This is a genomic window from Caulobacter sp. KR2-114, from assembly GCF_049446115.1.
Lineage (GTDB): Bacteria > Pseudomonadota > Alphaproteobacteria > Caulobacterales > Caulobacteraceae > Acaudatibacter.
This window is the reverse complement of record NZ_JBMSEC010000003.1, coordinates 57,672-170,078: the sequence shown is the minus strand read 5'-3', so window position 1 is coordinate 170,078 and position 112,407 is coordinate 57,672. Positions and strand designations below refer to the sequence as shown.

Genomic DNA, 112,407 nt, shown 5'->3' with positions numbered 1-112,407 from the left:
CAGGATCACGCCCAGGGTCACCCACAGGATCAGGTCGTCGATCTGCAGCGCGGTCAGCGTGGCCGGCCGCCCGCCCCACAGCCTGACGTTCCTCACCAGGCCGACGGCGTAGCGCCAGCCCAGCAGGATGCCGGCGATATAGGCCAGGGCGTACCAGCGGATCGCCAGGGGGCCCAGGGTCAGCGAGCCGACCTTGAACGCCTTGATGTGGGTGAACGGCACCTCGCGGCCGATATTCGGGAAGATCAGGGCCATGTCCCTGCGTTTACGCGGTTCGCGCGCGGGTGGGGAGGGGGCTGCGCCGGATTTGCGCCGCGCCGAGCGTCCGATTTCGATTGCGCGCAAGGTAATCGGTTGCAAAGCTCAGGGTCCTCGCCGCAAACGGCTCCCGGAGGGCTTCGTGATGTCTCGTCTCTTCCTTGCCAGCCTCGCCGCCCTGGCTGCCGCCCTGACCTGCCTGGCCGGCCCGGCCGCCGCCCGGCAACTCGCCTTCACCGCCACCCTGGACGGACAGCACGCGCCCACCGACACCGGCTCGGACGCCACCGGCCAGGCGCGCATCGTCGTCGACACGGACACCCGCACCGTCGACCTGACCCTGGACGTGCAGGGTATCGCCATCGATGAACTTTGGAGCCGGCTGGCCGCCTCGCCGATGGGGCCGATCCACCTGCACCGCTACGGCTCGCACGACCGCTCCGAAGCCGCCAGCGTGGCCCTGGTGCTGCCCGTCCCCATGGGGCCGGCCTACAGCCCGACGCCGCACGGGTTCCACGTGGCGATGCAGGCCTATCCCTATGCGGCCGGCGCGGCGCTGCTGAAGTCGGGCGTCAGCTTCGACGACTTCCTGGCCTCGATGCAGGGCGGCCAGGTGGTGCTGAACATCCACACCAACGCCGAGCACGACGGCGAGATCAGCGGCGAGGTGGTTCCGGCGGGGTGAGCCTGCGCGTCCGCCCGCGCCCTTGAAACCGCGGGTGACCGATGTTATCTGCGCCGCTCGTTTTTCATGAGGCTCAGGGCCATGCCCGCTCTTCGGATCATCTGCGCAGCGCTGGACGCGACGGTTTCCGTCGCGCCGGCGTCCTATGGCGAAGCGATCTAGACCGCCTCTTGCATGACGAGGGGCGATCGGCCCCTCGGTGCGCTCCAAGCGAACCCTGGCAGGCCGGCCGCCTCCAGGGTTTTTTCATGGCCGGGCCGCTTCGGGCGACCCCGCCAAAGCTTGGAAGGACGGGCCGATGCGCCTGACGACCGAACGCAACGCCGCCGCCGACACGGCGCGCGCCCTGGCGCCGCGCGGCGCGGACTCGCGTCGATTTATCTCCTGAACCCGCCCCAGAGCTGACCCCTGGGGATCCGATCCGGATGCTCCAGGCCCCTCGCTGAAGGCCTGCTGACCCGGACGGTCGGCGGGCCTTCTTGCATTTCGGGACGAGCACGGGCGCGCGGCGCGCCGTCTTCGCCCCTTCCCCCATTGGTGCGCGCCAATACCCCAGCTGTCCGGGGCGGGCCTGGCCCGTCCGCTCCGGCGGCGCAGACGAGAGAGAAAGACAGGAGCGATCCATGTCCATCGAGACCAACAAGATCCCCATCGGCAAGACCCACGTCAACGTCGGCACCATCGGCCACGTCGACCATGGCAAGACCACCCTGACCTCGGCCCTGACCCAGGTGCAGGCGGCGCGCCTGGGCGGCCAGGCCCTGTCGTTCGACCAGATCGACAAGGCTCCGGAAGAAAAGGCCCGCGGTATCACCATCAACACGGCGCACGTGGAATACGAGTCCGAGACCCGGCACTACGCCCACATCGACTGCCCTGGTCACGCCGACTATGTGAAGAACATGATCACCGGCGCGTCGCAGATGGACGGCGCGATCCTGCTGGTCGACGCCACCAAGGGCGCGGCCAGGCAGACCATCGAGCACGTGCTGCTCGCCCGGCAGGTCAACGTCCGGCACATGGTCGTCTACGTGAACAAGATGGACGCCCTCGATCCGTCCGAGCGCGACGACATGCGCGAGCTGATCCAGATGGAGATCGGCGCGCTGCTCGCCGGCCAGGGCTACCCGGAGGCGGCCTTCGTGTTCGGCAGCGCCCTGAAGGCGGTCGAGGCGGTGCGCCGCGGCGACCTGGACGACCCGGACGTGCAAAGCGTGGTCGAGCTGGTGGCGGCCCTGGATCGGAGCATTCCGGACCCGGTGCGCGACTTCGCCAGCCCGTTCCTGATGCCGATCGAGGGGGTGCACACCATCCCCGGGCGCGGCACCGTGGTCTCGGGCCGGGTGGAGCGCGGCGTGCTGAAGGTGGGCGACGCGGTGGAGTTCGTCGGTCTCGACAACGGCGGGGCCGAGGTGATCGTCACCGGGACCCAGGCCTTCCGGAAGAACATCCCGGAAGCCCGGGCCGGCATGAACGTCGGCCTGCTGCTGCGCGGCCTGAAGCGCGACGACGTTCAGCGCGGCCAGGTGCTGAGCGCGCCGGGCGCCATCGCCGCCCACACGCGCGGGCGGGCTCAGATCTTCGTGCTCACCCACGAGGAAGGCGGCCGTCACACGCCGTTCGCCAGCGGCTACCGGCCCCAGCTGTTCTTCGGGGTCACCGACGTCACCGGCGTGCTTCGCACCGTCGATGGCGCCCAGGTGAGCCCCGGCGATCAGGCCGAGATCAGCTTCGAGCTGACCAAGCCGGTCGGCATCGAAAAGGGCGTCCGCTTCGCCATCCGCGAAGGCGGCAAGACCGTCGGCGCCGGCATGGTGACCGCGGTGGACGCCTGATCGGCCAACGCTGAGGCGCGGCCCTCGCTTCCGGTTCGACCGGGGGCGGGGGCCGTTTGCTTTTCAGCGCTCGGCGTCGCGAGAATTGACCTTGGGACGTGAGCGCCACAACATCCAGCAAAGGTTGTTGGGGCGTCATGTCAACGGATCATCTGAGGCCGCTTGCCCGGCCTTTGGACTTCGAGCGCCGATACGGAAGCGGGCTTTGGCTGTGCGGCTGGTTCAGAGATCCGGACGCGCCTGATCGCGGGTACGGCCAGTTGGCATTCACTGTGTTCTTCTTCCCGGTCTGGCTTGGGCGCTTCTATCTGGTGCAGCGGGGTGCGCCTGGGGAGCGTTCCCGCATCCTTGGCTCCATCTCCGGGCGCGACCTCATCATGCGTTACGGCGCGCGGGTCTATTGGCGTCTCAAGGCCATGGCCTTCGTGTTGCCGGTTGTCGGCGCGATCGCCTTCTTCGGGCTGGGCATCTGGGCGGACGCGCATTCGGGTCGGTGAACGGCTGTCTCTGCTGACGCCCGCTTGGGGCGAGGCCGTGCTAGAGGGCGGTCCTCAGCCTCTTCACGCCCCGTAACGCAATTGTCCCGCGCCCCTTCCACCGCCGCCGGCGTCAGCGACGCCCACGTTCCGTTCGACGTGCGCGACTTCGCGCCGCTGGCGGTGTGCAGCCTGATCTGGGGCAGCACCTGGTTCGCCATCACTTTCCAGCTGGGCAGCGTGCCGATGGCGGTGTCGATCGTCTATCGCTTCGGCCTGGCCGCGGGCCTGCTGTTCGCCTGGCTGGCGGCGACGCGCCGGCGCATCCGCCTGACCGGCCGCCAGCACCTGGAGACCTTCGTCCAGGGCGCCCTGACCTTCGGGGTCAACTACCTGTTCGTCTACCAGGCCGAGGCGCGGCTGAACTCGGCGGTGGTGGCGCTGATCTTCGCGGGGATGGCGTTCGCCAACCTGGTGCTGTTCCGCCTGGCGCTGGGGGCGCGCGCCTCGGCGGCCGCCTGGGCGGCGTCGCTGCTGGGCGTCGCCGGGGTGGCGGTGCTGTTCCTGGGCGAACTGGCCCACGCTCAGATGGGCGCCAAGGCCCTGGCCGGGCTGGGCTTCGGCCTGGCCTCGATGGCCGCCGCCACGCTCGGCAACCTGTTCGCCCGGCGCGCGCAGGACCTGGGCGCCGAGGTCGGGGCCAACACCGCCTGGGGCATGGCCTACGGCGCCGGCCTGCTGGCCGCCTGGGCCCTGGTCACCCGCCAGCCGTGGCGCTTCGAGGCCACGCCCGCCTACGCCGGCTCCCTGGCCTATCTGGCGGTGTTCGGCTCGGTGGTCGCCTTCCTGCTGTACTTCGGCCTGGCGCGGCGGCGCGGCTACGTGCTGGCCTCGTACATCTCGGCCATCACCCCCGCCATCGCCATGCTGATCTCCGCGGTGTTCGAGCATGTGCATTGGGGCCTCGAGGCTCTGGCGGGGCTCGCCCTGGTGGTCACCGGCCAGGTGCTGCTGGCGCGGGCGCCGAAGGGGGCGTAGGCGCCGGCGTGGCGTCCGCGGGCGCGGCGTCCGCCGGCGTGGCGTCCCCATCGCCCTCGTGGCCGCTGAGCGTCACCGGCGTGCGGCGGCTCTGCGCCAGGGGCGCGGCCCAGGGGTTCAGGCCGATGCAGTACCCGGTCAGGTCGCCGCAGGCGCGGACCTCGCCGCTGCGGCTATCCATCACCACGATGATCGCCTGGTCGTCCGCCAGCCGTGCGTCGCCGGCGCTCGGCTCGGCCTGGGCCTGCACCAGCCGGCCCCACCCCTGGCCCGGGGTGTAGATGCCGACGCCCAGATAGCGCCCCGGCTTCTGCGGGCTGGAGAACAGACCCGCGTCCGCGCCGGTGTCGGCCGGCATCTTGTGGCAGGCGGCGAGACACCCAGCGAGCCCCAGGGCGGCGACGACGGCGACACGCGGCATTGGCAGCCTCCACGGCGCGCGGGATCGCCTGATCTCACGCGTCCGTGAACGATGCTCTCGTTTCCGTGATCATGCAAGCCGCGGTTGCGCGGCGCCGGTCACTTCGCCGGCAGGGGCTCAAGCGTGATCGGGAAGGGCGCGAAGGCGGCGTTGAGCTGGGTCACCGTGTCGGCCGTCAGCTCGCGCTCCGGCGGGAACGGGCCAAGCGCGTGGGTGTCGAGCAGCATGGCGCAGTGGCGCTGCGCCACCAGCGTCTGCAGGTCGCCGATCAGCTGCGCCTGGAACGGCGCCAGGGCCTTGCCCTCCGCCTGGACGAGCTGGGCCTTGCGGGTGGCCATCAGCGTGCGCTGGGCGCGGCTGTGGTCGCGCAGGGCCGCCAATCGGGCGGCGTAGTCGGCGTCGGACAGCTTGCCCTGGCCGTCCAGCAGGGCGTCGGCCTCGACCTTGAGCGGCGCGTTGGCGGCGTCCACCTCGGCGTCCGCCCCGGCCTTCAGTTCGGCTATGCGGTCGTCGATGTACTTCATGGTCCTGGACTGGCGCATGATGTCCGGGGCGCTGACCCCGCAGGCGCCGGCCAGCAGCGGATCGCCGGGCTTGGGCGGGTTCAGGTCGGCGAACAGCTCGCGGAAGCCGGGCGCCTTGGCGCCGGGGGCAAGGCCGCTCGGCGGGGTCGGCGGCGGGGCGGCGATCATCGCCCGCAGCACGTCGTTGGTCAGGTCCGGCGCGGCGCCGGCCATCAGCACGTCGCCCTTGGAGACCAGCGCCTTGCAGCCGGCCTGGGCATAGACCGGGCGGGTGGCCGCCAGCAGCTGGCCGTAGACGCCGCGTCGCCAGGCCGCCTCGCGGGCCTCGGCCGTGCGCCCGGCCGTGGCGTCGAACGACAGGATGCAAAGGCCGGTCGCGGCGGGCGGGGAGGGGGCTGCCGCAGGCGCGGTCGTCGCCGGTCCTGCGGCGGTGGCGGCGCCAGCGCCGGCGAGCGCGGCGACTCCGGCCAGGGCGCCCAGCGCCCGCAACTTCGACTGCAACATCACCGATCATCCCCCTTGGCGCGCGGCGCCCACTGTCGCCCTGTCTCCGTCGCGGCGGGCCGACGGTCAACCGCCGTCGCCGCCGGAAAACCTGTCCCGATCCGGCGCCCTGCTGACACCATGCTGACAGCGGATCGGCCCAGAATGGGTCTCGTCACATCCAGGGAGACCCGTCCCATGAGCCTGAAAGCCCGTTGCCACTGCGGCGCCACCCAGTTCACGGTCGAGACCGCGCCGGAGACACTCGCCAGCTGCAACTGCACGTTTTGCGCCAAGCGCGGGGCGCTGTGGGCGTACTACAGTCCGGACGCGTTCCGCCTCACCACGGCGCCCGACCGCGTGTCGACCTACCAGTGGGGCAGCTACACGGTGAGGCATCACCATTGCGGCGTGTGCGGCTGCGGCACGTTCAGCGAGAGCCCCGACTGGTCCACCGGCCAGCCGGACTTCGAGCATCCGCGCATCGGCGTGAACGCGCGGCTGTTCGAGGACTTCGATGTGGAAAGCCTGCCGGTGCAGCGCATGAACGGGCGCGCCTACTGACGGCGCGGGCGGATGATCGCCACGCCTTAACCGACAATCCCTTGCGCCTTAACCAATCAGTCGCACGCAGCGTCCTATGGTCGCGTTTGTTGGGGCTGATCGGGGGACCGTGTGGGGATCTCACGCTTGTTGACGGGTCGCGCGGGTCAGCGCGCCGCCGGCGTGGGCTATGTGCTGGCCTTCGCGGTCAGCGCCGTCGTCAGCTGCGCCATGACCCGGCAGGCGCACGGCGTCGCCGCCTTGTGGACCGCCGACGCCTTCCTCGCTGCGGCCTTCATCACCCTGCCGCGACGCATCAGCCTGTGGGTGGCCGCCGGCTGCGCCCTGGCCAACATCGCCGTCAACGTGGCCAACGGCACGCCCGTTGGCCTGGCGGCCGGATTCACGGTCATCAATGTCCTGGAATCCGCGGTCACGGCGGTGATCGCCCGGCGGATCGTCGGCGCTTCGGTGCGGGTCGATGACCTGATCCGGGTCGGCCGCCTGGCCGCCTTCGCCATCGTGCCGGCCAGCGGGCTCGGCGCGGCGCTCGCGGGCCTGTTGCTGTGGCTGGTCCAGGGCCAGGACGCCCTGTCGATCGCACGCGACTGGTTCCTGTCGGTGTCGCTGGGCATGGGCGTCGCCCTGCCGGCGGTGCTGATCCTGATGCACGGCCGCGAACTGCCGGCGTTTCGTCGCTCGCTGGCCGAGAAGCTGACGCTGCTGACCCTGGCCGCCGTGGCCACCGCCATGGTCTATGGCCAGTCGCGCATGCCCCTGCCGTTCATGGTCTACACCTGCCTGACGATCCTCGCCTTCCGCCTGGGCCCGCGGGGTGCGGTGATGGGCGGGGTGATCTCGGCCCTGGTGGCCACCACGGTGAACCTGCTGGGCTCCCAGGCGCCGGCGCTCGTGGGCCTGACGCCCGCGATGCGGATCCATCTGACCGAGCTTTTCGCCGCCGCGGCCTTCTATTCCGCCCTGGTCACCGCCACCGCCGTCGCCGGCCAGGCCAGGGCCCAGGCCCTGCTGGTGGCGCGCATGCGGGTGGCGCGCGAGGCGCGGGCGAAGGCGATCCGCGCCAATACGGCGAAGTCGGAATTTCTGGCCACCATGAGCCACGAGATCCGCACGCCGATGAACAGCATCCTGGGTTTCACCCACGTGCTGCAGCAGACCGCAGAGCTGGCGCCCGCCGCGCGCCGGCATCTGGACCTGATCGACAGCGCCGGCCAGAGCCTGCTGACGGTGGTCAACGACATCCTCGACTTCTCCAAGGTCGAGGCCGGCGAGGTGCAGCTGCACCTGGAGCCGGTCAGCCTGGCCCGCATTGCCGAGGACGCGGTCGCCATCGCCGGCGAGCCGGCGCGGCGCAAGGGCCTCGACCTGCGCCTGCGGGTGAGGGGCGACCTGGAGCAGACCTACCTCGCCGACGAGATGCGCATCCGCCAGGTGATCCTGAACCTGCTGAACAACGGGGTGAAGTTCACCGACAGCGGGTTCGTCGAACTGGCGGTGGAGGTCGACGCCTGCGAGCCGATCGACACGGTGCGCTTCACCGTGACAGACACGGGCGTCGGCATCCCGCTGGACCGCCGCGACCGGCTGTTCGAACGCTTCTCGCAGGTGGACTCGTCGGTGGCCCGCACCTACGGCGGCACCGGCCTGGGCCTGGCGATCTGCAAGGGGCTGGTGGAGCTGATGGACGGGGCGATCGGCGTGCGCAGCGCGCCGGGCCGTGGCTCCAGCTTCTGGTTCGAGATCCCGCTGGTGCGCGCCGAGGCCGCCGCGGCGGAGGCGGAGGCGACGGACGACGGGATCGGGCTGGAGGGCGCCCGCGTCCTGCTGGTCGACGATCACCCGATGAATCGCGAGCTGGGCTCGACCATTCTCGGCCTGCTGGGCTGCGAGGTGAGCCTGGCGGAGAACGGCGCGGCCGCCGTGGACGCCGTGCGCCAGGGCGCCTTCGACGTGGTGCTGATGGACGTGCACATGCCGGTGATGGACGGCCTGACCGCCACCCGCGCCATCCAGGCTCTCGACGGGCCGGCGGGACGCACGCCGGTCATCGCCATGACCGCCGACGTCCTGGCCGAGAACGTCGAGCGTTGCCGCGCCGCGGGGATGGTGGACTATGTGGCCAAGCCGGTTCGGCCGGACGCCCTGCACGCGGCGCTGATGCGGGTGATGGCCCACCGCGACGACGAGGCCCTGCGTCGCGCCGTCGCATGACGTGGAATCCGCTGGCGTTTTCAACGCCCGGTGGCGGAGATGTCGAGGATGAGGTCGCAGGGGCGAGGGAGCGCGGCCATGGACGTTCCGCGCAATGCGCGCCAGGTATCTGAGGCGATCGGCCTGTGGGCCGCCTTCGCCGGCAGCGTCGCCGTCAGCATCCTTCTGGGCCGGCACGGGGGACACGGCGCAGCCCTGTGGACCGCCAACGGCTTCCTGGTCAGCGCGCTGCTCATCCTGCCACGGCCGCACGCCGCCGCCGTGCTGGCGGCCTGCATCGCCAGCCAGGCCGCCATCGGCCTGGTCGCCGGCGATCCCTTGTTGCGCGTGTCCGTCAGCACGGCGATCAACATCGGCGGCTGCGTGCTGACGGCGTGGCTCGCCCATCGCTATTGCGGGATCAAGGCGCGGCGCCTGGGCCTGGTCCGGCTGGCGCGGATCCTCGTGCTCGCCGCCTTGCCGGCGTCGTTCGTCGCCAGCCTGGCCGCGGCCCTGACCTTCCGGCTGTTCTCGGCCAGACCCGCCGCCGAGGTGTTCGGCGACTGGATGCTGTCCAGCGTGCTGGGGCTGGCCATGGTGCTGCCCGCGGTGCTGCTGGCCGCCCGCCAGGGCCAGTACCGCGAGTTCCGCCGTCCCTTGTGGGAGACCCTCGGCCTGTTCGCCGGACTCGGGGCCCTGACCGTGCTGGTGTTCTATCAGGCGCAGCTGCCGGTACTGTTCGCCGTGTTCCCGGCGGTGACCCTGATCGCCTTCCGGCTGGGCCCACCAGGCGCGGCCGTGGCGGGCTTCTTCGTCGGCATGATCGCCCTGCCGCTGACCCTGTTCGGGCATGGTCCGGCGACGCTGGCGCGCAGCCTCGACTTCGCCGGCCAGATCCGCCTGACCCAGACCTTCGTCTGCTGCGTGATGTTCACCGGCGTCGGCACCGCCATCGCCCTGGCCGACCAGACCCGGCTGCGGCGGATGCTCATCCAGCGCGACCGCGTGGCCAGGGTCAGCCGCCAGCGCGCCCTGGACGCCGAGCGCCTGGCGGCCGCGGTAGGAGCCAGGCCGGAGCCCGGCCATCCGAGCACCCGCTTGGCTTGAGGCGCGGCGCGGCCTAACGTCCGCGGCCTTGTCGCGGAGGGGTTTCGCACCGATGAAGGGGTTCACGTTCGCCGCCCTGGCCATGGGGCTTCTGCTGGCCGCCTGCGGGGGCAAGGCGGACAAGCCGGCCGCCAGCGGCCACACCACCATCCGCCTGGCCACCGACTGGCGCGCCGAGGCCGAGCACGGCGGCTTCTACGAGGCCCTGGCCAATGGCGAGTACGCCAAGCGCGGGCTGGACGTCACCATCGTCCCGGGCGGACCCGGTGTGAACGTGCCGCAGCTGGTCGCCACCGGCAATGTGGAGCTGGGCGTCGGCTCCAACGCCTTCGTGGTGATGAACCTCGCCAACGAGCATGTGCCGGTAAAGGCCGTGGCCGCCTTCATGCAGAAGGACCCACAGGTGCTGATCGCGCACCCGGACGCCGGCATCCATTCGCTGGCCGACATGAAGGGCCACCCGATCCTGCTGTCGGACGCCTCGGTCACCGCCTTCTGGGTGTGGCTGCGCTCGAAGTACGGCTTCACCGACGACCAGATCCGCAAGTACAACTTCAACAACGCCCCGTTCCTGGCCGACAAGCGCATCGTCCAGCAGGGCTACCTGACCTCCGAGCCGTACACGATCGAGAAGGAAGGCCACATCAAGCCGGCCGTGTTCCTGCTCGCCGACGAGGGCTACCCCGGCTACGCCGGCATGGTGCTGGCGTCGGACAAGCTGCTGGCGTCGAACCCGGCGGCGGTGCGCGCCTTCGTCGAGGCCACGGCGGCGGGCTGGCAGGCCTATCTGCACGGCGATCCCGCCCCGGCCGACAAGCTGATCCTGAAGGACAATCCGGAGATGACCGAGGACGTCCTGGCCCAGGCGCGCGACAAGATGCGCGCCAACGGCATCTTCGACTCCGGCGAAGCCGCCGGCGGTCATCTGGGCGTGATGACCGACGCCCGCTGGGCCGCCTTCTTCAAGGTCGCCTCGGAACAGGGCGTCTATCCCAAGACCCTCGACTACAAGGCCGCCTACAGCCTCGACTACCTGCCCAAGGCGCCCGCTCCTGTGGCCAAGCCGTAACAGTGTTCGGTTTTGCGCCGACCTGCCCTGGCGCGTCCGCGGCCCCGACGGCATATAGCCCCGCTTCGAAAGGAGCGCGGGCCATGCGGCCGGATATGGCGAAGATTCTGGTGGAGCGGCCCCGCGGCGGCGGCGGCCGCACGCGTCACAAGGGGCGGCCCCCGCGTGACCCAGACCTGCTGCGCGCCAAGCTGACTGGCCGGCGCATCGCCCAGGAGGCGGGCGCCGCCAAGTGGCTCGGCGAGAACCTCGCGCCGCTGCGACGCTATGTGGAGCAGCAGGAAGGTCGGCCGTGGAACAAGGTGTTCAGCGAGATGCGCGAACACATCAGGCCGGGCAATACCGTGCAGGAGCACGTCTTCGCCCATCTGGACGCCTACCTGATCCGCGACGTCGAAAAGGTCTCGCCCAGCCCGGCGGCGCCGTGCGGCCTGATCGCCCGGGACCGCATGGGCCATCGGGGAACGCGTCCGGTGGAGGAGCGGCAGCTCTATATCGATCCCGACGACGGCCTGCTGAAACGGGCCCGGCGCAAGTTCAAGGGCCCCCGTGAGCGGATCGCCCATCCGGGTGCGGCGCCGCATCACCTGCAATACATCTACTGGGCGATCGCCGTGGACGGCGTCTGGATGCGCGTGAGCCTCACGGATTACAGTCTGCATGCGACCCAGATGTCGTCCGGCCGTCCGGAGGCCTTTCTCGCGCAGGGTCGGTCGCACGGCGTCTGGCGCGACCCGTTCGACGGCATGATCTATCCCTGGGAAAAGGGCAGGCTCGCCGTTCTCGCGAAACGCTATGGACCCGACCGTCTGGCCTACGATCTCGCGCCGCTCAGCAAGCGCCAGCGGCGCCTGCATCACCTCATCGACGCGCGGCGCTGAACGATGGCCGCCGACGTAGCATCGCTGGACGCGGTCGAGGTCGACTATCCGGGACGCGGGCGGGCGCTGGGGCCGGTCAGCTTCTCGCTGGCCGCGGGCGAGATCATCGCCCTGGTCGGGCCGTCCGGCTGCGGCAAGTCCACGGCGCTGCGGCTGCTGGCCGGGCTGGAGGGGCCGACCCGCGGCCGGGTGACCCGCGCCGCCGGCCGCGGCGAGACCTCGGTGGTGTTCCAGGCGCCGACGCTGGCGCCGTGGCTGACGGCGGCGGCCAACGCCGCCCTGCCGCTGGAACTGGCCGGCGTTCCCCGGCGCGAGGCGCTGGGCCGCGCGCGGGAGGCCCTGGCGGCGGTCGGCCTGGCGGCGGCGGCCGAGGCCAAGCCGGCGCAGCTGTCGGGCGGCATGGCCATGCGGGTCAGCCTGGCGCGCGCCCTGGTGACCCGCCCCAAGGTGCTGCTGCTGGACGAGCCGTTCGCGGCCCTGGACGAGATCACCCGCCGCAGCCTGGCCGACGACCTGCTGGCGCTGTGGGCCGAGCTGAAGCCGGCCATCGTCTTCGTCACGCACAATGTGGAGGAGGCCGTGTACATGGCCTCGCGCGTGCTGGTGATCTCCTCCGGACCGGGCCGGCTGGCCGCGGAGACCCGGGTCGACGGACCGGCGCCCCGGCCGCACGGCTTTCGCACCAGCGAGACGTTCCGCGCCGCCGCCGAGACGGTCTCGGACCAGCTGGCGGCGGCCATGAGGCCCGCCGCATGAGGCGCGGCCTGGACCTTGTCGCCCCCCTGGCGCTGATCGCCGTGCTGCTGGCGCTGTGGGAGGCCGGCTGCCGGCTGGCCGACACGCCGGTGTATCTTCTGCCGCCGCCCTCGCTGGTGGCCAAGGCGCTGCTGGCGAACCTGCCGCTGCTGGTGGTCTCGGCCTGGAACACCTTCGCCATGGCGCTGATCGCCCTGGCCGTAGCCAGCGCGAGCGCCTGCATCATCGCCCTGGCCGCCGCGCTCAGCGGGGCGTTCGAACGCGCCGTACGGCCGCTGGCGGTGGCGCTGCAGGTGACGCCGGTGGTGGCCCTGGCCCCTCTGATCCAGAACTGGGCCGGCATCGATCACCCCAAGGTGGCGGTGGTGGCGCTGACCGTGGTGGTGGCCTTCTTCCCGATCTATTCCGGCGCGGTCGCCGGCCTGACCTCGGCGGACCGTGACCTGGAGCGGCTGTTCGACCTCTATGGCGCGAGCCCCTGGCAACGGCTCACCCGGCTGCGCATGCCCTCGGCGGTCCCCTTCCTGCTGGAAGGACATAAGGTCGCAGTCGGCCTGGCGCTGGTCGGCGCGGTGGTGGCGGAGTTCGCGGCCGGTTCGGGCGGCGATCAGGGCCTGGCCTGGCGCATTCTGGAGGCCGGCAACCACCTGCAGACCGACAAGATGATGGCGGCCCTGGTCGTGCTGGCCCTGATGGGCGGGGCGCTGCATGCGCTTTTCCAGCAGCTGGAGCGCCGGGCGCTGGTGTGGTGGCGGGGGCGTTAGCCACAGGTTAAGCCGCGGGCGTTAAGCCAAACGGTGGAGCCCCGCCACCGGACGCGCGCATGCGAATCGCCATCGCCCTTGCCATAGCCGCCTTGCCAGCCTTCGGCCTGCCGATGGCCGCGCATGCGGCCGACCCCGGCGAGGACCGCTATGGCCCGCCGCCGGCCCCGCGCCGCGCTGTGGTGAGCTACCCCACGCCGGCCGAGGCCGCGCGCAACGAGGCGGCGGTGTCCAGCCAGGCCTCCGGCTACAACGGCCCCTATCTGCACTGGTCCGGCAAGCCGCGCCTGCGCGAGGCCGTGGCGCAGAGCGCGCCGCCGGCGGCCGCATCGCCCGCGACCTCATCGTCCCAGGTCACCCAGACCCCGGCTCCGTCCCAGCCCGCGCCGCCCCGCCCCGCGCCCGTTCGCAGCTACGCCCCGCCGCCGGCCCCGCCCCCCGCGGCCGCTCCGTCGCAGCCGTTGCCCCCCAGCCTCTACGGCGACGCCGCGCCGCGCGCCCAGGCGCCCGCCCGCCCGGCGATGCAGGCGGCGGCCCTGACGCCGGCGCCCGCCGCGCCGGTCAGCCTGCCGCGCCGCGCCCCGATGCAGCCGGCCGAAAGCCTGCCGCCGCCGCGGGCCGCGACGATGGCGGCCGCCTCGCCGCCGCCCCGCGCGCCCGCGCCCGTCCGGACCCCGCCTGTCCACACGACGGCGCAGGCCAGCGCCGCGCCGGTCCAGCCGCCGACGCCCAGGCCCCTGCCGCAGAAGCCGGTCCCCGCCCTGGCCGCCGCGCAGCCTGCGCCCAGCCATGTCCCGCCGGTCCAGTCGGCCCAGGCGCAGCCCCCCGCCGGCAAGCCGGCTGCGGCGAGCCCCGTGACCCAGGTGGCCACCGTCGCGCCCGCCCCGGCCACTCCGGTGCGCGCGCGCTTCTATTCCCTGCACCGCGACTACGGCGACACGCCCGATCCTGTCGCCCTGCCGCCGGCGCGTCCGCCGGTGCTGATCGGTCCGGGCGAGACCGCCACCGCCCCCAGCAGCACCGGAGGCGCAGGCGACGCCGACGGCGCGGCCGGGGACGGCGAGGCCCGCTCCGCCTCGGCCATCGCCGCCGCCAACGCGGTCAAGCCCAAAGCCTCGACGACCGGCACGGTCTACTGACGCCCATGTCCAAGCTCCGCGACCTCATCGATCTGGCCAAGGAACCCTCCAGCGAACGGCGGCGCGAGCTGCTGCGCGAGGTGACCAACCTGTTCTTCACCGGCGTGGACAGCCAGCACGAGCCCGAAGCCACCCTGTTCGACGACATCATGACCCAGCTCGCCGGGGAGATGGAGGAACAGGTCCGCATCGAGCTGGCCGAGCAGGTCGCGCCCCAGCCCGTGGCGCCGCGGCGGCTGCTGCGCACACTCGCCGGCGATTCTATCGGCGTCGCCGCGCCGATCCTGCGCACCTCCACGGCCCTGACCGAGGACGACCTGATCCACGTGGCCCGCAGCCACGGCCAGGAACACCTGCAGGCGATCTCCCAGCGGCCGCAGGTGCCCGAGGCGGTCAGCGACGTGATCGTCGAGCGTGGCGACGACGCCACCCTGGGCGTGCTGCTGCGCAACGACGGCGCGGCCCTGTCGCGCCAGGCGCACGAGGTCGCCGTCGACCGCGCGGCCGCCAACAAGGACCTGCACGAGGCGGTGCTCGACCGCTCAAGCCTGCCGATCGACCTGCTGAACGAGATGTACTTCGTGGTCGAGGCGCGGCTGCGCAACAAGATCCTGGAACGCAACGCCGCCGTCGACCCGGCCGTGCTGGAGGCCGCCCTGGCCGCCGGTCGCAAGCAGGTGGCCGCCCGCGACGGCGCCCTGCCGGCCGACTATCAGGAGTCCGAAAAGGCCGTGCGCCAGATGCTGGCCCGCCGGGCGATCACCCCGCCGGTGCTGGCCGGCATGCTGCGCAACCGCGAAACCACCAAGTTCATGATCGCCCTGGCCGAACAGGCCGGGATCGACTTCCACACCGCGCGGCGAATTCTCGACCGGCGCGAGCTGGACGCCCTGGCGATCGTCTGCAAGGCGGCCGACTTCGACCGCTCGCTGTTCCTGACCTTCGCCGTGCTGGTGCTGGACAAGGACGCCAACGCCATGGGCCGCGCCCGTGAGTACGGCGAGCTGTACAGCGAACTGCCCCGCGAATCCGCCCAGCGCACCCTGCGCTTCTGGCGCATGCGCCGCTCGACGGGCGATCTGGCGGCCTGATCCGGGCGCTCAGGGCTTCGCGGTCGCCGTGGGCGCCGGCGCCGGTGGATCCGGCGGGGCGTCCCTCATCATGTATTTGATCGGCACCCGAACGCGGCCGCCGACGGTCGGAAGGCCCTCCGGCGTCCAGACCGACACCTGAAAGTCGTCCGACAGCGCCAGGGCGGCCTTGCCGAAGTCGAAGCCGGAAGGGTCCTCCCCGGTCACCGTGCAGCTGCCGAGACGGCCCGCCAGGCCCACCGCGCAGGACAGGGTGACCAGGGCCGAGTCCACATGCGCCGCCGTGGCGGCCTTGGGATAGCCCGCCGCCAGCGCAGAACCCTCCGGCAGCCGCGCCCAGTGCGGCTTGCCGATCACGGGCTGGTCGCCGGCCAGCATGCTCACGTCGAAGGTGAAGGGAATCTGGGTCGTGGCGGACTTCAGCGAAACACCGTCGCGGTCCTCCCGCGGCCCCAGGAAGCGCGCCGTCAGCGACTTGGCCGCCGAGCCGAAGCCATAGCCCCTGGGGTCCTCGTCGATCACCGAGCAATTCTTCATCCGGCCCTGGCCGTCGAACGAGCAGTCCAGCACCACGTGCCCGCCGCGTTTCTCGGCGCGGGCCTTCTTGGGGTAGGCGGCGACCACGTCGGCGTAGTTCGGCGCCTCGATCCACGGCACATTGCTGATGACCGGGACCATGTTCTGGAAGCTTGGCGCGCGTGAGCCGAGCGTCCCGCCCGGCGCGGCGAAATTGATCGGGATCGTCACTTCGGCGCCGCCCACGGCGACTCCGTCGTGCAGTTCGGGCGTCATCAGGAACTGCGGCGTCAGGGCGATGGCCGCGTCGCCAAAGCCCATCCCCGCGGGTTTCTCCTCATCAACCTTGCAATCGTACAGCGCGCCCTGGACGGCGACCTTGCAGGTGATGGTGGCCTTGCCGCCGATGTTGCGCTGCAGAGCGGCGTGTGGGAACACCGCCAGCAGGTCCTCCGGCGTCGGCCGGCGCCGCCAGTTCGGCTTGGTGTCCGCGCCGATCGCCTGGCCGGCGATCGATATCGCCACCAGAAAGGGGATCCAACGTCGCATGCCTGCCCCCGCCGCCCGAACCGATCCACGGTTGCAGGTCAGGTGACGGCTGACAAGCTGAGATTGATTGCTGGGCTCAGGCCACCGAATAGGCCCGGATCCGTTCCAGGCCTTGCGCCGCCACGTCGGCCAGCGAGCGCAGGCCCTGGTCGGCGAACACGTCCAGGGCGGCGTCGAAGGCGACGGCGGCGGCGGCGCGTTCGCCAAGGTCGCGGCCGGTGATCGCCATCCGCGCCTCGTACAGCCGGCCCAGGTGCACCTGGATCAGCGCCCAGGCGATCGGATCGCGCCGGTGCGGCCCTTCGGCCAGCTCGCCCTTGAAGGCCAGTTCCGCGGCGTCCAGCACCGCCAGGTCGCCGGTCAGTTCCGCCGAGCGGGCCAGGCAGATGGCGCGGTTGGAGGCCACCACCGCGCGCAGGGCCAGGCCCGGCGCCCGCTTGAGGGCGTGGGCTGCACGGTCGAAACAGGTCACCGCCTTCTCGAAGGCCTGCTCGTTCAGCCCGGCCTCGCCCAGCGACTGCAGGCCCAGCGCCAGGGCGGCCTGGCTGCGGGCCCAGTCCAGCGGGCTGTGGTCGCGCGGCTGGCCGTCGAGGGCGTCGGCCAGGGCGGCCACGGCGTCCGCGATCAGGCCGATGTCGCCGCTCAGCTCGCCCAGCGCCACCTTGGCGGCGGCGCGCTGGCCGTCCAGCCGGGCCCAGGTCATCGGCTCGTAGGCGGGATCGAGGCGGGCGAGGGCGTCTTCCAGCATCGACACCGCCTCCCGGGCCAGGTCGGCGTCCTTCAGCCGCTGGCCGGCGCCCGACAGCAGGTCGGCGCGGGCTGCGCGAGCCTCGGCGGCGGCGATGCGCAGGGTCGGCCAGCGGCGGCCGCCCTCGTCGAGCACGGCGATCGGGCCCTCGAACGCCCGCACGGCGGCGCGGACGGCGGCGGCCTCGCCCGCGCCCAGCAGGCGGCGCGCGGCGATGGTGGCCAGGCCAGCCTCGGCCAGGGCGGTGGTGGCGGCGCCGCCGCCGCGGGCGTCGGCGAAGGTGGTCTCGGCGGCGGCCTCCAGGCCGTCATCGCCGAACAGCTCGGCGCCCAGCATGGCGCACCGCGCCTGTTCGATGCGGGCCCGGGCGCGGCCCTCGCCGCGGCGTTCGGCCAGGAACCGGGCGGCGGCGCCTTCGGCGGTGGCGGCGGCCTTGCGCAGCGCCACCGCGTCGCCCGAGCGACGGGCCACCTCGCGCCACAGGCCGGCGGCGTGCAGTTCCCGCGCGGCGCGGTCCTTCTCGCCGATACGCCCGGCGGCGACGTCGGCGGCCTTGGCCTCGGCCAGCAGCATGGACAGCGGCAGCAGCTCGGCGAGCGCGCCGTCGCCCTGGGTCAGACCGTCCCGGTTCGGAGCGATCGCATCACCGCCGAACAGCCGCTTCAACTCCCGACCGAACTCGAACATCTGGCAGGTCGCTCCCTGGGCGAAAACCGCGCCACCTCGGGACAAACCTCGGCAGCTTCACCTGGAACACAGCAAAGCCGGAGCCGTTCGCATTAACAAGAGATTAATTGTTAACGAGAATGGGTTAACGTCTCAGTCTGTTCTGTTAACCATAGTCTGAAATATTTCGGCCGGAGCGTGCTGGCGCTGGCGTTTTCAGCGTTGAACTGGCCAGCAAACGCCCGCCAAGCCCCGTTGGGGGATTTGGGCGATCTCACGGCGATTTGAGCGGGACCCACGATCCGCACAGGCCCCTCCCAAACCTACACCGTCATCCTCGGGCGGCAGTCCCGAGGATCCATGACCACGTGAGGCGAAGTCGCGAGCGGCAGCGGAGCGTCGCCAGGCGGCGGCCGCCCCGTCGTGGCGCGCCCTTCGAAGCGCGCCACCCGATCTCACGGGGTCATGGATCCTCGGCACAAGGCCGAGGATGACGAAAAATGGGGTGCGTCCGCCCCCCTACGCCCGTTCCTTGGTCCGCTCGAAGCTCACCTTGGGATAGCGCTCGGCGACGTAGCCGATGTCCCAGGAGGACTTGGCCAGGTAGACCGGCTGTTCGTCGATGTCCTGGGCCATGGACGTGCGATGCTTGGACGAGAAGTCCTCGATGTCGGCCCGGTCGCCGGTCAGCCAGCGGGCTTCGGCGTAGGGCGCAGGCTCGAAGATCACGTCCAGGGCGTATTCTCCCCCCAGCCGGTCGGCCATCACCTCGAACTGCAGCTGACCCACGGCGCCGACGATGAAGTCGGACCCGATCATCGGCCGGAACAGCTGGGTGACGCCTTCCTCGGCCAGGCCTTCCAGCGCCTTCTTCAGGTGCTTGGCCTTCAGCGGATCTTTCACCCGCACCCGGCGCAGGATTTCCGGGGCGAAGTTCGGCAGGCCGGCGAAGCGCAGGGTTCCGCTTTCCGACAGGCTGTCGCCGACCCGCAGCACCCCGTGGTTGGGAATGCCGATCACGTCGCCGGCGTAGGCCTCCTCGGCCAGCTCGCGGTCCGAGGCGAAGAACATGATCGGCGCGTTGACGCTCATCTGCCGGCCGGTGTTCTGCACCTTGATCTTCATGCCGCGCTGGAACCGGCCGGAGGTCATGCGCACGAAGGCGATGCGGTCGCGGTGGTTGGGGTCCATGTTCGCCTGGATCTTGAACACGAAGCCGGACACCTCGGGATCCCCGGGGGCTACGTGGGTGGGCTCGCCGTTGCGTGTGGCGGCCACCGCCTTGGGCGGCGGGGCGTAGGCGCCCAGGCCCTCCAGCAGCTGGTCGACGCCGAAGTGGCGCAGGGCCGAGCCGAAGAATACCGGCGTCATGTGGCCTTCCAGGAAGGCCTGCGGGTCGAACGGCTTGGAGGCCTCGGTGACCAGCATGGCGCCTTCCTGCATCTCCTCCTGCTCGTCGGGGTCGAGATAGCTGACGATGGCGTTGGAGTTTGCGGCGACGGCGGCAGGGTGCTCGTTGCTGTGCCGCTGGAACGGCAGGAACGCCTTGCGGCGCAGGTCCAGCATGCCCTTGAACCGGCTGCCGGAGCCGGCCGGCCAGTACAGCGGCGCCGGGTCCAGCGCCAGCTTGGTGGCGATCTCGTCCAGCAGCTCGAACGGGTCCTGAGCCTCGCGGTCCATCTTGTTGATCAGGGTGACGATCGGGATGTCGCGCAGGCGGCAGACCTCGAACAGCTTCAAAGTCTGCGGCTCGATGCCCTTGGCCGCGTCCAGCACCATCACGGCGGCGTCGGCGGCGGTGAGCGTGCGGTAGGTGTCCTCCGAGAAGTCCTCGTGGCCCGGCGTGTCCAGCAGGTTGAACATCAGCCCGGCGTGATCGAAGGTCATCACGCTGGCCGAGACCGAGATGCCCCGCTCGCGCTCGATCTTCATCCAGTCCGAGCGCGTGCGGCGCTGCTCGCCGCGCGCCCGCACGGCGCCGGCGGCGCGGATCGCGCCCCCCGCCAGCAGCAGGTTCTCGGTGAGCGTGGTCTTGCCCGCATCGGGGTGGCTGATGATGGCGAAGGTGCGCCGGCGCGCGGCCTCGGCGGCGGGGGTGTTGGCTGACATGAACGGGCGATAGCGTGCGGCGGGCGCCGTTGCAAACCGGACCGGTCACCTGGGACGGCTGCATCGGGGCCATACGGGCCCGCGCCGCCTCTACCGGACATCAGGCCACAGGCGAGTGCGCTTGACCAGAAGCCCCCGCGGGCGTGGGGTCTGCCTCGAAGCCGCCGCGGAGTGAGACTACCCCGGACGGCGCAGTTTGGAGTGGCGTGCTTGCGGACAGTGGCGGTCGTCGCCCTGAAGGGGGGCTCAGGGAAGACCACGATCGGCGCGCACCTGGCGCTGGCGGCGCATCTGCGCGGCGCGTCGGTGACCGTGGTCGACATCGATCCGCAGCAGTCCTCGCACAATGTGCTCAGCGCGCGCGGCGACGACGGGCCGGTGTGCATCGCCGCCTCGGCCGCGGGGCTGATGGCCGCCCAGTTCGCCGCCCAGGGTCTGAAGCGCGACCTGATGATCATCGACACCCCCGCCGGCGCGGTGGAGGACGTCACCGAGGCGATCGTGTTGGCCGACTATGTGGTGCTGGTGGCGCGCCCGACGCTGCTGGACCTGGCGGGACTGGCCCGGACCCTGCCGATCGTGCGGCGGCTGAAGAAGCGCTCGGTGGTGGTGGTCAACCAGGCTCCGGTGGCCAGAAGCGCCATCGAGCCGCCGGTGATCAAGCGCGCGCTGCGGGGCCTGGCCTTCATGCAGGCGCACGTCGCCCCGGTGATCATCCGCCTGCGGGCCGCCTACCAGATCGCCCTGGAAACCGGCCGCTCAGCCGAAGAGTCCACCGACGTGGCCGCCGCGCGCGACATGGCCGCGCTGTGGGACTTCATCGCCGCCGAACTGGCCGGCGCGCCGGCGGAGTGGATGGCGGACGAGGAACCGGCGGAGCAAGCGGCGTCCAAACTCACGCCTCCATCGTCATCCTCGGGCGTCAGTCCCGAGGATCCATGAACACGGGAGGTGAAGTCGCGAGCGGCAGCGGAGCGTCGCTGGCCGGCAGCCGCCCCGTCGTGGCGCGCCCTTCGAAGCGCGCCAAGCGTTCTCACGCGTGCCTGGACCCTCAGGACTGGCGCCCGAGGGTGACGGTAGGGGGAGGGATGTTCCGACTAAGCCGCCAGGCGGCGCCAGACGTGGCGGTCGGCTTCGAGGTTGGTCAGCTTGCCGGCGCGCTGGCGCTGGTAGAGCTGGCCCATCATCTCGGCGCTGATCGTGGTCAGCTGCACGCTGACCTGCTCGGGCTTGCAGTTGAACGCCGGAGCGACGAACAGGGCCGCGTTGATCTGCGGATCCTTGGCCATGATCATCGCCGCCAGTCGCGCGGCGCGATCCGGCGCGTGGGTCTGCATCAGCGGGTGCTCGCAGAACAGTTCGGCGCCCAGGTCGGTGATGAAGTCCAGGGACAGGCGGCGGTAGCGCCACGCCGTGGCGCGCGGCGAGGGGGAGACCTCGTCCAGGTTCAGCACCACGTCGTTCATCAGGAAAAGCATCGGCGCCGGCCCGGTCTGGAGGTTGATCCAACCCCGCGACCCTAGCGGCTTGCGCTTTCAACGCCGTTTAGGAAGGCGGTTAACGTTTCTCCACGGGTTCGACCAGAAAGTGGCGACCTTGCTTGTCCTCGATCTCAATCACCCAGAGGTCGGGGTCGATGCGCAGGGCCCGCTGCACATAGGCGTCGAGCTCGGACTCCACGTCGGACTGCACAGGCTCCATCCACACCCGCTCGCCGTCGCCGCGGGTGGCCTCGGCGTAGAGCCGCGCCTCGCGGGTCAGAGGATTGTACAGCTTGACCAGCACGGCCCCGGCGCGGGCGTCGCCCTTGCGGGCGATGGTGGCGAAGGCGCCGCCCAGCTCGACGCGGCGCTTCAGGGCATAGACCCAGATGTCGGGCGAAAGCGGCATCAGTCGATCCGGCTGCAGTCGGCCATGGCGCCGGTGATCGCCAGGATCTGCGGCAGGGGCGGGGACGGGGGCAGGGGCGGGGGAACGGGGGCGGTCACGGGACGTCTTTCGGCTTCGCCCTCCGATAACGCCCCGGAAAGCTGCTGTCGCCAGACTTCCGCGGGATGATTCGTCTCCCCACCCGACGTCTCGCGGCCCTCGCCGGCCTGGCGATCATGGTTTCCGTGCCGGCGGGGCGCGCCGTCGCGGGGCCGGCCGATCTTTACTACGAGCGCACGGTGATGGTGGTCGCCGGCCAGCGCTGCGCCCTGTTCACCCCCGAACTGCTGGCGGCCCTGGCCAGCGCCCAGCTGCAGGCCCGCGGCGCGGCGCTGCGGGCCGGGGCGCCGGTCGCCCAGCTCGACGCCACCGCCGAGCGGGCCCGGGCCAGGGCCGAGGCGTCCGGCTGCGGCTCTGCGGACATCCGCACGGCCGCCGACCGGGTGCGCACGGCCTTCCGCGACTACCAGCAGCTGAAGAGCCTCAGCTATCCGGGCGACTTCAACCAGTGGATCGCCGACCGCACCGCGCCGTCGCCGGGCCTGGCCGTCTGGCGCCTGGTGCAGAGCGTGCGCTTCGGGCCGGACCTGATGGACTTCGGCATGGCCCAGGCGTCCGGGCCGCCGGTGCTGGTGGCCTCGGCCGGCTTTGCCGACGGCGCCAGGCCCTATGCTGCGAGACTGGTGATCCGCGAAGTCAGCCTGACCCCCGGACCGTTCCTCAATCCGCGCGCCGCCGACGCCCGCGGGCGTATTCCGCTGCCTTCGCGGATGCCGCCGCGCTCGGCGATGCGCGCCTTCGCGGCGCAGACGCGCACGCCCTCCGGCCGCGACCTGCTGCCGGTCGGCGCGAAGTCGGCCTGGGTCTACCGCTTCCCAGACGCGGCGGTGAACGCCCTCACCGGCCTCGACCCGCGCGAGGCGGTGGCGGTGGAGTTCATCTTCTCGGGGCGCACCGGCGACACTGTGCGCACGGCCTACGTCGAGGTCGGCGACTTCGCCGCCGGCCGGGCCTTCCTGCACGCGCCTCAGCGCTGAGGCTTGAAGGCCACGACGTTGGAGCCCAGGGCGGCGGTGGCCGGCGGGGCCGCCGTGGCCCGGGCGGCGGACGGCGCCGGCTGCGGCGGCGCGGGCGCCTGCGCCCCGGCGTCCAGCATCACCGGCATGCGCACGGTGACGGCGGTGCCCTCGCCCAGGGCGCTCTCGATCGACATCGTGCCGCCGTGCAGCTCGGCGAAGGCGCGCACCAGCGACAGGCCCAGGCCCGTGCCCATGGCGCGCTGCTCGCTGCCGCCGGCCTGTTCGAACGGCCGGCCGAGCCGGGTCAGGTCGTCGGTGGCGATGCCGACGCCGGTGTCGGCGACGACGATCTCCAGGTCCGGGCCCTGGGCCCGGGCGCTGACGATCACCTGGCCGCCCTTGTTGGTGAACTTCAGGGCGTTGGACACCAGGTTCAGCACAATCTGCTTGATCGCCCGGCGGTCGGCGTCGACCTCCAGCGGCGTGGCCGGCAGGGCGCCGCGCAGGTTCACGCCGGCGGTGTCGGCCTGCACCCGGGTCAGCCGCAGGGCGGCGGAGATGGCGTCTCGGGCGTCGAACTCCTCGCGGGTGAGCTCGAAGCGCTGGGCCTCGATCTTGGACATGTCGAGCACGTCGTTGATCAGGTCCAAGAGGTGGCCGCCGCTCTCGTGCACCAAGCCCGCGTACTCGGCGTAGCGGTCGCTGATCGGCCCGAACATGCGCGAGCGCATGATGTCCGAGAAGCCGATGATGGCGTTCAGCGGGGTGCGCAGCTCGTGGCTCATGTTGGCCAGGAACCGTGACTTGCCGGCGTTCAGCGACTCCGCGTCGGCGGCCGCCTGTTCCAGGCCGGCCTCGCGGGCCCGCTCCAGGGTGGCGTCGCGCAGCACCGCGGTCAGGCCGTTGTGGCGGCGGGTGAGGGTGGCGACGATCCAGCGGTCCGGCGCGCCCGAGGGCGCAAAGCCGAAGCGGGCATGGCCTTGGCGGAAGGCGGTGGAGATGGCCTCGATGGCTTCCAGCGGGTCGGCGGTGAGCTGCACCAGGCCGGCGCGCTCGTCGGCCCCGGAAAGCGCGTCGGGCAGGGCGCCCACCCGGCGGCGCAGCGCGCCCTGGGCGTCCATGAACATCAGCATCAGCCCGTGGTCGTACAGCAGGTCCGCGATCTTGCCGTCGTCGGCGTCGAGGCTGAGGGCGGCGTCGCGCCGGCGCATCACCAGCAGCGCGGCGGCCAGCGCCACGCCCAGGCTGACCACGGCGAACAGGGCGAAGGCCGGGTGCAGCTCGGTGACCGGGGCGAAGCCGGACATCTGCGCCAGCACCGCCGCCGCGGCGATCGCCGCCGACAGGGTCGCCGCTCCCGGCAGGCGCCGGCCGCCGCCCATGACGATGCCGGCGGCCAGGGGGGTCACCGACCAGATGGCGAAGGGGCCCGTCAGGCCCCCGCCCAGCAGCACCGCCGCGGCGGCGCACACCGACCAGAGGATCAGCAGCGAGGCTTCGATGCGATCGCCGAAGCGTGGCAGCAGCAGGCCGGCCAGGCCCGGCAGGGCCGCGACGCCGAGCGCCGTGACCATCGGCGAGCCGTCAGAGGGCGGAAAGATCGCCGCGACCACGGCCCCGGCCAGCATCACCGCGAACCAGCCGCCATGCCAGGCGGCCGCGTCGCGCAGGGCGCGTTCGGTGGGCGACAGCGGCGGCTTTGCGGCCTTGGACAAGACTCAGGCGACTCCCTTCAGGTGTTGGAGCGCCACACTAGCCGCCGAAAAGTGGCTCCGCGAGGGCGCGCACGCCGCAGGCGAGAAGTGCGCCGTGGACCGCCTGTGGACGGAAACGGATTCGTAAGCGCAACCCATTATGAGTTGCCGTTCGAATGGAAGGCACGCGACGCCCCATGGCCGAGGCCGCAAAGGTCCACCACCTGCCGGATGCGCACGCCATCCTGGCCGCCACACGCCGTCCGTCGAACCTGGACGACCAGAAGCGCTCGTTTCTGCGCATGGTCAGCCACGAGCTGCGCACGCCGCTGAACTCGATCATCGGCTTCTCCGAGATCATCGCCAGCGAGCTGTGCGGGCCGCTGGGCTCGCCGCAGTACAAGGAATACGCCGAGCACGTGCGCCAGTCGGGGCACAAGCTGCTGCGGCTGGTCAACCAGGTGCTGGAGATCGCCCGGCTGGAGGGGCACGTCACCGACCTCAACCTGGTGCCCGAGCCGCTGGACCATGCGGTGGACGACGCCCTGGACGGCCTGCGCGAGGAGATCCGCGCCCGCAGGATCGAGATCGTGGTCGCCAACGAGGGGGCGTTGCCAAGCGTCACCGCCGACCCGCGCGGCCTGCGCACCATCCTCTTCAACCTGATCCAGAACGCGGTGACCTTCTCGCCGGAAGGCGGGCAGGTGCGTATCAGCGCCGAGGTCCGCCCCGGCCGGGTGGAGATCCGCGTCTCGGACGACGGAGAAGGGGTGGACGAGCAGGATGTCGCCCGGCTGATGCGTCCGTTCGAACAGGGCGAGAGCGCGCTGACCCGCTCGACGGAGGGCGCGGGCCTCGGCCTGCCGATCGTCAGCCTGCTGTGCCGCGCCATGCGCGGGACCCTGCGGCTGTCCAGCCCGCCCGGGCAGGGACTAACGGCGATCGTGGCCTTGCCGCCGGGATAGATTGCCAGGCGGGGGCTGGGCGCCTAAATGCGGGCCCTCACGCGAGACCGCTCCCCCGTCATGACCGACACGATCAACGACGCCCTCGACGATCTGCTGATCGAATTCGATGTGCTGGACGACTGGGAACAGCGCTACCGCTATGTGATCGACCTGGGCCGCGAGCTGGCGCCGCTCAGCGGCGAGGAGCGGTCGGACGCCAACAAGGTGCGCGGCTGCGCCAGCCAGGTGTGGCTGGTGACCGAGCCGGGCGAGGCGGGCACCGTCACCCTCCGCGGCGACTCCGACGCCCACATCGTGCGCGGCCTGATCGCCATTCTTCTGCGGCTGTACTCGGGGCGGTCGCCGGCCGAGATCGTCGGCTTCGACGCCAAGGCGGCGTTCGAGAAACTGGGACTGACCGGCGCCCTGTCGGCGCAGCGGTCGAACGGTCTGTTCTCGATGGTCGAGCGGATCCGGCGCGACGCTGCGGACCGGCTCTAGTCTCGTCTCAGGCGGCGCGGATGCCGCTGGATTCGCCCGAGAGGCCGACCGGGGCGTCGTAGCCCAGGATCATGTCGACGTCGCGGCCATTGGTGGCCAGGGGCAGGCGCAGCCAAAGCACGGTCATGTGCGCGGCTCCGCGCCAGGCGAAATTGTGGTGCCCGACCCCCGGCTTGCCGCTCTCGACGATCTTGTCCAGTTCCTGGCGCCAGTACTCGGCCGACGCCGCGTTGTAGATGTCCTTCAGCCGCTTGCCGGTGATCTCGCCCCCATACACCCCGTACAGCCCCGTTCCAGCCAGGCGGAGGCGGTAGTCGCGCGGATCCTTCTCGACATCGATCAGGCTGACGGTCGGCAGCAGTCGCTTGAACCCTTCCGGGTCGATGTCAGCCCGGCGCGGGAGGCGCGAGCCTCTTCGCAATCCGGACCAGTAGCCAAACAACTCCTCATGCGCCCGCATAGCGGTCGCTGGAGCCCCCAGTTGCACGCTCATCTTCGGATTCCTTAACAACCCCTTGGAATCACAACGATTCACTATCGCTTAACGAACGAATCGGCGGCAAGGGGAAATCGACTCGGGCGGAATAATTTCCGGCGAAGAGTCAAGAAAGACTCACATTCCAAGCACTTGCGGCAATCGGCCCGTCCGCGGCCCGGCCTACCAGGACTCGCGGGCGTTGACGGCGGTGCGGCGGCGCACCCTGGGGGAGGGGACGCAAGGCCGCGCCCACAGCGCCTGGCCGGCCCCCGAAACGCAGAACGCCCGCCCCCGGGTCCGGGGACGGGCGTCCGATCAGATCTGAAAGAGGAGGCTAGCGGCGCTTGCGCGAGGCCTGGCGGCCGCCCTGGCCGAGGCCCATCTGCTTGGCCAGCTCCGAGCGGGCCTTGGCGTAGTTGGGGGCCACCATCGGGTAGTCCTTGGCCAGGCCCCACTTCGCCCGGTATTCCTCGGGGCTCATGTTGTACTTGGTGCGCAGGTGGCGCTTCAGAGACTTGAACTTGCGTCCGTCTTCCAGGCAGATCAGGTATTCCGGGGTCACCGAGCGGCGCACCGGAACCGCCGGTTCCTTGGGCGCAACTTCGACCGGTTCCACGCCGCCGGACACCGAGCTGAGGGCGCGGTGGATGCTCTGGATCAGGGCCGGAAGATCGGCCGTGGCGATCGTGTTGTTGCCAACGTAGGCGGACACGATATCCGCGGTCATCTCGATAATTTCCGACTTATCGTCCATCGTCTCTTCTTTCAGACTACGAGAAATGGGGGAAACCTGGATCGATTCCAAGCTTCGATCGGCGGGTACTTATATAACTTCGCGCGGGCGGACAAGCGCCGATGAAGACTTTATTTGCATTGTGCACTATCCGCTTGGCGACGTTGAATAACCGGCGAATGCGGTTCGCCGGGCCCTGCGATTCTTCAAGTTAGATTAGCCGCGAGGCGGCCGGCTTGACAGTCAGCGCGCGAGGTCGGCGGAAAACGCCAGCATCGCGGCGCGTTGCGGCACCGAGAATTCGTCGATGTTGCTGTCGTCCTGTTCGCGGATCGCATGCAGCAGGGCCGGGGTCATGGCCGACGACAGCGACCAGTTCCAGTAGCGCAGCACGGTCTGGGCGCGGTCGACGGCAATCATGTCGTAGGTGGCGAACACCCGCTCCAGCGCCGGCGCGATCTCGCCGGCCTCGGTGGCTTCCGGGCGGCGCATGGCCTTCCACAGCGAGCGCAGCGCGGCCTTCGGCAGGCCGGTGGCCTTGCACAGGATGGCCAGGGCCTCGCCGCCGGGGTCGGTGAAGATCTTGGCCCCGGTCATCGGCTTGAGACCGGACAGATAGGCGATCTCCTCGGCGATCTGCCGGGTCAGGCCCTTCTCGGCGGCGGCGACGGCCTCGTCCAGGCTGGCGAACGGGCTCTTGGCGAGGGCCGCACGGTTGCGCTGGCGCCGCTCGATGAACTGCAGCGCCTTGCGCGCCAGCGGATCCTGCCAGCCTTCCTCGGCGGCGATCGGGAACACGTCGGCGGAGGCTTCCTGGAGGATTTCCCGCGAGACGGCGAAGCGTTGCAGGATGGCTCTGCGGGCGGCGGGCTCGGCCCACCAGAACAGCACATAGGCGTGGCTGGGGCGCAGCTCCGGTCGGCGCAGCAGCATCGGCGCCAGGTGCTGCCAGTCGCGGGTCAGGGCGACCACGGTCTCGATCGCCGCCTGCGAGAAGCGCGCCGCCTCGTTGCGCAGCAGGGCCTCGATCACCAGGGTCTCGCCGCCCTCGACCAGGGCCTCGGCGATCACCTCGCTGACCACCCGGCGCTGGGCGATGGCGCGGCGGTGCGCGCCCGTGGACGAGCGGATGCAGTCCAGCAGGTCGGAGTCGCTGAGCGACACGCTGTCTTCCAGCAGCGGCCGGGCGACGTCGTACTCGTCGCGCAGGATCAGCCGCACCAGGCTGTTGGGAATCTCGGTCAGCTGCGCCAGGCGCCGGGCGACGCGCTCGCGCTCCTCGAAGTCGGCGTCGCGCAGCATCTCCACCAAAAGGTCGGCGGTCACCGCCCGTTCGAAGGTGTTCACCCGGCTGGATGGCAGGCTGACCACGTCGGCCAGCCGCTTCATCAGCGCCGTGCGGGCGCGATGCTTCGGCGGCGGGCGCCGCGAATCCAGGCCGATGATCTCGGCGGACGGCTGTGGGGCGGCGTCGCTCATGGACGGCGGGCGGGCTCTCGGAATCAACGGACCCGCACTGTCGCGCCGCCAGCGTTAACCGGTCGTTTCCGGTTGCCGGCGGCGCGGCGTCGCGCCGGGGTCAGCTGAACTCGCGCGGCTTCCAGTTCGGCCAGATATTCGGCAGGTCGGTGGAGACCTTGTTGGGGTAGACCGGCTGGCGCTTCTCCAGGAACGAGGTCACCCCCTCGCGGGCGTCGGCGGAGGCGCCGCGCGCCTGGATGCCGCGGCTGTCGGCCTTGTGCGCTTCCATCGGATGGTCGGCGCCGGCCATGCGCCAGATCATCTGCCGGGTGATCGCCACCGAGACCGGGGCGGTGTTGTCGGCGATCTCGCGGGCCAGGGCGCGGGCGGCCGGCAGCAGGTCGTCCGGCTCGTGCAGCGAGCGCACCAGGCCTTTCTCGTGCGCCTCCTGCGCCGGGAACACCCGGCCGGTGTAGCACCACTCCAGCGCCGTCTGGATGCCGACCAGGCGCGGCAGGAACCAGGACGAGGCGGCCTCGGGGTTGATGCCGCGGCGGGCGAACACGAAGCCGTAGCGGGCGGTGTTGGAGGCCATGCGGATGTCCATGGCCAGTTGCATCGTCACGCCGATGCCCACGGCCGGGCCGTTCACCGCGGCGATCACCGGCTTGAGGCTGTCGAAGATGCGCAGGGTGACCATGCCGCCGCCGTCGCGCTGCACGTCGCCCACCCGGTTGGCCGAGCGTTCAGGCGTGGTGTTGCGGTCATAGTCGAAGGTGGCGCCGCCGGCCGACAGGTCCGCCCCGGCGCAGAAGGCGCGCCCCGCGCCGGTGACGATCACCACCCGAACATCGTCGTCGGCGTCGGTCTGGTCGAAGGCGGCGATCAGCTCGCTCATCATCTTCGGCGTGAAGGCGTTCAGCTTGTCCGGCCGGTTCAGGGTGATGGTCGCGATGCCGTCCTCCACGTCGTAGAGGATGGTCTCGAAGGTCGGATTGGCCATGCCTTGGGCTCCCTGTGTGATTGGGGCCATGGGTTTGCGCTGACGCGGGGAGAGTCAAGCCGCGGGCTTACCCAGCCCCTGGCGGCGCCCAGTCGGCGAGGGAGGGGCGCAGGGCCTCGATCAGGAAGTCGGTGAAGGCGCGCGCGGCCGGCTTGGCCCCGTGGCCGGCGACGTAGACGGCGTGGATCTCCGCCCCGCCCATGTCCCAGTCCGGCAGCACCCGGGTCAGCTGGCCGCCCTCCAGCTCGCGGCGGCAGCCCAGATAGCCGGTGGAGAACACCCCCAGACCGGCGACGGCTGCAGCCACGGCGCCCTCGTTGGTGGAGATCGTCAACTGCGGCTCGACCCGCACCGAGGTGACCTTGCCGTCCTTGCGGAAGGTCCAGGCCCCGGCGCTGCGGCTGGGCGGGGCGAAGACGATGCGGTGGGACGGCAGCTCCGCGGGGCTCGAGGGCGCCCCGGCGCGGGCGAGGTAGTCCGGCGAGGCCACCAGCACCCGCCGCGCGGCGCCCAGCCGCCGGGCCCTGGCGCTGGAGTCGGCCAGCGGCCCGAAGCGCAGGGCCAGGTCCACGCCCTCGGCCACCAGGTCCTGGCGCGCGTCGTCTAGCACCATCTCGATGGCCAGCGCCGGGTGGCGGTCGGCGAAGGCCGGCAGCACCGGGATCACCTCGCGGCTGGCGAAGCTGGACGAGGCGCCGATGCGCAGCCGCCCGCGCAGCTCCCCCGTGCCGCGCGCGGCATGGTCGGCCTCGTCAAGCTCGGCCAGGATCGGCTCGATGCGGGCCAGGTAGTCGGCGCCGGCCTCGGTCAGGGCCACGGCCCGGGTGGTCCGGGTCATCAGCCCCGCGCCGACGTCGCGCTCCAGCTCGGCGATGATGCGCGAGACCGAGGGCTGCGACAGGCCGAGTTCCCGGCCCGCCGCCGAGAAGCTGCCGGTGCGGGCGACGCGGCTGAACAGGCGCAGGGCGAAGAGGCGATCATTCATCCGGAATATGGATATGTCATAGCCATATCGTCCGTCTACCTGCGCTCGGCCGGATCAACCACCTTGCCCCGCAACGCCGCCCATCACCTCTCCCGGGGCGGCCAGCGAAGGAACCGACCCATGGCCCTGCAAGACCAGCTCGACGCCCTGAAGCACGAGTTCGAGACCAACCTCGCCCCGCCGGCGGTGGTGGAGGCGATCCACCGCTCCACCGACGAACTGATTGCCTCCGGCCAGGCCGAGCGGGCGCTGAAGGCGGGCGACCGCGCCCCCGACTTCGCCCTCGCCGACGCCGACGGAAACCAGGTCTCGCTCTCCGACCTGCTGGCCAAGGGGCCGGTGGTGCTGACCTTCTACCGCGGCGTCTGGTGTCCCTACTGCAACCTCGACCTCAAGGCGCTCGAGGCGGCCGCGACCGAGATCCGCGCCCGCGGCGCCAGCCTGGCGGCGGTGTCGCAACAGACCGCGCCCAACAGCCGCAAGGCGCAGCGCATCGAGGGCCTCAGCTTCCCGATCCTCGCCGATCCCGGCGGCCAGGTGGGCGACGCCTTCGGCCTGCGCTTCCAGATCCCGGACTATCTGAAGGCCACCTACCTGCAGCTGAAGGTCGACCTGTCGGTGATCAACGGCGAGGCCAGCTGGACCCTGCCGATGCCGGCCCGCTACGTGATCGGGACCGATGGGGTGGTCGCCTACGCCGAGGTGAACCCCGACTACACCCGCCGTCCGGACCCGTCCGAACTGCTGCCGGTGCTCGACCGCTTGGCCGCGGCCAAGGCGGCCTGACCGATCCCGCGCGGTCCTGGCGCCGGCCTTCGCGTCGGCGCCAGTCTGGCGTCACTTTTGCAACCTGGGCGTGGCAAACGCAGGAGCGGGCGATGAGCATCGGTGGCGTCGGCGGCGCGGGCTATGCGCCAAGTCCTTACGGCAGCACGCAAAAGAGCGCGGCGGGCGGTCTCGGCGCCGCCAGCGTCGGCCCGGCAAATGACGCCGTGTCGGAATTCATGAGCTGGGCAAAGATGACCCCAGCGCAGCAGATGCGCGCCCAGATCCTCGGCTCCATGGGGCTCAAGGAGTCCGACCTGGCGGCCATGGACCCGAAGCAGCGGGACATGACCGAGAAGAAGATCGCCGAGCGCATCAAGCAGCTGGTCCAGAACAGCGTCGAGAAGAAGACCGGCGTGGCGGTCGACATCAAGGCCTAGCAGGGCTTTCCACCAAGACGGGCGACTGAGGTGACGGCGCGGCTGGGCATGCGTCCAGCCAGGTGAACCTCAGGATGGCGATCTCGTCGAAGCCGCCGAGCGCACGCCAGCGGCCATGCGAATGCGCCAGGGCGAGGTTGGTCGCGTCCCTTGCGCCGCCTTCCTGCAGGACGTGTTTCGGCTCGCCCTGGTGCAGCACCGGCAGGTAGCGGCAGCTCTTGGCGACCTCTGTCACCAGCGCCGTATTCAAGAAGCGATCCGCCCGCGAATACGAGATGACACTGGCCGCGTGACCCTGGATGGCCAGGCGCGTTCGCTCGGCGACCCCGGGATCGAGGCGCAGGCCAGCCGCCAGAAAGGCGTTTCGGCAGTCCAGGTCGGGTCGCGGCCGCTGCGCATTGGCCCGGCTACGGGCGAGCAGCCATCCGAGACGCCACCGATCGGCGGCGTGGACCTCGACGCGCTGCGGCTCCTCGGTGCGATCGGCGCCGCCGACGAGATACGGACTGATGACCGTGTCCGGCGCAAGCGGACCGAACGGCGGGTGTGCGGCGATGTCGGCGACCGTCGCGCATTCGGCGGCGCGCGCGGCGGCCGTGTCGGGTGAGGGCCGGCTCGCGAGCCATGGGATCGTGCTGGCGGCGAGGCCAGCGCCGGCCGCCAACACGAGAGCCGCAGCGGCCGACGCAACCAGGGTGCGAGATGCCATGGCGCGACGATCGGAGATTTAGGATGCCGAGGCAACCGCCGTACCTGAAGTCTCCGCCGCCTTCCGCCGCGTCCACCTTTACGCCCGCCGGGCCGGCGCCTCATAAGCGCTGATAACAATGCCCTAGGGAGGGGTGCGCATGGCCGAGCCGATCCTGGCCGACTTCATCATCGTGGGCGCGGGGTCCGCGGGCTGCGTGCTGGCCAACCGGCTGTCGGCGGACGGCAAGACGCGGGTGCTGCTGCTGGAGGCCGGCGGCGACGACCGGCCGACCAAGAACCCCGGCCAGTTCATGTCCAACCTGATGATCCACGTGCCGGTGGGCTATTCGCAGACGCTGAAGGATCCCAAGGTCAACTGGCTCTATCCGACCGAGCCGGACCCCGGCACCGGCGGACGGGTGCACGTGTGGCCGCGCGGCAAGGTGCTGGGCGGCTCGTCCTCGATCAACGGCCTGCTGTACATCCGCGGCCAGCACGCCGACTACGACGGCTGGCGCCAGCTCGGCTGCGAGGGCTGGGGCTGGGACGACGTCGCCCCCTATTTCCGCCGCGCCGAGCACCAGGAGCGCAAAGGCCTGGACGAGCACCACGGCCAGGGCGGCCCGCTGAACGTCTCCGACGTCACCCAGCGCCACGAGGTCTCCGACGCCGTGGTCGAGGCCTGCGTCGAGGCCGGCATCCCGCGCAACGCCGACGTCAACGGGGCCGACCAGGAGGGGGTCTGCTACTACCAGCTGACCGTGAAGAACGGTCAGCGCTGCTCGGCGGCGGTGGCCTATCTGCACCCGGCGATGGGGCGGCCGAACCTGGACGTCCAGACCAACGCCCTGACCACCCGGGTGCTGTTCGACGGCAAACGCGCCGTCGGCGTCGAGTACCTGCAGGACGGGGTGAAGAAGATCGCCCGCGCCTCGGGCGAGGTGATCCTCGCCGGCGGGGCGATCAACTCGCCGCAGCTGCTGCAGCTGTCTGGGGTGGGATCGGGCGCGCTGCTGGCCGAGCACGGCATCGGCGTGATCGCCGACCTGCCGGGCGTCGGCGGGAACCTGCAGGACCACTACGTCATTACCACCACCTATCGGCTGAAGGCCGGCACGGTGTCGGTGAACGAGCTGACCAAGGGCGCGCGGTTCGTCGGCGAGACGCTGAAGTACGTCTTCCAGCGCAAGGGCCTGCTGACCCTCTCGGCCGCGCACATCGCCGCCTTCTGCAAGTCGCGGCCGGACCTCTCCAGCCCGGACATCCAGTTCCACATCTTGCCGGCGACCATGGACACCGAGAAGCTGGTCAACGAGCAGAAGATGGAGCTGGAGGGCCAGCCCGGCCTGACCATCGCCCCGTGCCAGGTGCGGCCCGAGAGCCGCGGGACCATCCGCATCCGCTCGGCCGATCCGACGGTCTATCCTTCGATCGTCCCCAACTACCTGGCCGATCCGCTGGACCAGGAGGTCGCGGTGGCGTCGCTGAAGTGGGCGCGCAGGATCGCCGGCCAGCCAGCCCTGGCGCCCTGGATCGACCACGAGATGATGCCCGGCCCGGACGTCCAGGACGACGAGGCCCTGCTGGGCTACGCCCGCATGGCCGGCTCGACCATCTACCACCCGGTCGGCACCTGCCAGATGGGCCGCGGCCCCCGGGCGGTGGTCGATCCGCAGCTGAAGGTCATCGGCGTGGAGGGCCTGCGGGTCGTCGACGCCTCGGTGATGCCGCGCCTGGTCTCCGGCAACACCAACGCCCCCACCATCATGATTGCCGAAAAGGCCGCCGACATGATCCTCGGCAAGGCCCCGGCCCCCGTTCTGGCAGGCTGATCCCATGCATCCGTACATCCACGCCAAGTCCACCCCCGACAAGCCGGCGGTGATCATGTCCGGCAGCGGCGATGTGGTGACCTACGCCCAGCTCGACGCGCGCTCGAACCAGGGGGCGCATCTGTTCCGCTCCCTGGGCATCGGCCAGGGCGACTCCATCGCCATCTTCATGGACAACACCGCCCGCTACCACGAGGTGCTGTGGGCCGCGCAACGCGCCGGCCTGCGCTTCACCTGCATCTCCTCGAAGCTGACGGCGGGCGAGCTGGAGTACATCGTCAAGGATTGCGAGGCCAAGGCGCTGATCGCCTCGGCCGGCGTCGCCGACGTGGCGGTGGAGGCCGCGCCGTTGATCGGCGGGGTGAAGCTGTTCATGTGCGACGGCGCGGTGGCGCCCTACGCCTCGTTCGAGGACGCCCGCGCCGCCTTCCCCACCACCCCGATCGCCGACGAGAGCGGCGGGGCGGCGATGCTCTATTCCTCCGGCACCACCGGCCGGCCCAAGGGGGTCAAGCGGGCGGTGGACCCGAACGCCGCCATCGACGCGCCCAACCCGCTGGCGGGCCTGGGCCAGGCGCTCTACGGCTGGACCCCTGACGCCATCTACCTGTCGCCGGCGCCGATCTACCACGCCGCGCCGCTGGGCTGGACCATGGCGGTGCACGCTCTGGGCGGTACGGTGGTGATCATGGAGAAGTTCGACCCGGAACAGGCCCTGGCCGACATCGAGCGCTTCAAGGTGACCACCGCCCAGTGGGTGCCCACCCACTTCGTGCGCATGCTGAAGCTGCCCGAGGAGACGCGGTCGAAGTACGACACCTCCTCGCTGAAGGCGGTGTTCCACGCGGCCGCGCCGTGCCCCGTGCCGGTGAAGGAACAGATGATCGCCTGGTGGGGGCCGATCATCAACGAGTACTACGCCGGCACCGAGGGCAACGGCTTCTGCGCCATCAATTCCGAGGAATGGCTGCGCAAGAAGGGGTCCGTGGGCCGCGGTCTGACGGCGGCGGTGAAGATCTGCGACGAGGAGGGCAACGCCCTGCCGCCGCGCGCCGAAGGCCAGGTGTTCTTCGACGGCCAGGCCACCTTCGAATATCACAACGACCCGGCCAAGACTGCCGAGAGCCGCAACAAGCACGGCTGGACCACCCTCGGCGACGTGGGCTGGGTAGACGAGGAAGGCTACCTGTTCCTCACCGACCGCAAGAGCTTCATGATCATTTCCGGCGGGGTGAACATCTATCCGCAGGAGATCGAGAACCTGCTGATCACCCACCCCAAGGTGGCCGACGTCGCCGTGGTCGGCGGCCCGCACGAGGAGATGGGCGAACAGGTGATCGCGGTGATCCAGCCCGGCGACTGGGCCGACGCCGGCCCCGAGCTGGCCGCCGAGATCGACGCCTTCGCCCGCGCCAACCTCAGCCACGTGAAGATCCCGCGCAAGATCGACTTCATGCAGGAGCTGCCGCGTCACCAGACCGGCAAGCTCTACAAGCGCCTGATCCGCGACGCCTACTGGGGCAAGGAAGGCTCCAAGATCGTCTGACAGGGCCGACGACGCCTGGCCCTCTCCCCACATCGTGGGGAGAGGGTTGGGTGAGGGGTGGTTCCGCGTGACGGGCTTCTCCTGAAAGGCTCTGCGGGCGGCGCGACCCCTCACCCAACCCTCTCCCCCAAGGGGGCGAGGGCTTTCTTGCCGGGACGGGGCTGAAGCGCGCCGCCTTTCCTCTTGACTCGAAGTGATATGCATATCACTTATGTGATATCGACATCACAACTGGAGAGCCGCCATGGCCGAGGTGCTGCGCAAGGACTGGAACGAGGCGAGCTGGACGCCGACCGAGACGCCGGGGCTCGACTATTCGGTGATCCGGCCGAACGGCGACGGCGGCGCGACGATCTTCCTGAAGTTCGCCAAGGGGACGGCCGGCGCCAAGCACACCCATCCGGGCGGCGAGGAACTGTTCGTGGTCAGCGGCGACATCACCATCGGCGGGCGGCGGCTGAAGGCCGGCGACTACCTGTACACTCCGCCGGGCGACAGCCACGACGCCCAGGCGCACGAGGAGACCGTGCTCTACATGGTGCTGCCCAAGCTGCCGGTGTTCCTGTGAGCGCGGCGGGCGCCTGAGCGGAGCGGTTGACAGCCGCCAGCGGGGCGCCGCGTATGCGGCCATGACGGCAGGCGCAGGCGCACCTCTGACCCCGGACAGGCGTCTTCAGGACGGCCGTACCCAGGACGGGCGCGCCCTGGGCGACACGGCGCAGAAGCTGATCGCGGCGGCGGCGGCGGAGTTCAACGAGCACGGCTTTGCCGGCACCGACACCAACCGCATCGCCCGCCGGGCCGGCTTCGCGCCGCAGACCTTCTATCGCTGGTTCGTCGACAAGATCGAGATCTTCATCCGGGTCTACGACGCCTGGCAGATCGAGGAGGCGCGGGCCCTGGCGCCGCTGCTGGCCGAAGGGGCGCCGGACGCCGAGGTGGCGGCGGCGGCCGTCGCCCACCACCGGGCCTATCTGCCGTTCCGGCGCTCGCTGCGGCAGCTGTCGCTGGAGCACCCCCAGGTGCGCGCCGCGCGGGCCGCCAGCCGCCTGCGGCAGATCGAGCGCATCCGCCTGGGGCAGGGCGCACGCGCGCTGGACGCCGCCGTCCTGGCCCCGTGGCTGCTGGAGATGGAGCGCCTGTCGGACGCCCTGGCCGAAGGCGAGATCGAGGACATGGGGCTGGATCCCGAGGTCACCCGCGGCGAACTGGCGGGCATCATCGGCCGCATCCGTCGCGGCGGCTGAGCCCATCCGCCGTTTGGTGGGAAACGCGGCTTGCCACGGCGCCGGTTTCGTTGTGAGACGGCTCTCTTGCTTGCAATCAAAGAGGGAGGCGCAGAAATGCAGCCCGTCGAGTTTAAGGATCTTCCCGACCTGGTGGGTCAGGAGACCGGCGTGTCGGATTGGCTCCAGATCACCCAGGACCGGGTGAACCTGTTCGCCGACGCCACCGGCGATCACCAGTGGATCCACGTCGATGTCGAGCGCGCCAACCGCGAGATGGGCGGCCCCATCGCCCACGGCTACCTGACCCTGTCGCTGATCCCGTTCCTGTCGGCCGGCCTGATGCCGGTCAACGGCGTCTCGCGCGGCATCAACTATGGCTCCGACAAGGTGCGCTTCACCAACATGGTGCGCGTCGGCAAGCGGGTGCGCCTGCGCCAGAAGCTGATCGGCGTCGAGCCCAAGGCCGGCGGCCTGCAGATCAAGAACGAGTGCACCATCGAGATCGAAGGCGAGGACCGCCCCGCTTGCGTCGCCGAGACGATCTCGATCCTGTACGGGGGCTGAGGCTGGGCAAGCAGGCCCGGTTACACACAACGCTCTCAACCGTCACCCTCGGGCGTAAGTCCCGAGGGTCTATGCACACGTGAGAACGATTGGCGCGCTTCGAAGGGCGCGCCACGACGGGGCGGCGGCCGCTCCAGCAACGCTCCGCTGCCGCTCTCGACTTCGTCTCACGCGTTCATGGATCCCCGGGACTTACGCCCGGGGATGACGGTGGAGAGCGGGGGGGGGGGGCTTGTTCGAGAGCGGCTTCGCTCCGCGACACACGTCGCTACCGCGCCACCGCCACGGAGTCCGCCGTCGCCGCCACAGGCACGCCCAGCGGCTCGGCCGCGGCGGTCTGGGTGGCCTGCGGGACCGGCGCGGCGGGATGCGCGCCCTTGGGGTCGTCCAGCAGGCTGAGGGTCTCGCGGATGTAGCGGGCCTGGGTGACGATGCCGATCTGCAGGGTCTGGCTATTCAGCTCGACTTCCTGGGTCAGCATGCCGGCCACGAACGGCTGGTCCTCGGCGCTGGCGCCGTCGCGCCGGTGCAGGTTGCCGGCGGTGTAGACCGGTCCGCCCGAATTGCCCGGGAAGACGTTGAAATCCAGCAGGAAGGTCGGGAACGCCTTCGACGGGGTCAGCGGATACGACGCGACCCGACCCGAGCGCAGAATCGGAAAGCCCGCCGGGTTCGACGACAGGCCCTGCGGAAAGCCCAGCGCCATCAGCTCGTCGCCGGGGCCGAACTGGTACTTGTTGAAGGTGTCGTCGCCGGCCAGCCAGTTCAACGGGATGGCGGCCTTGGCGAAGGCCTCGGGCGCGGTGATGGTGATCGCCGCGACGTCGCGGTCGCCGTGGTGGGTCCACAGCGCGTGGCCGGCCTTGCGGATGGTGATGGTCTCGGGCGCGAACCGCCAGCTGCCGTCCGCGTTCTCTATGCGATAGCCGATGGTGGCCTTGTCGCCCGGCATCTTCTCGAACACGTGGTTGGCGGTCACCAGCACCACGCGCGCCTTGCCGTCCGGAGTCGGGTCCTGGATCAGGAAGCCGGTGCCGACCGTGCGCATGCCGTTGCCGAGCGGCTGTTCCAGCTGCACGGTCGCCTGGATCAGATCGACGGACATGTCGACGGCCATCGACGTCCCCCTAGCCCCTGTTGTGTTTTCTCATGATGCGACGGGCATTTGACCAAATCCTTAGCGAGCCGCAAGCTGCCTCCATGCCGCACCGCAAACTTGCCTTGATAACCGGCGCCTCGGCGGGGATGGGCGCGGCGTTCGCCAGGGCCTATGCGGCCAGGGGATTGGACGTGGCGCTGGTGGCGCGGCGGGCCGATCGGCTGGAAGCGCTGGCCGCCGAAATGAGGACATCGCACGGCGTCGAGGCGCTGGTGATCCCCGCCGACCTGTCGCTCTACGGGGTCGAATCGGTTGTCCTGCAAGCGATTGCCGACCAGGGACGCTCGGTCGACGTGCTGGTCAACAACGCCGGCTTCTCGATCCCGCGGAGCTTCGCCGCCGTGCCCTGGGAGGAGCAGCGCGACTTCCTGATGACCCTGGTGGTCAGCGCCTGCGGCCTGGCGCACGGGGTGATCGGGCCGATGGCCGCGCGTGGCGAAGGATCGATCATCACCGTCGCCTCGCTGGCGGGATTCGCCCCCGGCGCGGCCGGGCACAGCCTGTACCCGGGGGCCAAGAGCCTGGCGATCAAGTTCACCCAGGCGCTGGACGCCGAATACCGCAGGGCCGGGATCCGGGTCACCGCCCTGTGCCCCGGCTTCGTCAAGACCGAGTTCGCCGCCGCCAACGGCACCCAGGCCCTGATGGACGACAGCCCGCGGCTGTTCTTCCAGACCGCCGAAGCGGTGGTGGAGACGGCGATTGCCGCCAACGCGCGCGGCAAGGTCGTGGTGGTGCCGGGGCTGCACAACAAGATCGCTGCAATCTTGCTGAGATATTTGCCTGAACCATGGGTGTCCGCCGCGGTTCGGGCAGGATCGGCGAAATACCATCTGGAGCCCTGACAACGTTCGGGGACTCCTTCAGAGCCAGGGGGCAGGAATGGCGTCTCACTTCGACGTGGTGATCATCGGCTCGGGCGCGGGCGGCGCGACCCTGGCCCAGCGGCTCGCCCCCACCGGCAAGTCGATCCTGATCCTGGAGCGCGGCGAGCACCTGCCGCGCGAGGCGGAGAACTGGGACCCGAAGTCGGTGTTCATCCAGCACCGCTATCGCACCCAGGAGAAGTGGTTCGACCGCAACGGCCACCCCTTCACGCCGATGACCCACTTCTGGGTGGGCGGCAACACCACCTTCTACGGTGCGGCCCTGATGCGGCTGAAAAACCGCGACTTCGAGGAGGTCAAGCACGCCGGCGGCGTCTCGCCGGCCTGGCCGATCTCGCTGACCGACCTGGCGCCCTACTACACCGAGGCCGAGAAGCTGTGGCAGGTGCACGGCACCCGCGGCGCCGACCCCACCGAAAACGGCGACGAGCCGCCGTACTTCTATCCCGCCGTGTCGCACGACCCGGGCATCGCCGCCCTGAAGGGGCACTGGGAGAACCAGGGCTGGCGGCCGTTCAGCCTGCCGCTCGGGGTCAAGCTCGACCAGGCCCACCCGGTCACCTCGACCTGCATCAAGTGCAAGACCTGCGGCGGCTATCCCTGCCTGGTGCGGGCCAAGTGCGATGCGCGCACCATCGCCATCGAGCCGATGCTGAACCTGCCCAACGTCACCCTGCTGACCGGGCGCAAGGCGGTGCGGCTGGAGACCGACCCTTCGGGCCGGACGGTGACGGGCGTCGTCTGCCACACCGAGCATGGCGAGGAGACCTGGACCGGCGACATCGTCGCCGTCGCCTGCGGCGCGACGCCCACGGCGGCCCTGCTGCTGGGCTCGCACAGCGCCGCCCACCCCAACGGCCTGGCCAACGGCTCCGACCAGGTCGGGCGCAACTACATGTTCCACACCCTGACGGCCATGGTCTCGATGACCGAGGCCCACTGCGACATCACCTTCCCCAAGACCCTGGCGGTGAACGACTTCTACTGGAAGGACCCGCGCGGCGGGTTCGACTATCCGATGGGTCACATCCAGCTGCTGGAATACATGACCGGCCAGACGCTGGAGGGCGAGGTGTCGGACTGGCTGCCGCCGGCCCTGGTGCCCGACTTCCTGACCAACGCCTTCGCCTCGCGCATGCTGTCGATGCTGGTGATCTCCGAGGACCTGCCGGCGCCGGAGAACCGGGTGACGGTCGGCCAGGACGGGCGCATCACGCTGGCCTACCAGCACAACAACCTCGAGGGGCACCAACGGCTGGTGAAGACGCTCGACGCCTCGCTGGACGGCTTCGTCAACCGCTCGCACCCGATCAGCCAGCACCATTTCCAGATGAGCTCGCTGCTGCCGCTGTACGGTACGGCGCACCAGTGCGGCACGGTGCGCTTCGGCAACGATCCGAAGAGCTCGGTGCTGGACGTGAACTGCAAGGCGCACGAGCTGGACAACCTGTACGTGGTCGACACCTCGTTCTTCGTCACCGCCGCGGCGGTGAACCCCACCCTGACCACCGTGGCCAACGCCATGCGCGTCGGCGACCACCTGATCGACAGGCTGGGAGCGCACGCGGGGGCGCAGTAGCGATGCCGGCCGGGCCCCGCCTTCTCCGCCGTCACCCTCGGGCGTAAGTCCCGAGGGTCAATGAACACGTGAGAGCGATTGGCGCGCTTCGAAGGGCGCGCCACGACCGGCGGCGGCCGTCCGCACAACGCTCCGCTGCCGCTCGCGAATTCGCCTCCCGTGTTCATGGATCCCCGGGACTTTCGCCCGGGGATGACGGTGGAGAGGGAGGGGTTGATCCCGACCGCCCTCACACCAGCGGCTGCATCCCCTCCAGCAGGGTCGGGATCAGTTCGCTGACGGTGGGGTGGATGTGCATGGTGCGCTGGATCACGGTGTACGGCAGGCCGGCCGCCATCACGTCGAGCAGGCTGTGGATCGCCTCGTCGCCCTCGATGCAGAACAGGGACGCGCCCAGGATCAGCTTGGTCTCGGCGTCGGCCAGCACCTTCATGAAGCCGGTGGTCTCGCCGCGCTCGCGGGCGCGGCCGACGCGGGTCATCGGCAGGGTGGCCACCAGCGCGGGCCGGCCGGTGGCGCGCACCTCGGCCTCGGACTTGCCGATCCGGGCCAGCGGCGGGTCGGTGAACAGGGCGTAGCACGGGATGCGCTGGCTGAGCCGCCGCTCGTCGTGGTTCAGCAGGTTGGCGGCGACGATCTCGAAGTCGTTGTACGAGGTGTGGGTGAAGGCCCCGTGGCCGTTGACGTCGCCCATGGCCCAGACCCCGTCGGCGGTGGTGCGCAGCTGGTCGTCCACCTGGATATAGCCCCGGGCGTCCAGGGCGACGCCGCCGGCCGCCAGATCCAGCGACTCCACGTTCGGCTTGCGGCCTACCGCCAGCAGCACGTGGCTGCCCTCCAGGGTGACCGGCGCGCCATGGCTGGTGAGGGTCAGGCGCGCGCCGGCGGCGGTCTTCTCCAGCGCGAAGTCGCGGGCGCCGGTCAGCACCTTAACCCCCTCGGCCTCGACCATGGCCCGCACGGCGTCGCTGACCTCGGGGTCCTCGCGGCCGATCAGGCGGTCGCCGTACTCGACCACCGTCACCGGCGCGCCGAAGCGGCGGTACATCTGGGCGAACTCCAGGCCGATATAGCTGCCGCCGACGATCAGCAGATGCCCGGGCAGGACGTCGAGGTCCATCATCTCCAGGTTGGTCAGGCAGGCGACGCCGCTGGCGGCGGCCCAGTCAGGGATCACCGGTCGCCCGCCGGTGTCGATGAACACCTGGTCCGCGGTCAGGGTCTCGCCGCCGGCGTCCAGGGTGCGCGGGCCGGTGAAGCGCGCTTCCGAGCGGATCAGCGTCAGGTTGTCGGTGGCCGCGACCCAGCTCTCCAGGCCGTCGATCGAGGCGTTGACCACGCCATCCTTGCGCGCCTTGACCGCGGCCATGTCCACCGTGAAGCCGCCCTGCAGCTTCACGCCGTAGTCGCCCGCCTGGCGCACGTCGCGGGCCACCCGGGCGCTGGCGATCAGGGTCTTGGTGGGGATGCAGCCGTTGTTGACGCAGGTGCCGCCCAGGCCCTTGCGCTCGACCAGCGCCACCTGTCGGCCGGCGTTGGCCAGCTTCACGGCCAGGAACGGCCCGGACTGGCCCGCGCCGATGATGAGGGCGTCGAAGTGTCGGCTCATGGCGATCTCCCGGTCGAGGCTCGCCTGAGCAAACGCAGGACGCCGCGTCCCTGGCTTGAAGGCCTTAGCCCTTATACCCGCCCAGGCCGCAGATGTGCGTCCACTCGGCGTCCTCGATCGGCGTCACCGACAGGCGGAACTGGCGGAACATGGTCATGCCCGCCAGCGCCGGATCGGCCTTCATCTGCGCCAGGGTGACCGGGGTCGGCAGAGGCGCCACCGGCTCGACCTCGACGGCCACGAACCGGCCGGCCGGATCGGTGGGGTCGATGAACGCTTCCCTGGAGATGCGCGCGATCCCGACCACCGCCAGCTCGATGTTGGAGTGGTAGAAGAACGCCAGCTGGCCCACCTTCATCGCCTTCAGATAGAGGGCGGCCTGGTTGTTGCGCACGCCGTCCCAGTTGGTGCGGCCGTCCTTCTGCAGCTGCTGGAAGGCGTACTTGTTCGGTTCCGACTTCATCAGCCAGTGGGTGGCGGTGGTGTCCATGCGGCCTCCGTTCGAACCGGTCCAACTAACCCGATCCGGCGACATGACCAAAGCTTAACAGAAGCGTCGCTTGCTCCCTCGCCGAACGCGGGTCTTAATGCTGTTCAGATGGCCCGCAGAGGCCTCGGACGGGACGGAGGCGGCGATGGCCGACGGATACGCCAAGCTGGCGGAGGAGGCGCGCGCGCGGGCGTGGTCGCTGCCGCTGGAGACGCTGGACCCCTCCGATCCGGAGCTGTTCCGCGCCGACGTGCACTGGCCCTATTTCGAGCGCCTGCGCCGTGAGGACCCGGTGCACCACACGCCCGACAGCCCCTACGGCCCCTACTGGTCGGTGACCCGCTACGACGACATCGTCGCCGTGGACGGCAACCACCAGGTGTTCTCGTCCGACAGCGAGATCGGCGGCATCACCATCTTCGAGGGGACCGAGCCGCGCGAGCGCACCAGCTTCATCTCGCTCGACCCGCCCGACCACGACGCCCAGCGCAAGGTCGTGGCGCCGATGTTCACCACCCACAGCGTCGCGGGCATGGAGCAGCTGATCCGCGAGCGGGCGGGCAAGATCCTCGACGAGCTCCCGGTGGGCGAGACCTTCGACTTCGTCGACAAGGTGTCCATCGAGCTGACCAGCCAGATGCTGGCCACCCTGTTCGACTTCCCGTTCGAGGAGCGCCGCCTCTTGCCGCGCTGCTCCGACCTGCTGCTCCAGTTCGACCCCAACGCCTCGCCGGAGCAGGAGATGGCGCGCCAGGGCGAGATGTACTCCACCCTGACCAAGTTTACGGAGATCTGGGCCGATCGCGCGGCCAAGGCGCCCGGCGACGACCTGATCTCGATGCTGGCGCACGGCGATGCGACCCGCAAGGATCACGACCCGATGCGCTACATCGGCAACCTGATCCTGCTGATCGTGGCCGGCAGCGACACCACCCGCCATTCGATCACCGGCGCCCTGGTGGCGCTGAACCGCAACCCGGACGCCTACGCCCGCCTGCGCGCCAACCCGGCGCTGCTGGCCAGCGCCGTGCCCGAGATCATCCGCTGGCAGAGCCCCGTGGCGCACATGCGCCGCACCGCGCTGGCGGACACCGAGATCGGCGGCAAGTCGATCCGCAAGGGCGAGAAGGTGATCATGTGGTACGTCTCGGGCAACCGCGACGAGAGCGTGATCGACAACCCCGACGCCTTCATCATCGACCGCGAGCGGCCGCGCCAGCACGTGGGCTTCGGCTTCGGCATCCACCGCTGCCTGGGCAGCCGGCTGGCCGAGATGCAGCTGCGCGTGGTCTGGGAGGAGATGCTCAAGCGCTTCTCCTTCATCGAGATGGCCGGCGAGCCGGTGCGCATGCGCAACAACTTCGTCAAGGGTTACGAAGCCCTGCCCGCGCGGCTGGTGGTCTAGGGTTCCGCTCTCCCCCTACCCCTTCTGTCATCCCGGAATCCGCGCAGCGGATATCCGGGACCGCGGCAGGCGCCGGCGTTCGCTACGCGGCCGGGCGCATGGCGCTCGTGGCGCTCCCGGATATGCGCTGGCGCGCATTCCGGGATGACAGTGGGGGAAGTGAGCGGAGGGAGGTTGGAATATAACGGCACTGTCAACGCCAATACCCATTCCCATCCGCAGCGACGCGCCGTAAAGTCCGCGGCATGACCCTCCGCATCGACCTCTATTTCTCGTTCCGCAGCCCCTATTCCTATCTCCTAACGCCGCAGCTCGAGGCCCTGCGCCAGATCTGGGACTTCGAGGTGGATCTGAAGGTGGTGCGGCCGATCGCGGTGCGCATTCCGGGCTTCTTCAAGCAGGTGAACCCCCTGTGGCCGCCATACCTGGCGCGCGACACCTGGCGCATCGCCGAGCGCAAGGGCATCGCCTACCGCTGGCCGCGCCCCGACCCGATCATCATGAACGTGGGCACGGGCGAGGTGGCCGCGGACCAGCCCTACATCATGGGGGTCAGCCGCATGGGCGCGGCCGCCGCCGAGGCGGGCCGAGGCTTCGACTTCGCCTGCGAGGCGGCGAGGCTGATCTGGTCGGGCCAGACCGACAACTGGCACGAGGGCGACCACCTGGCCCGCGCCGCCGAGGCCGCCGGCCTGCCGGCGTCACTGGCCGCCGAGGACCTGTCGCGGTTCGACGCCGTCATCGAGGCCAACGAGGCGGCCCAGACCGCCGCCGGCCACTGGGGCGTGCCGCTGATGGTGTTCAACGGCGAGCCGTTCTTCGGCCAGGACCGGCTGGAGGACATCCTCTGGCGGATGCAGAACAACGGGCTGCAGCCGCGCTGAGCCGCGCCTCGAGGAGCGCCTGGCGGAGCGGCGCTAGGCGGGCTCCAGCAGGTCCCAGCGGTTGCCGTACAGATCCTCGAACACGGCTACCACGCCATAGGGCTCGCGCCGCGGCGCCTCGAGGAACCTCACGCCGTAGGCGGTCATGCGCGCGTGGTCGCGGGCGAAGTCGTCGGTGTGCAGGAACAGCAGCACCCGTCCGCCGCCCTGGCGGCCGACGGCGGCTTCCTGCTCCGGGCCGGAGGCCCTGGCCAGCACCAGCCCCGCGCCGGACCCGTCGGCGGTGGGGGCGACGCTTACCCAGCGCTTGCCGCCGCCCATGTCGGTGTCGGCGGTCAGGGCGAAGCCCAGCGCGTCGGTGAAGAAGGCGATCGCCTCGTCATAGTCGCGCACCAGGAAGGTGACCTGCGCCAGGCGGCGCGGCTTTGAACGGCTTTCGGAGGGAGGGGAGGTCATCGGCCGCTGCGATCCTTGGAGGGAGAGCTGGCCTGATAGACGAGTCGGGCCGCCTTGTCGGCGGCGCAGGGGTGGAAGGGGCGGCCGAGAACGTCGGCCGCCCAATCCGGTACTCTGATCTTACTTCTTCGCGGCGCTGTCGGCGGTCGAAGCAGCCGAAGAAGCAGCCGAGGCCGAAGAATCGGCAGTCGAAGCAGCCGACATCGCGGACGAAGCGGCGGAATCGGCGGCCGAGGCGGCCGGGGTGGCGTCGGCGCTGGAAGCCGAGGTGTCGGCCTTCTTGCTGCAGGCGGCGGTGAAGGCCAGGGCCAGAACGGCCGCGGCGGTCAGAGCGATCTTCGTGGTGCGCATTCGCGTCTCCTAGAATCCCCGCGCGATTCAGCCCGCACGGCGAGAGGCAATCTAACGTGACCTCTCGCTTTTGTGAACAGGCCGTGAGGAGGTTTCTGTGGGTTAGTCGACGGCGAAACCGAGTCGCCGCCGAAAAGCCTTGCTACACAAGGGCTGACGGCGTGAGGCCCAGCTCCTTCAGCAGCGGTTCGGCGTAGTCGACCCGGCCGGTCATGGTCTTCGGGTCGCCCGACGCCAACTGGTAGACCGCCTCGGCGATGTACTCAATGGGCTGCACGCGGTTCTTGGTGGCTTCGTTGATCAGGCCGTGCACCGCCACCCCGGGGGTGTCGACCAGGCCCGGCGAGACCACGTTCACCGCCACGCCGTCCTGCTGCACCTCGGAGGCCAGACCGGTGGTGAACCGTTCCAGCGCCGCCTTGCACATGCCGTACACCGTGCCGCCGCGCGCGCCCGGCGGATAGGGCTGCTTGGGGTGGATGCCGGCGGGGGAGGAGATGTTCACGATCCAGCCGGTGTGACGCTCCTTCATCGACGGCAGCACCAGCTGGGCCAGGTGGAAGGGCGCGTAGACCTGCACCTCCATCATCAGTTTGAAGCGCTTCTCCGGAAAGTCCTGGACCGGGATGAAGTAGGTGATGGCGGCGTTGTTCACCAGGATGTCCACCGGGCCGTAGGTGGCGACGGTCTGCTCCACCAGCCGCTCGCGGTCGGCGGCCTGGGCCAGGTCGGCCTTGATGAAGGTGGCTTCGCCGCCGGCCTTGCGGATGCGCTCCACGGTCTCAGTCAGGGTGCCGGGCAGGCGGCTCTCGCCGTCCTCGGCGGTGCGGGCGGAGACCACCACCCGGGCGCCCTCCATGGCCAGGCGGGCGGCGATGGCCTCGCCGATGCCCCGGCTGGCGCCGGTGACCAGGGCGACCTTGCCCTTCAAAGTCCCATTGGGGTCGATGCGCGGTTCACTCATGACGTTTCCTCGAAATGTCTTGTTCTGAATGGCGCGAACCCTCCCGCCTTTCCGCCGACGGCGCAAGCGGTCCCGCGGCCTGAAAGCGGGGATTACAAAGGCCTTTGCCGATCGGTAAGGCGACCCGATTGCGTAGGGAGAGTATGCATTTATGGCGCTTGCCAAGGCCGGCCGTAGCGGGTTCAGCTTGCCGCAAGTCGCGGCAAGACGACGGGTGATCGTCAATCAGGGAGCCGAAGTCACTTGTTCAAAGCGCCAGAGCCGGGGACCGAACGTCTGCCGCTCCCCCTGATCCTGACCTTCTCGCTCCCGGCCATCCCGATCAGCGCCCTGGGCCTGGCCCTCGGCGTCTACCTGGCGCCCTATTTCGCCAGCCACCTCGGCGTCAGCCTGACCGGCGTGGGCCTGGCGTTCATGATCGTGCGCTTCGCCGACATGGGCGTGGATGTGTTCCTGGGCGCCCTGATGGACCGCACGCGCACGAAGCTCGGCCGCTACCGGCTGTGGCTGCTGCTGGGCGGCCCGGTGCTGATGGCCGGCTGCTTCGCCCTGTTCATGGCCCCGGTCGGCATCAGCGTCAGCTACCTGGTGGGCGGACTGCTGATCTACTACCTGGGCACCTCGGTGGTGAACCTGGCCCACCCCGCCTGGGGCGCGCGGCTCGCCAGCCACTACAACGCCCGCTCGCAGCTGTTCGGCTGGCAGTCCGCCGTGGGCGTGCTGGGCGCCGTCGCCGTGCTGGCGATCCCGATCCTGGCCGGGCCGCTCGGCCTGAGCGACGCCCAGGCCGTGCCGGTGATGGGCTGGTTCGTGATCATCTCGATCCCGCTGTGCATCCTGGCGGCCGCCATCGCCACGCCGGAGCGGATCACCACCGATGTGGCGATGCACAAGCCGTCGATGCAGGCCACGGTCCGCGAATACATCGCCTTGATCACCAAGCCGGACCTGTTCCGCCTGGTGCTGGCGCAGGTGGCGCTGACGCTTGGTCCCGGCTGGATGGCGACGCTTTACCTGTTCTTCTTCCACGACTTCCTCGGCTTCACCGGCGGCGAGTCGTCCCTGCTGCTGGGCATCTACATCCTGATCGGCATCGTCGGTGCGCCGAGCGCGGCGTGGCTGGCCTCGCGGTTCAGCAAGCACCGCACCCTGATGCTGACCACCACGGCCTATTCGCTCGGCCTGTGCACCATCGTCGTGCTGCCCAAGCACAGCATGCTGTTCTCGGTGCCGGTGATGATGTGGTGCGGCTTCATGGCGTCCGGCTTCGGCCTGATGATCAGCGCCATGCTGGCCGACGTCGGCGACGAGGTGCGGCTGGAGCAGGGCAAGGAGCGGATCAGCCTGATCTACGCCATGAACGGGCTGGCGGCGAAGGTCGCCTCGGCCCTGCAGCTGGCGATCACCTTCCCGCTGCTGGAACGGCTGGGCTACAATCCCCGGGAAGGGGCGGTGAACACGCCCGCGGCCATCCACAACCTGGAACTGGCGTACATCGTCGGGCCGATCGTGTTCGTGATGCTGGGCGGCGCCTGCGTGGTGGGCTGGCGGCTGACGGCGCAGAAGCACGCCGAGATCCGCCAGGCGCTGGAAGCGCGGGACGCGGCCGTCTCCGAGACGCCGATCGTCGACAGCGCCATCGGCCAGGCCGCGACCGTGGTGGTGACGGTCAGCTAGGCTTCCGGGTCGCCGGCCAGCACCGTGTCGGCGAACGCCAGCGCCACGGCGGCCGGATAGCCGCTCCAGCCCTGCAGCAGCGAGCCGCGGCCGAACGGCGGGGAGAAATACTCCACCGCCCCGGCCCAGCCCTGCGCCAGGCAGGTCTCCCACCAGCGGGTCAGCGGATAGCGCCAGCCGGGCAGGCCGCGCCGCAGCCGCTCGCGGGCGTAGAGGCCGTCCAGCCACGGCCAGTCGGCGCCGTTGTGATAGCGGAAGGCGAAGGCGCTCTTGGCGCGGGTGTCCTCGCGGCGGGCGAACGGCGGGAAGGCGCACAGCATGCCCCAGTCCCCCCAGCGCTGGGTGGTGTTTCGCCGGCTCTCCAGCGTCATGCGCGCGCGCTCCAGCACCACCATCGCCTTGTCGGCCGGGGCGGCGTCGCCGCGCAGCAGGGTGAGGCTGTCGAGGGCCATGTGCGGTTCGAGCGAACCATCCGGCCGCCGCCAGTCGGCGTAGTGGTCGCCCATCCACAGCCGCTCCAGCCGCGCCTTGGCCGTCGCCGCCAGCGGCGCGGCGCGGTCGGCCAGCGGTCCGCCCAGCCAGCCGATCGCGTGCAGGACGTCCACCCAGAGTCCCAGGTCGTAGGCCACCTCGCCCTCGCGATAGACGTTGTCGGCCCAGTCACGGTCGTGGCGCGGCTTGGCGGGCAGGCCGTCATTGTCGGCGGCGAGACCGGCGTAGCGCTCGAAGATCGCCGCGATCAGCCCCGCGTGGCGCTCGGCCGGGCGCCGATCGCCCGTGGCGCGCACGTAGTCGCCGATCATCAGCACGAAGAACAGCGGACTGTCGAAGTGGTCGCTCCACCAGTGGCCGGGACGGTGGGCGGCCGCCATCCGACGGCTGCGGGCGCGCAGCGCCTCCCACGCCGCGGACTGGGCCGGGCCGGAAAGGATCACGCCGCTGGGAGCCTCGCCGTCCGGCTGCACCCCCTTGGCCAGCAGGTCGATCTCGTCGGCCACCGCCTGCGGATCGGCCCGCAGCAGCAGCTGCAGGGTCCAGTAGCCGTCGCGGAAATAGGTGCGCGCCGGAGCGCTGTAGGCGAGGCCGGCGGCGAGGCCCGCGAAGGCCCCGTGCTGATCGCGCCGGATGCTGGACAGCGCCGCGTGCGCGCCCTGCAGCACCATCGAGCGCAGCAGCGGGTCCGCTCCCGGCAGGCGGTCGCAGCGGGCGACGTGCGCGGCCGCCTCGGCGATGATCGCCTCGCCTGAAAGCCGCAGCGCCGCCTCGGCCTCGGCGCGATCGGCCCCGGCCGCGATCACCGTGTCCGCGCCACGGGGGTCGACGATGAGCACGCCCCAGCCAAGCTCGGCGATCCGCCGGTCGCCCTCGCGGCGGGGCGGCGGCGCGGGGTGCGACGCGGCCCAGCCGGCGCTCCGTGTCGCCAGGGTGAGCCGTCCGGCTCGGGCGCCCCTCAGCAGCAGCGCCGGCTGCGACTGGGCGATGTGGAGCCCACCGCCCGGCGTCTCCCAGCGGTTCGGCGCCGCCACGCCGGGACCGCCAAGCCCGGTGACCCTCAGGCTTCCCAGCCGCCCGGCGGCCCACAGGGCGAGGTCCAGACGGCCGTCGGCCGACAGCGCGCCCTGCAGGCGCGGGGCCATGAACGGCATGGTCACGGGCTCTTCTGCGGCGAGCAGCCCGTCGGGCCGCGGGCGAAGGCGTGGCGCAGTCGCTGACAAGGCTGGCGTCCCCCTCTATCGTTCGCCCCAACGCGCCCCGGTCGACGGAACCGTGGCCATCAGCCGTTACAGCCGGACCACGCAACCGAGGGAAGGGAGCCCATGTCGGACAACGCCGCCGCCATCGCCGCAGCCATGAAATGCCTGGACGATTTCATGACCGCCTTCAACGCCCGCGACATCGACGCCTGGCAGAAGACCTTCAACTTTCCGAGCGTGCGGCTGGCCTCCAACACCCTGGTGATCATCGACGCCGACTACCACAAGCCGGAGATGTTCGGCCGCGGGGCGCTGGAGGAATGGGACCACTCCGCCTGGGAGCGCCGCAACGTGATCCACGCCGGCCCGGACAAGGTGCACCTCGACACCCGCTTCACCCGCTACCGCAAGGACGGCTCGGTGATCGGCGGCTTCGATTCGATGTACGTTGTCACCTGCGAGGACGGCCACTGGGGCGTGAAGTGCCGCTCCAGCTTCGCGCCTTAGAGGGCGCTGCGCTGGAGCCTCCATCCCGGCCTTCGGCCGTACTTCCCCCAGAAGGGGAAGAGAATGTGCGCTTCAGCTTCCGTTCTCTTCCCCCTCTGGGGGAAGTCCCCGCGCAGCGGGGGATGGGGGCTCCAGCCGAGAACCGCCCTACCGCACCATCGCCGCCACATTGCCCCCGTCGACGGTGATCACCGCGCCGGTGGTCTTGGTCATCAGGGCGGTGAACACGAAGGCCTGGGCGACGTCCTGGGCGGTGACTTCCGCGTGCAGCAGGTTGCCGGCCATGTACTCGGCCTCGCTGACCCCGCGCGAGCCGGCGCGCGAGGCGATCATGCCGTCGGTGAGCAGGCCCGAGCGGATGCGGTCGGGGTTGAGGGCGTTGACGCGGATGCCGTCGGCGCCGTGCTCCAGGGCGTACTGCCGCATCAGCGCCATCAGCGCCGCCTTTGAGGTTCCGTAGGCCCCGAAGTCCGGCCCAGGGTTCAGCGCCTGCTTGGAGACGTTGAACAGCAGGGTCCCGCCGAAGCCCTGCGCCTGCATCACCCGCACCGCCGCCTGGGCGACGGCCTGGTGGGCGAAGAAGTTCAGGTCGAAGCTGGCGCGCAGGGTCTCGTCGGCCATCCGGGCCATCATGCCGGTGGTGGCCGCGCCCGCGTTGGAGACGACGATGTCCACCCCGCCGAAGCGGGCGCAGACGGCGTCGAAGGCGGCGCGCACCGCGTGCGGATCGGTGACGTCGCAGCCGAGCCCCAGCGCCCGCTTGCCGACCCTGGCCGCCGTCGCCCTGGCCGCGGCGTCGTCGAGATCCAGCACCGCCACGTCGGCGCCCTCGGCGGCGAAGGCGGCGGCGGTGGCCGCGCCGATCGCCCCCGCGCCGCCGGTGACCAGCACCACCCGCCGCTCCAGCCGCTTCTCGGCGGCCTTGCCCAGCTTGGCCTGCTCCAGCGACCAGTATTCCATCTCGAAGGTCTCGGCCTCGTCCACCGGTTCGAACCGGCCGACCGACTCCGCCTTCAGCAGGGTGGCCGCCCAGTTTTCCGCCACGTCGGCGGTGACCGCCGCCTCGGCCGCGGTCTTGCCCAGGCCGACCAGCCCCAGGCCGGGGATCACCGCCACCCGGGGCAGGGGATCGAGCTGGGTCTTGATGCCGCCCACGGCCGCATTGTTGCGGGCGAAATAGGCCTCGTAGGCGCTGACGTAGACCGCCGCGGCGTCGGCCGCCGCCTCGCCCCAGGCGGCGGCGTCCATCGTCGGGGCCGGCAGCACCAGGGGATGGCGCTTGGTGCGGATCACGTGGTCGGGGGTGGCCACCCCCCGCGTCGCCCAGTCGCCCAGCCGCGGATCGTCCGCCACCGCGCGGGCGGCGTCTCCCGTGCGCAGATCGGCGATCCAGCGGGCGGGCCAGCGCGCGCCGGCGACCTTCGCCAGGGCGCCGCGCAGCCGCGGCAGGGCCTCGGCGGCCGGCAGCAGCGCGTCCCGCGGCGCCGCGGCGGGCGCGGCCGGGCGGGCCTTGCGGGCCAGATAGTCCTCGGCGGCGGTGACCAGGGCGATCATCCGCTCATAGCTCTCGCGCGCCGTCTGCCCGAACGAGAACACCCCGTGCTTGAGCAGCACCAAGCCCTCCACGCCGGGATGCGCCTCCAGCACCTCGGCCGCCAGCTTAGCCAGCGCGAAGCCGGGCATGACATAGGGAACCAGGGCCACCTTGCCGCCCCAGACCTCGGCGGCGAGGTCGGCCGCGTCCGGCTGGTCGGCGATCGCCAGCACGTCCACCGAATGGGTGTGGTCGATGAACTTGGCCGGCATGAAGGCGTGCAGCAGGGTCTCCACCGACGGGTTCGGCGCGGCCGAGTCCAGCAGGTTCTGGCGCTGGGCGTTGACCATGTCCTCGTCTGAGAGCCGCTGCAGCGCGCGCAGCCGGCGCAGCGGCTCCAGCCGCACGGCGGGGTGGCCCGGCGGCTCGATGGCCCCCAGGTCCCAGCCGCTGCCCTTGACGCAGATCACGTCCACGGGCTCGCCGAACAGGTCGTGCGCCGTGGTCTTCACCGAGGTATTGCCGCCGCCGTGCAGCACCAGGCTGGGATCGCCGCCCAGCAGCCGGGCGGAATAGGTCCTGAGGGCCAGATCCTCGCCGACGCCCTCGGCGCCGTACCGCGCCACCGCCGCCTCGGCCGCCGCCTGGTCCCACCGGCTCTTCATCCGCGCTCGCTCCTCTGGCTCGACTGGCGCCCCCGATAGTCGCCGGGGGCCGCTCTGTCGATGGCCGGCGCCGTCCGTGGCCCGCGCCGCGTGTCGCCGCCGCAAACGTGGTTAGCGCTTCCTTAAGCGCGGCGGCCGACCCTGGCCGCGCAGCCCTGGAGAGCCCGCCCCCGTGACCCGCCTGGCCCTGGTGATGATCGCCCGTGACGAACGGCGCGCGATCGCCCGTGCGCTCGCCAGCGCCCGGCCGCACGTCGAGCGGCTGATCGTGCTGGACACCGGCTCGACCGACGGCACGCCGCAGATCGCGGCGGAGGCCGGCGCCGAGGTGGCCCATTTCACCTGGTGCGACGACTTCGCCGCCGCGCGCAACGCGGCGCTGGACCTCTCCGACGCCGACTGGAACCTGGTGCTCGACGCCGACGAGTGGATCGACGGCGGCGAGGCGGCGCTGGGGCCGCAGGTCCTGGCGCCGGGCGCGGGCGACTTCCTGGGGTCCGTACAGGTGGCCAGCGAGATCGGCGAGGGCGCCGAGCGCTCCACCTCGCGGGCCTGGATCGCCCGCGTGCTGCCGAGGGGCGTGCGCTACGCCGGCCGCATCCACGAGCAGCCCGCATCGACCCTGCCGCTTCGCCGCCTGCCGCTGGTGATCGCCCACGACGGCTACCTGCCGGACAATCTCGAGCGCAAGGGCGCGCGCAACGAGACCCTGCTGATGGCCGAACTGGAGGCCAGTCCCGAGGACGCCTACCTGTGGTTCCAGCTCGGCAAGGAGCATCAGGTGCGCGAGCGACCGCCGCAGGCGGCGGTGTGCTTCAGCGAGGCGCTGCGCCTGGCCGGTCCCGAGGCGCCGTTCCGCCACGCCCTGGTGGTCCGCGCCCTGACCGCGCTGAAGACCGCCGAGCGGTTCGACGAGGCCCTGGCCCTGCTGGACGCCGAATTTCCCAACTGGCAGGCCTCGCCGGACTTCTTCTTCGCCATGGGCGACCTCTACCTGGCCTGGGCCGGGCGCAATCCAGACAAGGCGCTGCAGGAATTCCTGCCGCTGGCCGAGTTCGCCTGGAAGAAGTGCCTGGAGATCGGCGAGCGGCCGGATCTCGACGGCGCGGTGGCGGGGCGCGGCGGCCACATGCCGGCGCACAATCTGGCGGTGATGTACGGGACCCTGGGCCTGGCCGACCTGGCGCGCGACTACGAGGCCCTGGCCGCCAGGCTGCGCGCGGCCTGACCCGGCCCCCGGCGGTTGACAGACTCGCCGCCAGCCGCCCATCTCGGCGCAATTGGCGGTTGATCGTCGCCGAAGGTTCCGGGGGGAAGATGTTCAGATCCACGATGCTGGCGGCCGCGGCGCTCGCCCTCGCCGGCTGCGCCGCCAAGGCGCCGCCGGAAGACACCTGCAAGGCGCCGGACTTCACCGCCAGGGCCGCGCCGGGGACCTACGCGGCCGAGAAGGAGACCGTGACCCTTTGCGTGCGCAAGGCGGCCTTCGCCATCGCCAAGGCCGGGGGCGACATCACCCACGCCGGCGACCAGGCGGTGAGCCAGTGCAAGGCCGAGGAGGCCGCCGTCGGCAAGGCCGGCCCCGACAAGTTCTATGACTGGCAGCGCCAGGAGCTGCACGAGAGCCTGGTGCACACCGGCAAGATCACCGCCGCCCAGGCCCGCTCGCTCGGCTGCGGCGCCGCGCCGGGCGCGCCGAAGGACACCATCTAGCCAGGCCCGGCCCGGCGGCGGAACGGCCACTGGCGCAGCGGCGGCTCGCGGTTGAAGGCGGCCAGCAGCCCGATCAGGGCGCCCACCGGCAGCGCCAGGGCGACCAGGCTGGCGGCGGCCTTGCCCAGGGCGCCGAGCACCACCCAGCCGATCGCGAGGCCGAACAGGCCGGTGACCGGGTAGCCGCTCAGGTTCGCCTGGCGCCGGGTCGGCGGGGCGGCCGCGGCCGGGAACCGCTGCGCGAAGGCCAGCAGGGCGAGGGCGGCCAGCAGGCCGCTGGACGGCTGCGCGTCGACCTCGCGGGCGGCTTCCACCGTCACGCCCATCGCCGCCAGCGCCAGCACGGCCAGCGCCGCCCGGCGGGCCGCGACGCCCAGGGTCACGGTCCAGAACCGGGCCAGGTCCGCTTCGGCGAACACCGTGGCGACCGCCGGGCCGGCCACGGCCAGGGCGATCTGCGGCCCGTCCCGCGTATCGCGCCAGGCCAGTGTCAGGCCGAGCAGCAGGGCCAGGCCGAAATTGCGCGCCGGCCAGCGCAGCCATTGCGGATAGAGGGCCGAGGAGGGGGTGAAGCGCCGCCCGGTGGCCCAGGACCACACCACGACCACCGCCGCGCCCGCGCCGACGGCCCCGATGGTCCAGGGCGCGGCCGGCAGCAGGAAGCCGGCGGCGAACACCGCCGCGGCCAGGGCCGCCCAGCCGTGCGCCGCCCAAGGGCCGGCGGTCGCCGACCACCGCTTGAGCCACAGCCATCGGGGCCAGTCGAAGGCCAGCCAGCGCAACGCCAGCACGGCCACGCCGCACAGGGTCACCACCGGCCAGGTCGCCGCCAGCTTCGGCAGGGCGGCGGGGCCGCTGGCGCCCCGCCAGACCACGATGAAAAACGCCAGCACCGGCGCGCCGATCGCCACCGTCCAGAGGCCCGTCGCCGCGATCCGGGGCCGGTCCAGCCATTCCGCCCAGGCGTCCAGCGCGCCCGGCGGGAAGTTCAGCGCCAGGCCGGGGTGGTTGCTGCGAAGATCGTGGACCAGCAGCGTCAGCCGCTTGGCCAGGCCTGGCCGGAGCAGCAGGCGCCAGGCGTCGCCGGCCCCCGGCGGATGTGTCAGCAAGGCCAGGTCGTGGCGGTGGCGAGGGTCCGTGGTCTTCAGTCGCGCCAGGTGCTCGAGGTCCGCCTGCCGCGCGGCCACCACATCGACGGCGGCCCTGTCAGCCACCGCGTCGTCGCCTTCGCGCCAGCCGAACACCTTCGTCGCCCGGCCCACCAGGGGGTCGGCCGCCGGGAGGTTCGCGGCGATCAGGCCGGCCAGCCAGGTCTCGGTGCGGATCTGCACCGCCAGCTGCTCGAGCGCTGGCGAGGCGAGCAGCGCCTCCAGCGCCCTCTCCAGGACCGCAGGCGAGACGTCGGCGGTCCGCACCTGACGCTCCAGTTCGGCCATCAGCCGCTCATGCGCGGCCCGCGCGGACGGCGATTCCGGCGCGGCCGGCGGCCGATGGATGACCCGCCCCCCGGTCGGAGGCGCCGGCGGGGCCGGCGGATCGGCAGGCCCCTGGTCCGCGGTCGCGCCGTCGGTCGCGGGCGTGTCGTCGGCGGGCTCGTCCGGGACCGGGGCGTCGGTCTCGCCAAACGGCTCGGGGACCAAGGCAAAGGCGGGCGCCGCGGCGCGGGCCAGGGCCGTGTCGTAGGCTGTGCGCAGGGCCATGAAGCCGGCGGCGTCGTCCTCGGGGTTCACCTGTTTCAGCCGGGCGGCGTAGGCCCGGCGGATCGCGGTCCGGTCGGTGGTGGGGGCGATGCCCAGTCGCGACCAGACCTCGCCCTGGGTCAAAGCCAGGTCTCGCCCTCGATGGAGTCGAGCGCGGTGAGCAGCTCGGCCCGGGCGGTCTCGACGGTGCGCGGGTCCTGGCTGTCCAGCGCCGCCTCGAAGCGCTCGATCAGCCGGCCGATGTGGTCGCGGGCATCACCGAGGTGGTCCTCGAAGCAGCGCTCGGCGCGGGCCATGGCGGCGCGGTTGGCGTCGTCGTCGCGGGGATGCTGCTTCAGCTTCGCCAGGGCCGCGCGGCGCATCTCCAGCTCGGCGGGGGTGACGGCGTCGTCCTCGACGATCACCAGTTCGCGCCGCTCGCCGGTCTGCGGCACGCTGACGTCGACTTCCAGCAGGCCGTTGATGTCGTAGGAGAAGCGGCAGTCGATCTCGACCTGGCCGGCCTTGGCGCGCGGCACGGGCACCTCGATCTCGCCCAGCAGGATGTTGTCCGCCACCAGCCGCGCCTCGCCCTGGTAGATGCGAAAGCGCACCTTCAGCTGGTTGTCCTCCAGGGTGGTGAAGCTGTGCGAACGGCTGGCCGGCACCACGGTGTTGCGCTCGATGATCGGCGCGAAGAAGCCGCTGCGCCGCTGGCCGCCGGGGCCGACGCGGGTGGTGTCGACGCCCAGGGTGTAGGGGCACACGTCGGTCAGCACCACTTCGCGCAGGTCGGAGTGCCGGCCCTTCAGCCCGCCCTGGATCGCGGCGCCCACGGCCACCGCCTCGTCCGGGTTGACCGTGTTGGCCGGGAAGCGGCCGAACATCCGCGTCACCGCCCGGCGCACCACCGGCATGCGCGTGGCGCCGCCCACCATCACCACCTCGTTCAGCGTCTCGGCGCGCACGCCGCTGTCGCGCAGGGCGCGCAGCACCGGCTCGCGCAGGCGCTTGAGCAGCGGCTCGGCCTCGTGCTCGAAGGCCTCGGTGGTGACGGTGTGCTCGAACGATTGCTCGTTCCAGATCAGCGACATGGCCGCCTCGGACCGTTCGGTCAGGGCGCGGCGGGTCTGTTCGGCGGCGACGTTCAGGCGCGCCAGCAGGGCCGGGTCTTCCTTGTCCTTGGACCACTCGCGGGCGAACTTCTGGCGCATCAGCTGCACCAGGGCGGCGTTGAAGTCCTCGCCGCCCAGGCGGTTGTCGCCGGTGGAGGCGCGCACCTCGATCACGCCCTCGAACAGCTCCAGGATCGAGACGTCGAAGGTGCCGCCGCCCAGGTCGAACACCAGGAACTGCGCCTCGGCGCCGCGCTCGTGGATGCCGTAGGCCAGGGCCGCCGCGGTGGGCTCGTTCAGCAGCCGCTCGACCTTCAGCCCGGCCAGTTCGCCGGCGCGGCGGGTGGCCTTGCGCTGCTTGTCGTTGAAATAGGCCGGCACGGTGATCACCGCCTCGGTGACCGCCTCGCCCAGGAAGGCCTCGGCGTCGGCCTTCAGGCTCTTCAGCACCAGCGACGACAGCTCCTCGGGCAGCAGCGAGTGCTCGGCCAGGCGGGTCTCGCGCGTGGAACCCATGTAGCGCTTGAAGGCGAAGGCGGTGCGGCCGGGGTGGGTGGCGATCCGCTCGCGCGCCGGCAGGCCCACCAGCAGCGAGCCGTCGTCGTCGACGCTGACCACCGACGGCGTCAGGGTATGGCCCAGGCTGTTGGGGATCAGCCGGGCCGCGCCGTCCTTCCAGACGGCCACGGCAGAGTTGGTCGTCCCCAGATCGATCCCGACTATCAAGGCATCCCCCGCACGCACAGCTGACCCCAATCTAGAAGCCCGCGCGCGGCGACGGAAGGCCGTGCGCGCCTTGCTGACAAGGGTTTGCCACGGTTGCGCTAGGATGGCGCCGACGCGGGGAGGGCGCAGCATGGACCAGCAGCAGGGCGTAGATCGGCGACGCGAGGGTGGCTGCGCCTGCGCAGCGGTGCGATACGCCCTGACCACGGGGCCGATGTTCGTGCACTGCTGCCACTGCCTGGACTGCCAGCGCCAGACCGGCAGTGCGTTCGCGCTCAACGCCCTGATCGAGACGGACCGCATCGCGCTGCTGGCGGGCGCGCCGAAGCCCACCCGCATGCCCACCGACAGCGGCCGCGTGCACGACGTCTACCGCTGCGAGGCGTGCCAGACCGCGCTGTGGAGCGACTACGGCGGTCGCCCGGCCCTGCGCTTCGTGCGCATCGGCACGCTGGACGAGCCGGCCAGCCTGGCCCCCGACGTCCACATCTTCACCCGCTCGAAGCAGCCCTGGGTCGGGCTGCCGCCGGGCGCGCGGGCGTTCGAGGTCTACTACGACATGCCGACGGAATGGCCGGCCGACAGCCTGGCGCGGCGGCGCGCGATCCTCGGCGACGTCTAGCGGGGCTGGCCGGGGGCGGTCGCCGGCCGGCTCTCGGGCAGCAGCAGGATCGCCACCACGCCCACGGCGCAGGCCCCGACCAGGTACCAGGCTGGCGCCACGGGGTTGCCGGTCGCCTTGACCATCCAGGTGATGATCGGCTGGGTGGTGCCGCCGAACACCGCCACGGCCGTGGAATAGACCCCGGCGAAGGCCAGGCTGCGCACGTCGCGGTGCATCGATTCCACCACCGCGGTGATGCCGGTCGAGCCGGCCAGCACGGCGATGGTGCTGAGCACGCCGGTGACCACCAGCAAGGTGGTGTGGTCGGGGTGGGCGGCCAGCAGGGTGAAGCCGGGCACGACCGCCGCCATCAGCAGCAGCCGCGGCCAGAGCATCATCGGCTTGCGCCCGATGCGGTCCGACAGGGCGCCGCCCAGCAGGCCGAACACGATCAGGGTCAGCCCCACCACGATCGAGGCGGCCAGCGCCGCGCCCGGCGCCATCTTCAGCGTGGTCTGGGCGTAGCTGGTCATGTTGTTGAAGATGTAGGTGGCGATGGTGCCATTGGCGGTGATCATCAGCCCCAGGGCGATGATGCGGCCGTGGCCCCTCAGCGTCGCGGCCGCCGGCTGGGCCGCGGTGCGCACCTCCGTGCGGTGGCGGGTCTCGGGCAGGCTGCGGCGCAGCCACAGGCCCCACGGCAGCACCAGGGCGCCGATCAGGAAGGCCAGGCGCCAGCCCCAGGCGCCCAGCGCCGCGTCCCCGACGGTGGCCGAGAGCCCCACGCCCACCAGGCCGCCGACCAGCGAGGAGAACCCCTGGCTGGCGTACTGCAGCGAGCCGTACAGCCCCCGCTGGCCCGGCGGCGCGGCCTCGATCAGATAGGCCGTGGTGGGGCCGACCTCGCCGCCCAGGGCGAAGCCCTGCACCAGCCGCCAGATCACCACCAGCACCGGGGCGGCGATGCCGATCTGCGCGAAGCTGGGGGTCAGCGCCAGGCCGAGGATCGCCACGCCCATCAGGCCGAAGCTCAGCATCATCGCCGGCTTGCGCCCCGCCCGGTCGCCGTAGCGGCCGATCACCAGGGCGCCGATCGGCCGGGTGATGAAGCCCACGCCGAAGGTGATCAGCGAGCTCATCTGCTGCACGAAGGGGTCGTGGCTGGGAAAGAAGGCCGCGCCGATCTGCACCGCGAAGAAGGTGTAGGTGACGAAGTCGTAGAACTCGAGGGCGTTGCCGACCACGGCGGCGGCGACGTGCCGGCGGCCGATGGGCTCCTCCGCCAGCGCCATCGGCTGGTCCAGCACCGCGTCCGTCATCCAGGTCCCCGCTCAAGACCGCGCCACCATGGGCCGGGCCGGGGCCGGGCCGCAAGCGCCGCCGCCGCGGGGGCTGTCAATTCGCCGGCTGCGCCGCCTCGTTGACCTGCGCGCGCACCACCGAGGCCTTCACCACCGGGATGTCGGCGTCCGCCATCGGCGGGCGCACCGGCTTGCGGGCCATGGCGGCGGCGATGAAGGGCTCCAGTTCGGCCGCCTTCCGCGCCTCGCGCGCGGCGACCTCGGCGGCGAACTCGGGCATCACCTCGGCGGCGAACAGCTCCAGCGACTCGCAGATCTGGTCGTGCCGGTTGCGCCCGCATTGCTGCAGGAAGATCACCTGGTCGACGCCCGCTTCCTGGAAGGCGCGGATGTGGTCGCGGATGTCGTCCGGCGTGCCGATGCCGTTGGCGTTGCGCTCGGCCATCCGGGCGGCGGCGATGATCTCCTCGTCGCGCGCGCCGCGGGCCTTCTGGAAGTCCTCGAACAGGGTCGAGCGACCGGGCCGCACGTCGTGCGCCACCAGGGCGTTGATGGCGTAGCTGAAGAACTCGAACCCCTCCTGGCCGCGCCGGATCGCCTCGGCCCGGTCGCGGTGCACCGAGAAGTTCGACACCATGGCCAGGTTGGCGTTGACGCTGTGGCCCAGCGGCACGCACTGATCGGAGCGGATAATATCATAGTATATCTGCGCCCAGTTGCGGGCCTCGGCCGGGTCGACGAACGAGAAGGCCAGGGCGCCCAGGCCGTTCTGCGCGGCCACCTTGATGGTGTCGCGGTTGGTGCACGCCATCCACATCGGCGGGTGCGGGCTCTGCATCGGCTTGGGCAGCACGTTGCGGCAGGGCATTGGAAAGCCGCGGCCTTCGAAGCCCGGATAGGGCTCCATCACCATCATGTCGGCGATCGCGCCGCCGGCCTCCAGCGCCAGCGCCCGCTTCTCCTTGGCCGGGATGCCGAAGCCGCCGAGCTCCAGCCGCGTGGCCCCCTCGCCGATGCCGAACTCCAGCCGGCCGTTCGACAGGATGTCCAGCGTCGCCAGCGCCTCGGCGGTGCGGGCAGGGTGGTTGTAGTTGGGGATCACCTGGCGGATGCCGTGGCCGACCCGGATCCGCTTGGTCAGCGCCGCGGCGGCCGAGAGGAACACCTCCGGCGCCGAGGAATGCGAATATTCCTCCAGGAAGTGGTGCTCCACCTCCCAGGCGAAGTCGTAGCCCAGCCGGTCGGCCAGCACGACCTGCTGCAGGGCCTCGTGGAACAGCCGCGCCTCGTCGCCCGGTCCCCAGGGCTTGGGCAGCTGCAGCTCATAGAAGACGCCGAAGCGCATCGCCGATTCTCCCGTACGGTCCCCTCTTGCGGGGGCGGGGGACCTTCGCGCCAATAGAGCCCCAACAGGGAGGCGCGCCAAGCCATGCTCGAAGTGTTCTTCGACTGCTCCAGTCCATGGACCTATCTGGCGTTCGAGAACATCCAGCCGATGGCGGCCGAGCTCGGCGTGCATGTGGACTGGCGGCCGATCCTGGTCGGCGGGATCTTCAACTCGGTCAATCCCAGCGTCTACGAGAGCCGCCGCACCCCGGTGCCGGCCAAGGCGGCGTACATGCTCAAGGATCTGCAGGACTGGGCGCGGGCCGCCGACCTGAAGATCAGGATGCCGCCCAGCGTTTTTCCGGTGAACAGCGTCAAGGTCATGCGCGGGTGCATCGCCATCCAGCGGGAGGGCGGCCCGATGGTCGCCTTCGCCCGCGCCGCGTTCCGCAACTACTGGGGCGACGACCGCGACATCTCGCAGGACGAGGTGATCGCCGAGGTGGCCGCCGACGCCGGGGTCGATTCCGACTGGCTGTTCGAGGCCATCGCCCGCCCGCAGATCAAGGACGCCCTGAAGGCCAACACCGACGAGGTGATCGCCCGCGGCGGCTTCGGCTCGCCGACGATGTTCGTCAACCGCGACGACCTGTACTTCGGCAACGACCGCCTCGGGCTGGTGCGCGCCGCGCTGGAACGGGCGCTGGGGTAGGGGCGGGCCTTCATCTCACCACCGTACCCCGCCCGCCGTCACCCTCGGGCGTAAGTCCCGAGGGTCCATGCACGCATGAGGACGGTTGGCGCGCTTCGAAGGGCGCGCCACGACGGGGCGGTTGCCGCCTAACTTCGCCGAAAGATCCCGCAACGCTCCGCTGCCGCTCGCGACCCCGCTTCCCGTGTTCATGGATCCTCGGGACTTACGCCCGAGGATGACGGCGGGGAGAGGGGTGAGAAACGAACATCTCCATGGCCTTGCCAATCGCATAAGTCGGTGCTTATGTGTTTGGCGATGACTCACGCCGACCTGTTCCGCACCCTGGCCGACCCCACCCGCCGCGCGGTGTTCGAGCGGCTGGCCGGCGCCGAGATGAGCGTCTCGCAGCTGAAGGCCGGGTTCGACGTCTCGCAGCCGGCGATCTCGCAGCACCTGGCCGCCCTGCGCGGGGCAGGGCTGGTGGAGGAGCGGCGGGAGGGTCGCAACGCCTTCTACCGCGCCCGGCCCGAGGGGCTGGCGCCGCTGACCGACTGGGTCGAACGCTACCGCAGCTTCTGGCCGGCGCGGATCGACGCCCTGAAGGACGTGCTCAAGGGGATGGACCAATGATCGCCGACAAGATGGTCGCCAACGACGATGGCGAAGGGGACCTGGCCTTCGAGGCCGAGCTGGATCACCCGCCTGAAAAGGTCTGGCGCGCGCTGACCGAGTCCCACCTGCTGGACGCCTGGCTGCCGCCAGGACCGCCGGGCGGGCCTCAGGTGACCCGCGAGGTGGTCGAGGCCGATCCGCCGCACACCCTCCGTTGGGCGTGGCGCGACGGCGGCGGCGATCCGCCGCTGGACAGCGAGGTCACCATCACCCTGGTTCCGACCCCCGGCGGCGCCCGCCTCACCGTCATCCACACCGGCCTGCGCCCAGCGGTCCCGGCCAACAGCAACACCCCCGCCTGGAGCCTCAAATGCGCAGCCTAGAGATGAGCCTGGTGCCGATGGTGGTGGAGGAGTCGAGCCGTGGCGAGCGGGCGTTCGACATCTTCTCGCGACTGCTGCGTGAACGCATCATCTTCCTCAACGGCGAGGTCGAGGACGGCATGGCGGCGCTGATCTGCGCGCAGATGCTGTTCCTGGAGGCGGAGAACCCGAAGAAGGAGATCGCCCTCTACATCAACTCGCCGGGCGGCTCGGTGACGGCCGGCATGGCGATCTACGACACCATGCAGTACATCCGCGCCCCGATCTCCACCATGTGCATGGGCTTCGCCGCCTCGATGGGCAGCTTCCTGCTGATGGCCGGCGAGAAGGGCAAGCGCGTGGCCCTGCCCAACAGCCGCATCATGCTGCACCAGCCCTCCGGCGGCTTCCAGGGCAAGGTCTCGGACATCGAGCGCCACGCCGAGGACATCATCAAGACCAAGCGCCAGATCCAGGAACTCTACGCCAAGCACACCGGCCGCACCTACGAAGAGGTCGAACGCACCCTGGACCGCGACTTCTACATGAGCGCCGAGGAAGCCCGCGACTGGGGCATCGTCGACGAGGTGTGGAGCGGGCGGTCGGAGTAGGCGGGGTCGCGGGCAGGGCGGAACCCCTCACCTTCCCAATCGCTGATCGCGATTGGGCCCCTCCCTCTCCCTCTGGGAGAGGTGAAGTAAACCATTGCCAAAACTGAGAAAATTACCTCTCCCATAGGGAGAGGGAGGGGCCCGCGTGGCTTGCGTCAGCAAGGCGCGTGGGAAGGTGAGGGGTTCAGGCCCCTCCGACCCGTCTCAGAGCCGCGTCGCCGCCAGCCAGCCCCGGCCGGTCGGAGAGTGCGATCCATAGGGAAATCCAGGAACGGCGAGCCGGCGAGGCCCGTGGCCAGGTGGCAGGTGGCGGAACCCCTCACCTTCCCACGCGACTTGCTTCGCAAGCCACGCGGGCCCCTTCCTCTCCCTATGGGAGAGGTGATTTTCTCTCTGGCGGCAGGGACTTACTTCACCTCCCTCTATGGGAGATGTGAATTTTCTCAATCGCGGCAGGGACTGACTTCACCTCTCCCACAGGGAGAGGGAGAGGCCCAATCGCGATCAGCGATTGGGAAGGTGAGGGGTTCAGGCCTCTCCAACCCGTCTCAGAGCCGCGTGGCCGCCAGCCGGCCCCGGCCGGTCGGAGAGTGCGATCCATAGGAGAATTCCAGGAACGGCGAGCCGGCGAGGCCCGTGGCCAGGTGGCAGGTGGCGGAACCCCTCACCTTCCCACGCGACTTGCTTCGCAAGCCACGCGGGTCCCTCCCTCTCCCTCTGGGAGAGGTGAATTTTCTCAATCGCGGCAGGGAGTTACTTCACCCTCCCAGAGGGAGAGGTGATTTTCTCAGTCGTGGCAATCGTTCACTTCACCTCTCCCAGAGGGAGAGGGAGGGGCCCAATCGCGATCAGCGATTGGGAAGGTGAGGGGTTCAGGCCTCTCCGACCCGTCTCAGAGCCGCGTCGCCGCCAGCCGGTCCTCGTCCAACGCGAAGCCCAGCCCCGGCCGGTCGGAGAGCACGATCCAGCCGTCCGTCGCCGTCAGGGGCTCGGCCATCGGGAAGTCGCGGCGCTCGAGGCTCCACTCGGGCGGATCGTGGGGGAATTCCAGGAACGGCGAGCCGGCCAGGCCCGCGGCCAGGTGGGCGTTGGCGGTGACGCCGACGCCGTTGGTCCAGGTGTGCGGGGTGAAGACCAGGTTGGCCTCCTGGGCCATCATCGCCACCCGGCGCAGGCCGGTGATCCCGCCGGTCAGGGCGACGTCGGGCTGCAGCACGTCCAGGCAGCGTCCCTGGATCAGGTCGCGGAACTCGGTGAGCTCGCGGTTCATCTCGCCGCCGGCGATGCGGATCGGGGTCATCTGGCGCAAGGCGCGCATGCCCTCGCGGTCGGCCCGGTGCAGCGGCTCCTCCATCCAGTAGACGCCGAGCGGCTCCAGCGCCTTGGCCACCCTGGCGGCGTCCTTCAGCGACCACGGGCCTTCCGTGTCCCAGGGCTGGCGCCAACCCTGGTTGCAGTCGACCATCAGCTCCAGGCCGTCGCCGATGCGTGCGCGCACGACTTCGAGCGCGCGCACGTCCTCGCGCCAGTCGCCGCGGTGGAAGCGGATCTTCATCGCGCCGAAGCCCTCGGCGGCGAACCGCTGGGCCGCGTCGGCCAGGGCCGCCGGATCGCGCAGGGTCCCGGAGGAGGCATAGGCCCGCACCCGGTCGGACAGCCCGCCCAGCAGCTTCCAGCACGGCTGGCCGGTGATCTTGCCGGCCAGGTCCCACAGCGCCAGGTCCAGCGGCCAGCAGCGCCCGGCGTGGAAGCTGATGTGCGACAGCACCCGCGCGTGGCGCTCCAGCGCCATCGGGTCCTGGCCGAGGAACAGGTCCTCGTAGGCCTCGAAGCCGACCATGGCGTCGCCCGAGCCAAAGCCGGTGAGCCCGGTGTCGGTGGTAACCCGCACGACGGTGGCGTCGAAGTGGCGGCGCGGCCGGGTGTCCCAGCTCGGCCGGAACGGCGGATCGAGCGCCAGCCGGTGATGGCTGACGGCGACGGCGGCGATGCGGTGCTCGCCCATCAGCCCTGCGGCGTGAAGAACGGGTTGGACGGGGCGGCGACGCCGGCGGCCAGGGCCGCGCGGTCCGGCCAGCCGGGCGTCAGGGCGCGGCGGCAGGCGTTCAGGGCGGCGGCGCGGTTGTTGGCGTAGACCGCCTGGGCGTCGTCGGCGGCGGGGTCGACCCAGACCAGGGCGATGGCCAGCCAGCCGTCCTCGGCCTCGGGGGGCAGCACCCCGCTCAGCAGAGATTCTGTGATGCCGGCGGCGACGCCCGCCTGGGCCGGCCCCCAGGTCATGGTCTCGTGCGCCGGATCGGCCAGCACCGACTTGGCCACGAACAGGGTCGCCGGCTTGGCCGGCAGGTTGGGCGCCAGCACAGCCTGGAAGGGGATGTGGCCGGGGCCGGGGCTGGCCGCGGCGGAGGCGAAGGCGCCGCCCAGGGCCTCGCGGGTTCCCAGGATCAGGTTGATGTGCGCCGCGTTGGCGCCGGAGCCCTCGAAGCCCTCGCCGATATGCATGTCGTCCCCTCCGCCGGCGCCCGCGCCGGCCTCGTGCTCAGTCCCGGGCGAGCGCCCTGGGCCGCCGGACGAGGTTGTAGTCGTTGATCATGTCCCGCGGACGGTAGGGCGCCTCCAGGAACGTCCGCTCCCCGTCGTCGAGTGTCAACGCGGCGGCCGCCAGCGCCACGTCGACCTGCTCGGGCGCATCGGCCCCGACCAGGGGAACGGTCACGTTCGGCGAGCCGGCCACCCAGGCGGTGGCGACATGCGCCGGCGTGACGCCGCGATCGGCGGCCACCTGGCGCACCCGCCGGGCGATCTCCACGTCGATCTCGTCGCCGAACCAGTCGAGGTAGATGTCGTGCGCCGTCCGCGCGGTGTTGGTCGCCCCGGTCAGGTAGCCGCGCGCCAGCGGGCTGAAGGTGGAGACGGCGATCCCCTCGGCCTGGCAGTAAGGCATCATCTCGCGCTCCTCCTCGCGGTAGAGCAGGCTGTACTGGCACTGCATGTTGACGAAGGGCGTCCAGCTGTTGGCCCTGGCCACCGCATTCATGGTGGCGAACTGCCAGGCGTACATTGTCGAGGCGCCCAGGTAGCGGACCTTGCCGGCGCGGACGATGTCGTGCAGCGCGGCCATGGTCTCCTCCACCGGCGTGTCCGGGTCGAAGGCGTGCACGATGTAGAGGTCCAGGTGGTCCGTGCCGATCCGCTGCAGCGAGGCGTCGATCGAGGCCATCAGGTGCTTGCGCGACAGGCCGCCCTGGTTGGGCGCATCGCTCATCGGGTAGAACACCTTGCTGGCCAGGACCAGCTCATGGCGTGGCTTCATCGCCAGCAGCGCCCGGCCCACCACCTCCTCGTTGGCGCCCAGCGAGTACCAGTCGGCCATGTCGAAGAAGTTGATCCCCGCCTCGACCGCGCGGCGCAGGATCGGGACCGAACGGTCGGCGTCCAGCACCCAGCCCTTCCACGCCGACGACCCCATCGACATGGTGCCCAGGCACAGACGCGAGACCTTCAGCCCCGTGCGGCCAAACCGGACGTAGTCCATCGCGCGCTCCCCGTCGTCGTGGACGTTCCTTACGGCGCCCCGGCCGCCTGCGCACCTGGCGCCTCGGGCACGGCGGTGATCAGCGTCGGAGCGGGAGAGAACCAGCGTTTGGCCGCCGCCTTGACCTCGTCCAGCGACAGCGAGGCGACGAGGTCGCGCTCGCCCACGGTCTCGTTGATCTTGGCGGGGTCGCCGTGCGTGGCGGCGATCAGGCCGGCCCACCACAGGTTCTGGGTCCGCGCCTGGTCGGTCTGCGCCAGGAACGGGGCGCGGGCGCGGTCGAGAGCGTCCTGGTCGAACTGGCCGGCGGCCACCCCGGCGGCGACGCTGGCGATCTCGGCGCGGACCTGGTCGAGGTCGCCCGGCGCGGTGTCCACCAGGGCCATCGCCAGCCCCTGGTCCGACTGGTCGGGCAGGCTGACCTGGACGGTGGGCGAATAGGTTTTGCCCAGCTGTTCGCGCACCCGCTTGCGCAGGGTGTCGGCCATGATGCGGCCGGCCATCTGCATGGCCATCTCCTCGCGCCGGTGCGCGGGGTCGGCCTGCCACAGCGGCCAGACGGCGCCCACCGCCGCGGTCTTGGCTCCGGGCAGGGTGACGGTGATCGGCGGCAGCGGGCTGGCCAGCCCCTTCATGAACCAGGCGTCGGCGCGGGTGCGGTCGACCGGCGCGCGTGGCGGCAGGGCGCCGAAGGTGGCGGCCAGCAGCGGCGTGGCCGTCTTCTCGTCGATCGACCCGACCACAACCACCTCCAGCGGATCGCTGGTCAGGTCGGCGCGCAGCAGGTCGGCGAAGTCGGCGGCGCGGATGCTGGAAATCCGCTGTTCCGACGGCATCAGGCTCGGCAGGCCGGGCCGCATGGCGTCGTCCAGGGCCAGCTGCACGGCGGCCCCCGGGCTGGAGCGCATGATCCGCAGGCCCATGCGCACGCCCTGCGCCAGGCTGGCGTCGATGTCGGTGCGGAAGCCCGGCTCGCTGGCGTAGGCGGCCAGCACCTGCAGCTGGACGCCCAGATCCGACGGCCAGGTGGTCCCCACGAGGTTGTTCTGGGTGTCGCCGATGTCCAGGTCGACGTTCCAGGTGGAGTCCTGCAGGGCGCGCTTCATGTCCATGTAGCCGATGCGCTTGAGCCCCATGTACGGGGTCAGCCGCCCGCCGAGGGCGGCGATGAACACCTGGTCGGCGCTCAGCGCATGACGCCCGGCGCCGAACGAGACGTCGACGGTGACCCGGCGTTCGGCCTCGCCGTTCAGCGTCTTCACATAGGCCACCGCCCCGTTGGCGAAGGTCAGCCGCACCATGTCCAGGGTCGGGAAGGCCTGGCGCGCCACCACCTTGCCGGGCTTGCCGAAGCTGGCGTAGGGCCAGGCGATCGCCGCGACCGTGGGGCCTGCGGTGGGGGCGGGGGCCGCCTCGCCCTCGGCCCAGGCGGTCTTCAGCGCGCCGGCGGGCGGGGCGCTGGTGGTGACGAAGGCGATGCGCGCGCCGGTCCCGGACCAGTCGTGGGCGAAGGCGGCCCGCACCTCGTCGACGGTCATGCCGGCCGTCGCCCGGTCGAACACCTTGTCGGCGTCGTCGCCGGGGATCGGATCGCCCTGCGACAGGGCGTCGGCCAGCGCCGCGGCGATGGTCGGCGAGGCGCCGCGCTCCTCGTCCTTGTGTGCGTTCCAATACTGGTTGTGCAGGTCGTGCAGGGCGTCCTTCAGCTCCTGCGCCGAGGGGCCATAGGCGGCGAAGCGGCGCAGCTCGGTCTGGGCGGCCGCCATGGCGCGCCGCCAGTCCCCGTCGCGCGGGATCACCGTCACGCAGGCGCCGCGCGCCTCCTTGTCGTTGTCGTCCTCGGCCCACGCGGCGCTGGCCAGCGGCGCGTCCGGCTGGTGCGCCAGGCGCTCCATGCGGGTGTTGAGCATGCTCGCCCAGGCGTCCGACGCCGCCTGCGCGCGCAGCTTGGGCAGGGTGTCGAGGTGGTCGTCCTGGCCCTGGAGGTTGCGGCAGATGGCCAGGGTGGGCACGCCGTTCGGCTCGACGATGATGTCCTCGGCCGCCGGCGCCTTGAGGTCGATGGCCTCGAACGGGGCATGGGGCGGGACAGGGCTGTCGACCGCGGGCTTCCACGAGCCGAACGCCGCCTCGATCCGCCGCCGCATCTCCTCCACGGGAAGATCGCCGACCATCACCACCACGGCGTTGTCCGGCCGATACCAGCGGCCGTAGAAGGCCTTCAGCCGGGCGGGCGTGGTCGCCTGGATGCTGGCCACCGGGTCCGGCCCCGCGCGCCGGGCGCTGCGCGCGCCCATTTCCTCGAACACCGCCAGGTCTCGCCAGGCGGTATAGGCCGCTACCTGCCGCTCGCGGCTCTCGTTCAGCAGCACCCCCTTTTCGGTCTCCACGACCGCGGCGGGGAAGGTGGCGCCGTCGGCCACCTGGCGCAGCCAGCGGAACGCAAGATCCAGCGCTGGCGCGCCCGCCTGCGGCAGGTCCAGTTCGTAGGAGGTCTCATGCAGGGCGGTGTGGGCGTTGCGATCACGCCCGTGATCGACGCCGAAGCCCTGGAAGGCGTTGGCGTAGGCGGTCTCGTCCGCCGGGCCGGACCCGGCGAAGGTCATGTGCTCGACGAAGTGGGCCACGCCCACCTCGCCCTCCTCGGCGTCATAGGCGCCGGCCGCCACCGACAGGCGGATCGACACCCCGCTACGCGGCGACTCGTTGTGCTTGAGGGCGTAGCGCAGCCCGTTGGGCAGCGTGCCCTGGATCACCGAGGTGTTGGGATCGATGCCGAGCGCGTCGTTGGCGCGCGCCGAGGCGTGGTCGGCCTTGCGCTCCACGGCCTTGTCGGCGGCGTTGTTGGCGGTCTTCTCCGCCGCCAGGGCGGACTGCCCCGCGGCCAGCGCCAGGACGAAGGCCAGGGGCCCTAGGATACCACGCATCTACAAAGGCCCCCGCCCGAACTCGAAACGGCGGAAATCTAGCCTTGCGGTTGCGCCGCCGGCAAGCCGCGCCGCCGCTGGAGCCTGCCGCCTTTTGATGGAACCATCAAAAGGCGATCAGCAGGCTCGTCCTCTCCGAGTCTACGAGCACGCTTCAGCCTTTCGTCGATGCCGACAAAAGCCATCGTGCTCTGGCCGGCGCGGTCGCCGAAAAAGCTCAGACCTTGTTGCGGGTGGGGATCACCACCGGCAGGTGCTCGTAGCCCTTGACGAAGCTGGAGTAGACGCGCCGCGGCTCGCCTGTCACCTGGATCACCGGGAAGCGGGCCAGGATCTCTTCCCAGATGATCTTCAGCTGCAGCTCGGCCAGGCGGTTGCCCACGCAGCGGTGGATGCCGAAGCCGAACGACAGGTGCTGGCGGGCCCGTTCGCGCTCGATGTTGTAGCGGTTGGGTTCGCTGATCACCTCTTCGTCGCGGTTGCCCGAGACGTACCACATCAGCACCTTGTCGCCCTTCTTGATCGTCTTGCCGTTCAGCTCGACGTCCTGGGTGGCGGTGCGGCGCATGTAGGCCAGCGGCGTCTGCCAGCGGATGGTCTCGGAGACCATGTTCGGGATCAGGGCCGGGTTGGCGCGCAGCTTGGCGAACTGGTCGGGGTTCTGGTTCAGCGCCAGGATCGAGCCGGTGATGGTGTTGCGGGTGGTGTCGTTGCCGCCCACGATCAGCAGGATCAGGTTCCCCAGGTACTCCATGCGGTCCATGTTCCGGGTGGACTCGCCGTGCGCCAGCATGGAGATCAGGTCGTTCTTCGGCGGGGCGCTCACCCGCTCGTCCCACAGCCGCATGAAATAGTCGACGCACTCGAACAGTTCGGCGCGGCGCTGTTCCTCGGACTCGATGATGCCGGACTCGACGCTGGCCGTGGCCACGTCCGACCAGCGGGTCAGCTTGCGGCGGTCCTCCCAGGGGAAGTCGAACAGGGTGGCCAGGGTCATGGTGGTCAGCTCGATCGACACCTTGTCGACCCAGTTGAACTCGGCGCCGATGTCCAGGTCGTCCAGGATCTTGGCCGCGCGCTCGCGGATGATCGGTTCCAGGTTCATCAGGTTGTGCGGGCTGACGATCGGGCTGACGGTCTTGCGCTGGGCGTCGTGCTTCGGCGGGTCCATGGCGATGAACATCGGAAGCGTGAAGTCTTCCTCCTGGTCGCCGATGGTGATGGAGCCCTGCGATGAGAAGGCCTGGTGGTTGGTGTCCACGGCCATGATGTCGTTGTACTTGGTCACCGACCAGTACGGCCCGAACTCGTCGTCCACGGCCAGGTGCACCGGGTCTTCCTTGCGCAGGCGCTCGAAGTACGGCCACAGGGTGTCGTCGCGGAACAGGGCCGGATCGGCCGGCTTGATCTCTTCCAGCGGGATCGAATAGGCGCGTTCGCGGGCGGCCCGGCGGATATCGTTGCCTGCATCATCCATGGTTGTCTCTCCCGCGCGTTCTCGCCGCGCCTGAAATAGTTGACGCCTGCGTCACCTTTTGCCTGCGACACGGCGTAAACGCAAGCATCTTAGCGCCGATCAGGTCTTCGTGGCGCTGATCCAGGCGTCGATCACGCCATCGAGAAGGTCCAGCGGCACGCGTCCGCAACCCAGGCCGGCGTCGTGGAAGTCCCTGATGTCGTATCGCGGGCCCAGCGCCTGCTGCGCCCGGGCGCGGGCGCGGGTCCAGACGGTGTGCCCCAGCTTGTACGAGCACGCCTGGCCGGGATTGGCGCAGTAGCGCTCCACCTCGCGGGTGGCGAAGCCGGGGGCGTCGCCGTCCAGGTCGACGAAGTACTGGATCGCCTGCTCGCGGCTCCAGCGCAGGTGGTGCAGGCCGGTGTCCACCACGCAGCGTCCGGCCCGGAACAGCTGGAAGCGCAGGTAGCCGATGCGGCCCAGCGGATCGTCGTCGTACATCCCCAGCTCGTCCGACAGCTGCTCGGCGTACAGCGCCCAGCCCTCGGCATAGCCCGAGAAGCCCAGGGTCTTGCGGATCAGCGGCAGGTCCTTGTTGGCCAGCGCCAGCCCGCCCTCCAGCTGGTGGCCGGGCAGGCCCTCGTGGAACACGGTGGTGGGCAGCGACCACTTCGGCCATTCGGCGGTGTCGTGCAGGTTGAAGTACACCAGGCCCGGCCGCGAGCCGTCCAGCGCCGGTCCCTGACTGAAGGCGCTGGCCGCGCCGGCCTCGGTGGCCGGCGGCACGCGTCGCACCTCGAAGGCGTAGGGCGGCAGGCGCCTGAAGGCGCGCGGCAGGCGCGGGCGCACGGCGTCGAGCCTGGCGTTGCAATAGGCGATCGCCGCCGCCTTGCCCTCGTCGGTGTTGGGAAAGAACGAGGCCGGGTCCTTGTAGAGCGCCTGCACGCGCTGGCCGACCGCGCCCTGGCTCAGGCCCTGCGCCTTCAGGAGGCCGTCGAGCCGGGCGGAGATCTCCGCCGCCTGGTCCAGGCCCAGCCGGTGCACCTCGTCCGGCGACAAGCCGGTGGTGGTCGTGGACTTCAGCGCCGCCGCATAGAAGGCCGCCCCGTCCGGCAGCGGCCAGATGCCGGCGTCGTGCCGGGCGTGGGCGCGCAGGGCCCGGGTCTGCTCGAGCTGGCGGGTCAGGGCCGGACGGACCTTGCCCTCGTAGATCGCCGCCGCGTCCCGGGCATAGCGATCACTGAGCTGGGCTGCGGCGGCGCGGCGCGTGATCGAGGCGACCAGCAGGCTCTGATCGGCTGGCTTCTGCAGCGCCTCCATCTGCGCCAGGGTGGTGTCCAGCAGGAAGTCCGGCGGAACCACGCCCAGCGCCGCGTCGTGCTTCTGGCGCGCGGTCTGCGCATCCAGCTGCCCGGCGAAGGCGTCCAGCCGCGCCAGGTAGGCGTCGGCGTCGGCCGCGGTCTTCACCGGATGCTTGGTGTCCAGGAAGTCGGGGACCGACTGGTAGGCGCCGGACTGCTGGCTGATCACATAGGGCGTCGGGCCATAAGCCGAGCCGCCATAGTCGAAGGCGTTGATCGCCGCCGCCGTCTGGCGGGTATAGAGCACGGTGTCCAGGCTGACCCGCTCGGCCGCGGTCAGGGCCGCGCGGTCGAGGCCCTGCAGCTGGCGCAGCTGGTCGGCGTTCAGCGCCTTGGCGGCGGCGACGCCCGCCGCCGACTCGTCGCGAAGCCTGCCGCGCAGGCCGGCGCCGGCGCCGGTGTCGAGGCCGAGGTTCGTCGCCGTCTCGGGATTCTGCCGGAGCGCCTGCTGGAAGAAGAAGTCCAGCATCGCCGACAGCCGCGCGCCCTGCGGCCCGCCCGGCTCGGCGGCGCGGGCCAGGACCGGCCCCAGCGCCGCGGCGGCCGCGCCGCCCAGCATCGCCTCGCGTCGGTTGAACATGCCTGGTCCCCCTTGCCTGGCGCGAGCTTCGGCCGGCGCCGGCGCGCGCGCAAGGGCGCGCCGAGGTTGCGCGCCGTGCGGGGAGGCCGCATGTAGCCGGCATGTCCAAGCCGACCCCTCCCACGCCCCGCAAGGATCCCAAGCGCATCGAGCAGCTGGGCCGCGTCCGCATCGACGACTACGCCTGGATGAAGGACGACAACTGGCAGGCGGTGCTGCGCGATCCCAAGGTGGTGCGGGCCGACATCCGCGAACACCTGGAGGCCGAGAACGCCTACGTGAAGGCGATGCTGGCCGGGACCGAGGGCCTGCAGGCGACCCTGTTCGAGGAGATGAAGGGCCGCATCAAGGAGGACGACAGTTCGATCCCCACCCCCGACGGGGCCTGGGACTACTACGCCCGCTTCGAGCTGGGCGCGCAGCACCCCAAGCATGTGCGCCGGCCGCGCGGCGGCAACGACGAGACCGTGCTGCTGGACGAGGAGGCCGAGAGCCAGGGCCACGCCTACTACGAGGTGGGCGCCGCCGCGCACAGCCCGGACCATGCCCTCTACGCCTGGGCGGTCGACGCCCAGGGTTCGGAATACTACCGCATCCTGACCCGCGACCTGGTCACCGGCGAGATGGTCGGCGAACCGATCGAGAGCGCCTATGGCGCCTTCGCCTTCTCGGCCGACAGCCAGTGGCTGTTCTGGATCTGGCGCGACGAGAACGCCCGTCCGGCCAAGGTCTTCCGCCGCCCCGCCCGCGGCGGCGAGGACGTGCTGGTGTACGAGGAGCAGGACGAGGGGCTGTTCCTGGGCGTCGGCCTGACGTCCGACCGCAAGTATCTGCTGATCAGCGCCGAGAACCGCGAGGTCAGCGAGGTGCTGGCGATCGCTTCCGACGACCCCACCGCGGCCCCGCGAGTGATCGAGCCGCGCCACGACGACCGCCGCTACAGCGTCGACCACTGGGGCGACCGCTGGGTGATCCGCACCAACGCCGACGGGGCGGTGGACTTCAAGCTGATGGTCTCGCACGCCGAGCTGCCGGCCAAGGCGACCTGGACGCCGCTGCTGGAGCACAAGGCGGGCCGGCTGGTGGCCGGCTTCAGCCTCTACGCCGACCACCTGGTGCGGCTGGAGCGCGAGAACGCCACCGATCGGCTGGTGGTGATGGACCGCGCCGGCGCCGAGCACATGATCGACTTCGCCGAGGAGGCCTATGCGCTCAGCCTCGACGACGGCTACGAGTACGACACCACCCTGACCCGCTTCGTCTATCAGTCGCCGACCACGCCGCGGCAATGGTTCGACTACGACCTGGCCACCCGCCAGCGGACGCTGCGCAAGACCCAGGACATCCCCTCCGGCCACGATCCGGCGCGCTACGAGACCCGCCGGCTCTACGCTGCCGCGCCGGACGGCCAGCAGGTGCCGATCACGGTGTTGATGAAGCGGGGCCAGGCGCTGGACGGCTCGGCGCCGCTGATGCTGTACGGCTACGGGGCCTATGGCTTCCCGCAGGAGCCGACCTTCTCGATCCGCTCGCTCAGCCTGGTGGACCGCGGCTGGATCTGGGCCAACGCGCACGTCCGCGGCGGCTCGGACAAGGGCTGGGGCTGGTTCCTGGACGGGCGCAAGTTCGCCAAGAAGAACACCTTCACCGACTTCATCGCCTGCGCCGAGCACCTGGTGGCCGAGGGCTATGGCCAGGCGGGGCGGATCACGGCCTACGGCGGCTCGGCCGGCGGCATGCTGGTGGGGGCGGTGACTAACATGCGCCCGGACCTGTGGGGCGCGGTGATCGCCGCGGTGCCGTTCGTGGACGTGCTCAACACCATGAGCGACACCAGCCTGCCGCTGACCCCGCCGGAGTGGCCCGAGTGGGGCAACCCGCTGGAGGACCCGGCGGCCTACGACTACATCGCCAGCTACGACCCCTATGAGAACGTCGGCGCGAAGCCCTATCCGGCGATCCTGGCCACCGGCGGCCTGTCGGACCCGCGCGTGACCTGGTGGGAGCCGCAGAAGTGGGCCGCGCGGCTGCGCGAAAAGACGACAGGCGAGCGGCCGATCCTGCTGAAGATCAACATGGAGGCCGGCCACGGCGGGGCCTCAGGGCGCTTCGAGTTCCTCAAGGAGATCGCGCTCGACTACGCCTTCGCCATCTGGGCCATAGAGGGAGGGGAAGCCCTTGCGGATTCGTCCGGCGACTGAGGAAGACGTGGCGGCGGTGGCCGCCGTCTACGGCCACCACGTGCTGCATGGGCTGGGCACCTTCGAGGAGGAGCCGCCGAGCGTGGAGGACATGGCCGGCCGCATGCGCGCGGTGCTGGGGCGGGGCCTGCCGTGGCTGGTGGCGGAAGGCGAGGATGGCCAGGTGCTGGGTTATGCCTACGCCGGCCCGTTCCGTCCCCGCGCGGCCTATCGCTATGCCGTGGAGGACAGCGTCTATGTGGCGCCGCAGGCCATGGGGCAGGGCGTGGGCAAGGCCCTGGTCGCCGAGGTGATCGCCCGCTGCGAGGCGCTGGGCCTTCGCCAGATGATCGCCGTGATCGGCGACAGCGGCAACGCCGGCTCGATCGGCCTGCACCGGTCTTTGGGCTTCGAGCACGCCGGCGTCGGCCGCTCGCTGGGCTACAAGCACGGCCGCTGGGTCGACATCGTCTGGATGCAGCGGGCGCTGAACGCCGGCGACACCGCCGAACCGGACGCCCCGGGGATGGCGCTGACCGGCGGGGGGTGAGGCGCGGCTGGCGCCATTTCCTTTCTGTCATCCCGGAGTCCGCGCAGCGGATATCCGGGACCGCGGCGAGCGCCGGCGCCGGCTACGGCCGTGGTCCGCCAGCGTTTCCGGCGGTCCCGGATATGGGCTGACGCCCATTCCGGGATGACAGTTGAGAGATGGGGCCAGCGTCCTCTACAATCTGCCCCGATGCGTCACCTTCCTTCCCTGCTGCTCGGGCTGATCGCCCTGGTGCTGGCGGTCTGCGGGCCCCTGATGGGGGCCGCGCCGGCGCAGGCTTCGATGAGTCCTGCGCATGTCATGGCGGGCATGCCCGACGACTGCCCGATGCATCGTCATGCCGGCAAGGGCGGCCACGCCGACACCGCGCTGGCGGTGTGCGCCTGCTGTTGTGGCCAGGCGGCTGTAGAGGCGCCCGCGCCGACGGGGCCGTCCGCCCCCTCGGTAGCGCGCCGGCCGATGGCGCCGGTTGCCGAGCTGACCGGAGGGCCGGGCCGGTCGATCCCGCCGGCGCTGGGACCGCCCCGCGCGGGCGGCTGAACCCCGTCCGAGACCGCGCCGAACGGCGCCCTGTTTCCCAGTTTCCGGAGGGCCTTCGATGCCCAAGCTTTCGCGTGCGCGGCGCCTCGCCGCCACCTGCGTCCCCATTCTCCTGCTGGCCGGCCACGCGCTCGCCGCCGACCCGCCCGATACGCCGATGGCCCCCATGCCCGGGATGGAGGGCATGCCGGGCATGGGCCAGCCGGCCCCGGCCCAGCCGTCCACGCCGCCGGCCCCGCCCGCGGACAAGGCTCACGACCAGAACGACATGTCCGGCATGGCCATGCCCGCCGCCGGCGGAGGCCGCGACATGATGTCGAGTCCGTTCGGCGACTACCTGATGATGCGCGACGCCTCCGGCACCAGCTGGCAGCCCGACGCCACCCCGCATGAGGGGGTGATGACCATGGCCGGCGACTGGATGGTGATGGGCCACGCCCTGATCAACCTGGTCTACGACGGCCAGGGCGGCCCGCGCGGCGGCCACAAGGCCTTCCTCGCCGGCATGGTGATGGGCATGGCGCAGCGCCCGCTCGGCGGCGGCACGCTCGGGCTGCGGGCGATGCTGAGCCCCGATCCGTTCATGGGCCCGGCCGGCTATCCGCTGCTGCTGGCCACCGGCGAGACCGCCGACGGCAAGACCCCGCTGGTCGACCGCCAGCACCCGCACGACCTCTTCATGGAGCTGTCGGCCAGCTACAGCCATCCGATCGGCCGCGGCCTCAGCCTCTACGTCTACGGCGGCCTGCCGGGCGAGCCCGCGTTCGGGCCGCCGGCGTTCATGCACCGCGCGTCCGGGCTCGACAGTCCGGAGGCGCCGATCAGCCACCACTGGCTGGACTCCACCCACATCACCTTCGGCGTCGTCACGGTGGGCCTGGTGGACGGCGACTGGAAGCTGGAGGCCTCGGGCTTTCGCGGCCGCGAGCCGGACCAGCACCGCTACGACATCGAAAGCCCGCACCTGGACAGCGCGTCGGTGCGGCTGTCGTGGAATCCGACCCCGGAATGGGCGCTGCAGGCCAGCTGGGCCAACATCGTCAGCCCCGAACAGCTCGAGCCGGACGTGAACGAGCGGCGCGTGTCGGCCAGCGCCATCTATACCCGGCGGGTGGGCGACGGCGGCCTGTGGGCCACCACCCTGGCGTACGGTCACAAGGACATCACCCGGGGACCCGGCCTCGGCGCCCTGCTGCTGGAAAGCGCCTACCGGCCGGACGATCGCTGGACAGTCTTCACCCGCGCCGAATGGGTGCAGGAGAACGAACTGGCGCCCGGCGTGCACCCGGTGGGCAAGCTCAGCGTCGGCGCGATCCGCGACTTCGCCGTCGCCCGCCACGTGAAGGTCGGCGCCGGGGTGCTGGTGAGCGGCTACGCCCTGCCGCAGGCGCTGAAGGCGGCCTATGGCGGCCCGGTCAGCGGCATGGGCTTCCTGCGGCTGAAGATCGAGTGAGGCCGCCGCCCACGCGTCCGTCCGGCAGGGTCTAGTCGTTGGCCGCCGCCCGCGGGGCCAGCATCTGGCCGACCTTGCGCGCCAGGTCGTCGCGCGTATAGGGCTTGGACAGCAGGGCCACGCCCGGGTCCAGCCGGCCGTGATGGACGATGGCGTTGTCGGTGTAGCCGGAGGTGAACAGGATCGGCACGCCGGGCGCCATCGCCTCGACCTCGCCGGCGAAGTCCCGGGTCTTCAGCGGCCCGGGCATCACCACGTCGGAGAACACCAGGTCGACGTTCAGGTCGGCGCGCAGGGCCGCCAGCGCCTCCTCGGCGTTGGCCGCCTCGCGGCAGCGGTAGCCCAGGGTCTCCAGCAGGGCTACGACGGAGGCGCGCACATTGTCGTCGTCCTCGACCACCAGGATGGTCTGGCCGCGGCCGGCGGCCGCCCCCGGCTCGGTGCGGACGGGCGAGGCCTCGGCCTGGTGCGAGCGCGGCAGGTAGATCTTCACGGTCGTGCCCTGACCTGGCTCGGAGTAGATCTGCACGTGCCCGTTCGACTGGCGCACGAAGCCATAGACCATCGACAGGCCCAGCCCCGTCCCCTTGCCGTCAGTCTTGGTGGTGAAGAATGGCTCGAACACCCGGGCGCGCACTTCGGCCGGCATGCCCTGGCCGGTGTCGGACACGGCGATCAGCACGTACTGGCCGGGGCTCAGGTCGTCGATGTCGCGCACATAGGCGTCGTCCAGCGTGGCGTTGGTGATCTCGATGGTCAGCCGTCCGCCATCCGGCATGGCGTCGCGCGCATTGATCGCCAGGTTGAGGATGGCGCTCTCCACCTGCGCCGGGTCGGCGACGGTGTTCCAAAGGCCCCCCGCCACCACGGTCTCGATCTCGACGCTTTCGCCCAGCGTGCGCCGCAGCAGGTCGGACATGTCGCCGAACAGGCGCGACAGGTTGATCACCTGCGGCTCCAGCGGCTGGCGTCGGGCGAAGGCCAGCAGCTGGCGGGTCAGCTGCGCCGCCCGCTCGGCCCCGTAGAGGGCGTTGCGCAGGCGCCGCTGCGCCGTCTCTTGGCCGACCAGCGCCGGCTCCAGCAGTTCGAGGTTGCCGCGGATCACCTGCAGCAGGTTGTTGAAGTCGTGCGCCACGCCGCCGGTGAGCTGGCCGACGGCCTCCATCCGCTGCGCGCCGCGCAGGCGTTCCTCGCCGCGCACCCGCTCGGTGATGTCCCGGATCGAGCCGATGATCCGGTCGACCTGGCCATCGGGCCCGGCGACCGGGGCCAGGATCGATTCCCAGGTGCGCGGCCCGTCCGGCAGGTTGGGCAGGACGTTGCGGGTCAGCACCGGGCGGTCCGACCGGCGGACGCGGGCGTAGTGGGTCACCAGGTTGGCGGCCACCGGCGCGGGCAGCAGATCGGTGATGGCGCGGCCGCGGATATCCGCCGCCTTGACCCGCAGCGCCCGCTCGAAGGCCGGGTTCACCTCGGCCAGCACGAAGCGGTCGCCGTCCTGGATGTCCAGCACCATCAGATAGTCCGGGGTGTTGGCGAAGAAGGCGGTGACCAGGGCGGTGCTGGCGTCCAGCGCCGCGCGCGCCTGCTGCGTCTCGGCCAGGGCGCGCGACAGCCGGCGGGTGGTCCGGTCCATGACATAGACCGCGCCCAGCAGGCCCAGCAGCGCCAGCGCCGCCACCATCAGCCCCAGGGTCAGGCTGAGGCGTTCGGCCGCCGCCGCGCGGGCGGTCCGCTCGCGCAGAAGGATCTGCTCGGCGCTGTCGACGCTGGCGCTCCTGGTCCGGATCAGCCGCATGGCCACGGGGCCGTCGCCCTGCCGGATCTGGGCGCGGGCGCCTTCGAAGTCGCCCGCCTCGGCCTGGCGCACCCGCTCGGTGAGGAAGGCCAGACGCGCGTTGATCAGCGCATTGAGCTGGGCCACATGCTCGACCTGGCCGGGGTTGTCGGCGGTCAGGCGGGCCAGCTGGGCCTCGGCGGAGGGCAGGGCGGCCGCGCCCGCGCGATAGGGCTCGAGGTAGCCGGGATCCTCGGTCAGCAGATAGCCGCGCTCGCCGGTTTCGGCGTCCTCGATCAGAGCCAGCAGCCGCTGGTTCTCCTCGATGATCTCGTGCGTGTGGCTGACCCACCGTCGCGCATCGGCCAGGGCGGCGGCGTGGTTGTAGACGAACAGCCCCACAAGGCTGGCCAGCAGCAACGCCAGGAACAGCGCGATCGAAAGGACGCGATTGAAGCCCACAAGATTCCCCACCGGTCCCACGAGGGCCGGCCCCAAGAGTCGCTCCAACTTGCACGCCCGCCGGTATATCGCCGGAAACCGCAACCCCTGTGAAGGGGTGAGGGCGCCGAAGGCGCTCAGCCAGCCGCCAGCGGCCAGACCCACGCGATCAGGGGCGCGCCGCCGGCGATCACCAGGATCGAAAGCGGCAGGCCCAGCCGCCAGTAGTCGCTGAACCGATAGCCGCCCGGGCTCATCACCAGGGTGTTGCACTGATGGCCGATGGGGGTCAGGAAGTCGCAGCCTGCACCGGTGGCCACCGCCATCAGGAACGGGTCGGGGCTGAGGTGCAGCCCCCGGGCCAGGGCCACCCCGATCGGCGCCAGCACCAGCACGGTCGGCGCATTGTGCAGGAACGGCGAACAGGCCATTGACGCGATCATCAGCGCCGCCAGGGCGGCCAGGGCCGGGGCGGGCTGCAGCCAGGCAGCCAGGGCGTGGCCGATCAGATCGGCGCCGCCGGTGTGGCGCACCGCCTCGCTGAGCGGCGTCAGGGCGCCGATCAGGATCAGGACCTCCGGCTCCAGGGACTCATAGGCCTCGCGCATGGTCAGCCCGCCGGTGATCACCATCAGCACGGCCGCGCCGAAGAAGGCCATCGCCACCGGCGTGATCTTCAGCGCCACCAGCACCATGGCGATCGTCAGGATCAGGGCCGGAAGGTAGCGGTTGCGCGCGCCGCCCAGCTTGACGGTGCGTTCGGCCAGAGGCAGCACGCCGAGATCCTGCATGATCTTCGGCAGGGCGCGCTCGCCCGCCTGCAGCACCAGCACATCGCCGGCGCGCAGGGTGACGTCGCGCAGGCGCTCGGTGATCCGTTCGCCGCTGCGCCCGACCGCCAGCAGGTTGACGCCGTAGGCCTGCTGCAGGGTCATGCGCTGGGCCGAGGCGCCGATCAGGGCCGAGCCCGACTGGATGACGGCCTCGATGGCCCGGGTCTCCTCGCTGGGCGTGTCCTTGGGCACGCTGCGCCGCTCGTCCACCCGGGTGAACGGCAGGTGCGAGAACGCCTGGTCCAGGGCGTCCTGGTCGCCTTCCAGCACCAGGATGTCGCCCACCTTCAGGGTGGTGTCCGGCAGGGGGGTGAGGCGTCGCCCGTCGCGCATCACCGCGCCGACCTGTACGTGGTCCTTCAGAAGGCCGAGGTCGCTGAGCGTCTTCAGGGTGTCGGGCCAGTCGCCCGGGATCACCGCGTCCGTGGAATAGGGGGCCGCGGCGATGGCGTCGTCCATGCCGGCCGCGCCCTGTCGATTGCGCGGCAGAAGCCGCCAGCCCACCGAAACGAACAGCAGGCCCGCGGCGGTCAGGGCCAGGCCCACGGGGGCGAAGTCGAACATCTGGAAGGGACGCCCCAGGGTCTCCTGGCGCACCTGGCTGACCAGGATGTTGGTCGAGGTGCCCACCAGGGTCACCAGCCCGCCCAGCAGCGACATGAACGACATCGGCATCAGCAGGGAGGAGGGCGAGGAGCCGGTCTGGCGCGCCACGCGCAGGGCGACCGGCATGAGGATGGCCAGGGCGCCGACGTTCTTGGTCGGCATCGACAGCAGGGCGGTGGCGCCGGCCAGGGCCGGAACCTGGCTGTTGGGGGTGCGCAGGCGCGGCAGGATCGGCCGCAGCAGGCTCTCGATGATGCCCGAGCGCGACACCGCCGCGCTGACCACCAGGGCCGAGGCGATGATCACCACCACGTCGCTGGTGAAGCCGGAAAACGCCTCCTTGGCGGGCACGTCGCCCAGCGCCACCGCCGCCACGAGGCAGCCCAGGGAGATCAGGTCGTAGCGGAACCGCCCCCAGGCGAACAGGGCTACGGCCACGGCGATCATGGCGAAGGCGAGGGCCTGGTGACCGTTCATGTCGCGACTCCCGGCGGCTTGAGCGGCGCCTTGGCTGAACTCGGCTGTGGATCGCAAGCACAACGCACGGGCGGCGCGATGGTGGCGCTTCTCCCCCCGCCTTGGCAAGCATGGGAAAAGGTGTGTGGCGCAACTCGAATTTGCCACCGATAATCAGTACATCCAGGAATAGAATATAGTCGTGCTATCCAAGTTTTCGGCAGATCTCCTGACTATGCTCAACATGAGGTGTTGTTGGTCGGGCGGTAAAGGCGATTTGTACTTTTTCGATCCGACCGCCATCGCGCCTTAAGGTGTGATTTACGATCTCCACGCGTGTTGTGTTCGCCGATCGCTGTTCGCGAATCGGTCGCAGCCAATCGAGGTCACCATGGTCAGCCTGTTTTCCCGCAAGGGATCGACGTCCGAGTTTCAGGCGTCGAAGAACGAGCTTGAGGCCAAGGTGGCGGCCATCTTGCGCTCGCAGGGGGTGATCGAATTCACGCTGGACGGCACGATCATCACTGCGAACCAGAACTTCCTGGATGCGCTGGGCTACACCCTCGACGAGGTGGTCGGACGCCGCCACAGCCTGTTTGTCGATCCGGCCGAGGTGGCGAGCGCCGACTATCGCGATTTCTGGGCGACGCTGAATCGTGGCGAGTTCGTCGCCTCCAAGTTCCGACGCATCGGCAAGGGCGGGCGTGAGGTCTGGATCCAGGCTTCCTACAACCCGCTGCTGGACGAGCGCGGCAAGCCCTACAAGGTGATCAAGTTCGCCACGGACGTCACCCAGGTGGAGGCCGACCGCAAGCGCCGACAGGCCGAGGCCGCCGCGGTGGCCGCGGCTCAGGAAGAGGTGGTGCGGACCCTGGCGAGCCATCTCGGCCGCATCGCCCAGGGCGACATGACCGCCCGTATCGACGTCGATTTCGAAGGCGCCTATCGCCAGGTGCGCGACGACTTCAACGCCGCCGTCGAAAGCATCAGCGGGGCGCTGGCGCGCATCGCCACCTCCACCGGCAGCCTGCGCTCCAGCGCCGACGAGATCGCCCAGGCCTCCGACGACCTGTCGCGGCGGACCGAGCAGCAGGCCGCCAGCCTGGAGGAGACCGCCGCCGCCCTCGACCAGATCACCGCCACGGTCAACCGCAGCGCGGAAGGCGCGCGCGAGGCCGCGACCACCGCCTCGACCGCCCGCGAGCACGCGCGGATGTCCGGCCAGGTGGTGCAGGACGCCGTGGCCGCCATGGGCGAGATCGAGAAGTCCTCGCAGCAGATCAGCCAGATCATCGGGGTGATCGACGAGATCGCCTTCCAGACCAACCTGCTGGCGCTGAACGCAGGGGTGGAAGCCGCCCGCGCCGGCGAGGCGGGCCGCGGCTTCGCCGTGGTGGCCTCCGAAGTGCGGGCCCTGGCCCAGCGCTCGGCCGAAGCCGCCAAGGAGATCAAGACCCTGATCTCCTCCAGCGCCACCCAGGTGGCCAGCGGCGTGCGCTATGTGGGCGAGACGGGCGAGGCGCTCAGCCAGATCGTCACCCATGTCGCCAGCATCGACCAGCTGATCTCGGAGATCGCCAAGTCGGCCCAGGAACAGGCCGTGGGGCTGCGCCAGGTGAACGTCGCCGTGAACCAGATGGACCAGGTCACCCAGCAGAACGCAGCCATGGTGGAGGAGGCCACCGCCGCCGCGGCCAGCATGAAGACGGAAGCCGCGGAACTGGCCGCCCAGGTCGCCCGGTTCGAACTGGACGCCCCCTCAGCGTCGCCGGCGAAGCGGCGGGCGGCCTAGATCACGCGGCGCCTGGACCTGATCCAGGCGCGAACGACGCAATCGATTCCCGGCGTTCGGAGCGGGTCGGCGGGGGAAGCCGACGGCGCCCTTCCTCGACCCGGTCCGGCGCCGCCGCGAGGCGCTTACGGGGGGCTCCGGCGTCTGCGTTCGATCGGCCCTGGCCCCGCCGGGGGCGGATGGTCCACAATGGCCTCGCCCGCCTGACGGGCCCTCCCCCCAAGCCCACAGACCAGCGCTGGAAGACAGGCCATGACCGAGCAACCGCATGTCACCCTCAACGACGGCCGGCGCATGCCGCAGCTGGGGCTCGGCGTCTGGCGCACGCCCAAGGACGACGCCGCCGAGGTGGTGAAGACCGCCATCGCCGCCGGCTACCGCCACATCGACACCGCCGCCGCCTATGCCAACGAGCGTGGGGTGGGCGAGGGTGTGGCCGCCTCGGGCGTGGCGCGTGGCGACCTCTTCGTCACCACCAAGCTGTGGAACGCCGACCAGGGCTACGATGCGGCGCTGGCCGCGTTCGACAAGAGCCGGGGGCGGCTGGGCGAAGCGCCGGTGGACCTCTACCTGATCCACTGGCCGGCGCCGGCAAAGGGCCTCTACGTCGACACCTGGCGCGCCCTGGTGCGGCTGAAGGAAGAGGGGCGAGCGCTGTCGATCGGCGTCTCCAACTTCTGTGCCGAGCACCTGGAACGGATCATCGGCGAGACCGGCGTCGTCCCCGCGGTGAACCAGGTGGAATGCCACCCGCGCTTCCAGCAGCGGGCCCTGCGCGACGTCCACCAGCAGCATGGCATCCACACGGAATCCTGGAGCCCGCTGGGCCAGGGACAACTGCTGGAGGACGCGGTGATCGGGGGCGTCGCCGCGAAGCACGGCAAGACGCCAGCCCAGGTGATCATCCGCTGGCACCTGGACAGCGGCCTGATCGTGATCCCCAAGTCGGTGACGCCCTCGCGCATCCGCCAGAACGTCTCGGTCTTCGACTTCAGCCTCGACGCCGCCGACATGGCGGCGCTGGCCGGGCTGGATTCCGCCGATGGCCGCATCGGGCCGGACCCGATGACGGCGGACTTCTGAGGGCGAAAACGCCGGCTTGACCGCCCTAAGGTGAGCCGGCCTTCCTTCCCGGCCAACGCAAGATCCGGACGGGTGGAAACGATGAGCTACAACAAGATCAAGGTCAGCCGCGAGGGGACGATCACGGTGATCACCCTGGCCGATCCGGCCACGATGAACGCCGCGGGCGTGGATACCGCCAGCGAGCTGCTGCAGGCGTTCAAGGTGGCGGTGTCCGGCGAGGACAAGGCGCGGGCGATCCTGCTGACCGGCGAAGGCCGCGGGTTCTGTTCGGGCGCCAACCTGTCGGGCGGCGGCGGCTCGGCGGGCGGCGGCTCGCGCGACGGCGACGGCAAGAACGACGCCGGGGCGGCGCTGGAGACGGTCTACAACCCGCTGGTCACCTACATCCGCGAGATGCCGGTGCCGCTGGTCACCGCGGTGAACGGCGCGGCGGCCGGCGTCGGCTGCTCGCTGGCGCTGCTGGGCGACCTGATCATCGCCGCCGAGAGCGCCTATTTCCTGCAGGCCTTCCGTCGCATCGGCCTGGTGCCGGACGGCGGCTCGACCTACCTGCTGCCGCGCATGATCGGCAAGGCGCGGGCCATGGAGATGGCGTTGCTGGGCGAGCGCGTGCCGGCGGCCCAGGCGCTGGAGTGGGGCCTGGTCAACCGCGTGGTCCCCGACGCCGAGCTGATGGGCGAGGCGATGAAGTTCGCCAAGGCCCTGGCCGACGGTCCCGCCTCGCTGGGCCTGTCGCGCCAGCTGATGTGGGCCTCGCTGGACGGCGAGTGGGCCGACCAGCTGCACCGCGAACGCATCGCCCAGCGCGACGCCGGCAAGACCGAGGACTTCGCGGAGGGCGTCGGCGCCTTCCTCGGCAAGCGCCCGGCGGTGTTCAAAGGCCGCTAGACTCGCCGCAGGCGGCGACCCACTGTCGCGACACAAGAACGGGAGAAACGGCCATGACCGACCATCTGCTGGAGAGCTTCGCCGACGGGGTCGCCACCCTGACCATGAACCGGCCGGAGGCCCGCAACGCGCTGACCGGCGAGATGCAGGCCGCCCTGTCCGAGGCCATCGACCGGCTGAGCTACGACCCGGCGGTGCGCTGCGTGGTTCTGACGGGCGCGGGCGGCGCGTTCTGCGCCGGCGGCGACGTCAAGGGCTTCGCGGCGGACACCGGCCGCGGGGCGGGCGTGGGCGCCGGCAATGGCCCCAGCATGGAGCAGCGGGTCGCCGGGCTGCGCCGGGGCATGGAGGTGGTCAAGAAGATCCACGAGATGCCCAAGCCCACCCTGGCGGTGATCCCCGGCCCGGCGGCTGGCGCCGGCTTCTCGCTGGCCCTGGCGTGCGACCTGCGCATCACCGTCGACACCGCCAAGCTGACCACGGCCTTCTCCAAGATCGGCCTCGCCGGCGACTATGGCGGCTCGTACTTCCTGACCCACCTGGTCGGGGCGGCGAAGGTGCGTGAGCTGTATTTCACCGCCGACGTGATCAACGGCGAGGAAGCCCTGCGGCTCGGCATCGTCAACAAGTCCGTGCCGGCGTCGGAGCTGGACCGGGTGGCCGGCGACTATGCCCGCTACCTCGCCGGCCTGCCGACGGTCGCGGTGGGCTACATGAAGCGCAACCTGAACGCCGCCGCCCACGCCACCCTGTCGGAGGTGCTGGACCTGGAGGCGCTGCACATGGTGCGCACCATGATGACCGAGGACCACAAGAACGCCTCCCAGGCCTTCGTGGAGAAGCGCTCGCCGGTGTTCGCCGGGCGCTGATCCGCGGGCCGCGGCTCACGCGTCCTGGCGCTTGACGGGCCGGCCCTTGCCCCCGACTGTGGCGGCATTTCAAGGGCTGGCCGATGCCGCCGGCCCGGCGTGGAGGATTTTGACGCGATGGATTTGAAGCCCGGATCCCGTTGGAAGAGCGCGGTGTGCAGCGCCGAGGTGGTGGTGGTGCGCCCGCCGAAGGAAGCCGTTTCCCTGGAGTGCGGCGGCCAGCCGATGCTGGCGTTCGCGGCCGAGCGTCCCGCGGGCCTCAGCCCGGCGGCCGGCCAGGACGGCGGCGTCGCCACCGGCAAGCGCTACGCCGATCCGGACACCGGCCTGGAACTGCTGGTCAGCAAGGCCGGACAGGGCTCGCTGGCGCTGAACGGCAAGCCGCTGGCGCTGAAGGAAGCCAAGGCGCTTCCCTCGTCCGACTGACCGCCCATGCATACCGCCCTCCTGCTGGAGATGGCCGCCGGGACCTTTCCCGAGCGGATCGCCGTGGGCCCGCTGGACGGCGGGCTCAGCTATGAGGAACTGGCGCTGCGCGCCCGCGCCGCCGGGGCCTGGCTGACCGGCCGTGGCGGCGACAAGCTGGTGTTCGTCGGCCTGAACGGCGAGGTCCTCCCGGCCGCCCTGTTCGCCGCCGGCGAGAGCGCCCGCCCGTTCACGCCGCTGAACTACCGGCTGGCCGACGCGGAGCTGCGCAAGCTGCTGGCCCGCACCGCGCCGGCCGTGGCCATCGTCGACGACGACATGCTGCCCCGGGTGGAGGGTGTGGAGGGCGTCGAGATCGTCGCCCGCTCGCGCTTCGAGGCGATCTGCGCCGACCCGGCCCTGCGCGCCGCCGAGGGGCTGGACATCGACCGCGACATCGCCGTGCTGCTGTTCACCAGCGGCACCACCGGCGAGCCCAAGGCCGCGGTCCTGCGCCACCGGCACCTGGCCTCCTACGTGGTCTCCACCGTGGAGTTCATGAACGCCGAGGAGGACGAGGCCGCCCTGGTCAGCGTGCCGCCCTACCACATCGCCGGGGTCGCCGCGGCCCTGACCGGCATCTATGGCGGCCGGCGCACCTGCTACCTGCCGGCCTTCACGCCGGAGGCCTGGATCGACATGGCGGTGGCCGAGAAGATCACCCACGCCATGCTGGTGCCGACGATGCTCGGCCGGGTGCTGACGGTGCTCGAGCAGCGGGGCGAGACGCTGCCGCACCTCAAGGCGCTGTCCTACGGCGGCGGGCGCATGCCGCAGTCGGTGATCGAACGCGCCCTGGCGCTGATGCCGCACGTGGACTTCGTCAACGCCTACGGCCTGACCGAGACCAGCTCGACCATCGCCGTGCTGGGCGCCGACGACCACCGCGCCGCGATCGCCTCGGACGACCCCAAGGTGCGCCGCCGGCTGGGCTCCGTCGGCCGGCCGCTGCCGTCGCTGGAGCTGGAGATCCGCGATCCCGAGGGCAAGGTCGTCGGGCCGAACGTCTCCGGCGAGGTGCATGTGCGCGGCGAGCAGATCGCCGGCGAATACCTGCATCGCAAGGTGATCGCCGACGACGGCTGGTTCGCCACCAACGATGCCGGCTGGATGGACGACGACGGCTATCTGTTCGTCGAGGGCCGGCTCGACGACGTGATTGTGCGCGGGGGGGAAAACATCTCCCCCGGCGAGATCGAGGACGTTCTGCGCCGCCATCCCAACGTGGCCGACGTCGCGGTGTTCGGCCTGCCCGACGACCAGTGGGGCGAAAAGGTCGCCGCAGTCATTGTCGCCAAGGACGGCCAGCCCACGACCGACGCCCTCGGCGCCTGGGTGAAGGCCTCCCTGCGCTCGACCAAGACGCCGGAGACCTGGGAGTTCCGCGCCGAGCTGCCCTACAACGACACCGGCAAGCTGCTGCGCCGCGTGCTGAAGCAGGAGCTCTCCCGGGCGGCGCCGGAGAAGGTCTGAGCGGGGTGTCGCCCCCGCCGCCGGGTCCGCTCAGCGACATCGTCGAGGCCGGCGGCCTGGGCCTGCAGGTGATCGATCTCGACGACGGCGGTGTCGCCCCGATCGTTTCCATGGGCGTCGTGCGGCTGGGCGTCAGCCGCGCCGCCACTGCGCCCGCGGTCGACAAAGAGAGGTTCGACGTCCTGCTGAGCGCCGATCCGGCGGCGGCCGCGCCCTGGGTCGGGTTGCCGGCTGGCCGGCTGGAGGCGGCGGCGCAGGTGATCCAGGCGATGGTCGAGGCCCAGCCCGTGGCCGCCGCGGTGGCCTGCCAGGGGCTGCGCGCCAGCCTGAAGCTGTCGTTCGACGAGGCCCTGGCGCAGGAGTCGCTGGCCTATTCCATGCTGCTGGCCAGCGAGGGGTTCCGCGCCTGGCGCGCCGCCCACCCGCCGCGCGGCCGCCCGCGTGATGTCGCGCCGCGCGTGGCGACCCAGCGCCGGGACGATGGGCGCCTGTCCATCCGCCTGACCCGGGCCGCGGCCCGCAACGCCGTCGACGCCCGCATGCGCGACGCCCTGGCTGAGGCCCTGGCCTTCGCCCTCGACGATCCCGACGCAGCGCCGGTGGTGCTGAGCGGCGAGGGGCCGTCGTTCTGCGCCGGCGGCGATCTGGACGAGTTCGGCTCGGCCGCCGATCCCGGCCAGGCGCACGCCATCCGCCTGCTGCGCTCGGCCACGGCCCTGGCGCACCGGCTGGGCCCCCGGCTGACCGTGCGCGCGCAGGGCGCCTGCATCGGCGCCGGCATCGAGATCCCCGCCGCCGCCGGGCGCATCGTGGCGACGGCGGACGCGGCGTTCCGCCTGCCGGAGGTGGGCATGGGCCTGATCCCCGGGGCCGGCGGCACGGCCTCGATCCCCCGCCGCATCGGCCGGCATCGCACGGCCTTCATGGCCCTGACCGGCTGGGATATCGACGCCGGGACCGCGCGGACGTGGGGGCTGGTCGATGCGGTCGAGGGCCTGGCGTGACGACGCTAACCGCCGCCTTCGCCGAGCTTGCCGCCGCCGTTCGCCAGGCCAGCGCCGAGGTCGGGCGGCCCGTGACCGTGGACCCGGCCGCCGTCGCCGACCGCCGCGACGCGCTGGAGCTCAGGCCGCCCGGCCTGTGGTCGCCCAACCGCAGCTGCCGCCTGGTGCGCGCCGCCGACGGCTGGATCGCCGTCAACCTGCCGCGGGCCAGCGATCTCGCCGACGTCCCCGCCTGGCTGTGCGCGACCGTCTCCGGCGATCCGTGGCGCGCGATCGGCGCCATCGCCGCGCATACGCCGCGGCAGGCGCTGATCGACCAGGCGCGGCTGCTGGGCCTGCCGATCGCCGCGGTGGGCGAGGTGAGGGCGGCGAGCCCGCTGCCGCCGCTGGTCCGCTTCGCGCCCGGCGCTGCCGGACGGGGCGGCGGCGCGCAGGTGCTGGACCTCTCCGGCCTCTGGGCCGGCCCGCTGTGCGGCGCCCTGCTGGCGCAGGCGGGGTTCGCCGTGACCAAGCTGGAGAGCCATCGCCGCCCGGACGTGATGGCGGACTCGGCGCCCGGCTTCTTCCGCCGGCTGAACGGCGAAAAGCGCCTCGCCGCCCTGGATTTCACGGACCCGGCCGACGTCGCGCGCCTGTCGGCGATGATCGACGCCGCCGACGTGCTGATCACATCCGCCCGGCCGCGCGCCTTCGAGCAGCTGGGGCTCTCCCCTGCGGCGATCTTCGCCCGCAATCCAGGCCTCGTCTGGGTGGCGATCAGCGGCTACGGCTGGACCGGCGAGGCTTCCGACCGCGTGGCCTTCGGCGATGATGCGGCGGCGGCGGGCGGCCTGGTGCGGTGGACCTCGCGGGGCGAACCCCGGTTCATCGGCGACGCCCTGGCCGATCCCCTGACCGGCCTTGCCGCCGCCGCCGGCGCCTTCGCGGCGCTGCGGGCCGGCGGCGGGCTGCTGGTGGACGCGGCCATGACGCGGACCGCCGCCGGGGTCGCGGCGACGATGGCGGCCGCCAGGGCCGGCGCATGAGCCGTCTGCTGATCCGCAACGCCGAGGTCGAGGGCCGCGCCGGGCTGGACGTGCGCCTGGCCGGCGGCCGCATCGTAGAGATCGGACCGGCGTTGAGGGGCCCGGAGGACAGCCTCGACGCCAGGGGCGGGGCGCTGATCCCCGGCCTGATCGACCACCATATCCATCTGCTGGCCACCGCCGCCCGCGCCGAATCCCTGGCGCTGGACGAGGTGCGGGGGGCGGACGCCTTTGCTCGCCGGCTGGCGGCCTGGGCCGCCGAGCGGCCGCCGGGACAGTGGCTGCGGGCGACCGGCTGGCACGAGCACCACCACGGACCGCTGGACCGCGCCGTCCTCGATCGCCTGGCGCCCGGCCATCCCGCGCGCGTGCAGGACCAGACCGGCGCGCTATGGGTCCTCAACAGCGCCGCGCTGCAGCGGCTGGGCGACGACCTGCCCGAGGCGGTGGAGCGGGGCCCGGATGGCGCCCCCACCGGCCGGCTCTGGCGCGCCGACGCCTGGCTGCGGGCGCGACTGAGCGCCGTCCCGCCGCCGCTGGGGCCGCTTGGCGCGCGGCTGGCCGCCCTGGGTGTGACCGGCGTCACCGACGCCAGCGTCACCACCGACGAGACCGCCGCGCGGCTGCTGGCCGACGCGCACCGCACGGGCGCTCTGCCGCAGCGGCTGATGCTGATGAGCGGCGGGCCCCTGGCGGCGGCCGAGGACGGCGCCTTCGCGGTCGGACCGTTGAAGATCCTGCTGGACGATCGCGACCTGCCGACGCCGCAGGCGCTCGCCGGGCGGATTGCCCTGGCGCGGCGCCTCGGCCGCCCCGTGGCCGCGCATTGCGTCACCGCCGCCGAGCTGGCGGTGATGCTGGCCGCCCTCGACGACGCCGGCGCCGCGCCGGGCGATCGCATCGAGCATGGCGGCGTGATCGCCGCGGGCGCCATCGGCGAACTGCGGCGGCTCGGCCTGACGGTGGTCACCCAGCCGGCGTTCGTGTTCGAGCGCGGCGACCGGTACCGCGCCGAGGTGGATCCCGCCGAACAGGACGACCTCTATCGCATCGCCAGCCTGGTGGCCGCCGGGGTCCCCGTGGCCGCCAGCTCCGACGCGCCCTACGCCGATCCCGACCCCTGGCTGGGGCTGCGTGCGGCGGCTGAGCGGCGAACCCGCGCCGGCGCCGTGGTGGGCAAGGGCGAACGCGTGCCGGCGCGGCGCGCGCTGGGCCTCTACCTGGGCGACGTCGCCGACCCGGGCGGCGCCGAGCGAAGGGTGGACGTCGGGGCGAGGGCGGACCTCTGCCTGCTCGACGCGCCGCTGGTCGACGTCCTGGCGGCGCCGGATGCCGGCCGGGTCGTCGCGACCCTCATCGACGGAAGGGTCAGCGCAGTTCGGGGCCAGGCAACCACCGCTTGAGCCGCAGCCAGGGCCGCGCTTATGTTGAACGGAGCGCGGATCGAGGTCTGGGGGCGGGCGGATGCGGTGGTTGGTGTTGGTCGCGGCGGCGCTGGCCGCGCTCGGCGGCTGTTCAAAGCTGACCCCGCGCGAGGAGACCACCTGTACCTCGCCGGGCGCCATCTCGGTCACTCAGGGCCTGATCAGCCAGGAGGTCGAGAAGGCCGCGATCAACGGCGTCAAGCGACCGGACGGGAGCTATGCGGTGTCGCCGGCCAATGTCAGGGCGACCGTTGCGCTTCTGAAGATCACCATCGACCAGATCCGCACCACCAAGATGGACCCCAACAGCACCAAGCGCTTCTGCACCGGCAGCGTGAAGGTGGTCGTGCCGCTCAACATCCTGCAGGACGCCGAACAGGCGCGATCCCTGACGAACGCCAGCAATCTCGACACCCTCGCCGAAGGGGCCAACATCCAACGCAGCGCGGACGCCTTCACCTTCCAGCTCGACTACGCCGTCCAGCCGACCGACGATCGGCAGAGTGTCTTTGCCGAATCCGACGCCCTGGGGCCTTCCGTGTCCTTCCTGTCGGAGACGGTGACCTCGGCTCTGCTCAAGACCAGCATCGAGGGGCAGGCGGCGGCCCAGCAACAGGCGCAGCAGGCTCAGGCCGAGGCCCAGCGGCAGGTTTCGGAGGCGGCGCTGCAGCAGGCGCAGGCGGACAACAAGCTCTCCCAGCAGACCATTGGCGCGGCCTGGAAGGCGATCAGTCCCGACACCCGCGCCCAGATCCTCAACGATCAGCGCGCCTGGATCGCGGCGAAGGCCGCCAATTGCAGCGTGCAGGCCGCCGGCGCCTCGACCGATCCAATGGATCGCGAGACGGCGCGGCTGAAGTGCGACACCGCCGCCAATCAGGAGCGCATGACCTGGCTGCGGCAATACCTTCCAGGGGAATGAACGGCGCAACTGCTCTATGCCTTCGCGGCGTGAGCCCCGACCCCGCCGATCAGGCCTCAGGGCGTCTTCAGGCGACTATTTGCGGGTCCAGCCGCCGTCGATCGGCCGGTAGTAATAGCCGGCGGGCAGGCGGCTGATCACCTGCTGGGCCGCGGCCTGGGCGGCGTTGACCTCGGAGACGCCGGTCTTGGCGGCGACGGCCTTGTAGGCCTCAGTCCGGCCGGCGTTGATGGTGGCGACGGCTGCGTTCAGCTGGGTGTCGTTCGAGGCGGAGACGAAGCCCAGCAGGCCATCGCCCTGTTCCCCGACGATGCCCTTGGCCTTGGCGGCGTCCACAACGGACTTGGCGGCGGCGACGTCGCCCTGCGCCAGAACCGCGCCGGCCGGAACGGTGGCGGCGAAGCTGAGGCCCAGGGCCGCGGCGAGGAAGGTCTTGCGGAGGATCATCATGGCGACCGGTCCTAGAAGAGGTTCGGGTTTTGCTGGATCAACGTCTGGACTTCCTTGTCCAGGCGGATCCGCACGTCGGCGGTGAGGTTGGCGTTGATCGTGATCGGGTCGACCTTCACGTGCACCGTCGGCGCGCAGGCCGCCAGCGACGCGGCGCCGGCGATGGCGAGGGTGAGACGGCGCAGGGGCATGGGATGGGATTCCTCTCGTTCCAGAAACATTAGCCGGCCGGCGTCTGAACCGCAGCTGAATTGCGGGCCTTGCGCTCATCCCGCTTCCAGATGTCGGTCAGGGCCTGCATCAGCTCGTCGAAGTTCAGCGAGGTGTCGAGGTTGAGGTTGATCGGCGTTTCGGACGGCAGCGGGATCTTCTTCTGGAAGGCCGTGCCGTTCAGCAGGTCGGCGATGGGGAAGGAAGCGCCCTGTTTCACCGGCGGGTCGTAGCGGCCCTTGATGCGGAAGATCAGGCCCAGCCGCCCGCCCGGCCGGCTGGCGACGTCGGCCTCCAGGGTGTCGAAGGCGAGGTTCTCCAGGGCGTCATAGGCCAGGTCCTGCACCGCATTGACGGCCGCCCCGGTGGACGAGCCGGGGGCGCCGGTGTTGACGCCGGACAGCGCGGCGCGGGAGATCGAGATTCGGCCCGGCTGCACGGCCGAGATGTGGCCTTGCAGGAAGCTCAGCTTCGGCGGCCTGGCCTCGAACGGCAGGCGGCCGACCACCACCATCTGCATCTTGACGCTGTCGGCCAGGCTGGAGCTGGCGAGCAGCTCGCCCAGGTCGACGTGGTCGAGCAGCACGGCGCCGCGGACCGTTCCGTCGCCGGCGAAGGCCAGACGCATCGGCTCCAGCGACAGGCGCCCCTTGGCCGTCAGGGCGCTGGCGCTGTCGAGGCTGGCGGCGTCGGCGGTGAGGGTGAAGGCTGCGGACAGATCGGTCATCGGCACGACGCCGTCGATGCTGGCCACGGTCAGGCTCTGGCCGGGCGCGGTCACCAGGGGCGCAAGGCTGGTGAAGCGGACGTCGACCCTGGTCCCCTTCACCTGGCCGAGGGGGCTGGAGAAGGCGAGGCCGTCGGTCCGCAGCCGGCCTGAGCTGGTCATGCGCCCCGCGGTCCAGTCGAAGCGGCCGTCGAAGTCGACGGCGCCCTGCGTATCGCGGGCGATGGCGGCGAGCGGCGAGATCGCTCCGGGCTGCAGCCCGCCCTTGCTGAAGGTCAACCCGTGGCTCTGCACGACCGCATGGCCCTCGCCGCGCGCCAGGTCGTGCTCCACCGTCATGGAGGCGAGGATGAGGCCGGAGGCAGGCTGGGCGGCGGTGAAGCGGCCCGTGAGGCGGTTGCCAGCGACCACCGCGCCGCCCCTGGCGATCAGCGGGTTGAAGCGGGGCTCGGCGGTGGTGTCGGCCAGGCGCGCGGTGTCCAGGTCGAACGATCCGGCGGCCCCCCCGCGAGCGCCGCCCGCGACGTCGAACCGCCCGCCGCCGCCGCTGAGATCGAGCTGCATCGACGGCAGTGCGCCGCGGGCGGCCTCGAAGCGGCCCGCCGTGCGCCAGCGACCGCCGCCGGCCTCGACCAGGGGCGCGGGCGCCGGGCAGAGCCGGACCGCCAGGCCGGCAGCCGTCGTCTCGCCGAACCGGGCGGACCGGGCCGCCAGGGGCGTGCAGCCCGCCAGGATGAGCCGGGCGGCGCCGCCGCCGAGCCGCAGGTCCCCCGTCGCATTCTGCAGGGCCGCCGCCTCGACGGGGCCCAGGTTCAGCGTCCCGCTCACCGTGAGCCGGGCGGTGGTGATCCCACCGTCGGTGCGCCAGGCCGGCGCGCTCAGACGCAGGGCGGGCAGGCCGCCGCCGCCCAGTTCCGCCGCAAGGCCGCCGTTGACGGCGCCATCCGCGGCGACCAGCAGCGGGCCGCCGGTCGAATGCACCGTCAGGACGGCGCCTGAGGTGCTGGTCAGCCGCACCGGGGCGGTCGCCGTCAGCTGCGCACGGCCTGGCGCGCCGGTCAGGGCGAGCGCCGGCGCCTGGATCGCGAACGCCCGCGCCGCACGCTGCAGGGCGGCCGCGTAGGCGGGGTCGGCGGGGGTCAGGGCGGCGGCGTAGCGCCGCGCCGTCGACGCGTCGGCTGACCCCTGTCCCCGGACGCTGAGCGTCACGGCCAGCGCCGCGGGCGACGCCCGGCCGGCCGCCCCCAGCCGCAGGTCGGCGAAGCTGAAGCCGGCGCCGGCCGCGCCCGTCAGCCTGGCCTGACCCTGGCCGGCGAGGTCCCAGCGTCCCTGATCGCCGGAGACCCAGTGCGCCCGCGCGAGGCCGACGTCGGCCGAAACGCCGGCGGCCCTAAGCCCGCGGCCACGCAGGTCCGTCCCGGCGAAGGTCAACCGCCCCTGGCCTTCCACGCTCACCCCGCCGGGGCCGAAGGCAAAGGTCAGGGTGTCGGCGTCGACGCTCACCGAGGCGGCCCGGACCGCCGCCTCGCCGCTCTGGGCCCCCGCCGCCGTCAAGGTGGCGCGGGCGCGGCCGGTGACCGTCCGGCCGTCCGCCGCGCCGTCGAACCGCACCCGCCCTTCGGACTGAACCAGGGTCCCGCCGCCCAGCTGCAGCCGGTCGGCGGTCAGGGCTGCGGCAAGCATCACTGGCCCTGCGATCGCGCCGCCGCGCGGATAGGGCAGGGCGCCTGTCAGGGTCAGTTGTCCGCTGCCGACCTGCGCGCCGCGCGCGGTCATCTCCACGGGCGCGTGGGCGGTCAGGGCCAGGGTCGCGCCCTGCCGGCGAAGGCTGATCGGCCCGCCCGGCGTGACGAGGCTGGCGCCGCCGAACGCGAGATGCGCGGGGGCCAGCGTCGCCTGCAGGCTGGTCAGGGCGCCGCCGTCCAGCGACCCGTCGCCGCTGATCGCCAGGGCGCCGTAGGGCGTGGCCAGGTCCAGCCGGCCGGCCTCGACGAGCACGCGCGGCGGCGGGACATTGGGGTTGGCCGGGCGTGCGCTGAGCACCTGCACCAGGCGGGTGAGGCCGCCGTAGCTCAGTTGACGCCCGTCCCAGCGCAGCGCCAGCCGTGGTCGCACCAGCCGCACCGACCGAACGGTTACCCCGAGGTCGCGCCCGTTCCAGGGGCCATCCAGCCCGTAGCCCACATCAAGCTCGTCGACGGTCGCGTCCGGAAGGGCGCCCAGTCGCAGGCGCGCCTGCGCCCCGGTCAGCGTCAGGCTGCGCACGTCTACCTGCGCCGCCACGCCAAGCGACTGCAGCCAGCTGGTGGCAAGCGCCTGAGCGATCAGGGTCCGTCCCGCGACAAGGATAGCCAGGACGGCGAGCAGGATCACGGCGGCGGCGACGAGCGTGCGGCGCGTCGTCCGGGGGGGGCGAGATTGGTCCTGCGGGGCGGCGGTCATGAATCAGGCTTGCCGCGAGACCGCTGCGGCGGCGCGCGGCGCAGGGGGCTCGGCCAGCATCCGAAAGTCTGCCGCGCCGCCCGTCATTCCGTCCTGGTCCCCCCGTGTCGTCCGCTAGCTCGCCGCGCGCCCGCATGAAACGCACTCGCAACGAAAAAGACCATGCGTGTGGCCGGCGCAAGGCCGGCCAGCCAGGGGGGACCGAACAGGGCGTCAGAAGCAGCTCTACGCCGCGCTAGAGGTTGCTGCCGGTCTCCGGCGCCGGCGGCGCGTGCTGATCGGCTTCGGTCACAAGGGTCGAAACGGTCGTCACCAGCTGCGCGGGCGCGAACGGCTTGCTCAGCACGACGCTGCCCGGCACGCCTTTCGAGGCCCACTCGTGCGTGCTGTCGCCGGTCATGTAGACGACGGGCAGGTGGGGAGCGATTTCGCGGGCCCTGGCGGCGATGGCCCATCCGTCGGGACCGGAGCCCAGCCTCACGTCGGTGATGATCGCGCGGAACCTCGCCACATCGGCCTCGATCACCGCCAAGGCCGCTGCGCCGTCCTGCGCCTTGACCACCTCATAGCCGCCGTCCGTGAGCACCGCCTGCAACACGTCCAGGATCAGTGGTTCATCTTCGACCACGAGTATGGTCACCGTCGACGTCATGGCGTCCCCCGAGCCGACCGGGCGAGACCGACCGTCGGCTATGCGACACTGACGTTTGGGGTTCGGGTTGGTTCCAAAGAATCGGACTTTCGTCAGCGTTGCGGCATTCGCGCCACGCCATGCGGTCGTTCGGCGCTTCACCGCGACCGCCCAACGGCGGCGGCCGTGCGACCCTGTGGGGGAGTCAATGATAGGGGACGTTGGCTGGGGAACTAGGAAATGCAATTTTTCATGATACACTTTTAGAATCAACAACTTATTTTTGGCTGGGGAACTTTTAATGGCATGGATTAGTGGCGCCGGTCAGTCCGATAACTGGGCATCTCGGGCGCAGCGCTCCGGTGCATCCGTAAGCACAGCGTCATTGAGGCCGGAGAGCACGAGCGCACACGGCGCCGCGAAGGCGCACGACTGTACCGCAGCGCGGACTGCCTGCAGCCGTCACAGGGTGTGCTACCTTTCTGCGATGCGAAGGCTGTTTCGTTCTACCCTGACCGCGGCGCTGCTCGCGCTGACGGCCCCTCCCGCTGCCGCCTGAGGCAACATTGGACACAAGGTCACCGCTGATCTCCTACCGGCATCTGGCGCCGGCGGCCAAGGCGCGGGTCGATGCGCTGCTGGCGGCCGATACGGATCCGCTGACGCCCCCGGATTTCGCGAGCCGCGCAACCTGGCCGGACAAATACCGGCAGACGCACCGCGAAACCGCCAACTGGCATTTTGCGGACATCGAGATCGATCAGCCGGACCGCGGCGCCGCCTGCTTCGGCTTCCCGGCGCTGCCACCGAAGGCGCGGAATATCGTGAACCCAAGCAGTTCCTTACGATGATCCTGGGGCTTTGGCGGACGCCTTCAGTCACTATCTCGTCCGCACTGGTCCTGTCAAAGTTCGTAACCCGGAGGCTTACCTACCGAACGACGGGGATTGGGCGAATTTTGCGAGTTGACCGACCTGTTTGGCTCAAACCCTAGGCAACGACGTAAGCCACAGGGCCTAGCAGCAATCGGGGCTTCCGGGGGTTCGTCGTAACCGTCGAGGGAGCGGCGCTGGCCTATAGCATCAGCGAACTCGGCTGGGGGAACAGGCGAGAGTCGCTGCGATTGGTGCTCGCGCGACTCCTGGTCTAACCGCCGGCGAGGGACTGGAGCATCGAACTCACAGGTGTTGGTTAATCCGTGACCGCATCCAGGGTGGCGGACGGCCTGTTGACGTTGCTGTCAACCGCCGTTCTTCCGGCACTGCAATGCGTGAAGCTCCGCCGTCTCCACCAGATAAGCCTCGTTGATGTAGGCGAGCGTCGTCGGGTCGGTAGCGTTACCGGGATTTGCGTGCAGTGTGGTCAGATGATCGACCGCCGTTTGCGTCAGGCTGATCGCCTGGTCGATGCCGCCGGATCGGCTGATAATGGTGTCCAGCGGCGTCGAAGCCAGATCCCGAAGCTCCGGGGTCTGCACCTGGTCCAACAAGTTGGAGAGGTCGGCAGGACACGACTGGGCCTGGGCGCAGGAGACCCAGGCGCTCATGATCGCTACGGCGCCCAGGACGGGGGCGGCAGTGCTGCGAATTCGCATGGCAGGGGCATTCCTCATGCGGAAAGGTCGACTTCGATCGAGACGGAGACACTGGCGGTGGAGGACCCGCCGCGGCCGTCCGTGATCGTATAGGTGAAGGTATCTGTGGCCGTCCCGGAAGTCATGCACTTGTAATAGCTGTAGGTGACCTGGTTGCCTGAGTAGGTCACGGTGCCATGGGCGCCTTGTGTTACTGACGAAATCGTCAGTGTGTCGCCATCGGCGTCGGTGTCGTTCGTCGTCACCGTGACCGTCCTGGTCGGGCAGTAGTTAATCTTGTGGGTGTTCAGGTAGTAGATACTGATGCTGTCGGCGTTGGCCACCGGCGGATGGTCGTCGTTCATCGTTGCGGTCGCGGCCGTCGACGTGCCGTAGGTGTTGGTGGCGGTGTAGGTGAAGCTGTCCGTGCCCGAGTAGTTGGCCGTCGGCGTATAGCTGATCGTGGTTCCGGACGCAGATGCGCTGCCGTGGCTGGGCCCGCTGGCGACGGCCACGCTGGTGGCCGTGCCGGTTATGCTGAGGGTGATCGGAGTGGCCGCGGCGTTGTAGTTGATGTTCTGGCTCACCGCCCCGACGGTCGGCGGCGTTCCAGCCAGGACGGTGAGGGAGGCTGTCGCTGGACCGGTGGCCCCGGCGCCATTGCCTGCCGTGTAGGTGAAGCTGTCGGACCCCGAATAGCCCGAGGTCGGTGTGTAGGTGATCGTGGTTCCGCTGATGCTCACCGCGCCGTTGGTAGGCAGGGTCGGCGTCGTCACGTTGGTTGCCGTGCCGCCAGTAATGCTCAGTGACATGGGGTTGTTGGACGAATTCTCGTTGACGCTCTGGCTGAAGTTGCCCGCGACCGGTGGGATCATCGCCACTGTAAGCAGCACCGTCGCTGGGCTCGAGGTGCCGTAGGCGTTGGAGCCCGTGTAGGTGAAGCTGTCGGAGCCGCTATACGTCGCCGTCGGGGTATAGCTGATGGAGAGGCCGCTGACGCTGACGGTCCCGTGGCTGGGCAGGGTCGGGGTGGCGACACTGGTCGCCGTCGCGCCCGTCAGGTTCAGGCTGATGGCGTTGCTGGTCGAGTTCTGGTTGACGGTCTGGCTGACGTTGCCGGCGACCGGGGCGGTGGGGGAGACGGTCAGCGAGACGAGCCCCGGCACCGAAGTCCCCGACGCGTTGCTGGCGGTGTAGGTGAAGGCGTCGTTGCCGAAATAGAGCGCTGTCGGGGTGTAGGTGATCGACGTGCCGCTGATGCTCACCGAGCCATGGCTCGGCGGGGTTGGCGTCGCGACGCTCGTCGCGGCCGTCCCGGTGATGTTCAGCGAGATGGCGTTGCTGGTGGAATTCTCGGCGACGGTCTGAACCACGTCATGGGCGGTCGGCGCGCCGGTGGTGACCTGGAAGGCCGTGCGGTTGCCGGCGGCGTCGTAGCTGTAGGCGACGGTGTGGCCGTCCGGATAGGTGGCGCTGGTGACGCGCCCCAGGGCGTCATAGGTATAGGTCAGCGGCCCCGCGCGCAGGGGCGAACTCGTCAACACCGCACCCAACCCAAACGAGAAGGCCAGGGCCGACCAAAGGACCCGCTTCGAGGCGTTGGCCATCATCCCCCCTGCGAACAAGCGTGACCGCCACAATCGACAATTGTCAGTCGGACGCAACAGAAACTCGCATCTTGATTTTCCATCCCAACTGATGGTTGGAAAATTGACAGGTGATTCCAAAAATCGGCGGCGATGCGAGAGATCGAACCTACTGTGGAGCGGCGCCTTAATCCCGATTGACGCCCGTCGAAGCTGTGCCTTAGACCCTACGTTGTGTGCGCTGCGGTTGTGACCGGTCCCAGCGCGATAATTCGGGGGGCTTTGGCGAATGAGCTTGACGGTTCGGACGCGAGCGCTTGCAGCTTTGGCCCTAACGGTCGCGACGCTCGGCCTTGGCAGGCGGGTCGCAGCGCAGACCGACCCCAATCCGGTGAGCCCCGTGCCGTCGGTGCGGATCATGAAGGGGCCGCTCGTCGCCCCGAACCCGAGCTACTACGGGCCCGCCACGTCCTCCACGAACGGCATCTGCGCCAACTATTCGTCGCTGACGCAGCTTTGCACAGGCGCGCGGCCCCCAGAGGTCAAGGAGCTGGCGCGAGCCCTGAAGGGCGACCCCAATCTCATCTACGAGTATATCCGCAACTCGGTCGATACCGAGTTCCAGTTCGGCCTGCAAAAAGGGGCCATGGGCGTCATCATCGACGGCTCGGGCACCCCCTTTGACCAAGCCAGCCTGATGGTGGAGCTGCTCAGGGAGTCCGCCAGCAACAACAACGCGGCGACCCTGGCATACGGAACCCTGACGCTCTCCGGCACTGCCTTCTACAATTGGACGGGCATCAGCGACGCCACTGCGGCCTGCAATTTTCTCGCCACTGGCGGTATCCCCGCCGCCATAAACGGTTCATCGCCTTCGGATTGCTCTGGCCTAGGAACCACTATCACCACGGTCACCGTGCAGCACCTTTGGGTGCAGGCGACGGTCAATGGCCAGACGGTCTACTTTGACCCTTCCTATAAGCCGTTCACCCACAAGGCCGGGATCACCGCTAGCCTCGCCTCGACTGCCGGCCTCTCCAGCGGGGCGGTCGCGAGCGCGGCCGCACCGGCGAGCGGCAGCGATAGCGGCGGAACCTACTACAAAAGCTTCAACCAGACGGCGGTCGCTTCGACGCTGCAGGGCTACGCATCGAACCTGTTGACCCGGTTGAAGGCGACCGACATGCAGGGCGCCGACATGACCGACGTGGTCGGCGGTCACATCATCCAACCACTGGCGACGCGGCCAAGTGGCGGTTGGGGACAGGCCAATCTCAACACCTCGGACCTGACCTATTCCACGCCTGTGGCCTGGCCGGTCCCGAGTGCCGCCAATGTCACCGGTGTGCCGGACCAATTCCGGACGACCTTGCGCATGACGGCAGTTCCTAACACCTCGTCGCCGCCCGACTTTGACGGCACCTTTTTCGTCGACGAGATCTATGGCCGGCGCCTGATGATCCAATCGACACAGGTCTCGACCAGCAGTCCACAACACACCGGAAACTACACCGGCCTTGGGTCATATCCGCCCTACGAGTACCACCCAACCTTCATGCTGGATGGCGTAGCCCTCCAGCATTGGGCGTCGACCTACACGAACACCGGCGGCGTCATCGAGACCCTCACCCTGGTGGCAAACCATCCCTTTGCCGCCATAGCGCCTGGGGGGACGCTGCCGGGGACCTACGGTGACGCGACCGCAGTGAAGGTGGCCGATACTCTCTATCCTACCACCATCGTCCACGGTTGGGGCAGGACCTCGGAGGCACTCTCTGCCAAATGGCGCGAAGAGAACGGTGTCGATACCGCCCTCTTGAAAACCTACTACTATCGCGGCGCAGACAACGCTCCCGTCTACGTGCCGTCGCCTAGCGCGGACCTTGAGAAGAGCACGACCGGCGCCACTTGGCTGGCGCAGTTCTCTCAGGCGGCGGACCTCCATGCCGAACTCGCCAACGCGCGGATGCAGCACCTGCATACGATCGGCGTGATCATCAGCGAGTACAATGCTTACGATCCTACGTCATACGGTACTGTGCCACCGCCACCTCAGAGCGGCTTTGTCACCAGCGATCAGACCGCTGTGCTGGACGTGGAGTCGGCTTTCGGCCTGACGGTTCGTACGTCAGACCCGTCGAGCGTTGGCAAGCGTCGCGCCGCTTTGCACGCGATCGCCGCGACGGCCTCTGCGCTCGAGGGCAGTGTCTTCGAGCAGCTCACGGACACACCGGACGCCGCTTCGACGGCGAGACGATTCGCCTGGGGTAACGCTCCGGAGATCGGTGAAACGCCAGACACCAGCAGCCGCAAGGTCTACGATTTCACGAGCGCCAACGCCTCCGCAGCGTCCGCCGTGATCGTCTCGGAGAACAGCTCTACAGGGTATACCGGCATCTTCTCCAACGATCAGATGGCCGTTAACTCCGGCGAGTTCATCTATTCAAGGGCACACCTCGCCCAAGCTATCAGCAACTACACAGCACAAGGCTTCGACGTCGTTGCCTCCAACGAGGCCATGTTGGGGCCAGGCTACCGGAACGGCACCGTCTACACCAAACCTGGCACAGGCGGCGCTTACCTGCACTTCATCACCAACTCAACACAGGTCGGCGGCACCTTTGTCGCCAACCTCTATGACTCGAGTGGCAATCCGACGCAGATTGCTCACGTCGTTCTAACTCCTTGGGCCGCGACAAAGGGTGGCGGCGGCACACAGACCGATCAGACGCAGTTCAACGCCAGTTCCCTGTCCAACAGCCTGAAGGACCGGTTCGTGGACCGTTCCACCAAACTGGCTGTGGATCTCAAGGCGGGCAAGCCAAGCTTCTCGTCACCCATTCTGGAATCGATCGGGCAGGGTGAGTTTCCCTATAGCCTGGAGCGAAAGGTCGAGCTGCGGGGTTCCGGCCTGAAGATGGCGCCCGTGGGGGATGGCGTGAACGCCGACGTTCCCAACAGCGGCTTTGTAAGCAACTGGCAATCCTCTGCCGATCCATCGAGCTCCGCGTCCGAAGCCATGGGGCAAAGCCGTGTGGAAGCAACGGCGCCGACAATCGCCGCCTTCATGGCCATGCAAGATGTCTGGAGTGCGTCGCCATCCATCACGCGTGAGGTGACCGGCGAGTTAGTCGCCGACTGGTGGGGCCGGCAGGTGCTCTTCAACGTCGTTACGATCAGCCACGGCTCAGGCTCCGAAGCCTTCGTCAAACTTGCGGACGGAACATATCTGCCGACCCAAGGTGGCGGTGACACCGTGTCGGTTACAGGCGTCCGAACGCCTGTCCGTCTGACTGCCTACGGTGTCAGCCTTCACACGCTCAGCGGCACGCGGCAGTGGCGGATGAACACCGTCGGCATCACCTGGAAGGGCCTAAACGGCGACAGCCGCCAGTATGCCTATTGGGAAGGAAGCTTGACGGCCGCGAACAAGGACGCAGCAAGCCAAGACGGCTCTCCAGGCCCTTCCACATATTGGGACTATGCGCTGTCATTCCCCGTGAACAACTCTGGTTTCCGGCTGAACACGTGGCAATTCCCGTACGGTGTACAACTCACCCTGAACTATGCCGGGGTGCAAACCTATGGTGTGGAAGAGGGAGCGGGCATTCCCACCAGCGTCACCTCCAGCCTGGGCTGGACGCTGAACCTGCCGGCGCTAGCCTCTCCCTGGTGCGGCACGGCCGCGCAGACCTTCTCCGTGGCCAATCTGGCAGGTGAGACCACCAAGGTAGGCTTCAACCCGCAGGTCTTCGGCACGGGCGCCGTCCGCCCTGTCGGATCCTGCCAGGTGGCCAGCGTCTATGAGCCGGTGAACAGCAGCCAGCCGGCAATCGCCTACACCTATGACACCATCGGCCGGATAATGTCGGCCCAGGACGCGGTCTCGATCCAGAAGGGGCTCTCGGTCCGCGCGCCCTACCAGTTCTTCATCGCGCCGGGCTACCGCGGCGAGTGGGACGACCCGATGGGCGGGCAGTATGCTGTCGAGACCATGCAGGGCGGTCGCTTCTCGCGGACTATCGACGAGATCGGCCGGATGACTACGACGACGATGGATGGGCGACACCGCGTGCTGTCGCGCACCTTCCCCCTGCTCGACCAGGAACAGTTCGCCTACAATGCCATCGACCAAGTCACCCAGCTGACGAAGGTGCCGGCGACTATCCAGAACCAGACGACCCCGCCCAACATCTTCGTCCACGCGACTTACGATCCGGTGTGGAACAAGCTCGCCACGCTGACGGATGCGCGCAACTTCACAACGACGCTCAGCTACTACGGCTCCGGCAATGGAGCCTCGATGCTGCAGCAGGCTGTTCGGCCCGAGGTGGGCTGCCCTTCGAACTGCGTGTTCCCGACCTACAGCTACCAGTACAATAGTGCGGGCCAGGTGACCCAGGAAGTCGATCCCACGGGGGTCACGACGACGCACGGTTACGACACGCACGGCGACCTGAAATGGACGACGCTGGGCGCGGCTGCGGTGGGTGCCAACCCAGCCCTAAACCTGACCACCAACTTCTCGATCGACATCGATACGGGGGGTGGTGTCGGCAACGTGACGGCCGTCACCGACCCCCGCGGTTATGCAACCACGACCCAGTATGACGTGATGCGGCGCAAGACCGATGAGCAGCGGCGCAATGGAGGCGCGACGGCTACGTCGCTCGCGGTCAGCCACTGGCACTATGACCTCAATGGACGGGCGGACACCGAACAACATGCCACGGCGCTGGACGCGTCCGGCAATGCGACGGCATGGGCAACCACGACGATCCAGTTCACGCCGACCAGCCAGAAGGCCCAGGTGACCGACCCGCTCGGCAACGTCGTGCAGACGAGCTACGATGGTGACGACCGGCCACTGTGCACTGCGGTGCGCACGAACGCATCGAACTACGGATCGCTGCCGGATGCCTGCACCCTGTCGAGCCCTGCCTCCACGGCCTATGGGCCGGATCGGATCACCAAGCTCAGCTACGACGCCGCCGGCCAGATGATCCAGGAAACGCGGGCCTATGGGGTCGCCGGAACCCAGATCACCTACGCCACCTATGCCTACGAGCCGGACGGGCAGGTCCAGTTCATCTGGGACGCCAACAACAACAAGACCACCTACGCCTACGACGGCTTCGATCGACTGATCCAGACCAATTTCCCGTCGACGACGCGGTACACCGGCCAATCAAGCGCCCAATCGGACGCCAATGACTATGAGGCCTACACCTACGACCCCAATGGCAATCGCCTCACGCTCAGGAAGCGCGACCAACGCTACATTTCCTGGTGCTACGACAGCCTCAATCGTGAGGTGGACAAGTATCTTTCGCCCGGAGAGACCAGTGCCCCTGGGATCAGCTGCGGTATCAGTACGAGCAACGGAACTGTCACCGCGCCGACGTTGACGGGAATCGATGTCGCTACGTTGTACGACCCAGCGGGCCGTAAGACGTCGGCTCTGTACGCGAGCAGCCAAGGTGTGGTCTACCAGTACAACGATGCGGCCGGTCGGCTGACCAGTGAGGCCACCAATGGCCTGGCTATGACCTACGGCTATGACTCGTCGTCAAACCGGTCGCGAATGACTTGGTGGGACGGCTTCTATGTCGCCTACCAATACGATGCCCTGAACCGGGTGAGTCAGGTGCAGGAGAATGGCGCCCCGTCGGGGCCGGGGCTGCTGGCGCAGTTCCAGTACGACCCGCTGAGCCGGCGCACCACCACGACGTTCGGCGACAGTTCCAGCGCGACGGCGGCCTATGACGCCAGCCACCTGACCAGCCTGGCGCACGCGTTCGCGACCAGCAGCTACAACATCAGCTTCGGGACCTTCACCTACAGCCCGGCGCACCAACTGCTATCGCGACCGACGAACAATGCGCTTTTCGACTTCGACAGCTACGTGAACCAGGCGAAATCGAGCACAGCCAACGGTCTGAATCAGGATGCGACGATCGCGGCGCTGAGCGACGGCTACGACCTGAATGGTAACGAGACGGACGATGGGACTCGCCAGTTTGCGTATGACGTGGAGAACAAGCTGACAGGGGTAACCAACAGTTCGGCAGCCACCACGGTGAGCTATGCCTACGATCCGACGGGCCGGTTGCAACAGGAGCAGTCCACCGTCTCGGGCAGCACAACGACCACACAGTTTGTCTATTCCGGCGACAAGTTAGTCGCGGAGTACAGCGCTGGCGCCATCGTCCAGCGCTACGTGCATGGGGCGGGGTCCGACGACCCGATCGTTTGGTATGCTGGCTCGACCACCGCCAACCGCAGTTGGCTACACGCTGACAACCAGGGGACTATCATCGCCACAAGCACGGCCAATGCCGTGACACCCTACACGTATGGTGCCTACGGTGAGCCCAATAGTTGGAGCGGCGAGCGCTTCCGTTACACCGGCCAGATCATCCTGCCAGCGTCTGGGCTCTACTACTACAAGGCTAGGGTGTACGATCCGGTGGCGGCGCGGTTCCTTCAATCCGATCCCATCGGTTATAGCTCGGATTTGAACATCTACGCCTATGTTCGCGAGAATCCGGCCAACCAAGTTGATGCAACCGGCTTGTGCTCAACAGGATCCCGTATCGCGAACACCGAAAGCGTTGGCTGTACTGTTGTCATCGACAACTCTGGCGACAAGGAGCCAAGCGCGAAACCCTCTTCGAAGTCAGCTGAGGGAGGATATCAACTCGGCGCGATGATGCCGTCTGGGCCCCCGCAAGCGAAACAAAATAGTGCGCCATCGGGGTCTGGCGAGAAAAAGAAAAACAAAGATGATGGAAACCCTTTGGCCTTGTTCGGCGCTAGTGCATATCTTGGCGCTGGGAGCGGAATCACCGGTGGTGCTGGTATAGCAATGGGCACATGCAACAACGGCCACAGATGTGTTTCGGCGTACGGGACGCTAGGCATTGGCGGTGCAATGTTGGGGGGGGTGAGTCTGGATGGCGGCGCCGCAACATCGCGAGATGCTCTGGAAGGACTATCTTGGACCGCCACCGGATCCGTAGCGGCTGGGGGCGGGTCGGTGAGCGCAAACAAGTCTGGAGTGAGTGCTGTAGGAAGTGTTGGGCCTGGTATGGGCGGATTTGTCGGGCGGACGAATACATGGGTCAGCGAACCGGTTGATTTTGGAGAGGGGCCCAAGCCGGACGATCCTGTCTTGGGTGATCACCATTTTATCCCATAGGAGGCCGGCTTGTGGCGCGTAGTCTATAGTTATGGCGGGGAGGGCGGATCCGGGGGGCGTTGGGCAATATTCGCGGGACTGTGCTTGGTTGTGCTGTCTGCTTCACTGTTTTCGCTAAGGAAGCTACGAGCCAGGCGTAGCTCGACTAATGCTCAGGGAATGTGGCCGCGCGCACTCTTACCAGCAGCTATATTGGGAATTGCCTTGGTGAGTTTGGGATTGAAATGGACCTTGGAGAAGCAGCGCTTGGTAGAAACGTCCGAGAAAGGCGAGTGTCAATCGAAGGTGGGCGTTTTGCACGACATAGCGCCGCGGTCTGCGGACGGGCGGATGAGTTTTTGGGTTGACGATCGCGAATTTCGATATGACTCCCATCATCTCGCACTAAATAGTCAGCTGTGCGACGAGGGGGCGGCGAGGATATGCGGCGGAGTAGTTAGGGTTTGCGTAGTCGGAGATGAGATCGTCCGACTTGAAAGCCGCAACTGACCCCCAAGCGCATCCCGATCAAATACCCCAACTGACCCAATTCTCTAATTCCTGTAAGAAGCCCGGCCCTAGCCTCCCCCGCGAGAAGCGCGATTAGCGCCGGGCCTTTGCGGACCGTGCTGGTAGGAATCGACCGGACAATTTAGAGTTTGGATGTACCCATCCGGTGAGTACCGCGGCGACGGTGTACCTACCGCGGGTGCAGATGTCCGTCGCAGGTTGCGCCAATCGATCCCCTCCAGCATGTAGCCCAGCTGGCCCGCCGTCAGCGCCACCGCCCCCGACACTGTCGGGGGCCAGACGAATTGGCCGCGGTCCAGGCGCTTCGCATAAGGCGACAGCCCAACCCCGTCATGCCAGACGATCTTCCGCAGATCGCCCCGCCACCCGCGGAAGACGTAGACATCGCCCACGTGCGGATCGCGCCTCAGATGCTCCTGGATCAGCCGCGCCAGGCCGTTCATGCCCTTGCGCATGTCCGTCTGGCCCGTGGCGATCCAGATCCGGACGTCCGACGGGACGGGGATCACTTCAGGGCCTTGAGCGCCGCCGTCACCAGGTCCGCGGGCGCGCCCGCTCCGATGCTGATCCGATTGGCGCCCAGCTCGACGACGATCACCGGCGACCAAGCCGCCAGCGCTCGGGACCCAGGATCACAGACATCTGAGACATGCTATGCAGCTAAGAGCACTCGTAAGGACAGACGTGAGCGCACAGCTTCGCGGGACCGCACCTCTACCCGCAAGACGGCCTACGCCGGAGGGTTACGATTGGATTCACTGTTCCAAATTGATCTGTCGCTCCAAGACTTCGATGGGTCCCGTGCGTTGTTGCGTCGCGTGAAGGCTGGCTGAATCAGGTGCGACTGCGCCTGTGTGCGCGGGCGCTTTGGCCATGGACGGGGTATGATCAGGTAGATCCGACGCTGAGCTGGCCCAACTGAGCAACCCCTGTCAACAATCCGGCCATCAACAGGCCAACCACCCCCCCCAGCAACACGATCAGCGCCGGCCCTAGCACCCTCCCAGCCGCCTCAATGCGCTGAATGGCCTCCTGCTCCTGAAGCGCCCCGGCGCGGAGCAGCATCGTCCCGAGCGATCCTGAAGCCTCTCCGACGGCCGCCAGTTGCTGGATCGCGTCGGGCAATCCTGCGACCCCCTCCAGCGCCAGCGAAAGCGCTTGCCCCTCGCGAACTGCCGCCGCGGCCAGTTCGACCTGCTCCCTGGCGATGCGCTGGCGAACGATGCGATTGGAAAGCCGCAGCGCCTCGCTCATGGAGGCCCCGGACGCCAAGATCGACCCTAGCGCCACGGCATAACCGCCGTAGACGATGGCTCGGGCGGTCCGCGCGAAGGGGCCTTGGAGCAGAAAGGCCTCGAAGGGCCGGGTGAGCAGGCCGCCCCGCGCCGCCAGCCAGAGCCCCACCGTTCCGGCGGCCAGGCCCACACCGATCCAGGGCAGGCTCACCTTCAGGCCGGTGCTGGCGCCGATGAGAAGCGCCAGGGTGAGCGGCGGCTTCTGACCGCTGTCGTTCACCAGGGGGGCGAGGGAGGGGATGACGAAAAGCAGGATCACCGCCAGGGCGGCGATGGTGGAGGCGAGCACGAACGCCGGGTAGCTCAGGGCGGCCACCAGCTGGTCGCGGATCTTGAGGCGTGCGGCGAGCATGTCGGCCGCCCGCTGCAGGCCGCCGGCCAGGTCGCCGCTGGCCTCGCCGGCGGCGATCAGGGCGCCGACGAACTCCATGCGCTTGGGGAGCCGGGCCTCGAAGCTTGCGTCGATCGCGCCGCCGCCGCTGATGTCCGCCGCCAGGCCCTGGGCGAAGGCCGATACCGCGCCGTGGGATCGGGCGAGCAGCGAGAGGGCCGAGCGCATGTCGGCGCCCGCGTTCAGGAGCACGGCGAGGCTCGAGAGGAAGGCGCCGACCTGCCGGTCAGTGAGGTTGCCGGGCGCTGAGGATGTCTGGCGTGAACGCGGTGCGACCCTCTGCAGCCGCGTGGGCGAAAGTCCGTCGCGCTTCAGGAGTCCGTAGGCGGCGGTGTCGTCCGCGGCCTGAACCTGGCCGCGAACCCGGCGGCCGGCCGGGTCGACCGCCCAGTAGGCGAAGTTGGCCTGGCGCTCTTCAGCCATTCACGGCGGCCATGACTTCCGCGAAGGTGGTGACCCCTTCGGCGACCTTCGCCACCCCGTCTCGGGCCATCCCTTCCAGCCCCTGCCGGCGGGCTTGCTGGCCTATGGCCTCGGGCCCGGCGTCCGCGGCGATGACGCGCAGCAGCGTCTCGTCGGCCACGAAGGCCTCGGCGATGGCGATGCGCCCCCGAAACCCCAACCCCTTGCAGGCCGTGCAACCGTGCGGCTCGAAGGTCTCGGTGGGCGGCGGCAGGCCCAGGTCTTCGCAGAGGACTAGCTCGCCTTCGCTGAGCGGGCGGGCCGTCTTGCAGTGCGGGCAGAGCCGGCGAACGAGGCGCTGGGCGGCCGCGCCCCGGAAGGCCGCCGCCAGCTGATAGGGCTCCACGCCCATGTCCTGCAGCCGGGGAAGGACGGCGAGGGCGTCGTTGGCGTGGACGGAAGCCAGTACGAAGTGACCAGTCATCGCCGCCTGTATGGCCACGGCCGCGGTTTCCGGGTCGCGGATCTCGCCGACCAGGATGACGTCGGGGTCCAGGCGGAGGAAGGACCGCAGGGCGGTGGCGAAGGTGAGGCCCAGCTGCGGGGCGACCTGGGTCTGGGTGACGTGCTCGAAGTGGTATTCCACCGGGTCCTCGACACTCAGCACCTTCTTGGCCGAGCCGGCAAACGCTTGGAGAAGGGCGTAGAGGGTGGTGGTCTTGCCGCTGCCGGTGGGGCCGGTGATCAGGAAGAGCCCGTGCGGGGATCGCGTCGCGGCTGTCAGGCGCTCGGCGATCTTCGGCGTCATGCCCAGGGCGTCCAGGTCCAGGGGCACGCTCGCCCGGTCGAGGATGCGCAGCACCGCGGCCTCGCCGAACACCGTGGGCGAGGTGGCGACGCGCACGTCCACCTGGCGCCCGCCGATCACGAAGGTGGTGCGGCCATCCTGCGGCAGGCGCTTCTCGCCGAGATCCAGGTTGGCGATGACCTTCACCCGTGACACCGCCGGGGCGGCGAGATCGGCGGAGACCGTAAGGTGGTCGACCAGCCGTCCGTC

Annotated in this window: 97 protein-coding genes (2 of these 97 running past the window's edge); 53 read left to right on the top strand and 44 right to left on the bottom strand. The window is 70.3% G+C overall.

The window, feature by feature from the left end:
- A protein-coding gene (lgt, locus tag ACO2Q3_RS13150; protein WP_423307999.1) for a prolipoprotein diacylglyceryl transferase crosses the window boundary here: on the bottom strand, positions 1 to 249 show its beginning. The gene continues 720 nt to the left of window position 1, outside the view; 249 of the gene's 969 nt are visible here — the first part of the coding sequence; it begins with the start codon at positions 247 to 249; the stop codon falls past the left edge of the window.
- 154 nt (positions 250 to 403) lie between these two features.
- On the opposite strand from lgt, the gene ACO2Q3_RS13145 reads away from it, so the two are divergent.
- The 4 genes from ACO2Q3_RS13145 (at position 404) to ACO2Q3_RS13130 (ending at position 4,292) form a co-directional block, all read left to right on the top strand.
- Positions 404 to 943, top strand: coding sequence for a CHRD domain-containing protein (locus tag ACO2Q3_RS13145; RefSeq protein WP_423307135.1), 540 nt, complete (start codon positions 404 to 406; stop codon positions 941 to 943).
- 629 nt (positions 944 to 1,572) lie between these two features.
- Positions 1,573 to 2,778 carry an elongation factor Tu gene (locus ACO2Q3_RS13140; protein ID WP_423307997.1) on the top strand — a complete coding sequence of 402 codons (1,206 nt, stop codon included), beginning with the start codon at positions 1,573 to 1,575 and terminating at the stop codon, positions 2,776 to 2,778.
- A 137-nt stretch (positions 2,779 to 2,915) separates the two neighbouring features.
- Positions 2,916 to 3,275: a hypothetical protein gene (locus tag ACO2Q3_RS13135; RefSeq protein ID WP_423307133.1), complete on the top strand. Its 360-nt coding sequence runs from the start codon at positions 2,916 to 2,918 to the stop codon at positions 3,273 to 3,275.
- Positions 3,276 to 3,356: 81 nt separating this feature from the next.
- A complete protein-coding gene (locus tag ACO2Q3_RS13130; RefSeq protein ID WP_423307131.1) occupies positions 3,357 to 4,292 on the top strand; it encodes a DMT family transporter in 936 nt (311 codons plus the stop codon).
- On the opposite strand, the gene ACO2Q3_RS13125 is transcribed toward ACO2Q3_RS13130, so the two are convergent.
- Positions 4,249 to 4,713: a hypothetical protein gene (locus tag ACO2Q3_RS13125; RefSeq protein WP_423307129.1), complete on the bottom strand. Its 465-nt coding sequence runs from the start codon at positions 4,711 to 4,713 to the stop codon at positions 4,249 to 4,251. The genes ACO2Q3_RS13130 and ACO2Q3_RS13125 overlap by 44 nt on opposite strands.
- Before the next feature lie 98 nt (positions 4,714 to 4,811).
- Positions 4,812 to 5,741 carry a hypothetical protein gene (locus ACO2Q3_RS13120; protein WP_423307127.1) on the bottom strand — a complete coding sequence of 310 codons (930 nt, stop codon included), beginning with the start codon at positions 5,739 to 5,741 and terminating at the stop codon, positions 4,812 to 4,814.
- Between the two features lie 177 nt (positions 5,742 to 5,918).
- Between ACO2Q3_RS13120 and ACO2Q3_RS13115 the strand changes: the two genes are divergently transcribed.
- From ACO2Q3_RS13115 to ACO2Q3_RS13075, 9 genes are all read left to right on the top strand, one after another.
- The gene (locus ACO2Q3_RS13115) at positions 5,919 to 6,284 is read left to right on the top strand and encodes a GFA family protein (RefSeq protein ID WP_423307125.1); all 366 of its coding nucleotides are present in this window, start codon (positions 5,919 to 5,921) and stop codon (positions 6,282 to 6,284) included.
- Between the two features lie 126 nt (positions 6,285 to 6,410).
- Positions 6,411 to 8,495, top strand: coding sequence for an ATP-binding protein (locus ACO2Q3_RS13110; RefSeq protein ID WP_423307123.1), 2,085 nt, complete (start codon positions 6,411 to 6,413; stop codon positions 8,493 to 8,495).
- A gap of 78 nt (positions 8,496 to 8,573) precedes the next feature.
- On the top strand, positions 8,574 to 9,581 hold the full coding sequence (locus ACO2Q3_RS13105) for an MASE1 domain-containing protein (RefSeq protein WP_423307121.1): 1,008 nt from the start codon (positions 8,574 to 8,576) through the stop codon (positions 9,579 to 9,581).
- Positions 9,582 to 9,633: 52 nt separating this feature from the next.
- Positions 9,634 to 10,650, top strand: coding sequence for an ABC transporter substrate-binding protein (locus ACO2Q3_RS13100; RefSeq protein ID WP_423307119.1), 1,017 nt, complete (start codon positions 9,634 to 9,636; stop codon positions 10,648 to 10,650).
- An 83-nt stretch (positions 10,651 to 10,733) separates the two neighbouring features.
- Positions 10,734 to 11,531 (top strand): hypothetical protein, encoded by a 798-nt coding sequence (locus ACO2Q3_RS13095; protein WP_423307117.1) that lies wholly within the window; start codon positions 10,734 to 10,736, stop codon positions 11,529 to 11,531.
- Positions 11,532 to 11,534: 3 nt separating this feature from the next.
- The gene (locus ACO2Q3_RS13090; RefSeq protein WP_423307115.1) at positions 11,535 to 12,287 is read left to right on the top strand and encodes an ABC transporter ATP-binding protein; all 753 of its coding nucleotides are present in this window, start codon (positions 11,535 to 11,537) and stop codon (positions 12,285 to 12,287) included.
- Entirely contained in the window at positions 12,284 to 13,051 is a 768-nt protein-coding gene (locus tag ACO2Q3_RS13085) for an ABC transporter permease (protein WP_423307113.1), read from the top strand. The genes ACO2Q3_RS13090 and ACO2Q3_RS13085 overlap by 4 nt, the downstream gene beginning before the upstream one ends.
- Positions 13,052 to 13,110: 59 nt before the next feature.
- Positions 13,111 to 14,190: a hypothetical protein gene (locus tag ACO2Q3_RS13080; RefSeq protein WP_423307111.1), complete on the top strand. Its 1,080-nt coding sequence runs from the start codon at positions 13,111 to 13,113 to the stop codon at positions 14,188 to 14,190.
- A 5-nt stretch (positions 14,191 to 14,195) separates the two neighbouring features.
- Complete coding sequence (locus ACO2Q3_RS13075) at positions 14,196 to 15,281, top strand: DUF2336 domain-containing protein (RefSeq protein ID WP_423307109.1); 1,086 nt, start codon at positions 14,196 to 14,198, stop codon at positions 15,279 to 15,281.
- A gap of 9 nt (positions 15,282 to 15,290) precedes the next feature.
- Here ACO2Q3_RS13075 and ACO2Q3_RS13070 read toward each other — a convergent pair whose 3' ends face one another.
- The 3 genes from ACO2Q3_RS13070 to ACO2Q3_RS13060 form a co-directional block, all read right to left on the bottom strand.
- On the bottom strand, positions 15,291 to 16,346 hold the full coding sequence (locus tag ACO2Q3_RS13070; protein WP_423307107.1) for an energy transducer TonB: 1,056 nt from the start codon (positions 16,344 to 16,346) through the stop codon (positions 15,291 to 15,293).
- A gap of 76 nt (positions 16,347 to 16,422) precedes the next feature.
- Positions 16,423 to 17,781, bottom strand: coding sequence for a hypothetical protein (locus tag ACO2Q3_RS13065; protein WP_423307105.1), 1,359 nt, complete (start codon positions 17,779 to 17,781; stop codon positions 16,423 to 16,425).
- Positions 17,782 to 18,279: 498 nt separating this feature from the next.
- Complete coding sequence (locus ACO2Q3_RS13060) at positions 18,280 to 19,869, bottom strand: peptide chain release factor 3 (RefSeq protein ID WP_423307103.1); 1,590 nt, start codon at positions 19,867 to 19,869, stop codon at positions 18,280 to 18,282.
- A 219-nt stretch (positions 19,870 to 20,088) separates the two neighbouring features.
- Between ACO2Q3_RS13060 and ACO2Q3_RS13055 the strand changes: the two genes are divergently transcribed.
- Positions 20,089 to 20,811 carry an AAA family ATPase gene (locus tag ACO2Q3_RS13055; protein WP_423307995.1) on the top strand — a complete coding sequence of 241 codons (723 nt, stop codon included), beginning with the start codon at positions 20,089 to 20,091 and terminating at the stop codon, positions 20,809 to 20,811.
- 155 nt (positions 20,812 to 20,966) lie between these two features.
- Here ACO2Q3_RS13055 and ACO2Q3_RS13050 read toward each other — a convergent pair whose 3' ends face one another.
- Together ACO2Q3_RS13050 and ACO2Q3_RS13045 are read right to left on the bottom strand one after the other, a co-directional pair.
- On the bottom strand, positions 20,967 to 21,347 hold the full coding sequence (locus ACO2Q3_RS13050) for a hypothetical protein (protein ID WP_423307101.1): 381 nt from the start codon (positions 21,345 to 21,347) through the stop codon (positions 20,967 to 20,969).
- Between the two features lie 79 nt (positions 21,348 to 21,426).
- A complete protein-coding gene (locus tag ACO2Q3_RS13045; protein WP_423307099.1) occupies positions 21,427 to 21,759 on the bottom strand; it encodes a DUF1491 family protein in 333 nt (110 codons plus the stop codon).
- Between the two features lie 164 nt (positions 21,760 to 21,923).
- On the opposite strand from ACO2Q3_RS13045, the gene ACO2Q3_RS13040 reads away from it, so the two are divergent.
- Positions 21,924 to 22,835 (top strand): hypothetical protein, encoded by a 912-nt coding sequence (locus ACO2Q3_RS13040; protein ID WP_423307097.1) that lies wholly within the window; start codon positions 21,924 to 21,926, stop codon positions 22,833 to 22,835.
- Here ACO2Q3_RS13040 and ACO2Q3_RS13035 read toward each other — a convergent pair.
- Complete coding sequence (locus ACO2Q3_RS13035; RefSeq protein ID WP_423307095.1) at positions 22,826 to 24,532, bottom strand: sensor histidine kinase; 1,707 nt, start codon at positions 24,530 to 24,532, stop codon at positions 22,826 to 22,828. The genes ACO2Q3_RS13040 and ACO2Q3_RS13035 overlap by 10 nt on opposite strands.
- 176 nt (positions 24,533 to 24,708) lie before the next feature.
- Here ACO2Q3_RS13035 and ACO2Q3_RS13030 point away from each other — a divergent pair, with 176 nt between their 5' ends.
- Together ACO2Q3_RS13030 and ACO2Q3_RS13025 are read left to right on the top strand one after the other, a co-directional pair.
- The gene (locus tag ACO2Q3_RS13030) at positions 24,709 to 25,476 is read left to right on the top strand and encodes a sensor histidine kinase (protein WP_423307093.1); all 768 of its coding nucleotides are present in this window, start codon (positions 24,709 to 24,711) and stop codon (positions 25,474 to 25,476) included.
- A 60-nt stretch (positions 25,477 to 25,536) separates the two neighbouring features.
- On the top strand, positions 25,537 to 25,959 hold the full coding sequence (locus ACO2Q3_RS13025; RefSeq protein ID WP_423307091.1) for a SufE family protein: 423 nt from the start codon (positions 25,537 to 25,539) through the stop codon (positions 25,957 to 25,959).
- A gap of 7 nt (positions 25,960 to 25,966) precedes the next feature.
- On the opposite strand, the gene ACO2Q3_RS13020 is transcribed toward ACO2Q3_RS13025, so the two are convergent.
- From ACO2Q3_RS13020 to ACO2Q3_RS13000, 5 genes are all read right to left on the bottom strand, one after another.
- Positions 25,967 to 26,452, bottom strand: coding sequence for a PAS domain-containing protein (locus ACO2Q3_RS13020; protein WP_423307089.1), 486 nt, complete (start codon positions 26,450 to 26,452; stop codon positions 25,967 to 25,969).
- A gap of 319 nt (positions 26,453 to 26,771) precedes the next feature.
- Positions 26,772 to 27,191 (bottom strand): MucR family transcriptional regulator, encoded by a 420-nt coding sequence (locus ACO2Q3_RS13015; RefSeq protein ID WP_423307087.1) that lies wholly within the window; start codon positions 27,189 to 27,191, stop codon positions 26,772 to 26,774.
- A gap of 222 nt (positions 27,192 to 27,413) precedes the next feature.
- Positions 27,414 to 28,649: a DUF2336 domain-containing protein gene (locus ACO2Q3_RS13010; RefSeq protein ID WP_423307085.1), complete on the bottom strand. Its 1,236-nt coding sequence runs from the start codon at positions 28,647 to 28,649 to the stop codon at positions 27,414 to 27,416.
- 100 nt (positions 28,650 to 28,749) lie between these two features.
- Entirely contained in the window at positions 28,750 to 29,634 is an 885-nt protein-coding gene (locus ACO2Q3_RS13005; protein WP_423307083.1) for a crotonase/enoyl-CoA hydratase family protein, read from the bottom strand.
- A gap of 67 nt (positions 29,635 to 29,701) precedes the next feature.
- Positions 29,702 to 30,619: a LysR substrate-binding domain-containing protein gene (locus tag ACO2Q3_RS13000; RefSeq protein WP_423307081.1), complete on the bottom strand. Its 918-nt coding sequence runs from the start codon at positions 30,617 to 30,619 to the stop codon at positions 29,702 to 29,704.
- Positions 30,620 to 30,739: 120 nt separating this feature from the next.
- On the opposite strand from ACO2Q3_RS13000, the gene ACO2Q3_RS12995 reads away from it, so the two are divergent.
- Positions 30,740 to 31,405 carry a peroxiredoxin-like family protein gene (locus tag ACO2Q3_RS12995; protein WP_423307079.1) on the top strand — a complete coding sequence of 222 codons (666 nt, stop codon included), beginning with the start codon at positions 30,740 to 30,742 and terminating at the stop codon, positions 31,403 to 31,405.
- Positions 31,406 to 31,497: 92 nt separating this feature from the next.
- The gene (locus ACO2Q3_RS12990; RefSeq protein WP_423307077.1) at positions 31,498 to 31,824 is read left to right on the top strand and encodes a hypothetical protein; all 327 of its coding nucleotides are present in this window, start codon (positions 31,498 to 31,500) and stop codon (positions 31,822 to 31,824) included.
- Here the strand turns inward: ACO2Q3_RS12990 and ACO2Q3_RS12985 are convergent.
- Positions 31,814 to 32,533, bottom strand: coding sequence for a hypothetical protein (locus ACO2Q3_RS12985; RefSeq protein ID WP_423307075.1), 720 nt, complete (start codon positions 32,531 to 32,533; stop codon positions 31,814 to 31,816). The two genes, ACO2Q3_RS12990 and ACO2Q3_RS12985, sit on opposite strands and share 11 nt — an antisense overlap.
- A gap of 139 nt (positions 32,534 to 32,672) precedes the next feature.
- Between ACO2Q3_RS12985 and ACO2Q3_RS12980 the strand changes: the two genes are divergently transcribed.
- From ACO2Q3_RS12980 to ACO2Q3_RS12960, 5 genes are all read left to right on the top strand, one after another.
- Positions 32,673 to 34,346 (top strand): GMC family oxidoreductase, encoded by a 1,674-nt coding sequence (locus tag ACO2Q3_RS12980; RefSeq protein ID WP_423307074.1) that lies wholly within the window; start codon positions 32,673 to 32,675, stop codon positions 34,344 to 34,346.
- 4 nt (positions 34,347 to 34,350) lie between these two features.
- On the top strand, positions 34,351 to 35,892 hold the full coding sequence (locus tag ACO2Q3_RS12975; RefSeq protein WP_423307072.1) for an acyl-CoA synthetase: 1,542 nt from the start codon (positions 34,351 to 34,353) through the stop codon (positions 35,890 to 35,892).
- Positions 35,893 to 36,136: 244 nt separating this feature from the next.
- Positions 36,137 to 36,460, top strand: coding sequence for a cupin domain-containing protein (locus ACO2Q3_RS12970; protein ID WP_423307070.1), 324 nt, complete (start codon positions 36,137 to 36,139; stop codon positions 36,458 to 36,460).
- Positions 36,461 to 36,521: 61 nt separating this feature from the next.
- Entirely contained in the window at positions 36,522 to 37,139 is a 618-nt protein-coding gene (locus ACO2Q3_RS12965) for a TetR/AcrR family transcriptional regulator (protein ID WP_423307068.1), read from the top strand.
- Positions 37,140 to 37,235: 96 nt separating this feature from the next.
- The gene (locus ACO2Q3_RS12960; protein WP_423307066.1) at positions 37,236 to 37,685 is read left to right on the top strand and encodes a MaoC family dehydratase; all 450 of its coding nucleotides are present in this window, start codon (positions 37,236 to 37,238) and stop codon (positions 37,683 to 37,685) included.
- 268 nt (positions 37,686 to 37,953) lie between these two features.
- Here ACO2Q3_RS12960 and ACO2Q3_RS12955 read toward each other — a convergent pair whose 3' ends face one another.
- A complete protein-coding gene (locus ACO2Q3_RS12955; RefSeq protein ID WP_423307064.1) occupies positions 37,954 to 38,802 on the bottom strand; it encodes a trypsin-like serine peptidase in 849 nt (282 codons plus the stop codon).
- Positions 38,803 to 38,885: 83 nt separating this feature from the next.
- Here ACO2Q3_RS12955 and ACO2Q3_RS12950 point away from each other — a divergent pair, with 83 nt between their 5' ends.
- Together ACO2Q3_RS12950 and ACO2Q3_RS12945 are read left to right on the top strand one after the other, a co-directional pair.
- Positions 38,886 to 39,689 (top strand): SDR family NAD(P)-dependent oxidoreductase, encoded by an 804-nt coding sequence (locus ACO2Q3_RS12950; protein WP_423307062.1) that lies wholly within the window; start codon positions 38,886 to 38,888, stop codon positions 39,687 to 39,689.
- Positions 39,690 to 39,726: 37 nt separating this feature from the next.
- A complete protein-coding gene (locus tag ACO2Q3_RS12945) occupies positions 39,727 to 41,310 on the top strand; it encodes a GMC oxidoreductase (protein WP_423307060.1) in 1,584 nt (527 codons plus the stop codon).
- A 229-nt stretch (positions 41,311 to 41,539) separates the two neighbouring features.
- On the opposite strand, the gene ACO2Q3_RS12940 is transcribed toward ACO2Q3_RS12945, so the two are convergent.
- Positions 41,540 to 42,919, bottom strand: coding sequence for an FAD-containing oxidoreductase (locus tag ACO2Q3_RS12940; protein WP_423307058.1), 1,380 nt, complete (start codon positions 42,917 to 42,919; stop codon positions 41,540 to 41,542).
- Positions 42,920 to 42,983: 64 nt separating this feature from the next.
- The gene (locus ACO2Q3_RS12935; protein ID WP_423307056.1) at positions 42,984 to 43,409 is read right to left on the bottom strand and encodes an EVE domain-containing protein; all 426 of its coding nucleotides are present in this window, start codon (positions 43,407 to 43,409) and stop codon (positions 42,984 to 42,986) included.
- Between the two features lie 145 nt (positions 43,410 to 43,554).
- Between ACO2Q3_RS12935 and ACO2Q3_RS12930 the strand changes: the two genes are divergently transcribed.
- Together ACO2Q3_RS12930 and ACO2Q3_RS12925 are read left to right on the top strand one after the other, a co-directional pair.
- On the top strand, positions 43,555 to 44,814 hold the full coding sequence (locus ACO2Q3_RS12930; RefSeq protein WP_423307054.1) for a cytochrome P450: 1,260 nt from the start codon (positions 43,555 to 43,557) through the stop codon (positions 44,812 to 44,814).
- Between the two features lie 245 nt (positions 44,815 to 45,059).
- The gene (locus ACO2Q3_RS12925) at positions 45,060 to 45,698 is read left to right on the top strand and encodes a DsbA family protein (RefSeq protein WP_423307052.1); all 639 of its coding nucleotides are present in this window, start codon (positions 45,060 to 45,062) and stop codon (positions 45,696 to 45,698) included.
- Between the two features lie 33 nt (positions 45,699 to 45,731).
- On the opposite strand, the gene ACO2Q3_RS12920 is transcribed toward ACO2Q3_RS12925, so the two are convergent.
- The 3 genes from ACO2Q3_RS12920 to ACO2Q3_RS12910 form a co-directional block, all read right to left on the bottom strand.
- Positions 45,732 to 46,154 carry a VOC family protein gene (locus ACO2Q3_RS12920; protein WP_423307050.1) on the bottom strand — a complete coding sequence of 141 codons (423 nt, stop codon included), beginning with the start codon at positions 46,152 to 46,154 and terminating at the stop codon, positions 45,732 to 45,734.
- A gap of 120 nt (positions 46,155 to 46,274) precedes the next feature.
- Positions 46,275 to 46,505 (bottom strand): hypothetical protein, encoded by a 231-nt coding sequence (locus ACO2Q3_RS12915; protein WP_423307048.1) that lies wholly within the window; start codon positions 46,503 to 46,505, stop codon positions 46,275 to 46,277.
- A gap of 142 nt (positions 46,506 to 46,647) precedes the next feature.
- Complete coding sequence (locus tag ACO2Q3_RS12910) at positions 46,648 to 47,469, bottom strand: SDR family NAD(P)-dependent oxidoreductase (RefSeq protein ID WP_423307046.1); 822 nt, start codon at positions 47,467 to 47,469, stop codon at positions 46,648 to 46,650.
- 243 nt (positions 47,470 to 47,712) lie between these two features.
- Here ACO2Q3_RS12910 and ACO2Q3_RS12905 point away from each other — a divergent pair, with 243 nt between their 5' ends.
- Entirely contained in the window at positions 47,713 to 49,146 is a 1,434-nt protein-coding gene (locus ACO2Q3_RS12905; protein WP_423307044.1) for an MFS transporter, read from the top strand.
- Here ACO2Q3_RS12905 and ACO2Q3_RS12900 read toward each other — a convergent pair.
- A complete protein-coding gene (locus ACO2Q3_RS12900; RefSeq protein WP_423307042.1) occupies positions 49,143 to 50,798 on the bottom strand; it encodes a hypothetical protein in 1,656 nt (551 codons plus the stop codon). The two genes, ACO2Q3_RS12905 and ACO2Q3_RS12900, sit on opposite strands and share 4 nt — an antisense overlap.
- Positions 50,799 to 50,963: 165 nt before the next feature.
- Between ACO2Q3_RS12900 and ACO2Q3_RS12895 the strand changes: the two genes are divergently transcribed.
- Positions 50,964 to 51,347 carry a hypothetical protein gene (locus ACO2Q3_RS12895; RefSeq protein WP_423307040.1) on the top strand — a complete coding sequence of 128 codons (384 nt, stop codon included), beginning with the start codon at positions 50,964 to 50,966 and terminating at the stop codon, positions 51,345 to 51,347.
- Positions 51,348 to 51,494: 147 nt separating this feature from the next.
- Here the strand turns inward: ACO2Q3_RS12895 and ACO2Q3_RS12890 are convergent, their stop codons facing one another.
- Positions 51,495 to 53,546 carry a bifunctional aldolase/short-chain dehydrogenase gene (locus ACO2Q3_RS12890; RefSeq protein WP_423307039.1) on the bottom strand — a complete coding sequence of 684 codons (2,052 nt, stop codon included), beginning with the start codon at positions 53,544 to 53,546 and terminating at the stop codon, positions 51,495 to 51,497.
- A gap of 172 nt (positions 53,547 to 53,718) precedes the next feature.
- Here ACO2Q3_RS12890 and ACO2Q3_RS12885 point away from each other — a divergent pair, with 172 nt between their 5' ends.
- A complete protein-coding gene (locus ACO2Q3_RS12885; RefSeq protein ID WP_423307037.1) occupies positions 53,719 to 54,774 on the top strand; it encodes a glycosyltransferase in 1,056 nt (351 codons plus the stop codon).
- 89 nt (positions 54,775 to 54,863) lie between these two features.
- Entirely contained in the window at positions 54,864 to 55,259 is a 396-nt protein-coding gene (locus ACO2Q3_RS12880) for a hypothetical protein (RefSeq protein WP_423307035.1), read from the top strand.
- Here the strand turns inward: ACO2Q3_RS12880 and ACO2Q3_RS12875 are convergent.
- Entirely contained in the window at positions 55,256 to 57,082 is a 1,827-nt protein-coding gene (locus tag ACO2Q3_RS12875; RefSeq protein WP_423307033.1) for a hypothetical protein, read from the bottom strand. The two genes, ACO2Q3_RS12880 and ACO2Q3_RS12875, sit on opposite strands and share 4 nt — an antisense overlap.
- On the bottom strand, positions 57,079 to 58,797 hold the full coding sequence (locus tag ACO2Q3_RS12870; RefSeq protein WP_423307031.1) for an Hsp70 family protein: 1,719 nt from the start codon (positions 58,795 to 58,797) through the stop codon (positions 57,079 to 57,081). Before ACO2Q3_RS12870 ends, ACO2Q3_RS12875 begins: the two co-directional genes overlap by 4 nt.
- A 112-nt stretch (positions 58,798 to 58,909) precedes the next feature.
- Here ACO2Q3_RS12870 and ACO2Q3_RS12865 point away from each other — a divergent pair, with 112 nt between their 5' ends.
- Positions 58,910 to 59,401 carry a GFA family protein gene (locus tag ACO2Q3_RS12865; RefSeq protein WP_423307029.1) on the top strand — a complete coding sequence of 164 codons (492 nt, stop codon included), beginning with the start codon at positions 58,910 to 58,912 and terminating at the stop codon, positions 59,399 to 59,401.
- Here the strand turns inward: ACO2Q3_RS12865 and ACO2Q3_RS12860 are convergent.
- Both ACO2Q3_RS12860 and ACO2Q3_RS12855 read right to left on the bottom strand, forming a co-directional pair.
- On the bottom strand, positions 59,398 to 60,702 hold the full coding sequence (locus ACO2Q3_RS12860) for an MFS transporter (RefSeq protein WP_423307027.1): 1,305 nt from the start codon (positions 60,700 to 60,702) through the stop codon (positions 59,398 to 59,400). The two genes, ACO2Q3_RS12865 and ACO2Q3_RS12860, sit on opposite strands and share 4 nt — an antisense overlap.
- 76 nt (positions 60,703 to 60,778) lie before the next feature.
- Complete coding sequence (locus tag ACO2Q3_RS12855; protein ID WP_423307025.1) at positions 60,779 to 62,029, bottom strand: LLM class flavin-dependent oxidoreductase; 1,251 nt, start codon at positions 62,027 to 62,029, stop codon at positions 60,779 to 60,781.
- Between the two features lie 84 nt (positions 62,030 to 62,113).
- Between ACO2Q3_RS12855 and ACO2Q3_RS12850 the strand changes: the two genes are divergently transcribed.
- The 4 genes from ACO2Q3_RS12850 (at position 62,114) to ACO2Q3_RS12835 (ending at position 64,289) form a co-directional block, all read left to right on the top strand.
- Positions 62,114 to 62,722, top strand: coding sequence for a 2-hydroxychromene-2-carboxylate isomerase (locus ACO2Q3_RS12850; RefSeq protein ID WP_423307024.1), 609 nt, complete (start codon positions 62,114 to 62,116; stop codon positions 62,720 to 62,722).
- A gap of 297 nt (positions 62,723 to 63,019) precedes the next feature.
- Positions 63,020 to 63,334, top strand: coding sequence for an ArsR/SmtB family transcription factor (locus tag ACO2Q3_RS12845; protein WP_423307023.1), 315 nt, complete (start codon positions 63,020 to 63,022; stop codon positions 63,332 to 63,334).
- A complete protein-coding gene (locus ACO2Q3_RS12840; RefSeq protein ID WP_423307022.1) occupies positions 63,331 to 63,699 on the top strand; it encodes an SRPBCC family protein in 369 nt (122 codons plus the stop codon). The genes ACO2Q3_RS12845 and ACO2Q3_RS12840 overlap by 4 nt, the downstream gene beginning before the upstream one ends.
- Positions 63,687 to 64,289, top strand: a complete 603-nt coding sequence (locus ACO2Q3_RS12835) for an ATP-dependent Clp protease proteolytic subunit (protein WP_423307021.1) — start codon at positions 63,687 to 63,689, stop codon at positions 64,287 to 64,289. Before ACO2Q3_RS12840 ends, ACO2Q3_RS12835 begins: the two co-directional genes overlap by 13 nt.
- An 892-nt stretch (positions 64,290 to 65,181) precedes the next feature.
- Here ACO2Q3_RS12835 and ACO2Q3_RS12830 read toward each other — a convergent pair.
- From ACO2Q3_RS12830 to ACO2Q3_RS12805, 6 genes are all read right to left on the bottom strand, one after another.
- Positions 65,182 to 66,294, bottom strand: a complete 1,113-nt coding sequence (locus ACO2Q3_RS12830; RefSeq protein WP_423307020.1) for a mandelate racemase/muconate lactonizing enzyme family protein — start codon at positions 66,292 to 66,294, stop codon at positions 65,182 to 65,184.
- Positions 66,294 to 66,791, bottom strand: a complete 498-nt coding sequence (locus tag ACO2Q3_RS12825) for a formaldehyde-activating enzyme (protein WP_423307019.1) — start codon at positions 66,789 to 66,791, stop codon at positions 66,294 to 66,296. Before ACO2Q3_RS12825 ends, ACO2Q3_RS12830 begins: the two co-directional genes overlap by 1 nt.
- Positions 66,792 to 66,828: 37 nt before the next feature.
- Positions 66,829 to 67,824 carry an aldo/keto reductase gene (locus ACO2Q3_RS12820; RefSeq protein WP_423307018.1) on the bottom strand — a complete coding sequence of 332 codons (996 nt, stop codon included), beginning with the start codon at positions 67,822 to 67,824 and terminating at the stop codon, positions 66,829 to 66,831.
- A gap of 29 nt (positions 67,825 to 67,853) precedes the next feature.
- Positions 67,854 to 70,751, bottom strand: a complete 2,898-nt coding sequence (locus ACO2Q3_RS12815; protein WP_423307017.1) for a M16 family metallopeptidase — start codon at positions 70,749 to 70,751, stop codon at positions 67,854 to 67,856.
- Between the two features lie 217 nt (positions 70,752 to 70,968).
- Positions 70,969 to 72,228 carry a cytochrome P450 gene (locus ACO2Q3_RS12810; protein ID WP_423307016.1) on the bottom strand — a complete coding sequence of 420 codons (1,260 nt, stop codon included), beginning with the start codon at positions 72,226 to 72,228 and terminating at the stop codon, positions 70,969 to 70,971.
- A 99-nt stretch (positions 72,229 to 72,327) separates the two neighbouring features.
- Positions 72,328 to 74,148 carry a DUF885 domain-containing protein gene (locus ACO2Q3_RS12805; RefSeq protein WP_423307015.1) on the bottom strand — a complete coding sequence of 607 codons (1,821 nt, stop codon included), beginning with the start codon at positions 74,146 to 74,148 and terminating at the stop codon, positions 72,328 to 72,330.
- A gap of 101 nt (positions 74,149 to 74,249) precedes the next feature.
- Between ACO2Q3_RS12805 and ACO2Q3_RS12800 the strand changes: the two genes are divergently transcribed.
- The 4 genes from ACO2Q3_RS12800 (at position 74,250) to ACO2Q3_RS12785 (ending at position 78,871) form a co-directional block, all read left to right on the top strand.
- Positions 74,250 to 76,349: a S9 family peptidase gene (locus tag ACO2Q3_RS12800; RefSeq protein ID WP_423307014.1), complete on the top strand. Its 2,100-nt coding sequence runs from the start codon at positions 74,250 to 74,252 to the stop codon at positions 76,347 to 76,349.
- Entirely contained in the window at positions 76,327 to 76,878 is a 552-nt protein-coding gene (locus tag ACO2Q3_RS12795; protein ID WP_423307013.1) for a GNAT family N-acetyltransferase, read from the top strand. The genes ACO2Q3_RS12800 and ACO2Q3_RS12795 overlap by 23 nt, the downstream gene beginning before the upstream one ends.
- 189 nt (positions 76,879 to 77,067) lie before the next feature.
- Positions 77,068 to 77,418, top strand: coding sequence for a hypothetical protein (locus tag ACO2Q3_RS12790; protein WP_423307012.1), 351 nt, complete (start codon positions 77,068 to 77,070; stop codon positions 77,416 to 77,418).
- Positions 77,419 to 77,476: 58 nt separating this feature from the next.
- Positions 77,477 to 78,871 (top strand): hypothetical protein, encoded by a 1,395-nt coding sequence (locus tag ACO2Q3_RS12785; protein WP_423307011.1) that lies wholly within the window; start codon positions 77,477 to 77,479, stop codon positions 78,869 to 78,871.
- A gap of 31 nt (positions 78,872 to 78,902) precedes the next feature.
- Here ACO2Q3_RS12785 and ACO2Q3_RS12780 read toward each other — a convergent pair whose 3' ends face one another.
- Together ACO2Q3_RS12780 and ACO2Q3_RS12775 are read right to left on the bottom strand one after the other, a co-directional pair.
- Positions 78,903 to 81,110 (bottom strand): CHASE3 domain-containing protein, encoded by a 2,208-nt coding sequence (locus tag ACO2Q3_RS12780; protein WP_423307010.1) that lies wholly within the window; start codon positions 81,108 to 81,110, stop codon positions 78,903 to 78,905.
- A gap of 116 nt (positions 81,111 to 81,226) precedes the next feature.
- On the bottom strand, positions 81,227 to 83,005 hold the full coding sequence (locus ACO2Q3_RS12775; RefSeq protein ID WP_423307009.1) for an SLC13 family permease: 1,779 nt from the start codon (positions 83,003 to 83,005) through the stop codon (positions 81,227 to 81,229).
- 370 nt (positions 83,006 to 83,375) lie between these two features.
- On the opposite strand from ACO2Q3_RS12775, the gene ACO2Q3_RS12770 reads away from it, so the two are divergent.
- The 10 genes from ACO2Q3_RS12770 to ACO2Q3_RS12725 all read left to right on the top strand — a co-directional run bounded on the left by ACO2Q3_RS12770 (position 83,376) and on the right by ACO2Q3_RS12725 (position 93,932).
- A complete protein-coding gene (locus ACO2Q3_RS12770) occupies positions 83,376 to 84,776 on the top strand; it encodes a methyl-accepting chemotaxis protein (RefSeq protein ID WP_423307008.1) in 1,401 nt (466 codons plus the stop codon).
- Positions 84,777 to 85,028: 252 nt separating this feature from the next.
- Positions 85,029 to 85,859, top strand: coding sequence for an aldo/keto reductase (locus ACO2Q3_RS12765; RefSeq protein WP_423307007.1), 831 nt, complete (start codon positions 85,029 to 85,031; stop codon positions 85,857 to 85,859).
- Positions 85,860 to 85,940: 81 nt separating this feature from the next.
- Positions 85,941 to 86,750: an enoyl-CoA hydratase/isomerase gene (locus ACO2Q3_RS12760; protein WP_423307006.1), complete on the top strand. Its 810-nt coding sequence runs from the start codon at positions 85,941 to 85,943 to the stop codon at positions 86,748 to 86,750.
- Between the two features lie 53 nt (positions 86,751 to 86,803).
- The gene (locus ACO2Q3_RS12755; protein ID WP_423307005.1) at positions 86,804 to 87,619 is read left to right on the top strand and encodes an enoyl-CoA hydratase; all 816 of its coding nucleotides are present in this window, start codon (positions 86,804 to 86,806) and stop codon (positions 87,617 to 87,619) included.
- Between the two features lie 117 nt (positions 87,620 to 87,736).
- Entirely contained in the window at positions 87,737 to 88,045 is a 309-nt protein-coding gene (locus ACO2Q3_RS12750; protein WP_423307004.1) for a hypothetical protein, read from the top strand.
- Between the two features lie 6 nt (positions 88,046 to 88,051).
- Positions 88,052 to 89,557, top strand: a complete 1,506-nt coding sequence (locus ACO2Q3_RS12745; RefSeq protein ID WP_423307003.1) for a class I adenylate-forming enzyme family protein — start codon at positions 88,052 to 88,054, stop codon at positions 89,555 to 89,557.
- Positions 89,558 to 89,562: 5 nt separating this feature from the next.
- Positions 89,563 to 90,561: an enoyl-CoA hydratase/isomerase family protein gene (locus ACO2Q3_RS12740; protein ID WP_423307002.1), complete on the top strand. Its 999-nt coding sequence runs from the start codon at positions 89,563 to 89,565 to the stop codon at positions 90,559 to 90,561.
- Entirely contained in the window at positions 90,558 to 91,586 is a 1,029-nt protein-coding gene (locus ACO2Q3_RS12735) for a CoA transferase (protein ID WP_423307001.1), read from the top strand. The genes ACO2Q3_RS12740 and ACO2Q3_RS12735 overlap by 4 nt, the downstream gene beginning before the upstream one ends.
- Positions 91,583 to 92,989 carry an amidohydrolase family protein gene (locus ACO2Q3_RS12730; protein ID WP_423307000.1) on the top strand — a complete coding sequence of 469 codons (1,407 nt, stop codon included), beginning with the start codon at positions 91,583 to 91,585 and terminating at the stop codon, positions 92,987 to 92,989. The genes ACO2Q3_RS12735 and ACO2Q3_RS12730 overlap by 4 nt, the downstream gene beginning before the upstream one ends.
- A 61-nt stretch (positions 92,990 to 93,050) precedes the next feature.
- Positions 93,051 to 93,932 (top strand): lysozyme inhibitor LprI family protein, encoded by an 882-nt coding sequence (locus tag ACO2Q3_RS12725; RefSeq protein ID WP_423306999.1) that lies wholly within the window; start codon positions 93,051 to 93,053, stop codon positions 93,930 to 93,932.
- A gap of 75 nt (positions 93,933 to 94,007) precedes the next feature.
- Here ACO2Q3_RS12725 and ACO2Q3_RS12720 read toward each other — a convergent pair whose 3' ends face one another.
- The 4 genes from ACO2Q3_RS12720 to ACO2Q3_RS12705 form a co-directional block, all read right to left on the bottom strand.
- Entirely contained in the window at positions 94,008 to 94,382 is a 375-nt protein-coding gene (locus ACO2Q3_RS12720) for a YdbL family protein (protein WP_423306998.1), read from the bottom strand.
- An 11-nt stretch (positions 94,383 to 94,393) separates the two neighbouring features.
- The gene (locus ACO2Q3_RS12715) at positions 94,394 to 94,573 is read right to left on the bottom strand and encodes a YnbE family lipoprotein (protein WP_423306997.1); all 180 of its coding nucleotides are present in this window, start codon (positions 94,571 to 94,573) and stop codon (positions 94,394 to 94,396) included.
- Between the two features lie 29 nt (positions 94,574 to 94,602).
- A complete protein-coding gene (locus ACO2Q3_RS12710; RefSeq protein ID WP_423306996.1) occupies positions 94,603 to 97,761 on the bottom strand; it encodes an intermembrane phospholipid transport protein YdbH family protein in 3,159 nt (1,052 codons plus the stop codon).
- 235 nt (positions 97,762 to 97,996) lie between these two features.
- The gene (locus tag ACO2Q3_RS12705) at positions 97,997 to 98,413 is read right to left on the bottom strand and encodes a response regulator (protein ID WP_423306995.1); all 417 of its coding nucleotides are present in this window, start codon (positions 98,411 to 98,413) and stop codon (positions 97,997 to 97,999) included.
- Positions 98,414 to 98,958: 545 nt separating this feature from the next.
- On the opposite strand from ACO2Q3_RS12705, the gene ACO2Q3_RS12700 reads away from it, so the two are divergent.
- Positions 98,959 to 99,243 carry a S1/P1 nuclease gene (locus tag ACO2Q3_RS12700; protein WP_423306994.1) on the top strand — a complete coding sequence of 95 codons (285 nt, stop codon included), beginning with the start codon at positions 98,959 to 98,961 and terminating at the stop codon, positions 99,241 to 99,243.
- 389 nt (positions 99,244 to 99,632) lie between these two features.
- On the opposite strand, the gene ACO2Q3_RS12695 is transcribed toward ACO2Q3_RS12700, so the two are convergent.
- Together ACO2Q3_RS12695 and ACO2Q3_RS12690 are read right to left on the bottom strand one after the other, a co-directional pair.
- Complete coding sequence (locus ACO2Q3_RS12695; RefSeq protein WP_423306993.1) at positions 99,633 to 99,938, bottom strand: hypothetical protein; 306 nt, start codon at positions 99,936 to 99,938, stop codon at positions 99,633 to 99,635.
- Between the two features lie 62 nt (positions 99,939 to 100,000).
- Complete coding sequence (locus tag ACO2Q3_RS12690) at positions 100,001 to 101,506, bottom strand: Ig-like domain-containing protein (protein WP_423306992.1); 1,506 nt, start codon at positions 101,504 to 101,506, stop codon at positions 100,001 to 100,003.
- Between the two features lie 334 nt (positions 101,507 to 101,840).
- On the opposite strand from ACO2Q3_RS12690, the gene ACO2Q3_RS12685 reads away from it, so the two are divergent.
- Positions 101,841 to 108,752 (top strand): RHS repeat-associated core domain-containing protein, encoded by a 6,912-nt coding sequence (locus ACO2Q3_RS12685; protein WP_423306991.1) that lies wholly within the window; start codon positions 101,841 to 101,843, stop codon positions 108,750 to 108,752.
- A gap of 557 nt (positions 108,753 to 109,309) precedes the next feature.
- On the opposite strand, the gene tnpB is transcribed toward ACO2Q3_RS12685, so the two are convergent.
- The 3 genes from tnpB to ACO2Q3_RS12670 form a co-directional block, all read right to left on the bottom strand.
- The gene (gene tnpB / locus ACO2Q3_RS12680; protein ID WP_423306990.1) at positions 109,310 to 109,771 is read right to left on the bottom strand and encodes an IS66 family insertion sequence element accessory protein TnpB; all 462 of its coding nucleotides are present in this window, start codon (positions 109,769 to 109,771) and stop codon (positions 109,310 to 109,312) included.
- 379 nt (positions 109,772 to 110,150) lie between these two features.
- Positions 110,151 to 111,371: a type II secretion system F family protein gene (locus ACO2Q3_RS12675; protein ID WP_423306989.1), complete on the bottom strand. Its 1,221-nt coding sequence runs from the start codon at positions 111,369 to 111,371 to the stop codon at positions 110,151 to 110,153.
- On the bottom strand, positions 111,364 to 112,407 hold the 3' portion of the coding sequence (locus tag ACO2Q3_RS12670; RefSeq protein WP_423306988.1) for a GspE/PulE family protein. The gene runs 666 nt beyond the window's last position; 1,044 of the gene's 1,710 nt are visible here — the last part of the coding sequence; the start codon falls outside the window, past its right edge — the gene reads right to left on this strand; the stop codon is at positions 111,364 to 111,366. The genes ACO2Q3_RS12675 and ACO2Q3_RS12670 overlap by 8 nt, the downstream gene beginning before the upstream one ends.

What these genes read in the sequence shown, in the direction of transcription:
- ACO2Q3_RS13040 (WP_423307097.1), top strand. Translation starts at nt 21,924, where the DNA reads ATGATTCGTCTCCCCACCCGACGTCTCGCGGCCCTCGCCGGCCTGGCG.
- ACO2Q3_RS12760 (WP_423307006.1), top strand. Translation starts at nt 85,941, where the DNA reads ATGAGCTACAACAAGATCAAGGTCAGCCGCGAGGGGACGATCACGGTG.
- ACO2Q3_RS13005 (WP_423307083.1), bottom strand. Translation starts at nt 29,634, where the DNA reads ATGGCCAATCCGACCTTCGAGACCATCCTCTACGACGTGGAGGACGGC.
- ACO2Q3_RS13085 (WP_423307113.1), top strand. Translation starts at nt 12,284, where the DNA reads ATGAGGCGCGGCCTGGACCTTGTCGCCCCCCTGGCGCTGATCGCCGTG.
- ACO2Q3_RS13015 (WP_423307087.1), bottom strand. Translation starts at nt 27,191, where the DNA reads ATGGACGATAAGTCGGAAATTATCGAGATGACCGCGGATATCGTGTCC.
- ACO2Q3_RS12910 (WP_423307046.1), bottom strand. Translation starts at nt 47,469, where the DNA reads ATGAGTGAACCGCGCATCGACCCCAATGGGACTTTGAAGGGCAAGGTC.
- ACO2Q3_RS12970 (WP_423307070.1), top strand. Translation starts at nt 36,137, where the DNA reads ATGGCCGAGGTGCTGCGCAAGGACTGGAACGAGGCGAGCTGGACGCCG.
- ACO2Q3_RS12935 (WP_423307056.1), bottom strand. Translation starts at nt 43,409, where the DNA reads ATGGACACCACCGCCACCCACTGGCTGATGAAGTCGGAACCGAACAAG.
- ACO2Q3_RS13070 (WP_423307107.1), bottom strand. Translation starts at nt 16,346, where the DNA reads ATGCGACGTTGGATCCCCTTTCTGGTGGCGATATCGATCGCCGGCCAG.
- ACO2Q3_RS13100 (WP_423307119.1), top strand. Translation starts at nt 9,634, where the DNA reads ATGAAGGGGTTCACGTTCGCCGCCCTGGCCATGGGGCTTCTGCTGGCC.
- ACO2Q3_RS13125 (WP_423307129.1), bottom strand. Translation starts at nt 4,713, where the DNA reads ATGCCGCGTGTCGCCGTCGTCGCCGCCCTGGGGCTCGCTGGGTGTCTC.
- ACO2Q3_RS12855 (WP_423307025.1), bottom strand. Translation starts at nt 62,029, where the DNA reads ATGCGCTTCGGCGTCTTCTATGAGCTGCAGCTGCCCAAGCCCTGGGGA.
- ACO2Q3_RS13095 (WP_423307117.1), top strand. Translation starts at nt 10,734, where the DNA reads ATGCGGCCGGATATGGCGAAGATTCTGGTGGAGCGGCCCCGCGGCGGC.
- ACO2Q3_RS12990 (WP_423307077.1), top strand. Translation starts at nt 31,498, where the DNA reads ATGAGCATCGGTGGCGTCGGCGGCGCGGGCTATGCGCCAAGTCCTTAC.
- ACO2Q3_RS13045 (WP_423307099.1), bottom strand. Translation starts at nt 21,759, where the DNA reads ATGCCGCTTTCGCCCGACATCTGGGTCTATGCCCTGAAGCGCCGCGTC.
- ACO2Q3_RS13000 (WP_423307081.1), bottom strand. Translation starts at nt 30,619, where the DNA reads ATGAATGATCGCCTCTTCGCCCTGCGCCTGTTCAGCCGCGTCGCCCGC.
- ACO2Q3_RS12835 (WP_423307021.1), top strand. Translation starts at nt 63,687, where the DNA reads ATGCGCAGCCTAGAGATGAGCCTGGTGCCGATGGTGGTGGAGGAGTCG.
- ACO2Q3_RS13145 (WP_423307135.1), top strand. Translation starts at nt 404, where the DNA reads ATGTCTCGTCTCTTCCTTGCCAGCCTCGCCGCCCTGGCTGCCGCCCTG.
- ACO2Q3_RS12925 (WP_423307052.1), top strand. Translation starts at nt 45,060, where the DNA reads ATGACCCTCCGCATCGACCTCTATTTCTCGTTCCGCAGCCCCTATTCC.
- ACO2Q3_RS12750 (WP_423307004.1), top strand. Translation starts at nt 87,737, where the DNA reads ATGGATTTGAAGCCCGGATCCCGTTGGAAGAGCGCGGTGTGCAGCGCC.
- ACO2Q3_RS13025 (WP_423307091.1), top strand. Translation starts at nt 25,537, where the DNA reads ATGACCGACACGATCAACGACGCCCTCGACGATCTGCTGATCGAATTC.
- ACO2Q3_RS12805 (WP_423307015.1), bottom strand. Translation starts at nt 74,148, where the DNA reads ATGTTCAACCGACGCGAGGCGATGCTGGGCGGCGCGGCCGCCGCGGCG.
- ACO2Q3_RS12825 (WP_423307019.1), bottom strand. Translation starts at nt 66,791, where the DNA reads ATGCATATCGGCGAGGGCTTCGAGGGCTCCGGCGCCAACGCGGCGCAC.
- ACO2Q3_RS12715 (WP_423306997.1), bottom strand. Translation starts at nt 94,573, where the DNA reads ATGCCCCTGCGCCGTCTCACCCTCGCCATCGCCGGCGCCGCGTCGCTG.
- ACO2Q3_RS12850 (WP_423307024.1), top strand. Translation starts at nt 62,114, where the DNA reads ATGCTCGAAGTGTTCTTCGACTGCTCCAGTCCATGGACCTATCTGGCG.
- ACO2Q3_RS13080 (WP_423307111.1), top strand. Translation starts at nt 13,111, where the DNA reads ATGCGAATCGCCATCGCCCTTGCCATAGCCGCCTTGCCAGCCTTCGGC.
- ACO2Q3_RS12940 (WP_423307058.1), bottom strand. Translation starts at nt 42,919, where the DNA reads ATGAGCCGACACTTCGACGCCCTCATCATCGGCGCGGGCCAGTCCGGG.
- ACO2Q3_RS12765 (WP_423307007.1), top strand. Translation starts at nt 85,029, where the DNA reads ATGACCGAGCAACCGCATGTCACCCTCAACGACGGCCGGCGCATGCCG.
- ACO2Q3_RS12930 (WP_423307054.1), top strand. Translation starts at nt 43,555, where the DNA reads ATGGCCGACGGATACGCCAAGCTGGCGGAGGAGGCGCGCGCGCGGGCG.
- ACO2Q3_RS12675 (WP_423306989.1), bottom strand. Translation starts at nt 111,371, where the DNA reads ATGGCTGAAGAGCGCCAGGCCAACTTCGCCTACTGGGCGGTCGACCCG.
- ACO2Q3_RS13105 (WP_423307121.1), top strand. Translation starts at nt 8,574, where the DNA reads ATGGACGTTCCGCGCAATGCGCGCCAGGTATCTGAGGCGATCGGCCTG.
- ACO2Q3_RS13010 (WP_423307085.1), bottom strand. Translation starts at nt 28,649, where the DNA reads ATGAGCGACGCCGCCCCACAGCCGTCCGCCGAGATCATCGGCCTGGAT.
- ACO2Q3_RS12785 (WP_423307011.1), top strand. Translation starts at nt 77,477, where the DNA reads ATGCCCAAGCTTTCGCGTGCGCGGCGCCTCGCCGCCACCTGCGTCCCC.
- ACO2Q3_RS12890 (WP_423307039.1), bottom strand. Translation starts at nt 53,546, where the DNA reads ATGAAGAGCCGGTGGGACCAGGCGGCGGCCGAGGCGGCGGTGGCGCGG.
- ACO2Q3_RS13090 (WP_423307115.1), top strand. Translation starts at nt 11,535, where the DNA reads ATGGCCGCCGACGTAGCATCGCTGGACGCGGTCGAGGTCGACTATCCG.
- ACO2Q3_RS12985 (WP_423307075.1), bottom strand. Translation starts at nt 32,533, where the DNA reads ATGGCATCTCGCACCCTGGTTGCGTCGGCCGCTGCGGCTCTCGTGTTG.
- ACO2Q3_RS12865 (WP_423307029.1), top strand. Translation starts at nt 58,910, where the DNA reads ATGGACCAGCAGCAGGGCGTAGATCGGCGACGCGAGGGTGGCTGCGCC.
- ACO2Q3_RS13050 (WP_423307101.1), bottom strand. Translation starts at nt 21,347, where the DNA reads ATGCTTTTCCTGATGAACGACGTGGTGCTGAACCTGGACGAGGTCTCC.
- ACO2Q3_RS12755 (WP_423307005.1), top strand. Translation starts at nt 86,804, where the DNA reads ATGACCGACCATCTGCTGGAGAGCTTCGCCGACGGGGTCGCCACCCTG.
- ACO2Q3_RS12960 (WP_423307066.1), top strand. Translation starts at nt 37,236, where the DNA reads ATGCAGCCCGTCGAGTTTAAGGATCTTCCCGACCTGGTGGGTCAGGAG.
- ACO2Q3_RS12775 (WP_423307009.1), bottom strand. Translation starts at nt 83,005, where the DNA reads ATGAACGGTCACCAGGCCCTCGCCTTCGCCATGATCGCCGTGGCCGTA.
- ACO2Q3_RS12745 (WP_423307003.1), top strand. Translation starts at nt 88,052, where the DNA reads ATGCATACCGCCCTCCTGCTGGAGATGGCCGCCGGGACCTTTCCCGAG.
- ACO2Q3_RS12915 (WP_423307048.1), bottom strand. Translation starts at nt 46,505, where the DNA reads ATGCGCACCACGAAGATCGCTCTGACCGCCGCGGCCGTTCTGGCCCTG.
- ACO2Q3_RS12800 (WP_423307014.1), top strand. Translation starts at nt 74,250, where the DNA reads ATGTCCAAGCCGACCCCTCCCACGCCCCGCAAGGATCCCAAGCGCATC.
- ACO2Q3_RS12710 (WP_423306996.1), bottom strand. Translation starts at nt 97,761, where the DNA reads ATGACCGCCGCCCCGCAGGACCAATCTCGCCCCCCCCGGACGACGCGC.
- ACO2Q3_RS13115 (WP_423307125.1), top strand. Translation starts at nt 5,919, where the DNA reads ATGAGCCTGAAAGCCCGTTGCCACTGCGGCGCCACCCAGTTCACGGTC.
- ACO2Q3_RS12705 (WP_423306995.1), bottom strand. Translation starts at nt 98,413, where the DNA reads ATGACGTCGACGGTGACCATACTCGTGGTCGAAGATGAACCACTGATC.
- ACO2Q3_RS13075 (WP_423307109.1), top strand. Translation starts at nt 14,196, where the DNA reads ATGTCCAAGCTCCGCGACCTCATCGATCTGGCCAAGGAACCCTCCAGC.
- ACO2Q3_RS12815 (WP_423307017.1), bottom strand. Translation starts at nt 70,751, where the DNA reads ATGCGTGGTATCCTAGGGCCCCTGGCCTTCGTCCTGGCGCTGGCCGCG.
- ACO2Q3_RS12725 (WP_423306999.1), top strand. Translation starts at nt 93,051, where the DNA reads ATGCGGTGGTTGGTGTTGGTCGCGGCGGCGCTGGCCGCGCTCGGCGGC.
- ACO2Q3_RS13065 (WP_423307105.1), bottom strand. Translation starts at nt 17,781, where the DNA reads ATGTTCGAGTTCGGTCGGGAGTTGAAGCGGCTGTTCGGCGGTGATGCG.
- ACO2Q3_RS12685 (WP_423306991.1), top strand. Translation starts at nt 101,841, where the DNA reads ATGAGCTTGACGGTTCGGACGCGAGCGCTTGCAGCTTTGGCCCTAACG.
- ACO2Q3_RS12965 (WP_423307068.1), top strand. Translation starts at nt 36,522, where the DNA reads ATGACGGCAGGCGCAGGCGCACCTCTGACCCCGGACAGGCGTCTTCAG.
- ACO2Q3_RS12810 (WP_423307016.1), bottom strand. Translation starts at nt 72,228, where the DNA reads ATGGATGATGCAGGCAACGATATCCGCCGGGCCGCCCGCGAACGCGCC.
- ACO2Q3_RS12820 (WP_423307018.1), bottom strand. Translation starts at nt 67,824, where the DNA reads ATGGACTACGTCCGGTTTGGCCGCACGGGGCTGAAGGTCTCGCGTCTG.
- ACO2Q3_RS12720 (WP_423306998.1), bottom strand. Translation starts at nt 94,382, where the DNA reads ATGATGATCCTCCGCAAGACCTTCCTCGCCGCGGCCCTGGGCCTCAGC.
- ACO2Q3_RS12790 (WP_423307012.1), top strand. Translation starts at nt 77,068, where the DNA reads ATGCGTCACCTTCCTTCCCTGCTGCTCGGGCTGATCGCCCTGGTGCTG.
- ACO2Q3_RS12860 (WP_423307027.1), bottom strand. Translation starts at nt 60,702, where the DNA reads ATGACGGACGCGGTGCTGGACCAGCCGATGGCGCTGGCGGAGGAGCCC.
- ACO2Q3_RS12920 (WP_423307050.1), bottom strand. Translation starts at nt 46,154, where the DNA reads ATGACCTCCCCTCCCTCCGAAAGCCGTTCAAAGCCGCGCCGCCTGGCG.
- ACO2Q3_RS13120 (WP_423307127.1), bottom strand. Translation starts at nt 5,741, where the DNA reads ATGTTGCAGTCGAAGTTGCGGGCGCTGGGCGCCCTGGCCGGAGTCGCC.
- ACO2Q3_RS13135 (WP_423307133.1), top strand. Translation starts at nt 2,916, where the DNA reads ATGTCAACGGATCATCTGAGGCCGCTTGCCCGGCCTTTGGACTTCGAG.
- ACO2Q3_RS13060 (WP_423307103.1), bottom strand. Translation starts at nt 19,869, where the DNA reads ATGTCAGCCAACACCCCCGCCGCCGAGGCCGCGCGCCGGCGCACCTTC.
- ACO2Q3_RS12895 (WP_423307040.1), top strand. Translation starts at nt 50,964, where the DNA reads ATGTCGGACAACGCCGCCGCCATCGCCGCAGCCATGAAATGCCTGGAC.
- ACO2Q3_RS12950 (WP_423307062.1), top strand. Translation starts at nt 38,886, where the DNA reads ATGCCGCACCGCAAACTTGCCTTGATAACCGGCGCCTCGGCGGGGATG.
- ACO2Q3_RS13020 (WP_423307089.1), bottom strand. Translation starts at nt 26,452, where the DNA reads ATGAGCGTGCAACTGGGGGCTCCAGCGACCGCTATGCGGGCGCATGAG.
- ACO2Q3_RS12830 (WP_423307020.1), bottom strand. Translation starts at nt 66,294, where the DNA reads ATGGGCGAGCACCGCATCGCCGCCGTCGCCGTCAGCCATCACCGGCTG.
- ACO2Q3_RS12880 (WP_423307035.1), top strand. Translation starts at nt 54,864, where the DNA reads ATGTTCAGATCCACGATGCTGGCGGCCGCGGCGCTCGCCCTCGCCGGC.
- ACO2Q3_RS12955 (WP_423307064.1), bottom strand. Translation starts at nt 38,802, where the DNA reads ATGGCCGTCGACATGTCCGTCGATCTGATCCAGGCGACCGTGCAGCTG.
- ACO2Q3_RS12995 (WP_423307079.1), top strand. Translation starts at nt 30,740, where the DNA reads ATGGCCCTGCAAGACCAGCTCGACGCCCTGAAGCACGAGTTCGAGACC.
- ACO2Q3_RS12845 (WP_423307023.1), top strand. Translation starts at nt 63,020, where the DNA reads ATGACTCACGCCGACCTGTTCCGCACCCTGGCCGACCCCACCCGCCGC.
- ACO2Q3_RS12770 (WP_423307008.1), top strand. Translation starts at nt 83,376, where the DNA reads ATGGTCAGCCTGTTTTCCCGCAAGGGATCGACGTCCGAGTTTCAGGCG.
- ACO2Q3_RS12980 (WP_423307074.1), top strand. Translation starts at nt 32,673, where the DNA reads ATGGCCGAGCCGATCCTGGCCGACTTCATCATCGTGGGCGCGGGGTCC.
- ACO2Q3_RS12695 (WP_423306993.1), bottom strand. Translation starts at nt 99,938, where the DNA reads ATGAGCGCCTGGGTCTCCTGCGCCCAGGCCCAGTCGTGTCCTGCCGAC.
- ACO2Q3_RS12975 (WP_423307072.1), top strand. Translation starts at nt 34,351, where the DNA reads ATGCATCCGTACATCCACGCCAAGTCCACCCCCGACAAGCCGGCGGTG.
- ACO2Q3_RS12945 (WP_423307060.1), top strand. Translation starts at nt 39,727, where the DNA reads ATGGCGTCTCACTTCGACGTGGTGATCATCGGCTCGGGCGCGGGCGGC.
- ACO2Q3_RS12730 (WP_423307000.1), top strand. Translation starts at nt 91,583, where the DNA reads ATGAGCCGTCTGCTGATCCGCAACGCCGAGGTCGAGGGCCGCGCCGGG.
- ACO2Q3_RS13030 (WP_423307093.1), top strand. Translation starts at nt 24,709, where the DNA reads ATGGCCGAGGCCGCAAAGGTCCACCACCTGCCGGATGCGCACGCCATC.
- ACO2Q3_RS12840 (WP_423307022.1), top strand. Translation starts at nt 63,331, where the DNA reads ATGATCGCCGACAAGATGGTCGCCAACGACGATGGCGAAGGGGACCTG.